We start from the raw sequence: 115343 nt of genomic DNA, 5'->3' as shown, positions 1-115343 counted from the left end.
ACTGTAGCTCTGGAAATGTGGAGTCTCTCGGATGGGAGAGTTCAGCCACGCTCCTCTTCCATACAAATAGGAAGCAATGGCCAGGATCGGCATCAGCACGAAGGCTTGGTCGATTTGCGATTCGGTGAGCCACTCACGCCAGGATCTTTTGTATGCGCTCCTTACACAAGGAAGCCACGCCTCTGCGTCTCTTGAATCAAGCGAAACCTGCGCGCACAGGTGTTGAAAGGTGAGAAATGGATTTCCAATGCACGCCTCAGCCCAATCGGTGAAGACGCAACGTGAACCGCAAAGCAGAATATTCCCCCCATTGATATCGTTATGGATCAAAGCGTCCGGAACACGGAGGTCCTGCATCGCAAGACACGCGTCTCGAACGATAGATTCGAGTTCGCGCAGCCGCTGGATTTCAAGGCGGGGTGCTTTGGTTGAAGTCTGCCGGTTCATGGCATCCCCGAGATACTCTGTGAGGGCTCTAAGATGGTCTGCAAGGACTGGAATACTGCAGTCCGGACAGCCGGCTGCAAGAAGTGTTTCGATGCAGTCGACGCTCTTGCCCTGGAGTTCGGCGAGGCAAGTCACCGCCTTCTCAACCGATGGCAAGTCGAAGGAATTCGAGAGCGGTTGCCCCGCATCTTCCATAACCCAGGCGTTCCACTCCGGCCGTACCGCCACTATGGGCGGCAGATAACTTTTGAATAACGTGGCGAGTGTCGTCGTGACGCGAAACTCGTGTTCGTTTGGGTTCCCCACGGCCTTCAGCCAATATGCTGACCCCTGCTGCGTGTCAAAACGAACGAGCGAGAACCCACCACCAGCGTTGAATTGGAGAATGTCTTCGCTGAAACGAATGTCTCGGGAATGAACTTCCCTCTGAATCCACTCCTGAACCTCTCCAACCCATCCAATACGGGCGAATGGACCTCGATCGTCAGCGTTGTTCGACAGAATGGAAGCGACGGCGTGGCGTTCCTTCTCTCCGAGTGATGCATTACTAATATCATCAGGTTGAACCGGCCTAAGGCCTCCACGTTCAAGTTCGCTGGATCGCTTTCTTACCTCCATAATCGCGAAGGGAGTCGGGGAAGAGGCGTCTATGAGGACGTCGAGCACTACGGATTTGACATGCCACATCTCCTCAACGAGTTTTGTCAGTTGCTCTGCTGGCCGTTCCCACCTTGGGATACTGATTCGAGGCAGTTCATCCGCGCCGAAACCCTGGAACCCAAGCACCTGACGGGATTCGGGAAGAAGCAGCGCCAATCGGTATTCCATGTGGTCGGCCATATGAGGCTCCGAACTCCAGCAGATAGGCCTAAAAGGCGGCGAGGAGCTGTTTGGACTTCAGTTCTTCCATAAATGCGTCCACGTCTTTGGCAACGACGGCCTCATCAGTGCCGGTTTCGCTTGCCAGTTCGGCAACGATGGCAGTGAGCGTCATGCCTCGTTCGAGCCGCTCCCAGACATACGCTCCCGTGGAATTAAGGGTTGTCATGGCGTTGTTAGGAATATCCAGAATCACAGCACCGTCGTGATCGACTACTGATCGCAAATTTGGCGTAATGGTAAGCATTCGATTCGTCTCCACGTTGGGCTCCAGCTTTTCTGCCAATTGACGTGCTGCGTCGCCCCTCCCCTGCGGTCGCTCAACTAACCGGGAGGCATAATTAGCCCAATCGATCCTAGTTGGTTACTTGAGCAGCTCCTGGAGGACTGAGGTCAAGCTCGGGATGATGAGCGATGGCGACAGGACGCTAGTCGAAGAGAAAGACTGCCAATCCAACTGTGACGACGAGTGTTGCACCGACTCTCGATGTATGCAATGCAAACCGAGTCGGACATTGCGACAAAGTGTCGCCTTCGCTGTTCGCTTTTTCGAGAGCAGCGTTAGAGTGACCTAGATGCTAGAAGAGTTCTTCGCTACCGGCAGCAAGGCGGACGTCGCGCTTAGCCTTCTCGCGCTCCTTGCGTCCCCACGCAGATGGAGTCTCACCCGTGTGCTTTTCGAAGAAGTGATGGAAGTCACGCGGCTCATCGTAGCCAAGCATATTCGCGACCACACTGATCTTTGGAGGAGGCATCCAGCGAAGCAGAGTTTGAGCAAATGCAAGGCGCGCATCGACCTGGCATTGGAACATACTCTTGCCGAACTCTTCGATAAAAGTGCGCTCAAGAGTTCGCATCTCAACTCCAAGCTCTCTCGCGATCGGGCGAAAGTGCATTTTCACATGGCCATGGTGGAGCAGAATGAAATGCTGCATGACACGCGCAGGGTACCGGAGGAGTTCTTGATGGAACTCGTCGTCGACCGACGATCTCCATGTTCGTATCTTTGCGATCACTTCTCCCTCGACGGTCGAGAGTTTTCTAAGGACGGATCTGGCCACAGGTCATTCCTCAAGCCGCAAGATCAGCAAAATCTTCATGAGACGTACAGAATTGCAAAGCTGTCAGCGGCCGCGACCTTGGTCGACTCGCGTTGTGCCTGCGCTCTCGAGATCGCAAGGCAACCGGGCGCAGTTCTTTTTAGTGGTGCTTGTAATGGTTTCGAACTTCTTCGCCGCCACGTCTTGATTCAGACGCTAAACCAGGAAGCAGGACTTCGACGAGTTGTTCGCTCAACACACCAGATGAAGCTATACCGGAGTTCCATCGGCGAAGAGGTTGAACAGCTTCCTATCGGCACAATGATGGGAAACACGTGTAACTCTCATGGGCACGTTTCCTTTGCGGGCAATTGGACTTACAACTGCGACGTGAATTGGACGCACGCGAGAGGATGGGAGATGCTTTTTCCATCGCACGCCGCTCTCATGAGAAGACTATGCGTTCAACGTCGTGTCAAGGCACGGGAGCCGCGTGTTTCCTACAGAAAACGCTTGCGTGAGCGGCCGAAGTCGTGCATCTCCACGTGTATTGATGAGCCCCGATGGTTCAAACCGATGCAATGGCATCTATGGTGTGCTGCTCGACACAAACCAACACGAGCTAATGCGTTTTGTAACGTGATGCGGATCACACAATGGAATGTGATACGGATCACATTGGAACGTGATGCGTATCACACGATCGGGCCACTCAGGCAATACAAGGAGGCCGAAGAATCGTTGGCATGAGCACAGCACGGTGGTTAATGAGAGAGCTTCGACCGTACTCTGGACAAATCGCGATCGGTCTCGCGATCGCGGCGTGTGCGGGAGGTATCGCTACTCTTGATCCATTACTGATGCGCCATTTGCTCGATGTCGCGCTACCTCAGAAGAATCTTGGTCGAACGATCCTCACCGTTTCTCTCATTGCGCTCTGCTTCATCGGGAGATCCGCCTTCGGCGGCCTTTCTGGACTCTTGAGCTTTCGGGTCGCTCAGAGACTTGCCCAGGACCTGCGCACGGAGTTGCTGGTGCACATGACGAACCTCTCCGCAGACTGGCATGAGCGAATGATGTTGGGTGAAAAGCTTAGCCGGATCGATCAGGACGTCGAGCAAATCTCCCAGTATGCTGCTGACGTTGGAAATACTATTTTTAGGACGATCGTCTTCTTCGTGATCAACCTCGCGATCATGGCAACGTTGAACTGGCGGATGACGATCTCAGTGTTACCACTGCTGCCTCTGTTTTTCGGGGTCCGCCTTCACTTTCGGCAGCAGATTCAGTCCAGAGCAGATCGCGCACAGACGGAAGTTGGAAACGCAGCAGGAAACCTCGCCGAACACCTCGGAGCTGTACCGCAGATTCAGATATTGGGAGCCGAAGATGCGCGGGTCTCTAGCACAGTCAGATCGTGGCTCGAGCTTCTTGATGCGCAGTGGCAACAACGCCGGACTGAGGTCGCCTTCAGCATCTCGATTACAAGCATTCTGGCGGTCGGCATCGTTCTCGTGCTCGGCCTGGGAGCACACGAGTACTTTGTGGGTGCTCTGACCGTGGGCGGCCTGGTGGCGTTCTACGCATATGTGACTCGAATCTTTGAGCCGGTGTCTGCGGCGATGGAACTCTATGCGAAGACACAGCGGATGATGGCGAGCACTCGGCGTGTTCGCGAAGTACTGGAGACCGAACCGAGCGTTCCAGACAAGGGCGTCGGTCAAATCATTGCTGATCCATTGGCCGTGGGCCTCAGATGCGACAATGTATCGTTCGCCTACCAGCCTGAGCGAATGACCTTACGGAGTGTCACACTGTGTCTCAACGGCGGCGAGCGAGTGGCTCTCGTAGGTAAGAGTGGTTCGGGAAAATCGACGTTAGCGCGTCTCTTCGCACGCATAGCCGACCCGACAGATGGATGCATTTTGCTGGAGAATCTACCCCTTTCTGAATACACCCTTCGTGCATTGCGGAAGACCGTCTGTTACGTACCGCAGCAACCGCTACTCTTCTCTGGCACAGTTCGTGACAACCTTCGCTACGCGAGTGCCGGCGCGACGAACAGCGAAATTCGAGCCGTCATCGACGCCGCGCAACTAACGACGGTCCTGAGGCGCCTGCCTCTCGGGCTCGACACAATGCTCGGTACGGACGCTGCCGGAATATCTGGAGGAGAGAGGCAGCGCCTTGCCGTTGCCCGTGCTTTGTTGCGGCGGCCATCGATACTGATCCTTGATGAATCGACCTCAGCGCTCGATCTCCCGACAGAGGAGGCGCTCTTCCGAGCAGTTGCCAAATATCGACCGGACATGGCAATGATCCTGATCTCTCATCGTCTTCGTTCCTTGGATTGGGTCGATCGGATCATTGTCCTGGACTCCGGAGAGGTTGTCGCCGAAGGGACGCACGCACGCCTTCACAGTGACTCCAAGTTTTACCGCAGCCTTTATGACCGGGAGAATACGATAGGCAATACCGGTCAAAGCATGAGCCCCGCGAGCGATCGTTTGCGCGACGAGGTTTCACTCAATACCTGATCGGGAAGTCCATCACTGCAAAATGGCGAACTACGCATGATGCGACGAGCGAGACCGTCCCCCGGATCATCTAAGCCGTAAGCGGGACGTTCGGTATTATCCTAATCTGTGAGACTCTTCGCAACACAACCGATGGAAATCGGCTCACCCGTATGAGGATCGTTGACCATATAGATGCTGGACGAAACGGGGATCAGTAACCCGGTTTCGCGATGTTTGAGATGCATTTGCGCCGACACGCTTGTCTCCGTTGGTCGTAGCGAACGGAAGATATCTGTGAGTCTATTCCGGCTCTCGTTCGCGAAAAACTCCCGTAAAGCAGTTCCGTCGATCTCATCGTCGGGCCGCAGCCCAATCATTCTTCTCCCTGGATCATTAACGAAAAGTACCCGCATGTCGAGATCGGCTACGCACATGAAGTCGGAGGCGCCCTGGATCAGGTACTCGAGGTTACGCAGCTCCAGTTGCTCAGAATGGTTTGCTTCCGAAACAGCGATGGACGCGACAAACCCGTCGACGTTCCCGGCACTATCGAAAACCGGCGCGCCTGATATCCTCGCGTAGAACTCGGTTCCATCTTTGCGAATGCGAACGGTTTCCAAACCGACAAATGGCTTGCCCGAACGAAGGTCATCCACAAGATCGAGATAATTCTTCTTCTGATGGTCGGGTATAGGCAGCTTTGTCCCGATGATCTCGTCGTCGTCCCATCCATAGATCTTGCGAAACTCCGGATTGCAATAGCGTACCGTTCGATCGAGGTCGAGCAAGGCGAGACCGACAGGCGCTTTTTCCAAAATCATTCTGAGCAGCGCGTTATCAAATTCCAAGGGTGCCTCCCGAAGGTACAGCGACAAACGTATTTTGGGCTGTGGCCGTATAGTGATTCGCAGAACCTAAATCGTTACAGAAATCTCTCAGAATCCATCTTCGCTTTGATTGACTCTCACCGGACCTGCCGCCAGCAGCGCGAGAGATAGAGCCGAATCCGCAAAAAACGATGGAGCAACGGCTGACAAGGCCGAAGCAGGAGGGATGATGGCAGTCCCCCTTTTGCGACTTGGCCTGCAGATCTGGGAATCGTAGGAAAACAATAAGCCAAATCGAAATCGTGTCGAGGGCGTACAGGCGAACCTACGAACCAAATGGCGTGTATCGCACGTCTCGACAGCCGGAGTTGTGTGAACCCAAACTCCTGTCGCAGAAATCTTCGAACACGATACTACAAGAAACACCCCTCTATAGTCGTAGAACGCGATCCGTGAAGTCTTCCCTTCGTAACGTGCGGATAATTCTTTGACCCGGCATTTTGTCGCAGTCTCCGACTACGTTTCGGTTGGCCGTAAAGTTCGGCCACGCTACCATTCACGGTAGTCGCCGCCGCGTAGGAGGCTCGGATCTGGCGTGCCCGAACCATCGATGACGATTCCAAGCAGGACAGTTCGCGAATCGACGTCGTCCGATGCTCCTCATGCTGAGAAACCGCAGAACTCGGTTCCTTGCGGTTGTGGCAGGCTTGGCGCTAGGAGCGATAGGATGTTTCTTCGCTCTGCGCCACAACGCAAAGAAGCACTCCCCCGACGCCATTCTGGCCCGAGCGGACGATCTCGCCTGGCACAATGACTGGATGGGAGCGGCTCCGCTCTATGCGCAAGCGGAGAAACTGTTCCAAGAAACAAATCGCCCGTCAGAAGCCCTCTACGCTCACGTGAGTCAATTCATCCCGAGAGCCGAAGCCGAGCCCATTCCCGACCTGCTCGTTGAGCTTGCTCATGATCAGAAGCTGTCCGCAGCGCAAGACCCGGACACCATGCTGCGGATCCTTGTCATTCGGGGCATGATCGAAACCAACTACGATTCCGCTATGGCCAGCAAGACCTGGGCACAAGTCGAAGAGCTGGCGAAGCACCGAGGCGAGTTTCGGCTGATGGCCCGAGCTATGGGAGAGCAAGGGATAGCCGATTTTCTTCTGGGGGATTTCAGTTCGGCCAAGAAGCTGGTCACACGAGCGTGGCTGACGGCGAAGGCCCTCCACGATGATGCCGCTCACGTCCGGTACGCAAGCGTTTATGGGGCCGGCCTGGTGGAACTCCAGCGATACGACGAAGCCCTTCAACCTTTGAACGAGGCGATCAACACGGCATTCAGGCCGGGCAATGTCGCCTACCCGACAATTGCGATCAATTCCAAAATCGACGCTTTGCGAGGGCTGCACCGGTACGGCGAAGCGCTGGAGCTCGCCGACGCCACCATTCGCAGGCTGCCATCGACACATCTCGATGCCCATCTGTTTGAGCTTTTGACGTCAAAAGGCGAAATCTACGAAGACCTCGGTGACTGGCCCGACGCGATCAAACAGTATGAGTTCGCACTTCAATACGCCCGTCATCTCGAATTTTGGCGCGGCATCAGCCAGACGGGCGGCCTGGTTGCGCTCGCCTACGAACGCGAGAGTAATCTGCCCGCGGCGCTCGCCAGCATCGACGAAGCGATAGATGCCAACACAAAGCTGCCACAGGAGCTTTATTTTTCGCCGCGTAACCTGGCGATCAAAGCAGACATCCTTGCCAAAATGGGTCACGCGAAAGAGTCGCATGCACTTTTTGAGAGAAGTATGGCGCTCGTAGATTCATTTCTTGCAACTGCGCCGACGCCCAATACAGAACGCGAGTTGGTAGATGAGCTCGGCCAGGTCTATTCGAGCTACTACGACGTTCTGTGCAGCGAAGGAGACTTCAGTGCGGCTTTCAGAACCATAGAGGAAGAGCGCGGAAGGGTCGAAGCGCAGGCGCTCGAGCATCACGAGATTGTTCCACCACACGAGCCAACCGACGAGGAAAAGAAGATCGCGGCCTTGAATCTGGAATTGATCAAGACTGACAGCGCAGCGGCAAGACAGCAGCTCGCGAAGTCTCTCTATACGGAAGAGCTGCAGTTGGACGATTCAAGCCTGGCAGGCGAGACTGCCAAACGTCCTTTGGCCGTCCATGACGTTCAGCGCAATCTTGGCCACGACGAACTCCTTCTTGAATACGTTCTTGGGGACTCATCGTCTTCAGTTCTCGCAATCACGTCCCGCACGCTGCACAGATACGCTCTGCCACCAAGAAAGACAATCGCCGGGCTTGTTTCGCAATACCGAAGGACGATCCATGATCGGAGAAGCGACCCACGTCTCGCTCAGACTCTTTTCACAAGTCTGCTTGGACCAGTCAAGGAATACAGGGAGCGCAGATCGGTGATTGTGATTCCTGACGGAGAGATCAACCTCGTCCCCTTCCCTGCTCTCGTCGATCAAGGATCATATCTTGTTGCCGACCACAGCTTCAGCGCAAGCCCATCCGCTACGGTCCTGTGCCTGTTGCGCCAAAGAGAATCAGCTACGCTTTCTGATCATTACCAATACGTGGGAGTAGCAGCCTGGACGGGGGCAAGCGAGCAAAAGACGGGAGTCACCGAAATCTTGAGAGCGATTTCCCTCCCAACGATGAGCCAGCTCCAACCCCTGCCACAAACCAGGAAGGAAGTCGAAACAATCGCCCAGGATTTTCCGACGCCGCGCACGCTGCTTCTCGGACCCGCAGCGACCGAGACAAGTTTCAAGGCTCTCCCGCTAAATCAATACCGAGTACTCCATCTCGCTCTGCATGGCTATGCCGACGTCGAATATCCAGATCGCTCAGCACTCGTATTCGCTCCACAGAGTCAGGGCCCAGATGACGGACTCCTTGAGGTCCGAGAGGTCCGCGCTCTTCGCCTTCGAGCCAGTCTGGTGACGCTATCCGCCTGCAATACTGGAGTCGGACCAGTAGGAGACGTGGACGTCGCCGACCTGGGACACGCCTTTATTGAAGCCGGCGCCGAAACGGTAGTTTCGGCGCTATGGGAATTGAACGATCAAACCACAACACAGCTAATGACATCCTTTTATAGGAACCTGGCCGGCCATCAAAGCAAGACGGCCGCGCTCCAACAAGCGCAGCTCAACATGATGCGAACTGGCCTCCCGCCCTACTATTGGGCAAGCTTTGAGGTTGTCGGAGATCCCGCGGGAGTGATTTGAGTGAAACCGAATCAATCAATGAATGGACACAGATCAGGGGCACTGCTGAATGCCAAAGAACGAGAGAAGCTGCTCGAGAATGTGTCGACCATCGTCAGCAAACATTTTTATGACGTCCCCCTGAGAACAGCCGACTGGCCGACTGCGGTCGCCAAACATCGGGAGCGTATTGTGAGCGCTGCTAGCGATGAGGAGTTCGAAGTTTCGATGCTTGCGTTGCTCGCCGAGCTCAGGAGATCCCACGTGGGCTTTTTCCACGAGGGCCTATCGCGGTCAAGCAGCAAGATGGTTCTTTGCGCTACCTATACGACGTCAGAGACATCGGACGGGGAACGGTGGGTGTTCCAGGACGTTCATGCAGGCGGTCCTGCTGCGCTTGCGGGAATTCAACCTGGAGACGTGCTGTTGACTGTAGACGGACGTCCTTTTCGGCCACCGGAACATCCCCTCTTCGCTGTCGAATCGACGGTCATCCTCAACGTGCTAACGAAAGGGTTGCGTCAGGAAGCGAAGACGGTAGCAATTCCTGCTGCAAAGCGGATGCGCGGGCAACTCCCGCAGGTGATCCCCGCGTCGGTGGTCTCGCACAAGACGCTGGCACACGATACTGGGTACATTCGGATCGCCATGTATCCGGGGAGGATCGGAGTAGAGGTCGCAAACGACATTTCGCTCGCCGTAGAGAATCTCGGACACGTCGAACGGCTGATCATTGATCTTCGGGGTAACACTGGTGGAGGCATCGGGGTTCTGCGGGCAATGAGTCTTCTGACTCCAGAGCGGCTGCCCATTGGACGCTATGCTGGCGGCCCCATCGAACCAGCAAACGGTGAGAAAGGTTATCACCTTGTATTCGATAGGATTCCTTCACAGAAGTTGGACTTGATACCGCTCGCGGTGAAGTTTCAGGGCTTGATGTCCGTCCGCAAGGCCGTGGGCCTGAAGACCCCGATTCTCATCGCCACGGAAGGCCTGGGTGTTATGCCTTTCCATGGCAGGATTGTACTTCTGGTAGACAGGCACACAGCTAGCGCGAATGAGATGCTCGTCGCCTTCGCGCGTGAACACAAACTGGCTACCGTTGTCGGAGAGGCGACGCCAGGCCGCGTTCTCGGCGGGAACAAGTTCGCGCTTTCACACGGCTACTGGCTCGCATTGCCTGTTGGTTCCTATCAGAACAAGGAGGGAGAGCCGCTCGAAGGCCAGCCTATCGGGCCTGACGTTCTGGCCCCTTTTGATCCTGACTCAGCGCGCGCTGGCTTAGATACCCAACTCGACCGAGCGATCGAAGTTGTTTCGAGCCTCTAGGTTCGTGGAACAATGTCGCAGTCACCGACATAGTTTTTGTTGCTGGACGAACAGGCAGCTGGGAAACTCGATACGAAGGTGCTCGCACGTTCCGTTGAGATCTGTTGCGAATTTAGGCGAGCACGGTGTGGGTGCGGCGGTGTGCTCTGACGGATCAATTGGGTCCCCATGACGATCACTATCGATTGACCTTGATTTCTCCTGCGACGCAACAAATCCTGGTTGAGCGCGAGCCGTGCGAGATTTCGAGACCGAGAATCCAGTCGAGCTTGCGCCTTCCTCGGATCTCGATTCCTCGGTGGTCGCGCTCTGCGGCGAAAATCCAATCGCAAATTAAAGAGCGATGGAACCTGCCGTCCATAGTTTTGGATTGCCCCGGTGATCCTTCTCGAACTGACCGTATGGCAATTGCGGAAGTGCTCGATGAAGGGGAGTTGGGCACAATCCTACAAAGATTCACCTGGGCGTCTCTGGGTGATATCCCGGACATAGAGTTTGAAGACTCGGAAGGCTCCATCCGAGGCGTTATCGAGTGCCTCCTTGAGCATAGGCCGGTCTCGCAAGGCCCATTCCTAAGTCTGGGGTGGACGAATGAGCTGTTGCATTGGGTCTCGGCCGTGGTCTCTGCGGATCGACGGGATGTCGCTGATGGGATCGAACAGCTCAACGCATCCGCTCACCATTCGCTTCTGAGAATCCGAAATCGGACTAACCCTCCTTATTGGTTCAAGGCGGCTGCAAGGGCTGAAGATCCCGAGTTCCAAACCACGACGCTCTTGAGCAATCTGTTCCCGGAATATCTTCCAACTATCGTGGCCGTGCGCAGGGCATGGAGCGGATGGCTGATGGAGGACGCAGGCCCCTCGATTGAAGAGCCCGCCTTTACGTCAGGCGAATCGATCGATCGGATTGGAGTGAGGCTGGCCAAACTGCAGCAGGCGAGCATCCCCCGCGTCGCGCAATTGTTGAAATGTGGCTTGATCGATCAACGTATCGCCCGGCTTCGCGAGTCAGTCTTCGACATGATGCCGTACCTCGAAGACGCCGTGCTTTCACAAAGATCGACCAGCATTCCGCCGATAAAGATCTGGCGGCTGGGGGAGATCGCGGATGCCTTTGAGAGGGCCCGTTGTCTGTTTGAGGACATAAGCATCCCTGATGCGTTGATCCATAACGACCTCAGTGGTGGAAACATCCTGAGTTCTAACGGTTTCTGTGTTTTCACGGATTGGTCTGAGGCTGGCGTCGGCAACCCCTTTGTCGCAATCGATCAATTGCGGATCTATTTTGAGCAAGACCGCCGCCTCGCCCGGTGGATACCGCGCGTAGTAAGTTCGTATTTCAAGCAGTGGTCTTCGGAGGTTTCGGAAGAACAGATCAACTCTACCCTTGGATCTGTGCGCCTTCTATCGATCGCAACGCATCTCTTGAATCGACAGCAATGGATCATCTCGGAATATCTTGGTAACCCCGCCCCTCAGAGCTATCTTCGGAGCCTGGTGCGGCAGATGGTCAATGCGACTCGGCTTGATAAGATTCCCGTGGCGTAGAGCGCCTGAACCTCAATTCACAACCGGCAGAGAGAAAACAAACCTTGCCCCGTGAGGCGCTACGTTGCTGGCGGCCACGGTACCGGAATGCAGTTCCGCCACTCTCCGAACCAATGCCAATCCCAACCCTAGGGAGCCCACTCTCGAGATGCGGGTCTGGCCTTCACCACGGAAGGCAAAGTTGAAGACCCGTTCAAGCTCCTGTACTGGGACACCGGTTCCCGTGTCCTCGACAGTGATTTGAATTATTTGATCTCGTTGCGTCGCGCTGACACTGACGAGTCCGCCCTCGGGGGTATAGCAAATCGCATTGGAGATCAGGTTTTCGACGGCTCGTTTGACTAGACTTCTCTCAATGCGGACGGTCCCGAGATCGTCGCCGACGCGGAGATCGAGTTCTACTCCTTTGCTGGACGCCTCGTACTCGAAACCTTCCACCGCAAATTCAAGCAAGGGCCGGAGTGGCATTTCGACAAAGCTTCTCACGAGACGACTGTCTAGGATGGCAAACTGGCTGATTGAACCGACTATTTCGGCTAGCTCAGTAATGTCGCGATGGATCTGCTCCAGGGTCGACTCTTTTTCCGCAGTCTTCAACTCTGAGTCGAATTGGATCATTTCAACTCGGCGGAGCATGCGTGCCAATGGCGTGGCAAGGTCATGGCTCAGATATGCAACCCATTCGAGGTGCGCCTTCTCACGGCTCGCAAGATCCGCCCAGGCAGCGTCCACATGGTGGATTCTCTCTCTCAACTGTCTGGCCAGGCAGCTGATCGTCTCATCAGGCCGTAGAAGCCTCTGCGACGTTCGGAGCGGAGGGAGCACGCGCCTGTGCGAACCAGAGTCGTCATCCAAGGACGCAAGGGCCATATCCGAAGGCGAGAAGTTGGTCGATTCCAGAGCCGCGATCAATGGTCTGCGGAAGAGCTTGTCGATAAGCCAATAGACGCTCGCTCCCAAGATCGTGGAAGCTACCAAGGCTATCCCGAACACCCAAAGAATAAGACTACCCAGCCGGGGTTTCGACATTGCAACTATGACGAGTACATGGCCTGAGGTTCGCAGGGAGATTGCGGACGCCACCAAATTTCCCTGAATGCAGGGTGTCTGACCCTGGGACGTGCACGATTGCGCCCAGGTAAGCCGGACCTCCGGCAACGCAACACCGGTCTCACCAGCCGCCACATGACCGTTCGGATCAACCATGTAAACAACGCTCCCAGGCGCGATGATCCGTATATCTTCCTGCAACCTGGTGATCTCGGAGACGCTACCGCTAGTCAGCTGGCTGAGAGCCGAGGCTACTTGTAAGGAACGTTGATGCCTTAGATAGCTGGAATAGACGAGACACTCCACACCGGCTAGAGGAAGGAGAACCGCCAATGCGAGTCCAACAAAACGTGATGGTGAAGAAAGGGTCATCTTGACAGCCAATGGAGCCTCGGCCAGCCATCTTCAAAGAGCTCCCGAGGAAGCTCTTCCGCCAAGTATTCAAATTCAAGGCTTCTAGAAGCGTATGCATGAATGAACTGCGTCCGCGCAATGGAGCGAGTTGGCCGGCTGTGTTCCCGAACGCGGTTCAGACTTCAACAGACACTGGGAGAAGCGAACTTGTACAGTTACTTTCCTGAGGCGCATCGTCCAGCGAGTTTCCGCAACGTTTCGTCACGAGGAAATCTCTGGAATAGGCGCGTCAGGGGACTCTTTTCGATGTGCCTTTGGTTTCATTAGATCACGGGAATCTTGAAAATGTGAATCCGTACTTCCTTTTTTATAACCTATCACTGGGTGTATTAGGAACCCCGACTTCGCAAGACTTAGAGGGTGACGACCCTAAGATACCGATTTGCCAAACGGATTGCAGAACTACGACGATTCTCGGGGATGAAACAGGCGACTTTCGCTGATGCGATCAGCCTGACGCTCAAGCAGGCCGGGGAGATCGAGCGAGGAAACTCGTTTCCGAAACCGGAGAAGCTCGAGATCATTGCCAAGGCGCTCAACGTTCCCCTGAAAGAACTCTTCGATTTCAGCAAAACTCGCTACTTTCCAACTCCCCCGGCAATGCCTACCACCGAGACGAGGCGGCCGGCCAAAAAGTCTAGGAGAAATCAGGACATTTGAGGGTCTGACCGACAAGGGCCACTGGGTCGCACGGATCCGACGAAGAAGTCGGCTGCGTCATCATGCAACTTTCACTGTCGGATCAGGGCAGGATAGTAGTACGGCGCGCCATCACCTTCGCGCGCGGTGCCCAGGTAGTAGTTTCCGGGCCGCAGGCGCCGCAGGTTGAGTTCTACCCTCAGTTCGGTATGCGAGCCATTCGCGGTCGCTGAGGCCGAGCCAGACGCCTCGACGTGATCCTGGCTCCGGTCTCTCGATACCGTAATGCGGTAATTGCCGCCTGGGCTGTAAAAAGGCAGCACCAGGCGGACTTCGACAAGTCGCTGCGGCAATGAGATCGGCTTTTCCGCCTCACCTTGATCCCCGCCTCGAGCCAACCCCGCCGCACTTAGGTCTACTGAAATTGGCGAGGGCGTCCCGTTCTGTGCGTCTTCAACACGGCCGCTAAGGTAATGCCTCCAACTCACACCGATCAGGATGGCGACGATCGAAGCCGCGGCGGCGATACAGGCAAATCGCCACCAGTGGATCGATCGCCCGACGGAGGAATCGAGCTCCTCTGCCAACCGTTCGTCGCGAAGACGGCGGAGTTCAATCAAATCACGAGTGCACTCCGCACACCGGAGGACATGCAAATATTTCGGATCCTCAAGGTCAAGCTTTCCTGGCGTCTCAACGAATAGAACGAGTGTTGCATGGTCGAAGCACCCGACCCGGTCAGGATTTGGGTAGTGCTCTAGCACGTGCTCCTGGAGTCTATTGAACAGGAGAGTGTCGTTCTCATCGTCGTTTACGAAGTTCCCCAACCCGCCCACGAAATCCTTTCCAGTTCCCTTACTTTCTACACAGGATTTTCATCCCGATTGAGCTCGAATGCCCAGCTTTTTTCGGATGCGAGCCAACTCCCTCTGGCAACTCACTCGGATCGCATCGGTGGACTTCGACATCTCTCGAGCTACATCTTCCCAGCGGCTGTGCGATCCGTAACGTAAGAGTAGCGCTCGACGCAGTTCAGGCGGAGTATCTCGAAAGACAGAATTGAGGTCGATCTCAGCCTCGACAGCCGATACGGCAGGGGCCGTGGGTGGAGAAAGCGCTTCGATGTCAGATGTCGTTCCACGGAAGACGAACCTTCCCTCCGTACGCAGCCAACGTCTGACAGCATTTCGATAGTTATGAGACAGCAACTGTCGCGCCTCTTCGACGTCGACGGCCGCCATTGCTTCAAGATGTTCTTTGGTTTCCTCGATCGCCTGTTCCATCAACTCGTGCGCGAGAGAGGAATCACCCAGCCTGGTTGCCGCTATTTGCTGTGCGTCTGGCCACTCCACTTCCACGGCGGCTCGCAAGACCGGCACGATCCACCGTCCCTGAGGAGTAATCCCTATAACCCAGCAAAGATCAGATGGCGAGGGTGATCTCATAAGCCGACCCGATACAGTGTCGCGGAACTGCCCCGATCGAGCTGAGGCATGGCACGCGCGACACGAAGCTATCTCAGTTTAGACGCGATCTCCACAATTAAAGCTAATTTTCCTCATTAAGTTAGTTACTTGCTTTTCCGATCTATGACGGCTAAAGCAGCAATGGGAATGCATGCCATCCAGCGGAAGCGCTCATGGACCGCACACCTCCCACGTCAACGGAGTGATCTTTACACGCAGATGGAGAATAGTTGGCTGTCAGCGGGCGTGTAGCTTCAGTTCGTAGCTCGAAACGGCCATGAACAACTGGTATGCGACGCAAGGCCGCACTGGCTATATGCCTCGTTAATCAAAGTGACATATCCACCCCTCAGTGATGCCACGGCGGGCGAGGTGTGGAAACGTTCGAGACCCGACCTCTGCTCGACAGGTCCGAGGCACAGCAACGGGTGTCTAGCCTTGCTAGTGTTTGCGATCAGCAAGACGAGCGCCAGAGTTTCAATAGGTTCGCGCTTCAACCCATCACGGTCAAGAGAAAGAGACTCGGAGAGTGCGACATTCTTGCGCGTCGGGCATCTTCCAAGGAGAAATCAGCGGCTACGTTGTTCGTTTTTTGCGTTTTCGATGGCTCTATAGGTGAAGGAAGTTTTGCATCGCTTAGTCCTTCACGAGGGCCCCCATGGGAAACCCGAAACCAACTTCGCCTGCCATGCCGCGTTGGAGTGCCAATGCAATGTCACTCGTTGCGCAGGCCAAGGTTCTAAGTGGCAATAAGCTCGAGCAACTCGTCGTGCGGCTCCAAAGACATTCTGGCCGCCCTAAACAAGAGTGCTGGCGCTTTGTCATCCAGCATGGCCTAAAAACGACAGTGGATCATCGTCGCTGGACCCAGGAGGAGATCGAGTTTGTCCGTGAAGCGCTTGTGAAATTCACGATCGAAGAGATCGGGAAGAAGCTGAATCGTACTCCCAAGGCGATCCGTAGCATGCTGGTTCGAAATCATCTCGGAATCAGAGAAATCCGCTGTGATCGGTTCTCTATGGAAAGCCTGGCTCTCGCCCTGCGCGTGCGGACAGAGGAGATTCGCGTGTGGATCGATCAAGGCTGGCTTCAGGCAACGGTCTCGATAGAGGGAAAACGGCGCTCCTACATCATCACACCGGAAGCCCTGACCTTGCTCTACAAGAACCATCTTCCAAAGATCCTCGGCCGCGGCCTTCGCAATCAGGCGCTCTTCGACGCCTACTTCCAGTATTGCTACTCACCCAAGCACACGGTTGGGGAACAACTGCTCGACGTTCGCAGGGACAAGCGTGAACGAGCGGCGTTTGCAGCCCTGGGAGAGACCACCAAGGACCGAGAACCTGAGGAGGAACATGATGATGACCAAGATGAGCGGGAGTACCACCTCGATATCCAAGGAGACACCGGAGATATCATCGGAACGGATACCGAATAAAGGCTGTCCCTATTGCGGTCGATTGGCCATCTCCCGGAAGCCTTCCATCAGGGAGATGATCCTTAACGTCTTCTGCGCCTGCTTACTTCTCGCGATCCTCCTGCCGCTCGGGTATGGCCTGAGCCAATGGTTGATGAACGAATGTCAGCACGCTACCGATCATCTGTTTTGGCACGAGCCTCTGCAGGAATGGAACCCTTAACTCCTGGTGTGGACGATCAGGGCATGGTAACGCACCTATCTGGTCCTCGAAGTTTTGTTCCAGCGCGCGAGCAACTTTGACGTTTCTCCCCGTGGAGAGTCGACCGTGCCCGGGACGGAAACCGTGCGACGATCAGTCCGCGCTTCCACTAAGGAAGGGTTTTTCCAGGGCGTGCAGTGGCTTCACACTGCACGCCCTGCCGTCATCTGATAGCTTCAAGTTGAGGGGATCACATGGATCGACCACGTCACTCGGTCAAAGAGCCACCTGCAGGATCCTCTGGCACTCCAAACGATCGCTGAGAACCCGGATGACACGCGAAGAAACTCTGCAACGGTTACAAGTCATTAGGGACAAGGGCAGCAGAGCCCTCCGATTACTTGAGTCGAAACCTCTTACGGACGCCGCGCTGGCTGAAATCCAGAGCCTCGCCCGGTGGCTCAAAGAAGAGCTGCAAACGGAATACAAGCGGACGTTGCCTGAGGGAGTGCAAAAGACAATGACGATGTTTGAGCTCAGCGTCTACTCACCCACAATTGAGGAGACCTGGAAGCATAGTGGCATCAGCCGCCTTAGGATCGACGATATTCCAGATCAACGATGGCAGGAGCCTCTGGAAGCGGTTGTCTATACAGCCGGGAAATATCTACCTTGATTTGGGGTGAAGCCAGCAGTTGAGACTCATCTTCAAATAAAAGTCGAGATTACTTTGCACTGCTTCAGACACGCGTCTGAGCAGGTGAACGCTGGCCACGCTTTTTCGCTCCAGGAACCTTGTGTTGAGCGGCTGCATCTTCCAAGATAGCGTTGATTTCTCCCCCGACCAGAATTGCGATTCCGCTCAGGTAGAACCAAAACATCAGGATGATCAGCGTGCCGAGCGAGCCGTAAAGCAGCCCGAAATGGCTAAAGTGGCGAACGTACACTTTGAACAAGACTGAAACGGCCATCCAGATCACCGCTGCGACGATGCTCCCGGGAAGCAGCCATTTCCATCTCTGTTCCTGCATGTCTGGGGCGAAGCGGTAGAGACCAAGGAGTGTCAGAATAAGCAGGAATGCCGCAGCCGGCCATTGCGCTATCTTCCAGACATCGAGGGCTGCCGAACCGGTCGATGTATGGCGCAGGATTTCGGGTCCATACACGACAATGATCGATACGGCGGTAAGCAGGACGCCCAGGGCTATCGCCAGGACCAGGGCGATCAGACGAGACTTCCACCAGGGCCGGCTTTCTTTGAGCTCATAAATGTCGTTGAGAGTATCGATAAGTCCGGAGGTCGCGGATGAGGAGGACCATAACGCGAAGAGCAGTGAAAACCAGGCTCTCCCACTACCGGCCGTCTGCGCCAGCACCTGCCGCACGAGATTGGATGCAGCAGAAGGCAGAACTTTTCCCACATACTTCATCAGGGCGTGCTGCGATTCCGGGGCAGAGCCGAATATCGAAACCACGCTTGTGACGCACAAGAGCATGGGGAAAAAGCCGAGCAGGAACCAGAACGCCAATTCGGCAGCGCGGTTCGCGACATTGGCTCTGTCTGCGTCCCGCCAGATAGCGCGAATCAGCTCTGGCCAACTCAACCTCGCTAGTTTAAGAATGGCTGTCAACTGTGTTGCTTTCCCTCCTGTTCTCTTCGAATGAATAAGTGGGAGCGGCCCGGCATCCAAACACAGAACTGGATGTGTGATATCCAGCTCCGAGCCGAAGCCGCAGAGACGCTCGCAAGTGCACGTCTACTTCTACATATGGTCCGTAGGAGGAGGCGACGTCACCGGGGCGTCGACACTTCTATCGCTGGTCATTCTTCGCCAAAGAATTCTTAAGGTAGCAATAGCAGGGACTGAGATCAGCGCTCCTACGACTCCCGCGATCTCGCCTCCCGAGAGTACGCCGAATATTTGAACCACGGGAGGGATTTCGAGAGACCTGCCCATGATCCTGGGAGCATTCACGTAGTCCTGCACTACCCGCCATGCGCCGAGGAACAGAAAGAGCCAAACCAGATGCGGATAGCTCGTCAGAATTGCGATGACAAAAACCATGACGGATGCCAGGGCTGGACCAACGACGGGCACAAATTCAAAGAGGCCGGCCAACGGTCCGAGGATGAAGGCGTAGGGTACCCGCATCACGCTTAAGGCGAGAGTGTAGGACATGACGGTGAGGGATGCGAGGATCAATTGCGCACGGATGTAGCTGCCAAGCATGACGTTGATATCGCCAACGATGCCGCCAATCGTTCTCTTCTCCTCAGGAGTACGGCCCAAATCGATTATCCCGTTTGCGATCGATAAGCCGTCCTTGAGAAAGAACAGACTAAGTATGGGGATGAGGATCAGCCACCAAATGTGCTGCACAGGCTCAGCGAGCTTCCCACCCAAAGCCTGAGCGTATCTTAGGATGTCTGGTCGATGAGCTACGAATAGGCTTTGAATCTGAACCTGCCGAACTTCGCTCCAGCCTTGCTTTCGCCCTATCTGGGAAACCAACTGGCCCGAGCCCATTCTGTCTAGTAGAGTGGGCAGACTTGTGGCGAGCGATCTGCCTTCCGCGGCGATTCGTGGTCCTACCAGAAACCCCAGGCCCACGAGCACAGCAATGAGGATGAGGTAAACTGCCGCGATTGCTTTGATCCGTCCACGGAGAGGCGGAACGAGGCGGGCAACGAGTGGCTCGACAAGGTAAGCAAACAAGATCGCAAAAAGAAAGAGTGTAAGGGTTTCCTGAGCTTCATATAGGAAGGCTAGGACCAGAGCAAGGATCAGCGTAGTACAAAGAATTCGCGCGGTTGCTGGGTCCCAAAACTTTGTAAGCATGCTTCATCCGCCCACAACCATCTGATATACGCTGAGACGGATCACCGCAGGTCTTAAGCTCTATTTCGTACTCAACCGCAAGATCCCGAGTTGGGCAGCTTGCGGGTGCATTCGATTCGTCGGGTACTCGAGAGTGTCAGGCAGCGTTGATCCTACAGTCTCGTTTGAACTTGGTGCGCGCAGGTTCCTCGACTCACTGAGCTGGCGTGGTTGGATTGTCCTCTGACCAGTCCCGTCAGCTCGGCCCGAGGCCTGGAGGGTAACTCTAGCAGCGAATCGCTGTCCCTAAATCCGGCCAAGTACAAGCAGCACGACGAGCACGATGAGAACCAAACCTAATCCCCCGCTTGGATAGTAGCCCCAGCCGCGGCTATAGCCCCATCTAGGAAATGCCCCTACCAGGAGCAATAGAACCACGACAATCAAGATAGTTCCTAACATATTGTCCTCCCGAACAGTGAAGACAAGGCGACTTCACTGTTCAGCGCTGGGCAGATTGGTGTCCACACCATAAAGGAGCATCGCACCTGCAGAATTCATTATCTGTTCTGTTTTGCTCATGGTCGGTGGATGGCCTGGAAGGGTAAGACCAAATCGCGAAGAATGCGGAGGCAATCAGAACGATTCGCTCGCGTCACGTTACGAGATTCGGAGGTTGATTGTGGTTTTTCGATGAGATTCGAACGCGGAATCTGGTCAATTTTGTACAGTACGCTCACGAGGTTGCCGTTTAGCATTCAGTTGAAATGGGCGTCGTTCTGGAAGATAGCAACATGGCTGACCTACTTCTCGATAATCCTTCCAGGTCGCGCTCACGTGCGTGACGTACGGATCAGGTCATTTCTGATTCAACCACTGGTTGGGGAAGCGCCATGAATGGGCAGTCTCCTAAATCTTGCTCTACAGCGAAGAGGGTAACGATATGTTGAAGCGTCTTCTGATCTTCTCAGCACTTGTTCTGGTGGTAACCCAAGTCGCGGTCGCCTCCGACCGTGACGACGACGTCGCCCGCACCCAAAAAGCTGCACAGGTCTTCAAAGAGATTATGGATACGCCTGATAAGGGCATTCCGCATGATCTGCTGAACAAGGCGAAGTGCGTTGCCATTATCCCAGGAGACAAGAAGCTGGCCTTCATCTTCGGTGGCAGCTATGGTCGCGGAGTGGCAACCTGCCGCACAGCGCACGGATGGAGCGCCCCGATGTTTGTCGCCATCGACGAGGGAAGCATAGGCTTCCAAATTGGCGGCTCTTCAACGGATATCATCATGCTCTTTATGAATGACCACGCCTTGCATAGCCTTCTGAGCGACAAGTTCAAACTGGGTGGCGACGCTACAGTAGCGGCAGGTCCGGTAGGACGGGACGCCACCGCCGCTACGGATCTAAAGCTGAACGCAGAGATTCTGTCCTATTCGCGTAGCAAAGGTGTGTTCGCTGGAATCAGTTTGGATGGCGCTGTAATGCAGGCGGACAAAAGCGGGGATCAGGCGCTGTATGGAACCAATGTGGATCGGCATCAGATTGTGGACGGTACGATCCATGTCCCAGCTTCGGCACATAGCCTGATACATGAGCTTGACGCATACAGCAGCTAGCGCGGACGGGCGCGCAGTCTTGACGAAAAGAGTCAGACTGCGCACATTGCGTCCCAACGGAAGGAACTTCCCAGTCTCCTGCGGGAAGGTAGACGATGCGAGCGCGTTGCATCGATTCATACCTAATTTGGAATCTCACTGGTTTTGACGGGGAGGAAATTCAGATGAAACCTATGCTTTCCGCCGTTTGCTGCATCGCTCTGTGTTCGATTCCTGCGTTGGCTCAAAAAACAACCGCTGAAAGATCGGCTATGACTGACCAGCGCTTTGTCGATTTCGCCGCACAAACCGACATGGCGGAGGCCAATCTTGGACAGTTGGCGCAAACCGCGGCTTCCTCGCAATCGGTAAAAGATTACGCTCAGTCGCTGGTCACCGATCACACCAACGACTTCCACTAGCTGTACGACGCGGCGCACCATGCCAGCCTGAACGTGCCAAACGCGATCGACACCGAGCACAATCGAACGATAATTGACCCCTTCCAGAAGCTGAAGGGCGTAGCCTTTGATCGCCGTTATATCCGGGAGATGATTGCCGGACACACCAAAGCGATCGTTGTTTACAAGAAGGAAGCGACAGATGCGCAGAATCCGGCTCTGAAATCCTATGCGGGGGCGGCTTTGCCCGTTCTCGAGAAGCATCTTGCCGGTGCGAAAGATCTGGAGAAGGCCAAAGCCCAGTGAAGAGAAGCTAAGACCCATTGACGGCGCTGTGCGGCGCCAGGCAATGGCCTTTGCTCGTATTGAACGTTGCGGGCTTTGGGTGACTCGCTGCCGGATGCATCAGCACTCCGTTCAAATCCATTTCATTCGCAGCAGCCAGACTTTCATCCCTTGCGTCAGGCAAGAGTAGGCAAAAAGCGTTGCCAGCAGGATCGGCCAGTAGAGCCGTGGCAAATGGACCAGGCCAAGCGACGCCGCCACGGGGGAATAAGGCAGCCATGCTCCGAAGGCCATGATGGACAGGGTTGTGATCAACAGCGGCCAGCTCGCACGGCTCTGCAGGAAAGGAATCTTGTTAGTGCGGATAATGTGGATGATCAGCGTCTGGGTCATGATCGACTCGACAAACCAGCCAGTCTGAAACAACGGAGCGCGGGACGGGTCCCAGCACTTGAAGAGATCGAGCATAACGAAGAAGGTCGTGTAGTCGAAGATCGAGCTGATGGGTCCTATGCAGAGAATGAACCGTTTAATTTCCTTGATATTCCAGGGCCTCGGCAGCGCCACCAAGTCCTCGTCGACTAAATCTGTGGGAATTGGCACCTGCGAGAAGTCATAGAGCATGTTGTTGCTCAGAATCTGGATCGGAGTCATGGGTAAGAACGGGAGGAAGGCGCTCGCTCCCAGGACGCTGAACATATTTCCGAAGTTGGAACTGGCGCCCATCCGGATGTACTTTAGGATGTTCGCGAAGACCTTCCGGCCTTCGATGACACCGCCCTCCAGCACCATCAGGTCTTTTTCCAGCAGGATCAGGTCGGCCGATTCTTTGGCGATGTCGGTCGCGGTGTCGACCGAGATGCCGATGTCCGCGACGTGCAATGCGGGAGCGTCGTTGATGCCGTCACCCATGTATCCGACTACATGGCCCTTAGCGCGCAGGCAGCGAATGATCCGCTGCTTATGCGCGGGAGACAGGCGTGCGAAGAGGGTCGTCTTCTCAGCGGCGTCAGCAAGCTCGGTGTCGGACATTTTCTCCAGATCGTCGCCCAGCAGCATCGGGTCGGCGAGCAGTCCCACGTCTCTGCACACCTTACGGCTGATCAGGTCGTTGTCGCCGGTGAGAATTTTCACGCCGACCCCGTGCCTGTGCAGCGCCTGGATGGCGGTTGCCGCGGTAGGTTTCGGCGGGTCGAGAAACGCAACATACCCCTTCAGCACGAGATCGCGTTCGTCATCCCTGGAGCAAGCCTGTTTTCCGGGCAGCTCCTTCATCGCGACCGCCAGGACCCGGAATCCGTCGTTGCTCAGACTCGCATATTCGCCGCTTAGCCCTTTCATCAGGGCGTCGTCCATAGGTGACAGCTTCCCATCCAGTTCGAACTGGGAGCACTGGCGGAAGATCTCCTCCGGCGCGCCCTTGGTCAGCAGGACCGCCTTGCCCTCGGGATTTTCGACGAGCACGGACATCATGCGGCGGGTAAAGTCGAAAGGAATCTCATCGAGCTTCTTGTATTTCTCGACCAGGGATTGCTCATGAAAGTCCGAACTGTGCAGGATGGCCGTGTCGAGCAGGTTCTTGAGCCCCGTCTGAAAATGGCTAATAAGGTATCCGTCGAGCAGTACCTCATCTGTCTCGCGTCCGGCGACATTGCAGTGGCGCTGCAGCACCACCCGGTCCTCGGTGAGCGTGCCGGTCTTATCGGTGCACAGCAAGTCCATGGCACCGAAGTTCTGGATGGAATTGAGGCGCTTGACAATCACCTTCTTGCGGCTCATGGCAATCGCGCCCTTGGCGAGGCAAACCGAGACGATCATAGGCAACATCTCCGGAGTAAGCCCTACCGCCACGGCCAGTGAAAAGAAAAAGGCGCTCTTCCAATCGTGTTTGGTGAATCCGTTGATAAGGAAGACAAGAGGCACCATGACGGCCATGAGCTGGATCATGAGCCGGGTGAAGCCGTTAATACCCTTGTCAAAACTGGTCGGCGGCGCGTCCCCGGTAATCGAGTCGGCCATGCTCCCGAGGTAGGTGTTGACTCCCGTGGCGACCACGACTGCGGTCGCCGTCCCGCTTTCAACGCTCGTGCCCATGAAGCAGGTGTTTTTGAGTTCCGTCGGCGAGTTCGCCGGTTTGGGATCGGCATCGTGGAATTTCTCCACGGGAAGCGACTCTCCCGTCAGCGTTCCCTGGCTAACGAATAGGTCCTTTGCGGAAAGCACCCGCACATCGCCCGGAATCATGTCGCCGGCAGATAGATGAATGATGTCTCCAGGAACCAGGTCGCATAGGGGAAGCTCGCGGGCGTTTCCATCGCGAACCACGGTAGCTGTCACGTGGATCATGGCCTTCAGCTTGGCCGCAGCTGAGTCGGCGCGCGCCTCCTGGAAGAAGCGCAACGCTGCGCTGAGAACCACCATTCCGGCCATGACGCTACCGGCGCGGGGATCGCCGGTGGCAAAGGAAATCGAGGAAAGTGCAGCGAGCAGGATCACCAGAGGATTGCGGAGGATGACCAGTAGGCGGAGAAACCAGCCGCGCCTTCGCTCCTGCGCGACTACATTCGGCCCCGTCTTCCGCGCCCGGTCCTCGGCCTCTGCCTGTGTCAGACCTTCGCGGGTGGTGCGCAGAGAACGAAGCAGCTCATCGCCGTCCTTCCCTGCTGCATCGATGACAGCCGAGGACACCCGGATGTTATGGTCCTTCGCTTTTGGCACAGGCGGAGACTTACCCGGGGGCGGAAGAGCCGCCGGAGTGCCAGCGGCCTTAGGGCTACTGTCTTTAGCCAAAGCCAACGCAGCGTCTGTGATGTCGGCCGGTTTCATCCTCAGGCACTCCGATGTTCGCTGGTTCGAGGATGGATTCCGCAGCATACAAGCGGAGCACGAGTGTCCCACGCGGTGACAATGGAAGTGTTGCTTCCGATTTCCTAGCAGTATCCGCTCGCCTGCATGAGAAAACTGAGCCATTTTGCTCAGTACAGGCAAGCTCTTCTGCAGCGCACGTAAGTTGCCGCATGGTTCCCTGCTTCCCTGTTTATTTTTCTAAAGGGTAGCCGGAATCAACTCCCCCGTTTGTTCCCTCGTTGAGAGTCTTAATGAACCGTTCTGGTTGGCGTCTTCAAATCAACACAAGCGCGTCGGTCCTAATCCCTGCCGGCAGGCATCACCTGGCGCTTAGCGCGCTCGCGATAATGCTTGTAGGCTCGGGATTCCGGCATTGCGGGCTGTAGGGAAAAGTCGCTGCTGCGATATCATGCTCCGATCTTAACTCTTATGGACGACCTCGAACGAGACCTGGCCTGCACCGTCGACTGAAGCCTGTATTGCCGCTCTGGAGCTCCGAGCCGATCACGCTGTGCGCACTCTTCTCGGGTTCGGCGCGGCTTACTCCCGAAGTGAAAGTGCTGCTGGATGTTCTGGGCGAATATATTGGAACGGATCGCGATCCGCGACTCAAGCAACTGTGCGCCAAGGGACTCTTCACGGACGCGAAGTTGATGGCAACATCTGGGCCCGAGTGATCTTGTCAGCGTGATAGGTCCGTCTGCGGAGAATATCGGTGCGGCACGTCGTGTGTGCGACACCCTCTCGTCGCACGCATCTCCTTGACAGTAAGAGGCATCCTATATTTAATTACTGCATTAGTTAATTTAAGGATGAAGACTGATGTCCAAAAAGTCGCTCGGAAATCCTGGCCGTCCGGCAGCGAGTCTCGACCGCGATGCACGTGACCTGCTGTTGGCGGCAGCGACGGAGTTGTTTGCCGAGCATGGCGTTGCAGCGACAACGTTTGCCATGATCGCCAAGCGAGCTGGGCTTACGCCTGCCATGCTGCACTACTATTTTACGAACCGCGAGCAACTGCTGGACGTCGTCGTCGAGGAGCGACTTGCTCCTCTTATTGCTTCGGTGTGGACGCCAGTCGAAGTCGGCGCGGATCCTAAAGAATTAATTCTCGGAGTCGTGGAGCGCATGCTCGCGGGCATCGAACAGATGCCCTGGGTCCCATCGACCTGGATGAGAGAGGTATTGAACGAGGGCGGCCTTCTGCGAACCAGGATGTTACGTCATCTGCCATTTGAGAAGGTAAAGATCCTCGGCGAGGCCGTAGCGCGTGGTCAGGCCAGCAAGACGGTCAATCCGAATCTCGACTCCGGTCTGATTGGCTTTTCTGTTATCGGGCTCGTGATGCTGCACATGGCCACCTTGAGTTTCTCTGCACAGGTCTTTGCGCGCAAAGCACCGGCTGCGGATTCAATGAGCCGCCATATTACGGGCCTGCTGCTCGATGGTCTGAGACCGCCGTCGCCCGCTCGATCACGCAAGACACGCGGTAACAAAAACAAATAGACGGAGGAGACCATGCACGTTCGCTGGACACTTGGAAGCTCCACAAGGCTTGGCCTCGTTGCTGCAGCTGCATTGGTCGTAGCCGGGTGTTCGCGCGGGCACGTGAAGAGTTATCAGGGCTATATCGAGGGAAGATTCGTCTACGTTGCTTCGCCCGAGGGCGGCAGGCTCGACCATCTTTCGGTCACGCGCGGCCAGACGGTCGAAGCGGGGCATCCGCTGTTTGAACTCGATAAGAACCCTGAAGCGGCTGAGATGCGCGAGGCTGAACATCAGCTGCGGGCCTCTCAAGCCCGGCTGACGGACCTGCAAACAGGAAAGCGACCTGCGGAGGTCGATGTCACTCGGGCGCAGCTCGCACAGGCGATCGCTGCAAAGAGACAGGCTGACCAAATTCTGGCGAGCGATCAGGCTCAGTATCATGCCGGAGGCATCCCGCAAACGGACCTCATCAATGCGCAGGCTACAGCGAAATCGAGCGCGGCGAAGGTGCGAGAACTGGAAGCCTCTCTCGCTGTGGACGCGCTTCCTGCGCGCGCGCAGCAGATCAAAGCGCAGCAGGGCCAGGTTGCAGCCGATCGTGCTTCTCTGGCGGATACCTTGTGGAAGCTGCAACAAAAATCAATCGCCTCCCCGCGGCGAGGATTGGTATTCGACACGCTGTATCGCGAGGGCGAGTGGGTCGCAGCTGGAAATCCTGTTGTCGAACTTCTGCCACCCGAAGATATGGAGATTCGTTTCTTTGTGCCCGAACCGGTTATGGGGAAGCTGCGTGTGGGACAAAGCATTCGTGTGAACTGCGACGGTTGTTCCGCCAACATTCGCGCGACAATCAACTTCATCTCGCCTCAAAACGAGTACACCCCTCCCGTCATCTATAGCAACGAAAGCCGGTCGAAGCTCGTGTTTATGGTGATTGCGAGACCATCCGTCCAGGAAGCAGTTGACTTGCATCCCGGCCAGCCTGTGGAGGTCACACTTCCATGACTGATGTTTCCAACCTGGAGTACACCGTCGATGTGCAGGGCCTGAACAAGCACTTCGGCAACAAGCACGTGGTCAGGGACCTATCGCTGCGCGTGAGGCGAGGCGAGATCTTCGGCTTTCTCGGGCCGAACGGCAGCGGCAAGACCACAACGATCCGCATGATGTGCGGGCTGCTGAAGCCCGACTCGGGAACGGGAACGTGCCTCGGATATGACATCCTCCGCGACAGCGCAGAGATCAAGCGGCGCGTGGGCTATATGACGCAGAAGTTCTCCTTCTGGGAGGACCTCACCATCACGGAGAACCTGGACTTTGTCGCACGCATGTACGAGATTCCGTCTCGGAGGCAAGCTGTGCGGGAGTCTCTGGAAGGCCTCGGACTAACGGCTCGTGCTGCGCAACTCGCCGGCGATCTATCCGGAGGTTGGAAGCAGCGCATGGCCCTGGCGGCCTGCATGCTTCACAAACCAGATCTGCTGCTGCTCGACGAGCCGACAGCGGGTGTCGATCCTCGAGCCAGACGCGACTTCTGGGATGAGATTCAGAGTCTCGCGGCGAAAGGTATCTCGGTCCTGGTGAGCACGCACTATATGGACGAGGCGGTGCGCTGCCATAAGCTGGCTTATATCGCCTCTGGAACACTGCTGGTGCAGGGGTCTGCCGCTGAGGTCATTGCAGGGCAACACCTCAGCACCTGGGCGATCCACGGAAACCGTCTCTCCGAGCTGCAGCAAACGCTGCGACAGCAACCCGGAGTCGCGCAGACGGTCACCTTCGGAGATGTTCTGCATGTGAGTGGGACAGACGCCAACCAACTGCAGCGCATCGTGGAGTCCGCCGTCGGCTCCAGCGGCAGACGTGCCGAGCCGATCGATACCAGCCTCGAAGACGTGTTCATTTATCTGATGGGTCGCAGGGAGGAGCAATCCGGAGGACAGCCATGAAGCAGCGTCACGGCTTTTCGATAGCGCGCTGGTGGAGCCTTGTTCTGAAGGAGTTCACGCAGCTCAGGCGCGACCGCCTTACCTTCGCGATGATTGCAGGCATACCGATCCTCCAGACGGCTCTGTTCGGCTACGCCATCAACACCAACCCCAAACACCTTGACACTGCGATCATCAGCGCCGACGACACCAATATCACTCGAAGCATCATTGCGGCGATGCAGAATTCCTCGTACTTCAAAGTTGTCGGAGAGCTACCCAACGAAGCGGCAGCTCGCGAGGCGTTGGCTCGCGGGCGACTGCTCTTTGTGGTCAGTATTCCGGCGGGATTCACACGGCAGCTGTTACGACATGAACGTCCATCCCTGTTGATAGAAGCAGATGCCACCGACCCCACAGCGACAGGAAGCGCATTGGCCGCGGTGAACGGCATTGTGCAGTCGGTAGTGCAGAGGGAGATTGCAGGGCCACTCGCCATGCTCCAGGGCGGCCCTGCGCCGTTTGAGGTGAACGTACACCAGCTCTACAACCCGGAGAGTATTACGCAGTACAACGTCGTCCCGGGAGTGATGGGTATGGTGCTCACACTCACGATGGTGATGATGACGGGACTTGCCATCACGCGCGAACGCGAGCGCGGCACCATGGAAAACCTGCTCGCCATGCCAGCTACACCGATGGAGGTGATGACAGGGAAACTGATTCCCTACATCGGCATCGGCCTGATTCAGGCATCCATCATTCTGCTGGCTGCGCGATTCATCTTCCACATTCCCTTCCTTGGGAATATCGGAGCCGTGTATCTTTCGACGCTGCTGTTCATTGCAGCTAACCTGACGGTCGGCATTACTTTCTCGTCGTTGGCCCGGAATCAGCTCCAGGCAGTGCAGCTCGCTATCTTTTACTTTCTCCCCAACATTCTGCTCTCGGGATTCATGTTTCCGTTCAAAGGGATGCCGACTTGGGCGCAGATGATCGGAAATCTATTGCCGCTCACCTATTTCAACCGCCTCATTCGCGGCATTCTGCTCAAGGCAAATGGGTGGGCGGATTCCTGGCCGAATGTGTGGCCGATGATGGTCTTCACGGTGGCGTTGATGGCTGTGGCAGTGGCGACGTATCGCAGAACGCTGGATTGAGGATTGCCGACTATGCATAGATTGATGAGATCGATCAAGTCGAATGGGGGCGCCGCAGCAGCGGTTGCACTCGTTCTGGGACTAACCGCAGGATGCACCGTCGGTCCGCACTATCATGCACCTGCGCCGCCGACGATTGCTTCCTACACACCGCAACCCCAACCGAACGAAACAGTGAGCAGCACCGGCCCCGCAGGAAGTGTCCAGCACTTGAATCCATCGGCTGAGGTTCCAGCGCAATGGTGGTCTCTGTTCCAGTCGCCGGACCTCAACAGTATGGTCAACGAGGCGTTGCAAAATAGCCCCACGCTGGCGCAGGCTACAGCCCGGCTCAAGCAGGCCCAGGAGGAACTCAGCGCTCGCACCGGCGCGACGAAGTACCCCTCCGTGACTGGCAACGCCTCGGCCCAGGAGGAACAACTCAATCTTGCAGCCTATGGTATCCCTCTTCAGAATCCATCACCCTTCCTTTTGCTGAACGGATCGGTGGCTGTCTCCTATGCGCTGGACCTCTTCGGCGCCAACCGCCACCTCATCGAAGGCCTGCGCGCAGAGCGGGAGTATCAGCAATGGCAACTGGAAGGAGCACGCCTGATGCTCGCCGGCAACGTGGTATCGGCGGCCATCCGCCAGGCAGAGCTGCAAGAGCAGATAGAGATCACTCGGCAGATGCTCGCGGCGCAGCAACAGGAACTGAGAATTACCCAGCAGCGGTATCACGCAGGCGGAGTCTCAGATTATGACCTTCGCAGTCAGAGAACATCTGTGGCGCAGATCGAGGCCACCCTCCCACCGCTCGAACAGCAAAGGGACGCCGTTCATGATCAGCTCGCGCTGCTCATGGGGAAGTCTCCTGCCGAGGCTCACATCCCGAGTATTTCGCTGGCAAGCCTGCACCTTCCTGAGCAACTGCCGGTCAGCCTTCCCTCCTCGCTGGTCAGGCAACGTCCGGACATTCGTGCCACCGAGGCACTCCTTCATCAGGCCAGCGCGAACGTCGGGGTTGCGACGGCGAATCAGTATCCTCAAATCGTCTTGTCAGGAAGCGGGGGCGCTATCGGAACCAACTTCACCGCCGGAGGCGATATCTGGAATGTCGGCTCGGCCCTGACACAACCCATCTTCAACGGCGGGTCCTTGCGGGCGGAAAAGCGCAAGGCTCAGGCAGCCTACGACGAAGCGGATGCCGAATACCGGCAGACCGTGGTGGAGGCTTTCCGGCAAGTAGCGGACGCCCTCTATGCCGTTCAGCACGATGCTGAGACATTACAAGCGCGAGCCGAAGCCGCCAGCGAGGCTCAGGCGGCGTATCACATCGCGTCCCAGCGCTACGCGGCTGGAGGCATCAGTCACCTGAACCTGCTCGATGCGCAGCGCCAGCAGTTGCAGACTGCCCTGGATCGCACGAACTCAGCCGCCAGTCGCTATGCGGATTCAGCGACGCTGCTCCAGGCACTCGGAGGTGGCTGGTGGAATCAGCCCTACACAGTAACGCCGGTCGCGAAACCAGCCGCCAAATCTCCAGCCATGTCACCCTCGCACTCTTCTGGCTCGTCATTTGAATAACCCACCGGTTTTACTCAGCATAAATCGGCTGTATCTCGATAATCATTGTCTGAATGAATACATCGGTGATTTAGCGCCAGCCCAGAGCCGGAGCGACAGTCGTCAGAATTGCCTCCATGACATGTGCATTGTAGGCAACGCCTAGTTGGTTCGGGACGGTTAACAATAGCGTATCCGCCTCGGCAATCGCCTCGTCCTTCCGGAGCTGCTCGATCAAGACATAGGGTTCAGCAGCGTAACTACGGCCAAAGATCGCCCGTGTGGATCCGTCAATGTAGCCGACCTTGTCGTCTTCCTGCCTCCCTCGTCCGAAATAAGCACGGTCACGTTCGTCGATCAGCGCGAAGATACTACGGCTGACGGAAACGCGGGGTGTGCGAGCGTGGCCAGACTCCTTCCAGGCCGCGCGAAAGGCGCTAATCTGGGCCGCTTGTTGGATGTGGAACGGCTCACCGGTCTCGTCGAATTTGAGAGTTGAGCTTTGCAGATTCATTCCGCGCCTGGCGGCCCAGACAGCCGTCTCATTGGAGGCCGCTCCCCACCAGATTCGATCACGCAGTCCTTCGGAAAATGGCTCAAGACGAAGCAGTCCTGGCGGATTGGGAAACATCGGGCGTGGATTCGGCCGAGCGAAGCCCTTGCCGCGAAGCAGTTCGAGAAACTCTTCTGCGTGCCGCCGGCCCATGCCTGCATCGTCCTCGTCTTTCGCCGGACGATGGCCAAAGTAGCGCCAACCATCGATGACCTGCTCGGGAGAACCGCGGCTGATTCCCAACTGCAGCCGTCCGCCAGCGATGAGATCCGCAGCACCAACGTCTTCCGCCATATAGTGAGGGTTCTCATACCGCATGTCGATCACTGCGGTCCCAATCTCAATCTTTTTTGTCCTGGCACCGACTGCGGCGAGCAGCGGGAACGGGGATGCCAGCTGCCGGGCGAAGTGATGGACACGGAAGTAGGCTCCGTCCATTCCCAGGCGCTCGGCCTCCACGGCGAGGTCAATGGACTGCAGGAGTGCGTCAGCCGCCGACTGCGTTTGGGATTGCGGCGATGGGGTCCAATGGCCGAAGGAGAGGAAACCAATTTTCTTCATGCAAGATAAGTCTACTTTCCAGATCCATCGTGGGCTTGGCCGTCGCAAAGGGATGGGTACAGCGGAACAGACTTTGGGTCACGAAAAATGTCACTTTGTGATCTTGAGCAACCAATAAGGACTCTGATGGAATGGGATGACTTCTGAGGATCGGTAGGGCGGTTGTTAGTGTTCCCCGATTCGTTCCCTCGTGTTTTCGGGGGATAGACTGTAAATACCTGTTTCTAAGAGATATGAGGGCCGTGCTTATGGTCGGAAATATTGGGTTACGAGCCCAAAGACCGCGTTCGCATTCGTGAAGTTGAATCCGTTTTTCAGGCACTTCGTCGCGCAGACCTGCTCGCTCCTCCGCCTAACCCAAACAGTCTTGTCACCAGGCGCCATTTGGTTCCGTGACCCTCTGGGTACTTGCGGCGGTAGACGCGATCACTTCAGTCCAGGGCCGATAAAAAATAGAAAAGCCACAACGACGACGGCCGCCGCGACAGCCCACGCAGCGCTCCAGCTGAGATAGACACTCGGTGCCGGTGCGCTCACCGCCATCCCGCGCTGCATATCGGGCAGCCACAACATACCCAGACCGCCGCCGAAGGATGATGCCGCTGCCAGCCCAATCGCGGTGCCATGCCCCATAGTTCGGTTCAAGGCGCCAGCGCAGCACGCAAAAGCGCCGGCCGTGACATACGGAATCCAGACGAGGCGGAACAGGCGCCTGCTTCCGTCATCGAGTCCAGCAAATCGCTTAAATTCTAACGCCGTTGCTCGCATTGACAGGAAGTAGACCACTACACCGAACAAAATTAGCACGCCGCGCCACACGATGTGTGCATGGAGGCCAGAGATGATTACGGCGGCATCTCCGAAATCGGTCACACCACTGAATGCGACATAGCCGGAGGAGACGAGCAGATTGAAAACCATATACAGCCAGAAAAAGTAGCGTAGCCTGGCGGCGCCCGGGGACAGCCGGTGCAACACCAACCACACCAGTAGGCCGGCACCAAATTGCACCGCCGGACCCGCCGCCTCAATTCCAGGCGGATGAACGCTGCACCCATCAGCCCAGCCGGTGAGCATGACGTTATGGCCACCCAGGGCGAGACAATATCCGCCGTGTCCCAGCGCTTCATGCGTCATCATTGAAGCGGCATAGGCGAGGATCCCCAACGCGCCAAGCATCATTGCATTGTCTCGAGGGGAAGGCTGTGTCGATTGCTGATTTTCAGGTGCCATTTGCTGGGTCTACCCCTATGACCATGAACAACATGAGCAGGAGTTTACCTCTCAGACGCCCTTTAGGTTATGAACCCGATTAGCACGCGGGACATAACTCATTCAAACTGAAACCAGTATTCCTGAGAGGACAGGATTGGAGTGATTTCAAAATCGATCAAATCGTCCCAACAGCTTGTCCACGCATTGAGCCTTTCTGCATCAACAGGTTCCATGATGTGAAAGCAACGTGCATTTTGTGCGTCGATCCGTGGTAGACGATATCTTCGGGCATCATTCAGCCATCACGGACGAAACGCTCACGAATCGGCTCGGGGTCGCCATCCTTGAAGTGTTCAACAATCATGAAGAGCGTAAGGATCTATAACAGTTGGTCTCTCGCTTTTCACGCATGATAACGTCCTTTATCATACGTTCGCGATAGCAGATGTTCTTTGGATTCAAACTGACCCATTACCCACTTTCTACGCCTGGATACCGCTGTTGTATTCAAGTGAGCCGAGTCTGTAACGTGCGAACGATCTCTACGGAACACTTCGCATGGCGAGCGACGGATTCTGCCACACTTCCGAGCAGAAAACGCAGGACGCCTCTCTGCCCATGCGAACCAATGACGATCAGATCGGCGCGCCATCGCTCCGCGTAATTGATGATGCCCTCTCTGATGTCACCTAGCTCGACCGCAGTGTCGGCCTTAAATCCGGCGCTCTGCAACCCTTTCGCAATTCGCTCGACCAACGCGTGAGCTGGCTTTCTCTGGCCCTCCAACTCGGGCGCGTAGCCTGGGTCCATCTGAAGGGGAGTCGGCCCAACTGGCTCCAACACATGCAAGACCAGGATCTCCGTGTTCTCCGTCCGAAACTGGGCGACAATAGCCCGCAATATATCTCCGGCGACCTTTGACTCGTCAACTCCCACTAAGATTCTCATGATCCCTCTTACTTAAGACGCAACAAGGTAGATACGGCGAAGCGAAAGGATCCTGGTAGGCGGGCGTCTACGCGGCCGTCATCCGATTCACGGAATACTCTGTCCCTTCGTCATCGACAGGATGGCTCATAGTGTCGAAGCTCTGTGGGACCGGGAAAGATTTCAGATCGTGGTACGGGCGCACGTTGCGTCTCTAGAACCGCTTCAGCAGCAGATTCCGTTGCCTCTCCAAAACAGCCGTTCGCAGGCAGGCCATTGCATCTCTAAGGCTACGCTTCTAGACAGTGAGAAGCTCTTCCATTTGTTCGGAATTGTCGGTTCCGCCGCCAGGTTATGAGCTGGGGCTGCTCTTCAGCAGTTGGTCGTACCATTGGGGGGCTACTTCCGTGTTCGTGTCGGATCTGAGTAGACAGACCGTGGAACAGGGACGAGTTGCGCTCAGTCATGCAGAATCACATTGAGCAGCGATTTATGCACCCGGATACCGCCGTTATATTCAATGAAGCCGAGGCTGCGGAAGCGGTTCATGAAGAAGCTGACTCGGGACCGAGTGGTTCCGATGATTTCCGCCAGCGCTTCCTGTGTGATCTTCGGAATCAATCTTTCCGATTCTCCGGGCCTGCCAAACTCCGCCATCAACAGGAGCACTCGCGCCAAGCGCTTTTCGCTGGAGTTGAAAAGCTGATCGACAAGATCGGCCTGGGTTCGCATGCTGCGGGCCAACAGAAACTTCAGAAACAGATCGGAGAAGGTATGCTCCTCGTGCAGCACGCGCAGCACTTCCTGCCTGGTGATCTTGAGCGCCACACACGCGGTAATCGCGGTGGCCGTTGCTAATCGCAACCCGACCACTCCCGCAACCGACTCCTCTCCAACGAAGTCGCCGGCAAAGAGGAGCGCGATCGTGGCCTCTTTCCCGCCTTGCGAAACCACAGTCAGTTTTGCGCGGCCCTTTTGCAGATAGAAGACGGAGTCTGCCAAACTTCCCTGCGAAAAGAAGGCCTCCTTCGGCTTCAATCGGACGATCCTTCGCCCGAGGCCTGCGCTCGTCAGAAACGTGGTGGCATCAAATGTGGTCTTCTTCAGTTCAACCATTTGGAGGTAGCTTCCCCGAAGGCGGCCTCGTCCAGGAGAAGCTCAAAAGGATACGAGACGGCATCCGAATCTAAGAAAAAGAGGAATCCTTTTGATAGCGGAAGTCTCTGCTTTAAGCACCTGCTTGAGAAACAGAGTCAATCTGCATGTGTAGATCGCAGGCGCACATCTTCTGTGGTCTGTTTCTTTCTTTGTAGATCGTGATTCTCAAATGAAGGCTTGGGAACAGACCTCCAGCAAAACCTCGCTTTAGTGATTTCGATGTGAAGTATGCTTCACATCACAGTCTCATCCTACGGCCATCCTTGATGGTATGGCAACCGACATCTGCGTATGGGTGGGAGGACGGATCCGTAAACTGCGCCTGAAGCGCGGTTGGACTCAGCAGATCCTCGCCGATCACGCCGAACTTGCCCGGGAACACATTTCAGCTATAGAAACCGGGCGGGCAGAGCCAGGACTTCGGGCTCTGGAGCGAATCGCCGACGCTCTTGAAATATCTCTAAAAGAACTGATTGGCCGCTAGCCAGTCCCGAAATCAAGTTCTATGTGACACCCTAATTGTTTAGGGTCTCTGAGTGGCACTCAAGGCGATCCACTTCCCTGGATGGATGAGCAAAACTGTACAACTTTTACAGCTCCGCAGCACGATACTGTCTGCGAGCGTCACCATAACTACTTTGTGACGTCAGCGATGCAGCTTTGTGCGGTTTCATCTCGCAAGTGCCAGCAACTCATCAAAGCTGCCAGTGCTAGCGGTGCTTGCCGCGAGCGGCACTAGAAGGACGCACCTGAGCGGGCAAAGCCTTTGATTTGTCTGCCGCGGCGATGGGCGTCGGTGGCAAGAGTCCCATCCATGGGTGCCGCACAGTGTCGAAGATTTGAGAGACAACATCTGAATCGAGAGATCGCGAATGGCCGTAATGATGCAGGCGTTTTATTGGGACGCTCCGGTTAAAGAGAACAAGCGCGGGGAGTGGTGGAACTTCCTCGCGGAGAAAGTACCTCAACTGGCAGCATCCGGAATCAATTCCATGTGGCTGCCGCCTTTCAGCAAAGCTACAAACCCTGCCTCAAATGGCTACGATCCATACGATTATTTCGATCTGGGCGACTTCGATCAAAAGGACTCCGTAAAGACGCTATACGGCAATCGTGCGGAACTCGAGAAACTGATCCAGGTGATGCGGGAACACAAGATCGGTGCGATCGCCGACATGGTGATCAACCATTGCTCGGGGGCCGATGAGGAAGAGACTAACCCACTCGACGGGAAGAAGCGATGGACGAAGTTCACGCCGAAAAGCGGGAAGTTTCCTCGCGACTGGAACTGCTTTCATCCGAGCCGATATGAACGCGTCATGATCGAGGGCGAGAAGTTCGCGGGATTTCCGCACTTGTGTCATCGCAACCCACGCGTGTATGAGGCGATGTTCGAGTACGCGCGCCTTGCCATCGAGGAACTAGACTTCGACGGTCTCCGGTTCGATTTTGTGAAGGGCTTCGGGGCGTGGATGATCGGACTGCTCGCGAAGTATCAGTACCAGAAGAAAGACGGCCGTGAATTCACCCCGTTCGTGGTGGGAGAGTATTGGTCCGGACCTCAGGCTATCGACGGTTGGCTCGATGAAGTGCGGGCGGTCACGGATGATCAGATCGCCGCGTTCGATTTTCCGTTGCGCTACAAACTCAAGGACGTTTGCGACACGCCGAATTACGATCTGCGCCGGCTCACCGATGGCCAATCGGTTTCCGCCGGCCGGCCGTTTAATGCGGTCACGTTTACCGAAAACCACGACATGGGCGGCAATGAAGTTATGAACGACAAGATGCTTGGGTATTCGTTCATTCTGACGGGTGACGGATATCCGTGCGTCTTCTGGTGGGACTACTTCAATTGCGAACTCGCACGGCCTCGTACACCGAATGGAATCGACGCACTGATCGACGTGCATCATCGCTACGCGGGCGGCGAGTCCACGATCCTGCATGCCGATCCCGATCTGTACATCATGCAGCGTCATGGGACAGAAGCACAGAGTGGTCTGGTCTATGTGCTCAACAACCTTGGAAATCAGTGGAGCGGCACCTCGGTAAAGACGAAATGGAGCAAACAGAAGTTCAAGCCGGTGGCCTGGGATGGTCATGATACGGCTCATCCAGATGAGCGTACGACTGACGACAAGGGAAATGCGGAGTTTCCCGCGCCACCGAGAGGATACTGCGTCTATGCTCCCATTTCGGAGCAGTAGTCGATCGAAGTTGGGTGAATACGTGTTCGGCGGCGTCACCGAATGACCAGTTTCGCGTTCGTGGATTGCATCCCTGAGCAAAACTGAACAGCTTTCACATCTCCGCAGTCGAATACTGGCTGCTAGCACTGCCACCTATGGTCGACAGGGATGCCGCTTGCATCGCTTCATCTTCCGAAGGTCAGCGCTTCGCCGACGCCACTGGCTCCAAAGGCTAAGTTCGCAGTCGTCATCTAAAACGCATCGAGAGGACAAGGCCATGAGCGACACCACCCTGGAAGAGTCGCTCCCCGAGCATCCAGTTGAAGACAAAACGGGTCTTCATGCCCAGACGGTGAGTCTTGGAATCAATTGGATTTTTGCAATTACCATCGTGGGCTTCCATCTTGGCGCGATCGCTGCTTTGTTTTACTTTCGATGGTCTGCACTGGTTGTCTTTCTCGTTGTGTGGATTTTGGCACAGAATGTCGGGATAGCCATGGGCTACCACCGCCTGTTGACTCACCGTGGATACTCGACTCCGAAGTGGTTGGAGTATTTGATCGCCACCTGCGGCACGCTTGCTCTCCAGGGAGGACCGATCTACTGGGTCGCTGTCCATCGCATGCATCACAGATACACCGATAAGAGTGGGGACCCGCACTCACCGCGCGACGGCAAGTGGTGGTCCCACCTGGGATGGATTCTGAATGGCTCGCTCCGGAATGAAACGGAGGCTCTCAGGCAGTATGCTCCGGATCTCGCCCGAGAGCGTTACTACCGTTGGTTAAATCGATATCACTGGGTTCCACTGACTGCAGTTGGGGTTGCCCTGTTTGCGCTCGGAGGGTGGTCCTGGCTCCTATGGGGTGCCGTTCTACCTGTAACGATCGGTTTTCACGTCACCTGGATGGTCAATTCCGTGACTCACCTTTGGGGCTCACGGCGTTTCTCTACCAGCGACGACTCGCGCAACAATCTGTGGGTGGCCTTGCTGACCGGTGGCGAGGGATGGCACAACAACCATCATGCCTACCCGGTTTCGGCCCGTCACGGGCTCGCCTGGTACGAGGTTGATGTCAACTATTACGGTATCCATCTTCTTGAGAGCGTCGGCCTTGCGAGACATGTCAAGACTGTCAGTCTGAAATCCACGATTGATGCGATAAGTAAAGTCCCAAAGGATGACACGAGTGTAATTTCGATGGATGAGACCCTTGCAGGGCGCGGTTATGCAAACGCTGGTCGCGAATAATGGATCCTCATCCGTCAGGTTTTCGATGTATCGCTGCGCAAAGGCCATCTTGCGCGGCCGCTTTTGAGAGCCTGGTGCCCGAATCTTGATTTGCATCTTGGAGAGATACTGCGATCACGCCACATTTGTTCCGGCAGCAGCCGCTTCAGTTGTTCTTCCCGGCGGGTGGGCAACGGGGAACGGCAGATCAATCTTCTTTTCACGGAACACCCGGAAGATTTCCATGAGCAAATCGCTCTTTAGCATAACGGTGCGTTCGGTCATGGTGATCGTCGAAACGCGCAAGCTGATGTTGACGCTGTGATCGCCAAACCCAGTAACAAGTACGACAGGCGAGGGATCTGACAGAACATGCTCACTGTGTTTTGCAATATCCAGCAGCACAGAGCGCACCACATCGAGATCGCTGTCGTAAGAAACTCCAACGGGGATGGTGAATCGCACGGTCCGGTCGCTCGCCGTCCAGTTTGCTACCCGGTTGTTGATGAGTTGGGAGTTCGGCACGATGATTACTTCGTTGTCGAACGTCCGCACCCATGTGCCGCGTGCGCCGATCCGGATTACTTCGCCATGGGAGACCGTCAACTCGGCGGAACCGCCGATGTTGCCTATATCGATGAAATCTCCCAGTTTGATCGGCCCTTCCCACAGAATCACGATGCCCGCTACGAAATTAGCCACAATGTTCTGCAACCCGAATCCTATACCAACGCCGAGCGCGCCACCCACTACCAGAAGGCTGCTTAGATTCAAGCCTGCCGTGTCCAGACCAATCACCAGGCCGAGCACGAAAATGATATAGCCCGACACACGCACAAACGCATATTGATGTCCACGGTCCATCGACGTGTGAGTCAGGACTTTCCTGGCAAGGAAGCTGCGAAACAACCGCGAAAAGAGCGACAGGGCGATCAAGAACACGATGCACTTGACGAGAAACAGAGGCGTCAGCGGCACCTTCCCGAGGGTGAAAAGGGGCCATTGCAAAAACCGGCGCACGTCGCTGTTCAGCATGCCGACGAGGGATGTGGATATCGGCCGCCGCAAAAGTCCCCAGCCCACCAATCCCGCGACTACCGCGCTTCCCAAAAGGATAAGCCGATTTTCGAGACTCATTTTCATCTGAGTGACTCCTTTCAAGCCGACGACCGCACTCTGGCTGTCCCACGAGCCACGGAGTCCGGCTATGGCGCAGAAGCCACGATGACTCCAACCAGTATGTTTGGCCACGCACATGGCAGCCTGTACAAAATGGAACAGCTATAGGTTTTGGCCAAGCCTAGATTGGGGTTGCATTGAAGGGATATGCCGTCCGAGCGTTCGTGCGAATGAATGCCTCGGAACCGGAACTTCCACTTTAGATGCCTCGGAGGTACAAGCGATGACCGCAACGTGCACCAAACATGAGGAGCATTCGCACGTCCACGGCCCGAACTGTGGCCATTTGGCTGTAAAGCACGAGGGCCATACGGACTATCTCCACGACGGCCACTTGCATCACGTCCACGGGAGTCACGTCGACGAACACAAGCTGTCAACGAGTGCCACAAATCAGGACAAGTGCACGCCGGAGCATAGCTGTGGCGCACATGAGGTAAATCACGTTCACGGTCCAAAGTGTGGTCATGAGCGTGTGCCGCACGGAGATCATGTGGATTATCTGGTGAGGGGCCACCTGCATCATCCCCACGGGAAGCACTGCGACGACCACGGCAAGCTGGAAGCGGCGGCATAAAACTCTACCGTGATGAAATCACGATCGCCCGGCAGGCGCTAGCCATGGCCGGCATTTCCGGAGCATGTCATGAACGAGACGCTTCCTGTTATTTACCTGGCCCGACACGGCGAGACAGCTTGGACCCTTACGGGTCAGCATGCAGGACTGGTAGATTTGCCGCTGACGGCGCACGGCGAGCACACCGCCCGACAGTTGGGGCAACGGCTGCGGGGATTGACCTTCGCCAAGGTCTTCACCAGCCCCCTGCAGCGCGTGTCCAAGACGTGCGAGCTGGCCGGCTTTAAGGCTGTAGCCGTGGACGATCCGGACTTGCTCGAGTGGAACTATGGCGATGACGAGGGCAAGACAACCGAGGAGCTCCTCAAGGAGCGGCCCGGCTGGCAGATGTTCCGCGGCGGCTACCCTGGCGGCGAAACGGCGGAATAGGTCAGCGCCCGGGCAGACCAGGTAGTGAGCCGGGTACGGACCGTTGAGGGGAACGTGCTGCTGTTCTCGAGCGGGCGCTTCCTACGGATGCTGGCTGCCCGCTGGCTTGGCCTCGGGCCGGAGGACGGAAGGTTCTTTCTCTTGAGTACGGCCAGTCTGAGCGCTCTCGGGTACGAGGAGAACCGATCCCAACCAGTGATTCGACTTTGGGACGATACTTGTCACCTTCGTACTTAGTTCATGCTCACTCCATCAATGGAGAAGGCACCAATAAGGCGGACTATGCACATCCTGGTCGTGAATAGCGGATCTTCATCCATCAAGTTTTCGATGTTCGATTCCGACCCCGATCAGAGCCTCTCTGAACCAAAGTGCCTTTTCGACGGGCAGGTGAGCAACATCGGGGAGCCGGACGCAACACTCGAACTTCGAGGAACGGGGGACACGAACCTGAGCAACGAGCACTCCAGTGTGACCGCATCGAAGCCGGAGGATGCGATGCGGATGGTCCTGGACGCGGTCTGTGAGCCACGGATGCCCGCCGTGGAAGCCGTCGGATATCGCGTAGTGCATCCTGGTGCGAAGCTGCACGGGCATCAGAGGATCACGGCGCACGTTCTAAGCGATCTTGAGGACGCGGTAGTATTCGCTCCGCTACATGAGCCAGCCGCGATTGCCGTCATCCGCAGTGGGATGAAGCGGTTTCCCAATGTCGCCCACTACGCATGCTTCGACACGGCGTTTCACCGGACCATGCCGGCGGAAGCGACGACATATCCTGTACCTGAGGTCTATCGCGACAAGGGAGCGCGGCGGTACGGCTTTCATGGATTGAGCTGTGAGTCGATTGTGCGGCAAATACGTGCAGAGGGCGATATATTTCCCAGGCGCATGGTGATTGCCCACCTCGGCAGTGGGTGTAGCATCACGGCGTTGATCGACGGTTGCTCCGTGGACACGACCATGGGTCTGACCCCGACCGGGGGAGTCGTCATGGAAACACGTCCTGGCGACCTCGATCCTGGGCTGATCTTGTATCTCCTGCGACAACAGAAAGCCGCCAGCGACGAAGCGATCTCGGCGGTCGAGACGATGTTGAATCACTCATCGGGGATGGTGGCGCTGGCGGGAATGGCGGGCGATATGAAAGAAGTGCGGAAGGCGGCTGCCAGGGGCAATGAGCAAGCCTTGCTGGCGCTGAAGATCTTCACGCGGAGTGTGACAAAGGCTATCGGAGGGTTCTCCTGGCTCTGGGTGGACTGGATTCAATTGTCTTTGCGGGAGGGGTTGGAGAACACGATGCGCCGGGACGCGCTGAAATCCTCGCTGATCTTCAGGACCTCGGAATCTCCATCAGCTCCTCGTTGAATGAGGCGAAGGCAAGTGGCGTCCGCAGGATCAGCGCTTCCGAATCGAAAACGACGGTATTCGTCGTTCCTGCACAGGAGGATCTTATGATTGCCATGCATGTGGACCAGATGGCTCGGTCGGGAACATAGTTCGAGCGATCTGCAACTGCTCCCTCCCACTCTTGCACGACGGCAACTCCTGGCGTCCTTCTGGACCGGTTTCTTCGCCGGAAAGCAACTGGGCGCTTCCTTGAGGCGCTGAGAGACCAGCCTGTACAAAATTGACCAGTATGGGGATAAACGCGGTGGAATACTTTCTACACGCTATGATGTAGCGCCTTGGAGAGGTGCATGATGCCCAATGAAAGCTCCCTATGCATAGCGAGGACATGGTCTTGAATGGCGCCGCTATAACTCTTCACTGCTGCTGGTCGATCCTCTGAAGACGGTTGCTCCGCCTAGTTCCATGTCTGGAACGAACGCCAGGGTTTATTTTGTCGTGAACACGGCGCCAGCTCTCACTAATGCAAACCAGCCGGCGATCAAAGCAAAGGCCGCATCGTCGAATAGACGACCGCGATCATTGAAACCAGCTGGAACCTTGAAATGATCCCTCGTGCAATTGCAAGGAGACCCACAATGGAAGTTCCGAGGGTCTCGCGAATCAAAGAAACTGAAAAGGGGTAAGAGAAGTGACAAAGAACAGGTCGTTTCAGGGTTTGATCTTCATCGTAATTCTGGGCATCGGCGCGGGGCTCGGATATACCTCCTATAGAGTGTCGGCCAACTCCGCCAGTATATGGATAGCGGTTGTCGCCTTTGTCCTTGCCTGCATTGTCTCTTCCGCCATTCAGGTTGCGGATCAATGGAGCAGAGCAGTTGTCTTGCGGCTCGGCAATTTCCATGCTCTTAGAGGACCGGGACTCTTTCTGATCATTCCGCTCATCGACACCATTCCCTACTGGATCGACACCCGCGTCCTCACCAGTTCGTTCAAAGCGGAAAAGACCCTGACCAAAGATACGGTGCCTGTAGACGTGGACGCGGTGTTGTTTTGGAAGATTGTGGATCCGAAGAAGGCGGCGCTCGATGTAGCCGACTATCAAAGCGCGATCAGTTGGGCTTCGCAAACTGCCCTCCGCGATGTCATCGGCAAGACCATGCTTTCGGAGATGCTCGAAGGCAGGGACAAGATCAGCAGCGTATTGCGGGCAATTATCGATGAGCGCACTGAGCCGTGGGGCATCAACGTCATTTCCGTCGAGGTTAAGGATGTGTTGATTCCACCCGCTCTGGAGAATGCGATGTCGATGCAGGCCCAGGCCGAGAGAGAGCGTCAGGCCCGCGTGATTCTGGGCGATTCGGAACGTCAGGTGGCGGAGAAGTTCGTAGAAGCGGCCAGGACCTATGCCAACGATCCCATTGCTTTCCATCTAAGATGGCATGAACATGCTGTATGAGGGTTTGAAGCAAAATTCAACAATCGTCATTGTTCCCAGTTCCGCGATTGAAACCATGCAACTCGGCGGTCTTGCTGGGCTGACAGCGCTGACCATGGGCATCGGCCAGGACCGTGCGGTCAAGGAAAAGGAGGGCCAGCTCGTAACCAGCAACGGTTCCAAGCCACTATCCACAGGTGAGTCGTTGGAAGTCCCGCCTGTCCCCGCCGCGGCATGACGCGGCAAAGATTCGAGGCATCGGAAGCGATTGAGAATGCAGGGAGCGAATGAGTGAGAGCACGCACACGCATCACGAGCAGGGGTCGCACCAAAAAGACGTTCACCATGATCATCGTCCGTACTGGAAGCGCGCGCATCGTGATTGGCGGTTCTGGGTAGCCGTCTTCTTCATCGGCGCGGCCTTGTTCATTTATGTGACGACTGTCGACCTGTCGCTAGTGCCAAACAAGCACCCTCATTCCGTTCCCGTCGGCCAGTAGCCGAGCTATCCGGATTCCCGCTCTCCAATCGAGCCCTCGCAAAGAGCGGCGCGAGCTTCGACTAACGATTCAGACGCCGTCGGACGGCTACGAGAGCTCCAATGACCGAGATGAGTTTGTATCCACTGCGATTTGAACCGATTTACCAGTACCGACTTTGGGGCGGCCGGCGTTTGGCATCACTGCTCTCTGCGCCGCTTCCGGACGACGGCCCGATCGGCGAAGCCTGGATCCTCAGCGACCGCGATGACCATCCGAGCAAAATTGCCAATGGACCGCTCCAGGGGCAGACCATCGGTCGGGTGATGCAGCAGTCGCAGGAACAATTGATGGGAAAGCTGGCCCGGCGTTTTCAACGATTCCCCTTGCTGCTGAAGTTCCTCGACGCGCATGAGATGCTCTCCGTCCAGGTGCATCCCGGGTATGCGCGCGCATACCCGCCAGCGGCGGACGGAACTGCGAAGACCGAAGCGTGGGTTGTGCTCGAATCAGGGGAAGAAAGCCGCATCTACGCGGGCCTGAAGCCTCACACAACCGCCGACATCCTGCGGCAGTCGGTCACGAACGGGACACTGGCTGACCATCTTGTATCGATCGTTCCGAAACCTGGCGATGGCGTCTTTATCCCGGCTGGGACGGTTCACTCTCTGGGTGGAGACGTCGTTGTGTTCGAGGTTCAGCAGAACAGCGACACGACATTCCGCCTGTACGACTGGGGTCATGTCGACACGAAGACGGGCCAGCCACGGGAGCTCGAAGTCGATCAGGCTCTTGCTTGCATTGATTTTCTAGATGGCGCGGCCGGGCTAGTGACGCCCGTAGTGGAGACAGAGACGCCGGTGGAGCGCGAGAGACTTTTTCATTGCGATCCGTTCTGGCTGTGGCGCCTCCGCGGAGAATTGCCGTTTGCGGTGGGAGCCGTGGACGTACCGCGTGTACTGGTATGCACCGAGGGCACGGGACAGATCGAGCACCGTGGCGAGACGTATGCCGTCCGCAAAGGCGAGGTATGGCTCTTGCCTGCGGCAGTGGGCGCGTGTACTTTTCGCCCGAGCGGGACTGTGAACTTACTGGAAATCGCAATACCGCCGAAGCCCGAAAGCAGTCAGGATAGTAAGAGTTGAGGGATGCATAGCGAATGAAAAAGCTGATTGTTTTTGATCTCGACGGAACGCTTGCCGAAAGTAAATCGTCTCTGGACGCCGAGATGTCGACGCTGCTGCGCGACCTTCTCGATGTCACGAAAGTGGCCGTGATTTCCGGAGGCGATTGGCCACAGTTTGAAACGCAAGTGCTCTCCCATCTTCCTCATGACGAACGACTCGCGAATCTGTCCCTCCTTCCAACGTGCGGAACCAAGTTCTTTCAGTACTCTGGAGACTGGAAGAAGATCTATTCGGAGGATTTCACGGCGGACGAAAAGAAGAAAATCATCGACTCTCTGAATGAAGCATTCCAGGCAGCGGGCTTCAAAGTCGAAAAGGTCTGGGGAGAAGTCGTTGAAGACCGCGGAAGCCAGATTACGCTCTCCGCATTGGGTCAGCAGGCTCCACTGGCGGAAAAGATAAAGTGGGACCCAGTATTCGCGAAGCGGAAGAAGATCAAAGCGATTCTTGACCCTTTGATTCCCGGCTTCTCCGTGCGGCTTGGCGGCGCAACGTCCATCGATGTAACCAAGCCCGGGATCGACAAGGCCTACGGCATTCGCAAGCTGCGAGACATTCTGGGCATTTCCCTGAAAGAGATGATCTACGTTGGGGATGCTCTGTTTCCGGGAGGCAACGACTATCCTGCAGAAAAAGTCGGAGTGATTTCGATTCCGGTTCGTGGGCCTGAAGATACGAAGCGGGTGATCGAAGCGATCATCGCCTGTTTAGGAGGCGACCAACAGGCTGACTTTCAGGCGGGACTTCAATGAGCGGGTTCAAGCTACAGCGCATCGGCATGTTGATGGAACCGGAGCCGGGCAACCCACAGGAGGTCGAAGGCGTTCTGAATCCGGCTGCCGTTCGCGGCCCTGATGGGCAGCTCTATCTCTTCCCACGGCTGGTCGCGAAAGGAAATTATTCGCGCATCGGCATAGCGCGAGTGCGATTCAACGAGGCCGGCGATCCGGTTGGCGTCGAACGGCTTGGCATTGCACTGGAGCCGGAAGCCGATTATGAGCGAAGGCCCGATGGCGGTGGTGGCTGCGAGGATCCTCGTGTCACCTTCGTCGAACCCCTTCAGCGCTATGTCATGACCTATACAGCGTTTTCACCCCGGGGCCCGCGGATCGCCATAGCCCTATCGGAAGACCTCTTCCAGTGGCAGCGGCTGGGACTCGCGCGTTTCGCTCCATGCCACGGCATCGAGTTCGACGATGTGGATGACAAAGACGCCAGCTTCTTCCCTGTCACCATTCCGAATCCATCCGGGAAACCGGAACTGGCCATCCTGCACCGCCCGCTTTTCCCCGGCACGCGCCCGGAGGAGACTGCCAGCCGCCCGGAATCCCGCGATCTGGATCTCGACCGTGAGAGCATTTGGATTTCCTACTGCCCAATGGTATTGGAGGATAGCGGACCCGATCGGCTCGGCCCGTTTACCTCGCATCACCGGCTGGCGACCCCGGTGTCGCCTTGGGAACGGCTCAAGATCGGCGGCGGCACTCCGCCCATCCTGACCCGGCACGGCTGGTTGATTGTTTACCACGGTGTCAGCGATTTGGCACAGCCGGGCAGCGAAGCGCATCAACTCTGTTATTCGGCCGGGGTGATGGTGCTCTCAAAGCAGCACCCGCAAGTGATCCGCTATCGCTCGGCGGAGCCAGTGTTGAAACCGGAGCTGTCGCAGGAACGCAGCGGCACCATTGACAACGTCGTGTTCCCAACTGGCATCGACTGTCGTGACGATCTGGGCTTAGTGGATCGTTTCGATGTCTATTACGGAATGGCCGACAACCGGATTGGCGTGGCGCGCATGGACATGCCTGATCTCTTGCCGCCCGGAGGAATCGCCGATCCACCGGATGCGAACGTATAACGTCGATCCCGTGTGCATGGCGCGTTCTGTTGTGCGGTGTTTCAGCGGACTACGTAAGGTAGCGTGGCCGAGCGGCCGCCATCCATTCTTGCAGCGCTCGCCGGGGTCTCCGAAGGGGCGTTCAAGATTGACTTCGACTTCTTTCTGGGAGAAAAGCAATCTTCATCATTGGCCTTCCACGTTGGTCGCCCCGCGTACGCATCTCTGTTTTTAGACGCCGATGCGGCGTGGGCTTGTCGTCCCAGACCAACAAATACGCGCCGCGAGTTGCACAACCAGAGATCTCCTAAGGTTGTGCGCCACCCGCGTCAACCGAGCGAGTCTCCAGCGTCGGCAAGCCACCGATCGGATCCGCGTTTGTGATCTGGTAGTTCTTGTACTGAATCGTCAATTCGGCACGGCCCCCAAGTCGGATGGCGGTGACGCTATGGTTGCGCGCGGGGAGCCAGAAATCGTTCACCTTCATGTACACCTCTTCGATTTCACTGTTTCTGGTCCAGAAGGAAGGGTTTTTCGCCGGCTCTGCCTCTAGCCGAGTCACAGCAAAGTCTTTCGCATCCACCCAGATTCGGCCGCGGTAAAGGAACTTGTTCGTCGTCCTGGGCTCGACAATGAGCAGGTACGCGGAACCGGAGGGTGTGGTCTCGTATCCGGCTAATGTGAAGTCGTAATTATCGCTATTCAGAGCTGCGCGCCTTTGGGCCTTCGCGGCCAGTGCCTCCGTTTCAGCCTGCATCAGCTTCTCGAAAACCTTGTCGATGATCATTTTGGATCCAGTCGACGACAGGATGGTGAATTCCTTGGTTCCTGGCGATTGGTACTTCACGTCCACGAGTAACTCCGCGCTGCGAGTGCCTGGAAAACCGTGGTATTCCACCCGGTAAATTCGGCTTCCGTGGTAGGCATGCAGCGCCTGAGCCCGCTCGCGATTCATCGCAACCAGATTAGCTACGACTTGTTCCACGCTGAGCGGAGCATTTGCAACCGAGGTTGACGTGCTGACTTGTTGCCCACCCGCACTTGGTCTTAGTCCAATCGAGAGCAGAAGCGTCAACATGAACAAAACGGAATGGGACGAGACCTGCGTCTTTTTTGAGGAGCGCACTCGGATATCGGTTTCGTGGAGCTTCATGGCGCCACCTTCGAGGCTCGAACCCACAGAGTGGGTCGTACCACCAGCCTCCCCGGCACTGAAGGCTTCAATTCATAAGATGCTCAGCCAACTGGAGTGAATCGCCCAGGTGAAAATGTCCACTTCTTTCTATACCTTCCCTGTCGCGTGATCTTGTGTCACGTAGTTGTAATGCAGCATAATGATGGACCGTGGATTGACGACGTACTTAGCTCCAGTGACGGGCAAACCCACTGTCTCTTCAATAATGTCGTTCGGGGATGGCAGCGAAGTGTCTATCAGGCGAAGCCAGCCGGCATCCGGTTTGCCAGTGACAGGAGGAAGCGCAAACTCCAGCGGCTTCCAATAGGCATTGATCGCGATGTATCGTACCTGGCTGCTGGCGAAACTATGCAGGGTGAACGCGATGCTGTGGGAGTCGTCGCTCCAGTCGGGCTTCCCAAGTTCAATGCCATGCCATTCGATACGAGCCTTACTGAGATATTCCTCGAGGGTAATCCGGCCGCCTTTGATTCCATGGTCGAAGTCGAGACGAACCTGGATCATATGCTGCACGAACCGTAATAGATCTGCGTTGGCGGCGCAAAGATTCCAGTCGAACCAGCTGGTTTCATTGTCCTGGCAATAGGCATTGTTGTTTCCTCTTTGCGTGCGCCGCACTTCATCGCCCATGAGCAGCATCGGGGTTCCAACCGAAAGCAAAGTGAGGGCGAAGAAGTTTTTGATCTGTTGTGTTCGCAGTATCTCGACGTCTTTGCTGGTGGACGGACCCTCAACGCCACAGTTCCAGCTGAAATTGGCGTCCGTACCGTCGTTATTCAGCTCATGGTTTGCCTCATTGTGTTTGAAGTTGTACGAAACCAGATCGTTGAGCGTGAAGCCATCATGGCAAGTGACGAAATTAATGCTCTGACCTACAGGTCGATGCCCTTCTCCGTACAAGTCGAGACTCCCGGAGATACGCTCCCGGAGTTTCACGGCAGTCCTTTTGTCTCCCTTGATAAAACTGCGAATGTCGTCGCGGAATTGCCCATTCCACTCCTTCCACTTGTCCAGTCCGAAACTGCCGACCTGATACAGACCACCTACATCCCATGCCTCGGCGATGAGCTTGGTTCCCGCAAGGACAGGATCGGAATCGATCTCCCAGAGTATTGGAGGATTTATCATCGGCTCGCCCGACTCGTTGCGCGAGAAGACCGACGCAAGATCAAAACGAAATCCGTCGACGTGCATTTCGGAAACCCAGTACCTCAAGCTGTCGAGAATGAGCCGTTTGACGATGGAGTGGTTTGCCTTGAGAGTGTTCCCGACGCCGGTGAAGTTGGCGTAGGTGGCCTTGTCCTTGTTCAGGATGTAGTAAAAACTGTTCTCCAGCCCTCGAAAGCAGAGTGTTGGTCCTCGCTCGTCCCTTTCGGCGGTGTGGTTGTAGACCACGTCCAGGATGACTTCGATGCCGGCACGGTGCAGCTCTTTCACCATGGTCCGAAACTCATCCAGACAGATCAGCGGGTCGTTGCCTGTGCTGTAGCCCAAATGGGGAGCGAAAAAAGACACTGGGCTGTATCCCCAGTAATTACTGAGGCCCGGGAGAGCATCCTGGGCATCGAACTGGAAGACGGGCAAGAGCTCAACCGCCGTGATCCCCAATGCCTGAAGATAAGGAATCTTATCAATGACCCCGAGATAACTACCCCGTCTGGCGGGAGAGACTCCGGAAGCAGGGTGGCGCGTGAATCCCGCCACGTGCATCTCGTAGATGACTGTCCCGCGGAACGACCGCCTGAGAGGTACATCCCCCTCCCAATCGAACGTACTGAGATCCGCCACGACACTTTTCATCGAGGTGGCTGCGTTGTCTCCCGGCTTGCAGGCATCGGCTCGACTGTAGTTCCGACCGACAGAAACACTCTTGCCATACGGATCGATCAGGACTTTGTCACGATCAAATCGATGCCCGGCGGGTGGATCATTCGGTCCGTCGACGCGGTACCCGTAGAGTTGTCCAGGCTTGATTCCGGGCACGAAGATGTGCCAGTAGTGGGACGTGCGATGGAGGGCCGGATCCAGACCAATGAGGCGGGACGGCTGAGGATCATCAGGATGGTCAAAGAGGACGATCTCAATTTCTGTGGCATTGGCGGAAAAGACGCTGAAGTTTGTTCCTTCAGGACATATGCTCGAGCCGAGCGGATAGGGATGGCTGACAGTCATGTCCTTGGCAACAGGATCGTGAAACTCAACGGACTTCTGATGTGCATCCATCTTCTACTCCAAATGCGGCTCTTATCCGACCAATCCTTTGGCTATGGTTAGAGCGGTTGTCAGCCAATACCTTCCTAGACGGGGTGAGCCGGGTCGATGAGACGCTTGCACGACGATTGCTCCTTGTTGCCTCGACTGAAGGCGGAACGCCTCTTTTGCCTACGGTTAGTAGGCTCCGGCAGAGCCGGAGGCTATACGGTTGCTGACCCCTCAAAAGGGTCTGCTTAGCTTGGAATCTCCGCCCCCGGCAATAGCGGGATTTGGGAATATCCGAGTGGAGCGAGCGTCTCGTCAAGCATTGAGAACTTTTCCCCAAAGCGCAACGCATGGTGTCTTACGCTACTGCATTGGGCTGAGCGGTTGCTGTTCCTTTCTGCTCACATGGATGTGACAACCCCCACGCTTGGTGGGTCGCGAATGTGTTTCGTTCGAGTATCAACGGCACGTTGTATTTCAAACGCTCCTTGACACTTCAGGAAGACAGGCCGCAAATTCGGCATCCTTCTAAGGACCTCTTTGGTGGTTTCTTGCCCGCGTGAGCAGAACAGTACAACATTCATTGCCTGGCGGAGAAAGACTTGCTAGGAACCGTCCGATCGCGTGGTGCGATCTGGCTGCACCCGCGGAGGCACCGATGGGTAGAGCCTCGCCCGATCACCCTCGGAGCTTTTACCGCTCTGATGAACCTTCTAAATTGCAATTGAAGGGGATTATCCATGACTACGGCAGTCTTAGAAACAACACACCACGATGCACCTAAACCGATCCGCGGCAACGAAGGCGCATCGATCATTGGCCCGACAAATCCTGAACGTGAGGCCCAAAGTCGCGACAGACTCTCACCGCCAAGCACGGACCACGGTACGCTTCCCAGTCTTAAATGGTCCTTCGCCGATAGCCATAACAGATTAGAGGAAGGCGGATGGGCTCGGCAGACGACCGGGCGAGAGCTTCCGATTGCGCAAGCTCTCAACTGCGTCAACATGAGGCTCAAGGCTGGAGTGGTCCGCGAGCTGCATTGGCATAAGCCGGATGAGTGGGGTTACGTGATCAAGGGACGTGTGCGAATCACCGCGGTCGACGAGAATGGCCACGCATTTCAGGATGATGTGGACGAGGGAGACATCTGGAACTTTCCTGGCGGCATACCCCACTCCATCCAGGGACTCGCCGGTGCGGGCACCGAGTTCCTGCTCGTCTTCAATGACGGCAACTTCAATGAAGACGAGACCTTCCTGGTCACGGACTTTCTGGCCCACATCCCCAAAGAGGTCCTGGCCAAGAACTTCGGCGTGCCCGAAAGCGCCTTCGCCAACATCCCTAAGAAGGAACTCTACATCTTCCAGGAGAAGGTCCCGGGGCCGCTCGAGGCCGATCGTGTCGTCGGCGCCGGACCCGTGCCTTCGACCTTCAGCCACAAGTTCATGGCCCAGGCGCCAGTCCGCACGAGAGGCGGACTGGTCCGCATTGTCGACTCCAACAATTTCCCCGCGGCCAAGATGATCGCCGCCGGACGAGTCGAGGTCGAGCCGGGCGGGATGCGCGAGCTGCACTGGCACCCGAATTCGGACGAGTTGCAGTATTACATCGAGGGCGAAGGGCGGATGACCGTGTACGCATCCAATACCAACGCTGGCACCTTCAACTATCAAGCCGGCGACGTCGGATACGTGCCCAAAAGCATGCCCCACTATATCGAGAACACGGGCACGACGACGCTGCGGTATCTCGAACTGTGGCAGTCCGATCACTTTGCCGACGTTTCGCTGGCACAATGGTTGGCATTTACACCATTCGAGCTGGTGCAGGCTCATCTGCACATCGACAAGTCGGCGCTGGCGAAGGTTTCGACGGAAAAAACACCCGTCGTAGGGGCCTAAATCGGACGATCACGACGAATACGCCTCCATGCGGCCAAGGTTTAGGCAGGAACGATAGGTCTGAAGCGCGTTTTCTGAGACCGATACGAGCGAAACGATGCGTAACCGCCACCACATCCCGCAGTGGTCGCTCATTTCTTTCCCATGAGGGAGAAATCGAACATGTCCGTCTCAGTCCAATCCGCATTCCCCATCAACGAGCTGCTCAGCAAGCGTTGGAGCCCTTTCGCCTTCGAGGACCGCTCCGTCTCCGAAGAAAATCTCCGCGCGCTGTTCGAGGCGGCCCGCTGGTCCGCCTCGGCTGCGAATGAGCAACCCTGGAGCTACATCGTGGCTACACGAGACCAGCCTGAAGAGTTTGCACGAATGCTCTCCTGTGTCGAGGATATTAACCAGCCCTGGGCAAAGTTTGCTCCCGTTCTAGTCCTAGGCTGCACCCGGTTGACCTTCGAGCATACCGGCCTGCCCTACGCCACAGCAGAACACGATCTGGGACTTGCCTCTGCCAACCTGGTCTTCGAAGCGACCGCCCGCGGATTGGGAGTTCACCAGATGATCCACATTCACCGCGACCGGGCTAAGGAACTCTACGAAATCCCCGAGGATGTGCGGCCGTTGACCGGGTTAGCGATCGGTTACGCCGGTGACGACTGGCGCCTTCCTCAGTCGTATCAACAGGAAGACCAGGCCCGGCGTTCGCGGAAGCCGATCGATACTTTCGTCTTCGGCAAGAAGTGGGCGATGATTTCACCCTTGGTCGGAAGGTGAAGCAGGCCTTGGGAGGAATTGCAGCTCTTCTATCTTGTGCAAAGCGGCGGAACAGAGATCAAGAGCGTCTAATTGCAGCCGTGCATCATGGCAAGGTATAGGAGCGAAATGACGACGGATCCGGCAATGCCGATGGCGAAGAGAGGGCTTCTGCTCGTCAGGCCTGATCCGGTGGCTCCGGATTCGGACTGCCTGCTCTCCTGCGGATTCAAGGGGTTGTAAAAGACTGGAAAGGTCTTACCCTCTTCCATGGCAACGGGTGAGGTGAACTCGCCGCGGAAGGTCCTGGCATGGGCATAGTACGTGAAGGAGATTGAGAAACGATTGGAGTCGGGGGCTATGCCGAGGGTGAGGGTGTTCATCCTGGCGAATTCGTAGTGGCAGGCGGTGACTTCGGCTTGCGTTTCGAGCCACGGCGGCGGCGAGTCGAACGGTTGGCCGATCTTCGGTGCCATCGAGTTTACAGTGTTGATCATGCCGTCCTCTCTTGCACAGGTCCGCCCGTCAATCCCAGTGCCGTCATATTCAAATTTGCCGCGTTCGCTCCTGCGTCCCGAGTCCTCCATCAGCGTTGCCACAGGATCTGCGCAGCTTCGAGTGGCACAGAAGCGCTTGTATGGTGAGGAATGACGCGCGGCGTGTAGTCACCTGCAGGACGAGTTGCAGGTATCTCAGACGAATAGATGAACGCGCCAGGGGAATCCACGCGGGCCTCGCCTACCGTCATAGTTTCAATCGCAGGTTCTCTCTTCTGCATCGGGTCCGCATAGAGCTCGACGCTCAGATCCTCCGGTTTGAGGTCCCCAACAAATATCTCTACCCGGAAAGAATGTCGGCCGTCGTGCGTCTCGATCCTGACGTTGCCGAAGCGCACACTATTCCAATGCCGCGCGATGCCCTCTTGCCACTGAAGCAGGCTTGCGCCAACCTTACTCTCCCAGGCTGCGCGCTCATGATACCCAGCGGCCGCAGGGAGATAGTGACTCTCTGTGTATTCGCGGATGGCACGGCCGGCGGAGAATTCCGGCGTGAGCCGCGCCATACTCTCGCGGATAAGTCCCAGCCACTTTGATGGCATGCCCTTTTCATTCTGCTCATAAAACTCCGGGATAACCTCTTGCTCCAACAGCGTATATAGGGCTTCGGCCTCCTGAGCATCCCACGCCGGATCGTCGCCGTGCTCACGGCCGTCGCCGATGGCCCAGCCGACTTCGGGGGAATAGGCTTCCGCCCACCAGCCGTCCAGCTCTGACAGATTTAGCCCACCGTTGACGAGGACCTTCATTCCACTCGTTCCACAGGCCTCCCACGGGCGTCGCGGTGTGTTGATCCATAGATCGATACCCTGGACCAACTCCTGCGCGAGCATCATGTCGTAATCGCTGAGGAAGACGACACGGCCGCGAATTTCCGGCCGTTTGAGGAAGTCATTCCACTGCTCGATCAGTGCCTGTCCAGGCAAATCCTGAGGATGCGCTTTCCCGGCGAGAAGCAACTGCACAGGACGGTGCGGATCGGAGAGAAGACGAATCAGGCGCTCAGGGTCGTGCAGGAGAAGATTGGGACGCTTGTAGGTGGCAAAGCGGCGCGCGAATCCCAGTGTCAGCACCTTTTCATCGAAGACGCCGCCGGCCTCCGACGGACTTCCACCTTCTGCGGCAAGCTGACGCGCATACCGCTTGCGCATGCGACCGATCAATGTCTTTCTTCCCCCCGTACGCATTTGCCACAGCTGTGCGTCGGTGAGCCTGCGGATGTCCTCTTCGGCTGGGCGGTTTCCATGCCAACGTTTCTTGCCGCACGCTGTACTCCAGAGCGCATCTGCCGCTGCCGAGTCCCAGGTCGGCACATGAATGCCGTTGGTCACCGAGCCAATCGGAACCTCCTGCTCGGGCCAGCGCGGGAAGAGCGGCTGGAAGATATGCTGGCTCACCCGCCCGTGGAGCTTGCTGACGCCATTGACCTGGCCGCTGCCATGCACCGCAAGGTAGGCCATATTGAAGGGTTCTGAAGCATCTCCGGAGTTCTGCCTTCCCAACGCGAGCAGATCCTCAAGTGGGATGGCGAGCTCATCCTGTGCATAGTGACTGAGATATTTGCGGACGAGTTCGGGATCGAAACGGTCAAAGCCGGCGGCAACTGCGGTATGCGTCGTAAAGAGATTTCCGGCTCGGGTGACGTTCAAAGCCAAATCAAACGGCCTCTTGTTATCTTCCATGTAGAAGCGCGCCCTCTCGAGCACGGCAAACGCTGCATGGCCTTCGTTGAGATGGCACACCTCAGGCTGCAACCCGAGTGCCCGCAACAAACGCCAGCCGCCGATACCGAGAATGATCTCCTGCTTCAGCCGCATCTCGGCGTCGCCACCGTAGAGCTGACTTGTAATCCCGCGGTGAGCTGCGGTATTCGAGAAGTCATTGGCGTCGAGCAGGTAAAGCTTCGTCCTTCCAACCGATACTTCCCAGCAGCGGAGCCAGATCTTCGATCCGGGCAGTTGAATCACTATCCGCAACCACTCGCCATTCGGCCGCCGCAGTGGCCGGATGGGCAGCTGTCCAGGATCATTGACCGGGTAAAGTGCGCGCTGCCTGCCTTCCGAATCGAAGTCCTGGCGGAAATACCCCTGCCCGTAGAGCAGGCCGACTCCGACCACCGGCACGCCCAGGTCGCTGGCCGCTTTCATCTGGTCGCCCGCTACATTGCCAAGTCCGCCCGAGTAGATGGGCAGCGCTTCGCTCAGCATGAACTCCATGCTGAAATAAGCGACCGATGTGAGTGCGGCGTCCGGGTGCTTCTTCTGGAACCATGCTTTCGAGCTGAAGGATTCGCGATTCTCGCGCAGCAAATCGTCGAGACGCTTATGAAACTCCGGCTGCGCCAATAGCGATTTGATCTTGTCTGTCGAAACTGTCCGCAGGATCACCCATGGGTTTTGCGTGGTCTCCCATAGTTCAGGGTCGAGATCTTCCCACAGTTCGTCGGCCGCATGGTTCCAGGACCAGTGCAGGTTGAACGCCAGTTCCGCTAATGCATCGATTCCTTCGATCTTCGGCCAAATGGTAAATGCGTTAGGATCGCTCAATTCGCCTCCAACCCGGCATTAAAGACAACAGTGGATGGCGTGAATACTTTCTCGCACTGGCCACGCGATGCCGGACTGCTGTCCTCATCGACGGTAAGAACTTGCTCTCTGGTAGCCATACTGAATGATCCTCTCTACTTTGCGCCGCCCTGAGAACCCGGCTGCGGTAGTCAAACCTTATTTCTTCTGTAGCTGTTTGCGGATCGATTGCAATTCTGCGCGTCGCTTCGCAGTGGTCTTGGGATAGGCCATCTTGAGGTCCTCAAGCGCGTCGAGCACGATTCGGGATACGATCAGACGGGCGTTTTCCTTATCGTCGGCGGGAACGACGTACCAGGGTGCGTGACGGGTACTTGTCGCTTCCAGGCAAGCCTCATACGTCTTGACGTAATCCTTCCAATACTTCCTCTCATGAATGTCCGCAAGGCTGAACTTCCAGTTCTTGTCCGGCTCATCGATGCGGGCGAGGAACCGCTTTCGTTGCTCCTCCTCGGAGAGATGGAGGAATATCTTGACGATCTTCGTGCCATTACGATGGAGGTGCCTCTCCAGATCCACAATCGAGCGGTACCGCTCCTCCCAGATGGTCTTCTCGTCGCGGAGTTCTTCGGAAAGTCCCTGATTGCGGAGAATCTCCGGATGCACGCGGACCACCAGCACTTCCTCGTAATAGGACCGATTGAAGATGCCGATCCGCCCACGTTCGGGAAGGTGGCACGTTGTGCGCCAGAGAAAATCATGTTCCAGTTCTTCCGCGCTCGGCTGTTTGAAGCTGAAGACCTCACAGCCTTCCGGATTGACCCCGGACATGACATGGCGAATGGCGCCGTCCTTGCCGGCAGAATCCATTCCCTGAAAGATCAGCAGCAACGCATAGCGGTTGGAAGCGTAATGGAGCTGTTGCAGAGAACTCAACTCTGCAACATGCTTTTCGAGGAGCTCCTGGTACTCCGCTTTCGAGGTGTAAACGGGTTTCACAACGGTTGGCCACTTCGAGAGCCTGACCTTTTTCCCGGATGGGACACGGAAATCCTTCACATCGATTTTCATCTTTCTCCTCCCGCGTCATCGACCGCATGTACCAGACGGGTTTATGCAACGTTCGGATGAGCTGTCGGCTCACTTCGAGTTTCACGCTCCGCCTCCAGCCAGTCCTGGTTCTCTTGGCTTTCGCCACGCACGCGTTCCTGGTACAGCTCATAGGCTCGCGCGGCAATCTGCGGCGTAAGGTCGACCGGCTTCTTTGCTAGCAATGGGGCTTTCGTTGGATCGAAGATCCGGTAAGCCAGCAGCTTCACGCGGTCATTCACGAGGAACCACACCAGGGCGTAGCCCCAGACCAACCCCGCCCACTTCCAGCCGAGAGGAGTCATAAACAGTCCGTACACCGCAATCAGAGTCGCTATCGTCTGAGTCCCGAGCACTGCGATCCATAGAATCTTCGCCGGACGGATGGACCAGAACGGACCTCGTGTGCGCGTGAGGAAGATCGTTAGATGTCCGGCCACAGACAGCTTCAGGTACATCAACGTCTGGATGTGTCCACGGTCCAGGTGAAAGACGCGCTCGCCAAGGTAGAAAAGTCCAAAAGCGGCCACGACGCCGACGACGCCAAGTACGGTGGAGATCCCCAGCACCAGACGCATGTTCCAGGCTTCAGGTTTGTCCTTGTATTGAACATTGTCGTAAGCGATAGACAGGATAGCTCCGTCGTTGAGCAATGCCAGCATGACGATCATCACCGCAGTCAGCGGATAGAAGTTGAACACCAGGATCGCCAGCGTCATGAACAGCAGCACCCGTAGCGTTTCGGCGATGCGGTATATGGCATAACTGTTCATCCGCTGGAAGATGCGCCGGCTCTCCTTGACGGCGTCGATGATCACCGACAGGCCGGAGGTCAGCAGCACAATGGAGGCCGCCGCCCGTGCCGCGTCCGTCGCGCCGGAGACGGCGATGCCGCAGTCTGCTTTCTTGAGCGCGGGAGCATCATTCACTCCGTCGCCGGTCATCCCGACGATGTGCCCGCGCTTCTGCAGAACGTCCACGATGAAATACTTGTGTTCCGGGAAGACCTGGGCGAAACCATCCGCTTTTTCAATCGCCTCTCCGGTCTGCGTACTCGCTTGCTGTTTGGTGTCGCCCAATCCACTGGCATCGAGGATGTTCGTGCCCAGCCCAAGTTGCCGGGAAGTTTCCTGAGCGATGGCGATTTGATCGCCCGTGACCATCTTGACGTCCACGCCCATCTGCCCTGCGCTCGCGATAGTTGCTTTTGCCTGCTCGCGCGGTGGATCGAACAAAGGCAATACCCCGGCGAACTGCCACTTCCCTTCTTCGTCAGCGCGGGCCACGCCAAGCGAACGGAAACCGCGTCCCGCGAATTCATTGACGGCCTTCTCGACCGCAGGCTTAACCTCGCCTTTGTTCGTCGACATCTCGAGAATGACCTGCGGCGCTCCTTTGGCGACAAAGAACTCTTTTCCGTCCCCGCCCTTGACGGTAGCTTCGGTGCGCTTATGCACCGGGTCGAACGGCTGGAAGTGGATCACTTGGAATCCCTTCAAAGCCTTATCGTCCTTGACGCCGCCGATCACAGCCAGGTCGATGGTGTCTTTGTCCTCCGCTCGCGAGGCCAGCGCCGCCCAGAGAATGACCTGGTCGCCAGGAATGTTATTTACGCTGAAGGGATCGCCGAGCGTTAACTTGTTTTGGGTCAGGGTGCCGGTCTTGTCGGAGCAGAGCACATCCACGCCCGCCAGTTCCTCGATGGCCGACAACCGTGTCACAATCGCTTCTTTTTTCGCCAGCAGACGAGCGCCGACGGCCATGGTGACAGATAGCACCGTAGGCATGGCCACGGGGATCGCGGCCACCAGAAGCACCAGGCAGAATTCCAACGTGGTAAGAACCTTGTCGCCACGGAAGAGCGCAACAACCAGGATCAACGCGACCAGCGCCACCGCCAGGATGATCAGGTAGTCGCCGATCTTCATTACGGCACGTTGGAAGTGGCTGACAGTATGCGCTTCCTGGACCAGTTGCGCGGTCTTGCCGAAGTAAGTGTTCGTTCCGGTCGCATACACCATGGCGTCGATTTCGCCTTGGCGGAGAATCGAGCCCGAAAATACCGCCCCTCCGGGTTTAACCGTGACAGGCAAAGATTCTCCTGTCAACGCCGACTGATCCACTTCGACTGGATCGCCCGCCAGCAGGCGCGCGTCCGCGGGGATGATGTCGCCGAGCCGCAAACGGATGACGTCGCCGGGCACCAGTTCGCTTGCCTTCGGATTGATCCACTTTCCATCGCGCTTGACGCGCGCATTGACAGCGAGCTTGGCCTTCAGAGCAGCGATGGCGTTGCCAGCCTGGTGCTCTTCCCAGAATCCCACTACGGCGTTGGAAGCAAGCAGAAGGAGAATGATAAAGAAATCCAGCCAGTGCCGGACGATCCCCGAGAGGATCACTGCAGCTTCAATCATCCATGGGATGGGACCCCAGAAGTAGCTGAGGAACTTCAGGAACTCGTTCGTCTTCTTTTCCGCGATCTCGTTGGGACCATATTGCGTCAACCGCTTCTGGGCTTCTTCCTGGCTCAGTCCTTCTGGAGTTGACCCCAGTTTTGCCTGTAACTCCGGCATGGGAAGGGACTTCAGATCGTCTTTCGACTTTGACTTTGCGCCAGGCTTCAAATCGACTTTGGCCTGAGCTTTCGCATCGGACTTGGACTTGTCCTCGGGGGCAGGCTTCTGTTGGGAGGTCTCTGCAGTCGGACTCACGATGAATTTGTCTCCTGCTCTCCGTGCGTGACGAGTCGGGCTGGCATGGAGAAGCTGCTATTCGTCAATTGCACCCAGATGTGATCCGGAATCCCAGGAACCTCGCCAGCATGACGAGGCCTTCCCAGCCTTGCGAGGCCGCGTACGGCACTTATGGAGAGTATCGTCCCGCGGAAACGTGGAGGCTGTGCAAGTTTGCTCACAAATGGCCGCCCGGGCCATTCGTCTGGGGACCCGCGATGGCGGCAAATATGGACTTACGACGACGAACTGCGCGATGTGCTTCCATGTCTCCATAACAGCATTGAGATTGACCGATTAACCGAATCTTCAAATAGCCCTCGAAGTCATGAGCAAAACAGAACAGGTTGTTGCCAGCCCCGGTGCGATCCTCTCATTAGGTGCAAGTACGGGTGTGCCCGGGAACGGCACACGGACAGGCGCACACGGGTGAAGAGGCTTTCCTCGCGAATCGACCGTGAGCTATTCGCAGGCGGTTGGGATAGTCAACCGGAGGCACTGGATCGGCCTGCACAAGAAGGATTGCTGACGGAGGACGAGTGAAGCGAGCGATCCCGATTACGGCACTGTTTGTGGATGTCGGCGACGTTCTGCTTACCAACGGGTGGGATCATCTCGCTCGGAGAAGAGCGGCCAGGAACTTCAAGCTGGATTGGGCGGAGATGGAGGAGCGCCACCGCCTGGTCTTTGAGACGCATGAAGAGGGAAAGCTTTCCTTCGAAGAGTACGTGGGGTGGGTGGTCTTTTATAAAAAGCGGCCGTTCACGCGGAACCAGTTTCGAGACTTCATGTTTGCTCAATCGAAGGCCTATCCAAAGATGATCGAGCTTGTCACCAGGCTCAAGGCGCGGCACAACCTCAAAATCGTTGTGGTCAGCAATGAATCGCGTGAGGTGAATGCGTATCGCATTCGCACCTTCAGGCTTGACCGGCTTGTCGATACGTTCATCTCTTCCTGTTTTGTTCACATGCGCAAGCCTGACGCCGAGATCTTTCGGCTTGCTCTCGACCTAGCCCAGACGCCCGCGGCGCAGGCTGTCTTTATCGACAACACGCCGATGTTCGTCCAGATCGCGGAGGGCCTCGGCATTCGAAGCATTCATCATGTCGATTACGAGTCCACCTGCGCCAGGCTGGCTTCTTTCGGACTGCACACGCAGCAAGAAATCCAGTCATAACACGAGTTCAACCATGCTTTCTCACGCTCATGGAAACAAAGGGAGATCAAACGATGCCGACCGACATGCTCACCACCGAGGAACTGCTCCACGAGACACCCGAAGCGTTAAGCAAAGAAGAGTCCATCAAGGACACGCACACGCTGGATCCGGAGTTGCTTCGAAAAATGAATGCCTACTGGCGCGCGGCCAATTATGTGTCGGTGGGCCAGATATACCTTTATGAAAACCCGCTGCTGAAGGAGCCGCTGAAGCTGGAGCATGTCAAGCCGCTGGTGGTCTCCCACTGGGGCACAACGCCAGGCCAGAACTTCATCTACGTTCATCTGAACCGGGCCATCAAGAAGTACGACCTGAATATGTTCTACATCGCAGGCCCCGGCCACGGCGGTCCAGCGATTGTGGGTAACGTCTACCTTGAAGGCACCTGGAGCGAGGTGTACCCGAACGTCACCCAGGACGAAGCCGGGCTGAAAGAGTTGTTCAAGCAGTTCTCCTTTCCCGGAGGAATCTCCAGCCATGTTGCCCCAACAACGCCTGGATCGATTCACGAAGGCGGCGAGCTGGGTTACTCGCTCAGTCATGCCTTTGGTGCGGCATTCGATAATCCCGATCTGATCGTCGCCTGCATCATTGGAGACGGCGAGGCAGAAACGGCTTCCCTGGCGACCTCGTGGCAGTCCAACAAGTTTCTCGATCCAAAGACCGATGGGGCGGTGCTGCCGATCCTGCACCTGAATGGGTACAAGATCAGCAATCCAACCGTCCTCTCACGCATCGAGCATGAGGAACTGGATCAATTCCTAAGAGGCTGCGGTTGGACGCCCTACTTTGTGGAAGGAGATGAGCCGGAAAAGATGCACGAACTCATGGCCGCCACCCTCGACAAGGCCATCGAGGACATCCATCGATTCCAACGCGATGCCCGAAGCAAGAACGAGGCGACTCGGCCGCGCTGGCCCGTGATCGTCCTCAAATCGCCCAAGGGCTGGACGGGGCCGAAGGTTGTCGACGGCCTGCAGATCGAGGGGACATTTCGATCCCACCAGGTGCCGTTGCTGGTCGATCCCCAGCATCCTAATCACGTCAAGCTCCTCGAGGACTGGATGAAGAGCTATAAGGCCGAGGAGTTGTTCGACGAGAATGGGCGGCTTATCCAAGAACTGGCTGAACTGGCCCCACAGGGCACCCGCCGGATGGGCGCCAATCCACACGCGAACGGCGGCATTCTTCTTCACGATCTGCGCATGCCGGACTTCCATGACCACGCGGTCAAGGTGACTTCACCGGGTGCAGTGCAGATCGAAGACACGCTCGTGCTGGGTTCGTTCCTGCGCGATGTTGCCAAGCTGAATAAAGACAAGCATAACTTCCGCGTCTTCGGTCCGGATGAGACCGTCTCAAACCTTTTGCAGGCCGTCTTTGAGGTCACCAATCGGCAGTGGGATGCGCGTGAATACGGCAACGACGAGTTCCTCGCGCCGGCTGGCCGTGTGCTGGATTCCATGCTCAGCGAGAACCAGTGCGAGGGTTGGTTGGAAGGGTATCTCCTGACTGGACGGCACGGACTGTTCAACAGCTATGAAGCCTTCATTCGCATCGTCGACTCGATGTTCAGCCAGCACGCGAAGTGGCTCAAGGTATGCCGGGAACTGCCGTGGCGACGCGACATCTCTTCGCTGAACTATCTGCTCGCTTCCCATGTCTGGCAGCAGGACCACAACGGATTCACGCACCAGGATCCCGGCTTTCTCGACCACGTCATCAACAAGAAGGCCGATATCGTGCGTTGTTACCTCCCGGCCGATGCCAACTGCCTGCTGTCCGTCTTCGATCACTGCCTGCGTAGCCGGAACTACGTCAACGTGGTAGTGGCAGGAAAACATGCGCTTCCCCAATGGCTAACGATGGATGAGGCGGTGGTGCATTGCACGGAGGGCGTCGGGATCTGGCAATGGGCTAGCAATGACCAGGAGAGCGAGCCGGACGTGGTCATGGCCTGCTGCGGAGACACGCCCACCCTGGAGATTCTCGCCGCCGTCTCCATCCTTCGCGAACATCTGCCTGAACTGAAGATCCGTGTGGTCAATGTCGTCGATCTGATGAAGCTGCAGCCCAGCACCGAACACCCCCACGGGCTGACCGAGAAGAATTACGACTCTCTTTTCACGAAGAACAAGCACATCATCTTCGGATTTCATGGGTATCCGTGGCTGATCCATCGGTTGACCTATGCCCGCACTAACCACAACCTGCACGTACGGGGTTATAAGGAAGAGGGCACGATTACAACGCCTTTTGACATGAGGGTACAAAACGACCTGGACCGTTTCCACCTGGTGATGGACGTGGTGGATCGTGTACCGAATCTCGGCTCCAAAGGCGACTACCTGAAACAGCAGATGCAGGACAAACTCATCGAGCACAAACACTACATCGACGCTCATGGCCAGGACATGCCGGAGATCCGAAACTGGGAATGGAGCGCCGTTAGATGAATACGCAAGCTCTTGAAGCAACCGCGAAGAGGATCGTCGCCGACGGCAAGGGACTGATAGCGATCGATGAAAGCACTGGAACCTGTAACAAACGATTTGCGAAGTGGGGGATCCCGCAGACTGCGGAGACGCGGCGCAAATATCGAGAGTTGATCGTAAGCACTCCCGGCCTTGGCGAATCGATCAGTGGCGCAATCCTCTATGACGAAACCATCCGTCAGCGGAAGGACGATGGCACTCCGTTTGCGAAAGCGCTCGTCGACGTGGGAATCATTCCGGGTATCAAGGTCGACACAGGAGCGAAGGAGATGGCTGGTTTCCCTGGCGAGAAGATCACCGAGGGCCTGGATGGACTGCGCGCGCGTCTGGCGGAGTACGCGCAGATGGGCGCGCGTTTCGCCAAGTGGCGGGCGGTGCTTGCCATTGGCGATGGCATTCCGAGTCAAGGATGCATCGGGGCAAACGCACATGCGTTAGCCCGCTATGCGGCGTTGTGCCAGGAAGCCGGGTTGGTCCCCGTAGTCGAGCCGGAAGTGCTCATGGACGGTGCTCACACCCTCGAAACGTGCAGCGAAGTGACGGAAGAAGTTCTGAGAGCCGTATTCAAAGAACTCTACTCGCAACGCGTGACGCTGGAAGGATTGATTCTGAAGCCCAACATGGTGCTGCCAGGATCGACATGCCCAAAGCAGGAGACAGTGGATGAGGTAGCCGACGCTACCGTGAGGTGTCTGCTGCGAGCCGTCCCCGCCGCCATGCCAGGGGTTGCATTCTTGTCGGGCGGCCAAACCGGCGAACTTGCCTCCGCCCGTTTGAATGCCATGAATGTCAGATTCAAGTCGCGGCTCCCTTGGGCCTTGGCGTTTTCGTTTGGGCGCGCCATCCAGGAGCCGGCTTTAGAGATATGGCATGGCGATCAACGCAACGCGGCGGCGGCACAGCAAGCCCTCTACCATCGAGCCATGTGCGACCGGGCTGCGCGCCTTGGCGAATACAACGCCGCAGTTGAAGCAGGTAACCGGGATAATGCGCCACTCGCCGTTTCAACGTTAGAAGCCGCAGGAAGCGCCCGATGAAACCGGGCAAGCGCCGGAAGGTTGTTGTCGGTAACTGGAAGATGCATACGACCTCCGCCGAGGCCAGGCAATTGGCCAAGGGAGTCGCCAATGGTTTGGGCAATGAGGATGACGTATCTGTCATTCTGTGTCCGCCCTTCCCCTATCTGGCCTTGGTCCGGGAGATCCTCAAGGGCAGCCGCATTGCGCTCGGAGCACAAAACATGTATCCCGAAAAGGAAGGAGCATTCACCGGCGAAGTCAGCCCGATGATGCTGCTCGACCTGGGCTGCAAGTACGTCATCCTAGGACACAGTGAGCGCCGGCACAAGTTGGGCGAATCGGATATGTTCATCAATCAAAAAGTTCGATTTGCCCTGGCTTCTGGCCTGGGCGTCATCTTGTGCGTAGGCGAAACCCTGGAGCAACGTAAGGCCAACCAGACGGAAGCGCTGCTCGACCGGCAACTCAGCCTGGGATTGGCCGACGTGCCAGCCGATGCCTTGCCCCGTATTAGCATCGCGTACGAGCCGGTGTGGGCGATCGGCAATGCCGCTCACCATGCCACCCCACAGCAGGCTGAGGATGCGCATGCCATACTCCGCGGCCGATTCGCGAACCTATTTGGCGAGGAAGCGGCTGAAGCCGTCGCGATTCAGTACGGTGGCAGCGTCGATCCGGAGAACGCCGCCGCATTTCTTCGCCGTAATGGCGTGGACGGCGCCCTGATCGGCGGAGCCAGCATGAAGGCCGACCAATTTCTGGCCATCATCCGCGCTGCGAAGGAGGATTCATAAATGGCACATTTTTGCTCTCAGGAGCAATCATTTCCGTTTCTGCTCCTGAATGTTCGGGCCGAAACGGTATAGGTAGAGAAGCGGCGCCAGTCCAACGAGGACTAAAACCTGTCGTACATGCTGCCTTCACGCGTCAACTTGCCGATGTCATCCTCTGCGTCCACTCCGTGTCCTTTGTTTTAGGGAACTTCTATCGGGAAGGCTATGGCGAGACGGTCGGGACTCACCAATATTCCCTTGGATACAGCGCGAAGATAGCCGACAACGATGAGCAAAACCGAACAGATTGCGGGTTGCGCCGGTGCGATGCTCGTCTCAAGTGCAAGTACTAAAGTGCTCCGACGTGGAGCACGGGCGCCCGCCCGATCGAATGAGCAGGTTTCTCGCACAATGTTTCTTCTAAAGATCACGTTCGACAGCAAGGAGTTCTTATGACTGCAACATCGAAATGCGCGCGTCCTGCTTGTAACTGCGTCCCGGCCGACGGAAAGAAATACTGTAGCGCCACCTGTGCCGATGCGAAAGGCGTGACGGAACTGACCTGCCAATGCCAGCATCCTGCGTGCCAGGGCCAGTCATTGAAGTCGTAATCGATTCGTAGAGACTTCCACACGCAGACTATGTTCCCGCACAACGAGTAGAGACACAGGGCGACCATGACAGCTTCGACAGCACTTGCAACGACCGTCGCCCCACGGCTAGATACAAAGGGTCGAGATTCAGAATATTGCCTAACAGAACCGAGGAGGCGTCTATGATGAACGGCTATTACTGGGCGGGAATGCATACATATTGGTGGATTTTCTGGCTCATCCTATGGATATTGTTCTTCTCCTTCATGATGCCGGTGAGGCGAAGCAACTGGGCGAGCTACCGGGACATGCAAACGCCTCTGCAAATCCTGCAAAGGAGGTATGCCGCCGGCGAGATCACCTCCGAGGAATATGAGGAACGCAGGGGTAAACTTCTGCGGGATACGAAGATCAGATAAGTCTGATTCAAGCCCATGCTCCGCAGAATCGGAGCAATGCATCGTCACGAACGAAATTCGTGGTATACGTTCCGGACTCTCCCAGGATGCTTGTTCGCCTGATCGTGGGGAAGTGCGGGCGCTCGAACAGCAGAAGGTATCGAAAGGAACTCCATGGAACTGGGCATGATCGGACTGGGCAGGATGGGAACCAATATGGTGCTGCGGCTTCAGAAAGCCGGCCACCATTGCGTCGTTTACGACACTAATCAGGAAACTGTGCAGGGGCTCGCGAAAGAGGGCGCGGTCGGTGCAACTTCACTCGAAGACTTTGCGAAAAAGTTGAAAAAGCCTCGTGCCGTCTGGATGATGGTGCCTGCGGCTGCGGTCGATACAACGTTGAAGACCATTCTCCCACTCCTCGAGCCCGGAGACATACTTATCGATGGCGGCAATTCCTACTACCACGATGACATCCGCCGCGCCGCCGATTTGAAACCGAAGGGTATCCACTATGTGGATGTCGGAACCAGCGGCGGGGTCTGGGGTTCGGAACGTGGCTACTGCCTGATGATCGGCGGCGATGACGCTGTCGTTCGAGGTCTAGAACCGATCTTTAGCGCTCTGGCCCCGGGAATCGAAGAAGCTCCGCGCACACCCGGTCGCGAGAAGGTCGGTGGCACCGCAGAACATGGCTATCTCCACTGCGGGCCAAGTGGCGCAGGCCACTTCGTCAAGATGATTCACAACGGCATCGAGTACGGCATGATGGCCTCCTACGCGGAAGGCTTGAATATCCTGCATCGTGCCAACGTAGGCAAGCAGAAGAGCACGGTCGACGCCGAGACCACGCCGCTGCGCGATCCCGAACACTATGCGTACGATCTAAACTTGGCCGACATCACCGAGGTCTGGCGGCGCGGCAGCGTCATCGCTTCGTGGCTATTGGATCTGGCCGCAACTTCGCTGCTCGATAACCCGGATCTCGCGAAATTTGCCGGCCGTGTGTCGGACTCAGGGGAAGGACGCTGGACGATCAAAGCGGCGATCGACGAGTCCGTTCCGGCACCCGTCCTCAGCGCGGCGCTCTATGAACGCTTCAGTTCGCGCGGCGAGGATGACTTTGCCGACAAGCTGTTGTCCGCCCTGCGCTTCCAGTTTGGCGGCCATAAGGAAAAGACTGCCCCACAAAAGGAAGCTGCCTGATGGCCCCTTCCCAATCTGACGCGCTGGTGCTTTTCGGGGTAACTGGGGATCTCGCTCACAAGATGACCTTCCCGGCCCTCTATGCCATGGTGAAACACGGCGCACTCAAGGTGCCGGTCATCGGTGTCGCCTTCCCAAAATGGAGTCTTGAGCGTTTGCATAAACGCGTGACAGACAGCATCGAGCGATCGGGCGGAATTGACGACAAGCAGGCCCTCCACACTCTTCTATCCTTATTCCGATATGTGAGCGGCGATTACAAAGACCCGGCCACGTTCACCGCGATCAAGAAGGAGTTGGGCAACGCCCGGCGTCCGGCGCACTACCTCGCCATTCCGCCGTCGCTCTTCGAGACAGTCATCAAGGGGCTTGGTGAAGCGGGCCTGGCCCAACACGCGCGTGTCATCGTCGAAAAACCGTTCGGACGTGACCTTGCCTCCGCACGGGAGCTCAACCGCGTCGCGCACACGGTCTTTCCGGAAGACTCGATCTTCCGCATCGACCACTTCCTTGGGAAGGAGGCGATCATGAATATCCTGTACTTCCGGTTCGCCAATTCCTTCCTCGAGCCGATCTGGAATCGCAACTATGTTGCCAGCATCCAGGTGACTCTGTCCGAAACCTTCGGCGTGAAAGGCCGCGGAGCGTTCTATGAAACCGCCGGCTGTCTGCGCGACGTGATCCAGAACCACCTCTTCCAGGTCGTCGCGCTGCTGGCCATGGAACCGCCGGCCACTCGGGACTTCGGAGCCGTACAGACCGAGAAGGCCAAGGTCTTTCAGGCCATGCGCCCCTTGAAGTCCAGCGATATAGTCCGCGGCCAATACGACGGCTACCGTAAGGAAAAAGACGTGGCGAAGAACTCTGACGTCGAGACCTTCTGTGCTTTGCGGCTTTTCATCGACTCATGGCGTTGGCAAGGGGTGCCGTGGTACCTCCGGTCGGGTAAATACCTGGCAGAAAACGCGACAGAGGTGCTGGTGGAGTTGAAGCCTTCACCGCAGAATCTTTTCGCAGACTCCGAACCGAGCACTGGCAGGGCCAACTATCTGCGCTTTCGGATCTCCCCCGACTCGGCCATCGCACTCGCCGCTCGCGTTAAAGTGGCAGGGAAAGACTTCATCGGGGACCAACGAGAACTCTACCTGTCCGAACAGCGGCCAGGTCAGGAGTCTCCGTACGAACGCTTGTTGGGCGACGCCATGCGTGGCGATGGAGCCCTCTTCACTCGTGAGGACGCGGTCGAGGCGGCCTGGGCCGTCGTTGATCCGGTCCTCAAGAACCACCCCCGGACGCGCATCTACAAGCGACGCAGCTGGGGACCGAAAGAGGCTGACACTATCCTCGCTGCAGGCGATCGTTGGCACAATCCCAAGCCCGAGGAGAAATCATGAAAGCGACCAGAAAACTCTGCGAATTGGGCCAAAGCCTTTGGCTCGACAACATCACCCGTGGTCTGCTGGTCAGCGGAACCCTCCACAGCTACATCCAGGAATTCTCAGTCACAGGGCTCACCTCGAATCCCACGATCTTCGATCACGCCATCAAGAACAGTCGTGACTACGACGCTGCCATCCGACAGAAGGTGAAGGAGGGCAAATCGGGCGAGGCGCTCTTCTTCGAGCTGGCGATCGAGGACCTTAGACAGGCCGCCGACCTCTTTCGCCCGATCCACGAACGGACAAACGGCGTGGACGGATGGGTGTCTCTCGAGGTCTCGCCCTTATTGGCCCATGACACTTCCGGCACTCTCGCCGCGGCCAAAGCTCTGCATGCGAAGGCGGCGCGGCCTAATCTCTTCATCAAAATACCGGGGACCAAGGAAGGCTTACCCGCCATCGAAGAAGCGATCTTCGCGGGTGTGCCGATCAACGTGACACTACTGTTCTCCCGTGCGCAGTATGTTGCGGCAGCCGAGGCATATCTCCGCGGCATCGAGCGCCGCATCACGGCCGGGTTGAATCCCGACGTGGGCTCTGTTGCCTCGCTGTTCGTCAGCCGCTGGGACGTTGCGGTCGTCGGTAAAGAGCCTGAATGGCTGCGCAACCAACTCGGCATCGCAGTTGCGTGGCAGACCCACGAAAGGTACCGGCATTTGCTCGACTCTCCGCGCTGGCAGCGCATCTTCAATACTGGCGCCCGCGCCCAGCGCCTTCTCTTCGCGAGCACTGGAACCAAGGACCCCAAAGCCTCCGACACGCTGTACATCGAGGCGCTTGCTGCGCCATTCACCGTGAATACCATGCCCGAGGCGACGTTGAAAGCCTTGGCCGACCACGGGGAGATCGACGGGAGCTTACCCGTGCGTGCCTGCAAGGGTGACGAAGTGCTGGCCAAGTTTGAAAAGGCTGGCATCGATGTTGACGCGTTGGGCGAGCAACTCCAGGACGAAGGAGCCGAATCCTTCGTCAAGTCGTGGAAAGACCTGATCGACTGCATCGCGTCCAAGAGCGAAGCGCTCAAGGCTGCTTGAATCCGAAAAGGGGGATGAAGGACGACACTCTACCGTACGTCTCCTTCGGCCTTGCAAAATGAGGTTAGGCGGGCTTCCTGGCTATTCGCTGGCATTGAGCAAAATGGAACAGACGTCTGTTCCTGTTGAAGCCGATGCTGCATCAAGCGCGAGCACAAATGTGCCCCAGCGCGGAGCGGTTCTCCCTCATGGTAAAAGAGGACGGCAGTCCCAGACTCTGAGGTCTTCGCCATGATGTTTCTTGCTCCGATTTGGAGACACCCGCCTATCAAGGAATCGACCATTCCCCAGACGGATATCTCGTACCGACGAGGCCATTCAGATGATGGAACCAGAACACGCCAAATTTGACGCCACCACCTTTCTAGCGAAGGCAGGACTCGGACGCAGAATCGTTCGAGTCAAGGCGAAGCACGTCTTCTTTTCGCAGGGCAATCCTGCCGACTCTGTTTTCTATCTTCAGAAGGGACGCGCAAAACTAACAGTCCTTTCGGAAAAAGGTAAAGAGGCGACCGTCACGCTTCTCTCTGCCCGCGACTTCATCGGCGAGGAGTCGATTGCCGGAGCGGTTGGGCTTCGTCTGGCGACCGCCACTGCGATTACTACCTGTACGGCGCTCAAGATTGAGCGGACAGAGATGATCCGCGTGATGCACGAGGAGCATGCCTTCTCCGATCTGTTTGTGAAGTTCCTGCTCGCCCGCAGTATGCGGACCCAGGCCGATCTGGTGGATCAGCTTTTCAATTCCAGCGAAAAACGTTTGGCGAGGATCCTCCTGTTGATGGCGGAATTCGGCGAACCGGGTGAACCGGAAATGCTGATTCCGAAGATCACCCAGGGAACCCTCGCTGATATGATCGGCACAACCAGGTCCCGCGTCAGCTTCTTCATGAACCGCTTCCGCAAAATGGGCTTGGTGGACTACAACGGCCGCATCCGGGTGCACAAATCGCTGCTCAATATCATCCTGCATGATCAACTACCGGAGCAGAATGCGGAAAAGCCGCCGATCGTGGACTTGCCACAGGCTCGATCGAAGATAGCCATGCGCGCCTTACGCGAGCAAAAGTGAACAGAATCGACGTTAGTGGGATGGGATACTTATGCTTCCGGCGTTCATTTGATGCTTGGGGAAAGGCATATGATGCCCAGTGCAAAAGTAAAGCTCCTTATTGTGGATGACGAGGCGTCGCTTCGAGCCTCATTGTCTCTGATCTTTACGACATTTGGACATAGCGTCCGGTCAGCAGAAGATGGGTTCTCCGCGCTCGTTGAGATGCGGAATGAGCTTCCCGATGTCCTTATCTCCGACCTCAACATGCCGGGTATGTCTGGCTTTGAATTCCTCTCCGTGGTCCGCCGTCGCTTCCCCGCAATCCAGGTGATCGCGATGAGCGGAGCGTTCTCAGGCGACAGTGTGCCACTCGGAGTTGCGGCCGATGTCTTTTACGAAAAGGGTAGCAATCCGGGCACCCTGTTGGAGACGGTACAAGCCATGGCTCAGATGGAGCGCTCGTCGATCCAGCATCCAAATACGCCGGCGCCCATCTGGATTCCGAAAAATGGGCACGATCCAACCGGGGCGGAGTATGTGATGGTTACTTGCCCGGAGTGCCTGAGAACATTTCCTCAGGTTCTCGACGATGCTGCCCATCCGATCTGTGAAACAGGTTGCGCCCATTGTTGCAGTTTGATTCACTACGCAATCGTCCAGTCTGCAGACACGCCATCTCAACAGGCTCTTCAGCGGAAACCCGCCGCGAGAGTCCTGGCGCCTCCTGGTGTGCCCAATTTCACGGCGTGCAAGTAGGAGCAAGGAGCAATCCCTTGCATAACCGGACTAGCGATGCTCTTGCGGATCCGTTGTGCAGCCCGAATGACCTTAAACTTGTCACCGAGGAATCTCGAGCAAGCTCGAACCCCCGTGCAGCCCGCTACGCCCGCTGGCTGGATTGAAGTTCGGAAGGATGGAAACACATGAAAACCGCCGTATTTGCCTCGGCCAACTCAGCCCGGGGACAGTTCCTTCAAATCCAGGATGTTCCGCGTCCGCGTCCGGAATCCGGGCAGGTTTTGCTTCGGGTCGTTGCTTGCGGAGTTTGTCGCACTGACCTGCACATCGTTGAAGGAGATCTACCGCCGATCCAGTCGCGACTCATCCCTGGTCACCAGATCGTGGGAGAGATAGTCGAAGGCGCGACAGCGGAGTTGCCACTGGGATCTAGGGTCGGTGTTTCCTGGATGGGCGGCGTCGATGGCGATTGCTGGTACTGCCATCACGCAATGGAGAATCTGTGCGATAAGCCTACCTTTACCGGATATACGGTGAACGGAGGCTATGCTGAGTACGCTCTTGCGCGCGCGGACTTCACATTTCCGTTGCCCCCTGGTTTAGACGACGTTCATGTTGCCCCCCTCCTGTGTGCCGGCATCATCGGCTTTCGCAGCTTACGTGTCGCGGGCGTTCAGCATGGTGAGCGGGTTGGGCTTTTTGGTTTTGGGAGCTCCGCAAGCCTGGCGATTACCATTCTGCAATCCTGGAACTGCGAAATCTATGTTGCGACCCGAGGCGAATCCCATCGAAGTCTGGCATCTTCGCTCGGGGCGACCTGGGTGGGCAAAGAAGATGAGATGCCGCCCGTGCCGCTCGACCGCGCCATCACGTTTGCTCCCAGCGGAAAGGTGGTAGTGAGCGCCCTCTCCAGCTTGCGTAAAGGTGGAGTAGTTGCCATCAATGCCATTCATCTCGACCACATGCCCGCCTTCGACTATGACAAACTGCTTTGGGGCGAGCGGCAGATACGCAGTGTGGCCAATATGACACGGCAGGATGCGCGTGACTTCCTCAAGATTGCGCACGAACTGAATATTCGTCCGCAAGTCACAGTCTTCTCTCTTGAAGATGCGAACAAAGCTCTGCTGGCGGTCAAAGAAGAGACCGAGCATGGGTCATCGGTGATCGTCCCCTGAAAAAAAGAGAACACTCATCTCTGTCGAACTAAGTCCCTATTGAGGAGTCCCAGCACAGAACAGTTAGCTGTTCTGCGCCTTATTTCTTTTCGGAGTGCGTGCTCTCGACCACTAGCTCTTCGCTGTGCTTATGTGCATTCCTGGAGTGCTCAAGGGCCTGTTTGGAGAGTTCGTGAGCGGTGAGATGGTCTCCCTTGCCATGAGCGGTGGCGGCGGCGTTGTGGGCGTGAGCCGCAAAGTTATGAAGTTCTGCAGCTCGATCATGCGTGCTCTGAGACATCTTGTTCTCCTGGCAAGTTAGATGCTGTTATGGAGGAGTTCTGTCTGCGGTCGATCCTTCCACCGGCGAAGAAAACAACGAATGCCGCCTGGCGCGGACGTGACCGGCTGGATATCCAAAGGAGTCGCTCTGGCTCCAGCACGGTCACGGTGTTTATTTGTCCCGCACGCGGAGAGCAATGACTATCTGCTCAGAACCGGCTCGCCATGAACGATCTCGCCGTGAACGGTGTAAGAGCTGTGGCTTGTTCCTCCGATAATGTCTTTCGCCTTCTCCACCGCGTCGCGTGTTCCATGAACGATCAATAGAAACTTGTCGGTCTTTAGGGCGGTTTCGTATTTGATGACGCTATCCTTCGGGATACCGATGCTCACCAGCCCTGCACCGAGTGCGCTGACGCCTCCGACAACGACCGCTCCCTCAAGACCTGCTACGATCCAGGCCACCAGCGGACCGGCAACGAGAATCGGCCCAATGCCCGGGATAGCGAAGAGCGCCGATCCGAATAACAGGCCCCAGAATCCGCCCCAGAAGGCTCCCACCTTACCCCAGTGCTTCATGCGATCGCCGATGTTGTAGTAGCCTACGACCTGTTCATCCGTGTGCATGTCTTTCGCTGCAATCGACAGGCTCTTCATGTCAACGCCAGCCTCTTGAAGCTCCTTAACCGCCTGCTCTGCCTGCTCGTGCGTATCGTAGATCGCTACAACGGAATTGACATTGGACATTTGCTTTCTCCAGGTTCTCGGGTTGAATTGAAATGTTGTCGCGCCGCTGCATCTCTGAAAGTGTGTGCGGCGATTGAGCTTTTCGTTGCTAGGTTGGCGCACTGCTTCCCTTTTGCTCCCACGCGAGTCTTCTTGGCGCTCGTGGGCTGAGTCTTTCACTCTGAACGATGACGTTCTGTGCAATTGGATACAGCGGATCATTTCCTAGTCACACTGGACTGGCAGGTTGGGCGTTCGTGTGTGAGAAGCGATGACGCTTGGTGTGGAGTGCCAGTCGCCCCAATGTCCCAAACAGCACAGTTTTCTCCCTTCCGACCCCGCGAAAATATGAGGCAACCACTACTGTGGTTCGGTTAGGAAATCACTATGTCCAATGCGCCCGCCCCTTCTCCCATACGATCGAAGACGCTGCACCCCAGTGCTTTTCCAGGTCCCTCCACTCGGACTCCCTTTCAGTCAAGGCTGCTTCTGGTTGAACCAGAGTTCGACTTGTCCGCCAGCAGAGCTCTGTTGCTTACCGCCTCGAGCTATTCTGTAACCACAGTTAGCAGCCACGATAGCGTTTCGAAGCTTCACCGTGATGCCGGGTTTTCACTTGCGGTCCTGAATGACACTCTCGGTCCACCAGCTCTTCGCTCGGTCGCCATATGCGTGAGAAGGACGTGGCCCGAAGCACGGATCCTTATCTTAAGGCGCGTGGAATCACGGCTGGAAGACCACCTCTATGATGAGACAATCGACTATCCTTTCCGCCCAAAGGCGCTTCTCGACGCGCTTGTAAAGCTCGCTGACGATCCCTGGAACCAAAGGCTGCGACTCTTTGGTGCGAGTCCCGGAGTAGCCTGGGGCTCTGAGGTACCTTTGCCTTCTTCTCCATCGAAGCCGCTCGAGAGCGACCCAACCAAAGCAGAACCTCACGACTTGGACCCGGAGAAAGAATACTCACCCGATACACCCGGAGATGAGCAGAGAGGGCAACGAGCATAGCGAACTCCTGGCTCGGATCCCTCCAGCGTTGCAAATATCTCGACGAGATTATCGCCATGGAGCGCGTGCCACCAAGACGAAATTCAGGAGGAGATTGAAGAAGAGACAATTGAAGAGAGGGAGAACCAGCTACCCTACAGCGAGGATGCAGAGCGGCTGACAGTTGAAGAAACAACACGAAAACTCGTCTCTCAACATCCGCCGGTTGAGAATGGCCGACAGAAACATGTCTAAAAGAGCACAGTTTTCCCTCATCTGACCAACAAGAATAGGGCTCAAACCACTTCCGTGGCGCGGCGAGGAGATTCTTATGTCCGAAAAAGCTGTTCCTCGCTCCATTCCACCGGGTAAATTCACCTGCCCCATGCACCCGGAGGTGCGGGCGGAGAAGCCGGGATACTGTCCGAAGTGCGGCATGACCCTCGAACCCGTCGATCCCGCTTCCACTGCCGGACCTACCGAGTACACCTGCCCCATGCACCCGGAAATCGTGCGCGATCAGCCGGGCAGTTGTCCCATTTGCGGCATGGCGCTTGAGCCGCGCAACGTATCGGCCGATACGGAGAATCCTGAACTAACCAATATGACGAAGCGCTTCTGGATCGCCGTCGCGCTCACGCTTCCCCTGCTCGCCGTCATGGTCTCGGACCTGCTGCCCGGTCATCCGCTCGAACATCTCCTGCCGGGGCGATGGCTCGGATGGGTTGAGTTTGCGTTTGCGACACCGGTGGTGTTATGGGCTGGCTGGCCATTCTTCGAGCGCGGCTGGGCCTCTGTCGTTCATCGCAGCCCAAATATGTTCACTCTGATTGCAATGGGTGCCGGTGCTGCGTATCTCTACAGTGTTGCAGCCGTTTTCGCGCCAGGCCTCTTCCCGAGGACCTTCAGAGATATGTCCGGCAATCTTGCCTTGTACTTTGAAGCGGCGGCCGTGATTACCACATTGGTGCTGCTGGGGCAGGTATTGGAGTTGAAAGCCCGCAGCCGGACGAGCAGCGCGATTAAGGCGCTCCTCGGGCTTGCCCCAAAGACGGCACGAAGAATCTCCCGGGATGGAAAAGAAGCCGATGTCGTTTTGAGCGAGATTCAGGTGGGGGACCACCTGCGTGTTAGGCCAGGCGAGAAGGTCCCCACAGATGGTTCGGTGATCGAAGGTCGCAGCTCTGTGGACGAGTCGATGGTCAGCGGCGAACCAATTCCTGTCGAGAAGACGGTCGGCGCAAAGGTAGTCGGCGGCACCATCAATGGAACCGGAAGCTTCGTGATGAAGGTGGAACGGGTGGGAGCCGATACCCTTTTGGCGCAGATCGTAAAGATGGTGAGCGCAGCGCAAAGGACGCGAGCGCCGATTCAACGGCTTGCGGACAGGGTAGCGAAGTACTTCGTCCCCGCAGTTTTGCTCTCGGCTGTGATCACATTTGCCGTCTGGGCGGTCTTTGGCCCTCAGCCCCACTATGCGCACGCACTGGTGAATGCGGTAGCGGTGCTCATCATCGCCTGCCCGTGCGCTCTGGGACTGGCCACGCCGATGTCCATCATGGTGGGTACAGGCCGCGGAGCCGGCGAAGGCATCCTCATCCGAAACGCCGAGGCCCTGGAGATCTTTGAGAGGGTAGACACCCTTGTGGTGGACAAGACCGGAACGCTCACCGAAGGCAAGCCGCGCCTCACAGCGGTTATCCCGGCGGAGGGTTTCGACGAAACGCAACTTCTCCAGTCGGTAGCCAGCCTCGAAAAAGCGAGCGAGCATCCACTGGCCGCGGCCATCCTCGCCGGAGCCAGGGAGAAGCACATCGAGCTAGTCACAGTCGCAGAGTTTCAGTCGATTACAGGAAAAGGCGTGACCGGAACCCTGCAGGGCAAGCGGATTGGTATTGGGAACACGGCTTTGATGAAGGACCTTGGCGCGTCCGCTGAGGCCCTGCAGGAGCGGGCGGAGAGCCTCCGAAAGGAAGGCCAGACCGTCATGTTCGTAGCATCCGATGGGCGTTTTGCCGGTCTCATTGCCGTCGCCGATCCGATCAAAGCCTCGTCGCTTCAGGCGATCGAGCAATTGAAGCAGGCAGGTATCAAGGTCGTGATGGTCACCGGCGACAACCATACGACCGCGGCCGCCGTAGCTCGAAAGCTGGGCATTGCGTTTGAAGCCGACGTGCTGCCGGAGAAGAAAGCGGAGGTGGTGAAGAAGCTTCAGTCGCAAGGAGCCGTAGTGGCTATGGCCGGAGACGGCGTGAATGATGCACCCGCACTGGCACAGGCGCAGGTCGGCATAGCCATGGGAACCGGAACCGATGTGGCGATGGAGACCGGAGGAATCACACTGGTCAAAGGCGACCTGCGCGAGATCGTGAAGGCACGACAGTTGAGCAAACGCACTATGGGCAACATCCGCGAGAACCTGTTCTTCGCGTTTATCTACAACGCACTCGGCGTGCCTGTCGCCGCTGGTGTCTTGTATCCGGTATTTGGCTTGCTCCTTAACCCCATGATTGCAGCGGCAGCCATGAGCTTCAGCTCGGTTTGCGTGATCGCAAACGCGCTGAGACTCCGAACGGCGAAGCTCTAGTTTTCAAAGAGGGGGTTGTATAACGCAGAAAGGCAGAAATCAACTAATGAGCGCAGACAAAGCTGCTTTAGCAACAGCGCCAAGTGCACCCGCGAAGCCGGGCCCTGGCACTTCTTCAAACGGACTCACGAGCGACGAGGCAAAGAGCCGTCTTCAAAAAGACGGACCCAATGCCATGCCTGACACATCCGCTCATCCGCTTCGCAACGCATTGTCCAAGTTCTGGGCGCCTGTCCCTTGGTTGCTCGAAGCGGCCATCGCGCTTCAGCTCATGCTTCATAAGGATCTTGAGGCCGCGGTCATTGCCGGTCTGCTGGTTTTCAACGCAGCTCTGGCGTATTTCCAGGAAAGCCGCGCCCAGGCGACGCTCACTGCCCTGAAATCGCGTCTTGCCCTGAACGCTTCCGTCCGCCGCGATGGCGCCTGGAAGACGGTGCCGGCGGCGGAGTTGGTGCGTGGGGACTTGGTGAAGTTGTCGCTCGGCGGCGTAGTTGCAGCCGATGTGCATCTGATCGACGGATCTGTCCTGCTCGATCAATCGATGCTCACCGGCGAATCCCTGCCCAAAGAAGCGGGTGCCGGTGTGGACACCTATGCGGGGGCACTCGTTCGACGCGGAGAAGCCACAGCAGAGGTGACCGCGACGGGCGTTCATACCAAATTCGGTCGTACCGCGGAGCTTGTTCGCACCGCGCACGTTGTCAGCTCACAGCAAAAAGCCGTGCTAAAGATCGTGCGCAATCTTGCTATCTTCAATGGCGTCGTGATCCTCCTGATAGGAGCGTATGCCTACTTTCATTCGCTGCCGTGGAGTGAAATCGTCTCCCTGTTGCTCACATCGGTTCTTGCGGCGATCCCTGTGGCGTTGCCCGCAACCTTTACTCTGGCGACAGCGCTCGGCGCACGCGCCCTGGCCAAGCTGGGCGTTCTGCCGACGCGGCTCTCTGCGGTCGATGAAGCAGCGACCATCGATGTTTTGTGTTCGGACAAGACGGGAACGCTGACCCGCAACGAGCTTTCGGTCACAAGCATTCGGCCCATGCCCGGTTTCGACGAGGCCCACGTCCTCGGGCTGGCGGCTCTGGCCAGCTCCGATGGCGGACAGGACTCTGTCGACGTGGCGATTCGCTCTGCCTCCTCGAAGAAGCCGGTAGCGGACCTGCCGAAACTAACCAAGTTTGTGCCATTCGACCCTGCGAAGAAAACGTCGGAAGCGACGGCGACCGATGCGAAAGGCGGCGAACAACGCATCGTCAAGGGAGCCTTTTCGGCCGTCACCGGCCTCGCGGCTCCGTCCCCCGCTGCGTCGGGCATCGCGGACGAACTCGAAAAACAAGGCTTCCGAGTATTGGCGGTTGCTGCGGGAGCCCCAACCTCGATGCAGATTGTGGGCTTTATCGCACTCAGCGATCCACCCCGTGCCGAATCGACGTCACTCATCTCGGAACTTAAGACCCTGGGCGTGCGCACCGTCATGGTGACGGGCGATGCTCCGGCGACGGCGGCGATCGTCGCCCATGCCGTGGGACTGGAGGGCGCTGTCTGCCCGCCGGGACCGATTCCCAAAGACGTCAAGCCACAAGACTTTGCCGTATTCGCGAGCATCCTTCCGGAAGGAAAATATGACCTCGTCAAGGCATTCCAGAAGGATGGACACACGGTTGGCATGTGCGGTGACGGCGCCAACGACGCGCCAGCGCTGCGTCAGGCACAGATCGGCATCGCTGTATCGACAGCAACCGATGTCGCCAAGTCGGCTGCGGGTGTTGTACTTACAGAGGCCGGACTGGGCGGCATTGTCGCTGCGGTCAAGGAGGGCCGGATCACCTTTCAGCGCATTCTCACCTACACGCTGAACTCCGTTCTCAAGAAGATCGTGCAGGTACTGTTGCTCGCAATAGGCCTCGTCATGACCGGACACGCGGTTTTGACTCCGATGCTGATGGTCATCGTCATGATCACCGGTGACTTCCTGGCAATGTCCTTGACTACGGACAGAGTGCGACCATCGACGATGCCGAATTCCTGGCAAATTGGCAGGATCACGAGTGCATCGGCCATTGTGGGAGGCTGCTTTCTGGCATTTTGCGTCGCTGTCTTGGCTGTTGGCAAATTTGAACTGCGCCTTGGAATCGCGGCATTGCAAACCCTTTCGGTTGTCGCGATCGTCTACGGCTGCCAGGCCACCATCTATGCCATACGAGAACGCCGCCACCTTTGGGGGCTGCGACCAACTATATGGCTCGTATCCTCTTCTGCGGCTGACATCCTGATTATCTCGACCCTGGCGCTTCGTGGGATCGCCATGGCTCCGCTGCCCATATCGGTGCTTGCCTGTGAATTTGCTGCGGCCGTCGTCTTCGGACTCATCCTCGATGGGTTGAAGATCCCCATCTTTGCCCGTCTCAAAATCGCCTAGGAGAAAGGAGCAGCCCCGGAGCAGATCGGATGAATTCGTCTTCAGGCTTTCATGTCGATATCAGATCCAATGGATTGCGCGCCACAACGTATGACGCGCGAGCGTGGATCAACGCTCATTTGCTCTGGCCTCTTCGTCTACTTCTTCTTCCTGTTCCAACTCATCGTCGTCTTCTTCCTCTGCAGCATCATCATCGAGGGCTAATCGGAGGTCTTCATCCGGATCTACATCCCGTCTGATTTGCTTCTCTTCATCGGCCTTAAGAATGGCATCGACGCTTGACTCTTTGGCTCCGTCGTCAACCTTAGCTGCTAGCCCAGACCCGACTCTTCGCGACGTAGTGGCACGATCTGTATTCGATGGCTGTATGTATCGGTTCATAATGCGTCTCCTCGCGATGCGGCTACTAGTGTCCTACCCTGAGATTCGCAGATTCTCAACTCGGAATCTCTTCCCATGACCGTCTACCCGCGGTTGGAGGGTAACATCCCGTTCGGTGTCTGCATTCACTCCCTGCCAGTCGGCAATTCAGACAGACGATATCCGTAATCGTTGTGTGCCTTTAACAGCAAGCCAGAGCAGAATTTCATGCAGAGCTAGACGGGGCTGAGCAATTGGGCTCAGTCGTCCGAAATATTCACGGATGCAGGTGGCAGACAGCGCGCAAACCATCTCATCGCGTCGACAGCCTAGCTGACCAAGGTGGGCGCCAAAGCTTCGATCAGAGGATGCGATCGAGTCCGAGGATATGCCCCGGACGAGGCACCCTGAACGGAAATTCCCAGAATTAGGCTTTGGCTGGATCAACCCATGAGAAACTAGCCAACTTCTGAATGTAGTTTATGCGGGCGTTGTCTCGCAGTTGGACGTACCGTTCCGTCAAGCTGCTCTTTTTACCTTCATGTCTGGTCGCAATCTCCGCCAGCAAGAACCAGTCATGCCACTTTCCCCCTGTCTTCTGAATTGCTCTAAGCTGCTTTATCAACTTTTGAGTTGTTTTAGAAGAGATCGGAAGAACCTGAACCAGATATCGGCATAATTTTGCGGTCTTGCGCAAATTGTGCAGTTCATGCATCTCCAGCAGACTAATCGCACGTTCTCTTCCGGCTCGACTCTCTAGTTCCGCGTGAGTCCTTCTCGCCGCGATGCGTTGAGGAAGATGGATCGTATTGGCCCCAAACCAGTTCCCAATGCGGCTGGCCAGTTCGGTAACAGAGATGATCGGCTCCTTAACCTCTTCGAGAGCCTGCTGGAGACTTTGCAATGCGACTGCCAAAGAATGACCATTTTGAGCCAGAACCCGCACCAGCCTCAGAGCCTTGGCTTCTCGCCGCTTTGCTAGCTGCCTGTGCAGATGTTTTGTTTCACCTCTCTTGTTGTCATTCTGAGAGCCAAGTCGCGCGTTCGATTTTATCGAAGTGTCTTTGTGAATCAGGTCGCCTTGAACGTCTAGATCGCGTACCGTACCGGCTGCGCCCCGGACCTTCTTGAGGAGAAGCCAGGCCTCGCGTGACTGAGCAGCACGATGTGGAAGTCGATCTCGAATGAGATCAAGGAGTGTCAACTGTGCTTCCACCTGCCGAACAGCTTTCCGCAAGCCTTGCACTGCTACTACCGTTGGTTTAGCGGTACAGGTCGAAATCGCGCCATTGAGTGCCGCCACCCGATCTGGAAACGTGTTCATCGGAAATCTGATGATGGTCGGAGAAGACACGAGCAAGGGCCGAGGCTTACTCATCGTAACTCCTCCAGACACTTCATTCGATACGAGAAGCGACTTGGAAACGATAGCATTTTGAGTGCCGATCCAGCGTTAGCGATCTTCTGATGAGAATCGTTGTGTGAGGAGCCAAGAGGTAGCAATGCGCTTTTATTCCGATATCAATCCGAGCGATCCTAGTCGTCTCTGCCGCGCATCACTTCATTGTTTTGTAGTGCCAAGAGATGCGAGTACCTCCGCGATGAAGAGGACCGAGCGAGCGTAATTATGAGCTTTGACGGCCCCACCCTCCGTGAGCAAAACTGTACAGCTTCGCCATCTTCAGAGGGAGACAATCGCCAAGAGACGCGATTCAAGGGGATCGTCGAGGCTTAGACCGTTGCGACATCCAGCATCCGTATCGGCGGGATGAAATTGAGAAGATGAATTCAGCTAGTGGGCGCAAGCTTCAAGTTCGGCCACTCGTCCCGGTGACGCTCATCACATCTCTGCAGCCTCCAGGTCCCTTATATTGCCGAGAGAGGGATTTGCCAGAGAGATACACATGGATAGCCGATGCGTCAATCCGCAGTGTGCTGTACGCTGGAACCTTTTTGGTGCAGCTGCATTTGGCGCCGGCGCACTTTACGCCCTTGGACCGGGAAGGACAGTCCGCTCGCCGCATCACAAGGAATACATCTGGCTGTGTGCCTCTTGTGCTACTCGCCTTACCCTTGAAACGGATCCGTCTGGCGGTGTGGTTGTGACACCACAATCAAGAACCCGAGCCTCCCCGCGATCCGATGGTCCTAACGACCTTCGATTGGTGTTCCGTTCCACGTGGGTTCTGTTGCCGACGGACACTGGCTTTTGGAAACAGGGCGCACAGACGAACAAGAGATTGTAGAAGACCGGATGTTCGAGCCAGGCACTGGCACGGCATCAAATCGCGTTTCGGGGAGCACACATGTCAAAGCACACTACGGAACTACTTCTTTCACACTACACGCTCGGGGACCTGGATCTTCCGAACCGGATCGTCATGGCTCCGCTGACCAGGAGCCGCGCCGCAGAAGGTGGCGTACCGACTCCGCTCATGGCCGAGTATTACGCGCAACGCGCCTCGGCTGGACTAATCATCGCGGAAGCTACACAGATCAGCGCCGAGGGCCGCGGCTACGATGGAACACCGGGGATATACACTGAGGCCCAGATCGCAGGCTGGGAATTGGTGACGCATGCCGTACATACCTGCGGCGGCAGGATCTTTCTTCAACTCTGGCATGTAGGTCGCATCTCCCATACGTCTTTACAGCCGGATAACAGAGCGCCAGTGGCGCCGTCCGCAATCCCCGCAAAAGCACAGACTTTCATCGACGGCCGTTTCGTCGAGGTCTCCGAACCGCGCGCGCTTGAAAGGAATGAAATTCGGGAGATCGTGGATGCATACGTTCTGGCGACTCGAAACGCGTTGTGGGCGGGCTTCGATGGGGTTGAAGTGCATGCTGCAAATGGCTATCTGATCGACCAATTCCTCCGCGACGGATCGAACGAGAGAACCGACGAGTATGGAGGATCGATCGAGAACCGCACCCGCTTCCTGACTGAGGTGATGCAGGGAGTGATCGAAGAGGCGAGCGAGGATTGCGTCGGGGTGCGGATCTCGCCGGTAAGCTCGGTCAACGATGCTCATGACAGCAATCCAACAGAGCTATTCTCCGATGTGGTTAAGGTGCTCGACCGTCTCAAGCCGGTCTATCTTCACGTGATCGAAGGACAGACAAACGGACCGAGGGATATCGATCCGAGCTTCGATTTCCACGCGCTGCGTCAGAAGTTTCATCGAACCTATATGGCGAATAATGGATATACCCTCGAGCTTGCCGCTCAATGCATAGAGGCAGGCGACGCCAACCTGGTGGCGTTCGGGGGACCGTTCATAGCCAATCCCGATCTGGTAGAGCGCTTTCGCGCGAATGAGCCGCTCAATGCCCCCGACCCGGCAACATTTTACGGCGGCGGAGCAAGGGGCTATACGGACTATCCGGCTATCGGAAATCTCAGTTGTTCAGTCGGTTCCAGTTCTTAGTTGGAGGTGTTTTAGTGAGAATTCGTTTGAGCTTCGGTTCATGCTGACGGTTACTCACGCCGGTACCAGGCCCAGGCACGACGGGGAAACGTAAAACTCTGCAGGTCCACTATTGCCGGGTACATGAAGCTATTTCAAGGCATACGCAATGATCTCGTTCGATGCGGCACATGCCGCCGTCCATTACCCTTCCGATCGCCGCTTTCGCATCTGGGTCCGGCCCTCGTTCCTGATGACTGCCATTGCGCTGGCGCTGCTGCCTCTGCTTGCGGCATGGATCGAGTTTCTCGTTTTCGGCCTTCCCCATATCCCCGCCGTCCCCCAGATCTATCCCAATAACTTTGCCGGACCTCATGGCTTTCCGTTGTGGGTGCGCTACTGCCACTTCTTCAACTTTGTGTTTGTGACGATGCTGATCCGGAGCGGTCTGTCGATCTTGGTCGATCATCCTCGCCTCTATTTCAACAACAACTGCACACCCGGCAGCGAATGGATCCGGTTGACGCCTATCAAGGTTCCTACGGATCGGATATGGACGGCGAAGGACGATGCTCGTTACATCTCGCCCGTCGTTGCTACGCCGGGCTATCGGCACACCGTCGGAATTGCCCGCTCATGGCATTTCCTCAATGTGTACGGCTTCATCCTCACCGGCTTCTTCTTCGTAATCATGCTCTTCGATACGGAGCAGTGGCATCGGCTCGTTCCACAATCTCCGCTCGTGCTGCTGCAGGCCTGGAATACCTGGGTGCATTATGCGACATTCCACTTGCCGCCCGAGTTCAACGGCTTCTATGGCTACAATGCACTACAGCAAATCGCGTATTTTTCTGTCGTCTTTGTCTTCGGCCCTCTGGCCATCCTGACTGGCATTGCCATGTCGCCTGCCGCGGTCAACCGCTTTCCCTGGTACGCGAAGCTCTTTGGCGGCAGGCAATCGGCGCGGTCCATCCACTTCCTGACTATGCTCGGTTTCTTAGCGTTCATCGTCGTGCATGTGACGCTGATCGTTATGACGGGCTTCGCTCGCAACATGAACCACATCGTGATGGGCACAGACGACCTGACTCGCCGGGGAATGATTCTGGGCTTCGTCGGCATCGGCGTGGTCCTTCTCTCCTGGGTCGCGGCGCATTACGTATCGTGGTTTTATCCCCGCTCCCTGCAGCACGCGCAGAAGTTCATTACCTACCCTCTGCTATTGACGACTCTGAACCGTCTTCCGCCCAGTGAGCATTACAGCGAGGATGACATCTCTCCACGCTTTTGGCCGAACGGCAAGATGCCCGAGCGCGAGGATTGGAAACAGCTGGCCAAAAGTGGGTTCCGGGGATTTAGGCTCAAAGTGGGCGGCCTCGTCGACCACCCGGTTGAGCTTTCTCTCGCTGATATCGAGAGCCTGGGAAAGACGGAACACATCACTATGCATCACTGCATCCAGGGTTGGACGGGCATTGCGAAGTGGGGTGGCCTCCCCATGAAGTCTCTTGTCGAGTTGGTCCGTCCGAAGCCGAATGCCAAGGCAGTCGCGTTCTTCTCCTTTGGCGGATCCCTTTATGGCGGCGCGTACTACGACACCCAGAGCCTTGAAAATGTACTTCAAGCAGAATGCCTCCTTGCATCCGAGATGAATGGAAAGCCATTGCCTGAGGTCTATGGGGCTCCCTTGAGGCTGCGAGTTGAGAATCAACTTGGCTACAAGATGGTCAAGTGGATTGAGCGGATCGAGTTCATCGAGTCGGAGAAGTCCATCGGTCTGGGAGAAGGCGGGAAGAATGAAGACGACGAATACTTCGATCTGCTCCCGAATATCTGATGACCTACATCGATAAGCGGAGTCATGCGCGCGCCGAGCACGGGAACTTCGAGCACGTTGGTGTGCTACTTGCACACCTGCGGCTGGAGTGGCTGCTGCGGCACTTCTCTTCCCGCCTCGTTTGGGCTGCTTATGTCTGCGTAAACTGCTTCATTACAATCGGGCTGCTCGCATTGCTTGCCCTGATTACAGGCAGCCCATTTGTCTTTCCATCGCTCGGTCCGACCGCGTATCTCTTCTTCTTTTCGCCGCTGGCGGAGACCTCCAGTCCCCGCAATGCCATCTTGGGGCACGCTATCGGCCTCATCTGCGGCTATGCCGCCTTCGCGCTTACGACAGCTTCCAGCCCGCCCTTCGCAATGCACGCCGGCGTCCACGGCCCCAGAGTTCTGGCTGCCGCGCTCTCGCTCTCGGCTACAGGAGCCTTCATGGTTCTGTTCCGAGTGAGCCATCCGCCTGCGGGAGCGACGACTCTCATCGTTTCTCTCGGCATCATCTCGCAACCCAGGGACCTTGTCATCATCGAGATCGCCGTCGTCCTGCTTACAGCACAGGCTCTGGCGATCAATCGGCTGGCCGGCGTGCCATACCCACTTTGGCGATATCACGAGCCTCCAGTGAAGGCCTCTTAGCCGGGAGTGTGCGAGCCCGTCTTCGGTCGCCGATCGTTATCGAGAAAGTCAGCGTCTGCGCGAAGCAATTTTGCTTTCTGCTCACGGGGAATCCCGATGAGAGTGTGCAAAAGAGATCAGCACGCTCGAACCATGCAGTATTGAATATCCGTATGAAAGTAATTCCGCAGGAATCACGTTCAGGAGGCAGGCCAATTGTCGCAACATGTGAGAATGCGCCCTTTGGAGCTGTGCCGCATGGGTCCCGGGACAACTCGGGAGAACAGGGTCTCCTAGCGGCGCCGGCGATCCATTCAGCTTTACCGGAGCGCACGATGAAAACGCCCGTCGGTCGTCGCAAGAAGATTATCAGCAGCTTTATTCCGTACACGGTTGCGTTCCTCCTGATCACGGGCGCGGCAAGTCTGTGGGTCTCGCCGCTTCACGGTCAGGATGCCGCCCCTGCAGCTCAGGCCCCGCCGCCAGGCATGGGACAACCAACCTCGGCGCCGTTAACCCCGGAGCAGCTGCAGGACCTGGTTTCGCCAATCGCGCTCTACCCGGATGCACTGGTTGCGCAGATTCTTGCGGCTTCGACTTACCCAACACAGATTGTCGAAGCGGAACGGTTCCTTCAGCAGAATCCGAACCTGACAGGCGCGGCGCTGGGGACCCAGGTAAACCAGCAGGACTGGGATCCGAGCGTGAAGGCCCTGACTCAGTTCCCTTCTGTCCTTGCGGATTTGGATAAGAACCTCTCGTGGACCTCCGAACTCGGCGACGCGAATTACAACCAGCAGGCGGATGTCATGGCAGCCGTCCAGTTCATGCGTGGGAAAGCACAAGCAGCCGGCAATCTGAAAACCACTCCGCAACAGAACGTAACGAACGATGGGAGCACGGTCGTCATTCAACCGGCAAACCCAGACGTAGTTTACGTGCCGGATTACGATCCCGAACTAGCTTACGGGTATCCCATAGGACTTTGGCCGGGATTCTATCCCTGGTGGGACGTCGATGGTCCGTACCTCTCTTTCGGTATTGGATTCGGCATCGAGCCGTTCTTTGGGTATGGCTGGGGCTGGAACGCATGGGGCTTCGACTGGCGACACAGAGGCTTGATGTATGGCGGTGGCCGATATGCGTTCCAGAGCCATGCGTTTTATGACCGCAATGCATACTTCCACGGGAACTACCGCGGAGGCCAGTCGTTCGCGCGCGGAGACCGCAGTTTGCGCGGTTTCAGCGGCCAGGCCGGCCGGGAGAACAGTGGCAGAAATAACAGCGGCCGAGAAAATGGTGGCAGACAAAACGGAGGCGCGCGTCAAGGAGCCTTCGGCGGAATCAGCCGCGGTGGAGATGCTCGAGGCTTTTCTTCCCGTGGAATGTCGAGTATGGGCGGTGGGATGCGCGGCGGAGGCGGCGGCATGCGCGGAGGTGGTGGAGGGATGCATGGCGGGGGCGGCGGTCATCGGTAAAGACCAGGGAAGTAGCCGTCGGCGGAATCACCGCAGGCACAGTGCAGGTTGGGAGAAGCCAGGATGGAGACAACAATGATTTCGCCGGAAAGACACAATCCTAAAAGAAGATATCTGGTCGCAATTGCCAACACAACTGCCGTGTTCACCTTCGCGGCCTGCCTGGGTATCGTTCCGGGAACGGCTACGGGGCAGTCCACCAGCCAACCGCAGGCGGCCCCGGCAGCGCGAAGGCTTCCGGTGCACCCAGCCGAAGCCGGTCAACAAACTTTTGCGTCCGCGGCAGAAGCGAGCCAGGCGTTAGTCACGGCGCTTCAGAAGGATGACCAGCAGACGTTGTTGAAGGTGCTCGGGCCGAATGCAAAGGACATCGTTTCGTCGGGAGATGAAGCTGAAGACAAGGGCAGGAGAGAGCAGTTTGTGCAAAAGTACCAGCAGATGCATCGTCTGGTAACAGAGCCGGACGGTATGACGACACTGTACATCGGCGCCGAAAACTGGCCGACGCCTATTCCCCTCATGCACAAAGGCTCCGCATGGTATTTCGACACCGCAGCCGGCAAGCAGGAGATCCTATATCGCAGGATTGGAGAAAACGAACTGACTGTCATCCATATATGCGATGAACTGGTGGACGCGCAGAAGGAATACTACGCAAAACCGCATGACGGTAGCTCCGAGCGACAATATGCTCAGAAGATCTCAAGCGATCCAGATAAACAAAACGGCCTTTACTGGAAAACTGCCTCCGGGGACACGGATAGCCCGCTTGGCCCTCTTGTGGCGTCTGCGGAGAGCGAAGGCTATACGCAGGATGCGAGTCAGAAGCCGGAGCCGTTTCACGGCTATTATTTTCGAATATTGACGGGCCAGGGAGGACACGCGGCGGGCGGCGACCGAAGCTATATCGTAGACGGGAAAATGACTCGCGGTTTCGCATTCCTGGCATACCCGGCAGAATACCGGTCGTCAGGAGTCATGACCTTCCTCGTGGACCAGGATGGCGTTGTCTATGAAAAAGATCTTGGCCGGCGCACTGAGGAGACTGTAAAGTCCCTGACGCGATACGATCGCGACTCGACCTGGCGGAAGGCGGACTAAGGACAGCTGCTTTAGTATCATCTCTCACGTAAATACATCGTCTTCACCCCCCTCGAAGTACTTCGGAGTTCACTATTCTTACTGGCTTCTCATCGAGGAAGGCAAGCGCGTTCTCCACGCTCTGCGGATAAAACTCTCGCCAGGTCTCCTGCACGCCATAGCCGAGATGCGGCGTCAACACCGTGTTAGGCGCGGTGCGTAGCGGATGGCTCGCCAGCAGTGGTTCGCGGTCATAGACATCGAGAGCTGCGATGATGCGACGTGATTGCACCGCCTCGATGAGCGCAGCCTCGTCCACGATCGGGCCACGAGAGGTATTGATCAGGATTGCGCCGATCTTCATCCGGGCGATATCAGAGGCACCGATTAAGCCCCGCGAGCGTGGGGACAGCACCAGATGGATGCTGACCGCATCAGAACGCGACAAGAGTGCTTCTTTTGAAACCAACGTAGCGCCCGCCGCTTGCGCACGCTCCGCAGTCAGGTTTTCGCTCCACGCCAAGACGGTCATGTTCAGCGCCCGGCAGTAGTTGGCCATGTACGATCCAAGACGGCCAAGTCCGATGATCCCGATGGTCTTTCCCGCAAGGCTGACTCCGACCGGCAGGCCCTCCTGAAATCGTCCTGCGCGAATATTCGCGTCGGCGGCTGGGATCGCCCGGGCAGCCGCCAGCAACAGGCCAAGCGCCAACTCCGCAGTCGCGGCCTGATTGGCTGTTCCCCCAACCGTGTTGCACACGATCACGCCTCGCGCGGTGCAGGCAGATATGTCGAGCGAAGCATTACGCGCGCCCGTTATGCCCAGCATGCGCAGCTTAGACAAGCGGTTAATGAGCGAGGCCGGAAGCGGCGTGCGCTCGCGCATCGACAGAACAATCTCAAAGTCAGCCAGCTTTCGAGCCGCCTCGTCTTCATCCGCGAAGGCCCCCGCAAAGAAGACTACTTCGGCACGCGCCAACAGCGGCGACCAGTCCGCGCTGCTCCGCGCCACACCCTGCCAGTCGTCCAGAACTGCTACCTTGGTCATCGTAATTCTCTCATCCCAGCCGTCATGTCTTGTCCGGGCTTCTCTTCCCGAAGCGGTAATAGCGCCGCCAGCAATTGACGCAGCGAACCGGACTTAGTGCAAACAAGACCAGCACGCCATCGAGAGGATGCTGCTCGGCCTCACGGAATTCGATCGAGCTGCACAAGGGACAGTCTGGACGCTTCCACAACAATCGTGGAAGGCTGCTGGGCCAGTTTACTTCTGCTAGATCCATAGAAGAGCTCCTCACGATGCGGACGACAGGATATCGTTACAATCCGCTCTCGCAACCGGCGCCGGAATTTGCATCCAGCCAAGAGAGAAGAGCGCGGATGCTTCCGGTCGCCATCGCCACACATTCGTCGGCCGCCCCGTAATAGAGATGAATCGTATCTCCATCGGCGCCGATGGTCTGTCCGCAGGGAAAGACGACATTATTTACGTCTCCTTCCCGCTCGTACGGAGCTTCGGGACCGAACATCCAAGAATCTCCCCGCTGCAGGCAGATGTCCGGCTCGTCGATGTCGAAAAGAGCGAGACCCAACCGATAGATACTGCCGGACGCTGTATTCCGGACGCCGTGATAGAGCACCAGCCAACCCTTGGCGGTTTCAATGGGCGGAGAGCAAAGCCCAATCTTGTTCGCGTCCCACCATCCTCCGCGCCGCGCCGCAAGCATCACTTTATGACTGCCCCAGTGCCGCAGGTCCGGTGAGTACGAGATCCACATGTGAGCGCCGAGCGTCGTCACAGGCCGATGAATCAGAGCCCAGCGACCTCCAAGCCTCCGAGGTAGCAAAGCAGCATCCTTGTCCTCAGGCGTCATGATCACGCCATACCGCTCAAAGCTCTTGAAGTCTTTAGTCATTGCCAGCGAGACTCCGGGGCCGCCTCGCGCAAAGGAGGTGTAAGCAATCGCATATTGCTCGAGCTCCGGGACATACGTGATGCGTGGATCCTCGATGCCCCAGATCTCCTCGGGATACTCGCTGGGATTCGCCATCAACGTCGGCCGGGGATCAATACGCCATCCATCGATTCCGTTCGCGGAACGCGCAGCACACAAGTGGGACAAACCCGTTCGCTCTTCGACTCGGCAGAGCAGCAAGGTGTCTCCATCGGCCAACCGCGTCGCGCCGGCGTTAAAGACAGTGTTAATCGGATAAGGCCACTCTTTCCGGCTGAGGATCGGATTGCCGGAATAACGGGTAAACAAGGGAGTGTCTACGCGCGCTGCGGACTCCTGCTGGAGACTCTTGGCCTGGTCTGGTGGTGAAGGCGACATAATTGGATTCAAAGGGAGACGCTCATTTCCTGATGCTGTTCTTTTGCGGTTGGCATTTCCATACCTTGCATTTCGAGAAGCGCCATCAGGAACGAAAGCGTTGATTCTGCTCCCTGATTTTCGTTAACGCGGTCTGGGTGAAGACCGTCTCGACAGCCGCCGGTGGTGGGGTCGTAAAGCGGAACCTCGAGATCGTTCTTGCCGAGAAACCAGCGGAAGGCACGCCATGCCTCCTCAAGCCACTGATCCTCGTTAGTGATCCGATAGGCCTGGAGGCAGGCAGAGATGGTTCCGCACGCCTCGACCGGCTGTTGATCGAAGCTCGCCTTCTCGCCGCCTTGCGTAAAGAATCCGCGGGAGCCAATCGGCATGAAGACGTCACCTCGGCGCTGCTCAGCGACAAGCCACCTGAGAGAATCGCATCCTGCTTCGACCATCCGCTTGTTGTCGCTTTCCGATCCTGCGACCAGGAGCGCCTGGGGCAGCCTCGCGTTGGAGTAGGAGAGGCTCTTCTCAAACCAATCCCATGTTGGTGAATGAGTGCGCTCATAGACATCCAACAAAAGATTGGCGAGCGTATTTCGAGTCCCCTGGATCAACCGGTCTCCGGGGAAGCAGTCCAGATAGGCCTGCATACCCAATACGGAGAAGGCCCATGCGCGAGGACTTGTAAACGTGAGCGCCACGGGGACGGCGGCTTCGAAGAGCCTGCCCGCCGCGCCTCTCAGGCCGGCGTCTTGCGAATGGCAAAACACCGTCCCCAATGCCCAGAGGGCGCGGCCGTGGCTGTCTTCGGAGCCGACCTTTTCCAGCCACTTGCGGTCGTAGCTCAGGAAGTTTCTGAATCTGCCCGTCTCTCCGTGAAAGGCAAGCCACAGAAAAGCCAGATAGCGGCGGGATAGCGCTGTATATTCCGAGCGGCAGGCCAGGATAGATTCGTTCAGCAGAGTTGTAACAATGAGCGCACGGGCGTTGTCGTCGGTTGTGTAGCCTTCGAAGCTGTTGGGCACCGTGAATATGGCATGCTGCAATATGCCCGTGTCGTCTGTCATGTTCGACAAGTGTGTTGTATCGAACTGTGGCAAGCTATCCGTAGGCGTTGTTGATGAGAAGATATCTTGCGGAGCGGCCCGCGGACGCAAACTTCTTTCTCTTCGTGCGCGCTGGAAGCTCGCCATATAGGCCTGTGCTGTCTTCTGCCAGGTTGTGCCGCGCGAATGCAGATAAGCACGTTTTCGCATCGCATGGCGCTCGGCATCGTTGTCCAGCAATCGTATCGCTGCCTCGGCAATGGAGCCGGGATCGTCAAATGGAACGAGGACGCCTCTGCCGTCGGCAAGAAGCTCTTTGGCGTGCCAATAAGGCGTCGAAATAATAGCCTTTCCCGCACCGAGAGCGATCGCGAGCGTTCCGGAAACGACCTGCGCCTCCTGGCGATAGGGCGTGATGTAGAGGTCCGCTGCGCCGACGTGTTCGACCAACTCCTCGGCGCTCACGAAACGGTTGTTGAAGATGACATGCGAGGCTACGCCTAATTCCACCGCCAGAGCCTGCAACTCTTCCCTGTACCGCTCGCCTTCCCGCCGTCTGATGTGCGGGTGCGTCGCTCCGGAAACGATGTACACCAGGTTTTCGTGTTTCTTGAGGATGGCTGGCAGCGCGCGGATGACGTTTTCGATTCCCTTATTCGGAGACAGCAGGCCGAAGGTAAGCAGAACAAACTTTCCCTCAGTGCCGAACTGATCCTTAAAGTAATTAGGGTCCATGAATGTCAGGTCCGGCACGCCATGAGGAATGAGGTCGATCTTTCCACCTGGCACGTCGTACACGTCGCGCAGAAGATGCACAGCGTGTTCGCTCATCACAATCAAACGATCAGACAGATGGGCGATCTCTTCGAGCACCGCACGCTGACTCGAGTCCGGCTCGCGCAGAACCGTGTGAAGTGTCGTCACCAGCGGCATTTTCAATTTCCGAAGCAACGCCAGGATGTAGCTGCCTGCGACACCGCCGAAGATCCCGTATTCGTGCTGCAGACACACCAAGTCGTTACTGTTGAAATTGAGAAACTCAGCAACACGCACATAAGAGGCGTAATCGTCCTGTTCAAGCTCTATCCGTACTCGTTCGGGATACTGATAGCGTGATTCCGGATCGTTGACAGGTATCGCGAAAAGGCGATTGTTGCCATATTCCATGGCAATTGCGGCGCATAGGTCTGTCGTGAATGTGGCGATGCCACACTGTCGCGGCAGATAATTGCCGATAACAGCGATGCGCGTCGGCAGAGGCAGCGGATGAGTCTCTGCTAAACAGGACACTGCCGTCTCTCCGTTATGAAGTATCCCCGCATGAGGCATGGCTCCCACCCTTCCCGCTACTGTGATTGCTGCACTCGCGATACCAAGCATCTATGTGAGCTTCCGAACAAGGGGAATATCAGGTCGATGGTGCCGGAATCTTCCCGATAGGGTTTAGCGATATACATAGAAGCATCTGAACTCTGCCTTCGCTCTTCCGCTTGCGTGAGGTCCGAGACGACGTAATAACAGAGTGCGATCTCTTCTCGCAGTCCACTCCAACGGCATCGATAACGCTCTATCCGATCGAAGAAGCCGGCTATCAGAAGGCATTGCCAGATCGGCTGGATGGCTGGCGAACTCAAATACCCTCTGCGTTAGAGCTTCGCACCAGTGAGACCTCCTATCTGTTCGATTTTGCTCATGCCACGGGCCATGCTGCGCGCAAGTTCTGCGCCGTTTCGATAGAGAGAGAAACCTGAATTCGGGGCAGGGCGGTCGCAAACATAGGGCTCCCTGTCAGGCAAATGGAGACCTGGGGCTCAGCGGCTGTCAGTCGGTTAATCGTGTTGTGTGTTCTGACTCAGCTCAGCCGGGGCATTGCTGCCGGGAAGACGACGGGAAATCAGGGGAAAGAGCAAAGCCACGATGAAATAAGCCACCGTGACCGCGACCGCCAGGAGAGGAAGTCCAGCACCACAGGCCATTCCGATTCCGGTGACAAGCCAGACAGTCGCCGCAGTCGTGAGGCCGGCCACGCGGTCTCCCCTTACAAAGATCAGTCCTGCTCCAATGAAACCGATCCCCGTCACGACCTGCGCCGCCACGCGGGACGGATCGAGCACAATTCGGTCATTGATCAGAATGTCGGAAAACCCGTATTTCGAGATCAGCAGGAAAAGAGCAGCTGTTGTACCTACGATCGTATAGGTGCGGAGCCCTGCGCTTTTGTGGCGAATCTCGCGCTCCAAGCCGATCAAGGCGGAGAGGACAAACGCAAGGCCGAGCTCCAGAAGTTGGTTGACACTCTGTCCTGAAGCTTCGGAAATTGACATGTGATGATTCTATGCTGTGACCGCCAGGCCTTAGCTGCAACCGCGAGACGACAAGAGCATCGTTCATTTGGAAGTGTGCGAAGCAAACATTCGTATCTTGCGCGGTTGCCCAACGCTTCTTCAGAGACCAGACAGACGAAGTGTTCCTGAAACAGAACTTCGGTCTGGGTCGTGAACGCATTGGCAGCTTCTTCAAGGGCGGCGTGGAGGATTTCCGCCCTCCACGGCGACTCATTGCGATCTCTCGAAAACGCGTCGTGACGCGCGTACTTCAGTCCAAGTCAGTGGTCATGCGACATCTTTGGTCGGTGCCGCGCGGTTGGCCACACGCCCTCCAGTCTCGTCCAGCCAGTCGAGGATCACCTTCAGGGCTAGGCCCATATTGCCGATCTGGCAATGATTCTGGGCTGACTCGGCTTCAGTGAAAACCCTGGCGCTGACAGAATGCGCCGCGGTCAGCGCCATCAACTGGTCCGGCAGTATGCTTAGCGGCATGTAGTGGTCTTTGCTCCCAGCCATCAGAAGAACGTCCTGGGTGACCAGAGAGGAGATGTCATCCGTGCGATATTCGCGCCAGGCCGCAAACACGTCGGCCGGCGTGGCGCTACCCATGACACGCTCGCCTTGAGCAATGACCCAGTCCGTCAGCAGGTCCGTCTTCCTGACCGAGGCAACGGCCGCGTTGACCAGCGGCGCCGGCATTTGATCGGAGTTCGCCGCGATGACGGAGAGCCCGGAAGCGGTGAACCCTTCGTCGCCGCAACGAAGAGGCTAGTGCAGATGTCCATCGCGATCACGCGGCTGACCCTTGGTTCGCGAGCCGCGGCGCGGATGACCAGACCGCCGCCGAGGGAGAAACCGATCAGGGTGAAATCCGAAAGGTCGAAGTGATCCGCGATCGCGGCGACCGGTAAATGCCAGTCCGGTGTCATAGGAATGCCCGCGTCCAGCGCCGTGCCCTGGCCGGGGCCGTCGAAGATGATCGTGTCGAGGCCTAAATTGCGCAAGGCCAGCGCCGCAGGCAGCCATTCAACGATGTAGCTGTCGTAGCCGCCAAAGACGACGATCTTCCCTCGCACCACAGGCGGCGTGAACCGGTAAGCTGACAGCTGCTTTCCCTGATAGGGGACAAGGTGATGGTTTTCCGGCGTGACGCCGTTCTCCTTTAGAACGATGTCCATGAATCTTTGGAAGGCAGGCTCGACCCGTGCATCGGCGGGATCAAGGAAGAATATAGCCATTTTGGCGTAATAAGCGGCAGGTAGGCGACGGCCAGCCGCCAGGCTGCTATCGCTGAGCTCGGACATCTCTCGCGCCCAATCATCGTAATTTTTGATGCGGGTACCGGCCGCCTTCAGCTCCTCCAGCATCTGCTTGTCGCCCACCCAGTTCCAGAATCGATTCATCTGGAAATTCAGCGAGACATTTGGGTGGAATGAATAGTACCCAACTGGAAAACGACTTAGGATTGCGTCTTCACTGAGATCCATATACGCAGCTCCGTTCTCTGTTGAATTTGACGCCAACACTAAACCTCCTTGCTCGTGCGTACCGGTTATTTCGCCTTTGCGACCATCGGAACCTCCACAACTGATATCCGGGTACTGCGTCGTACCTTATTCCGCTCAAGCGCTCAACCGGAGTCTTTGTATCAAGCTAGCTGCATTCCTGTTGATTGCTTCAAGAGAATCAGCATCGACTTCTGCTGATTGGTCTAGGTTCGCAGTGAAGATCTTAGAAACCTTCTCAGATGCGTATGGGTAATCAGTGCCAAAGACTATGTGCTCGCAGGGGATCGTGCCGAGAAGGCTCGGAAGTCCGCTCGGTGAGACAAGGGCCGTGTCGTAGTAAAAGCTGCGGATGTCGGTCATAAAGTCTTCTGCGTTCCGGTCCTTGGATAAAGAGGCTCCCAATTCGGCAAAGCGGGTTGCGGCGAACGGAAGGTATCCGCCACCGTGTGACAAGATGACCTTCGTTGAAGCGAACCGCTTGCGGTGGCCCTTCAGAACCAGATCAACGGCGCAACGTGTCGTGTCGGCTGGATAGTCGGCAAGGGGGCTGGGTGCGCCTGGGAGTACAGGCATAGGTGGTCGTGTGGGATGTAGAAAAATTGTAGCGGAGCGCCCCTCCAGCTCTTCCCAAATCGGATCCAAGCGCGGATCTGAAAGGTAGATGTCATCATAGTTGCTGTGCAGGGTCACGCCGTCGACGTCAAGCTCGTCGTAAGCTCGCTTTATTTCGGATAGGGAAGCTTGGATGTTTGGTAATGGAAGCGTTGCCAAGTAGCCGAACCGTTTGGCATTTTGAACTATCAGGTTTGCTCCATAGTCATTTACGCGACGAGTCATCTTGATACGATCGTCTCCCTTCCATCCCTCCACGCCGGGTGCCGTGAGCGAAAGCACAGAAACAGCAATCCCTTCCTCATCCATAAAACGAAGGAGTTGCTCAGGACTCCATTCCGGAGCACCCCATCCGGACGGGTCTCCACCATGCGTTTTAAGCTCTTCTGCCCAGAATGGCGGGATAAGGTGGGTGTGTACGTCAATTCGTGTATTAGACATTGCTTCTCCCAAGGTTTGACCTGCGCAGAACGACTTAATACGATAACGACATCATTGTTGCTTTACGGTCGGGAGAAACTTCTTCACTCCTGCCCTAAGATCAAGCTTCGTCTTGGTTCTTTTCCGTAGCCGCGACTTTATCGAAGGCAATGGCCCACACACGCTTCGATGTTCGTCTTGTGGCGAATTAATTTCTGTACAACCCAGCTCATCTTTACAAGAAGACGGACCTTGCGCCGACTCACTGTCCTCACGCCTTAGCGGACACGCAGCACCAGACTAAGACCAACCGTATCGATCTCCCCGGGTCGGCTATGACCGTCTGTTTGGTGTAAATAGTAGGATTCGAGAGCTAGAGAATCGGAAATGTACTTGTGAATGCCTACTTCAAGCCTATTCCGCTGCCAGGAGTGTGTGTCCGAGAAGTAAAACAACTCATCCCAGGCGAATAAGAAGTTGTGTCTGCTGGATGACCCGACTGCATGTTGAACCTTTATACGATCCCCGTACACCCAAAAATTCTGGGCTTCACTGATGACCCCGGCAAAGCGATTCCGGTCATCAAGGCTGAATCCTCGATACGAAGCCTGGAGTGTACCCGCAAGAATTGCGTTGTGGCCGTAACCGAGAGTTAGTGTCAATGATGATTCTGGTGCCGGGGGTATTGCATTACTTCGTGACCCTCTGCTCAGAGCAGTCTCTACCGGAGATGTCCACTTGTCTGTGTTGTTTTGCTCATGCTCAGACAAACAGCCCACGCTCACGCGGCACCCTGCGCAACGTCGCGCGGGCAAACAATCAATGGGCTTGGGAGTGCCGATACCAAGCTCCCGTAATCATGAAGAGAAAATCCTTGTTCCTGGAGCTGGACAAGTTGCGGGGGCGGATTTGAACCTACGGCTTTTGGGTTATGAGTTGTGCAGAACCACATTGAGCAGCGATTTGTGAACTCGGATACGGCCGTTATATTCAATAAAACCGAGCTTACGAAAGCGGTTCATGAAGAAGCTGACGCGGGAGCGGGTGGTGCCGATCATTTCCGCCAGAGTTTCCTGCGTAATCTTCGGAATCAGCGTCTCCGGTTCGCCCGGCTTACCAAATTCCGCCATCAGCAGGAGAATTCGTGCCAGCCGCTTTTCACTCGAATTGAAGAGTTGGTCGACAAGATCGGCCTGACTTCGCATACTCCGAGCCAACAAGAACTTCAAGAACAAATCGGAGAACGCGTGCTCCTCATGCAGCACGCGGATCATCTCGACCCTCTGAATCTTGAGTGCGGTACAGGCAGTAATTGCAGTGGCCGTTGACAATCGGAATCCAGCCACTCCGGCGATTGATTCCTCGCCAACGAAGTCCCCGGCGGAGAGAAGCGCGATCGTGGCTTCCTTACCGCCTCTCGAAACGACAGTCAGTTTCGCGCGACCCTTCTGAAGATAGAAAACGGAGTCAGCAGAGTTTCCCTGCGAAAAGAAGACATGCTTTGCCTTTAATTGAACGACTCTTCGTCCCAGCCCAGCTTTAGCCAGAAAGCCGGCTGCGTCAAATATCGTGTTCTTAGCATCGGCCATCCGAATACGCCCCCCGGAGGCGATCTTCCCCGGGCGCGGTTCAGAAGGGTGCGACCGCCCACGGGCTAAGGATAAACGTGTGAAGAGACAGAGTCTGTGATGAGTATCACAGAAAAACAAGCTGGAGCACTTAGAGAAGAGATGCTGGTCTGTGGAGATACGAACCATAAAAGTATCCCAATGTGACGTGCGTCACGTGGTCGCGTGATACGTGTCACCCGTTTTGGCTCTGTCCCCGCTATAGAGTTGCACCAAAGGCGGAATTATGGAGCGAGGAACGCGAGATGCCAGGTCCACTGTGGTAAGCACCGATTTCTCATTGGCATCGAACTTAGCCTTAGCTTATGCGGTTCGCATCGCCCGTGCCGAAGCACTGAAACTACAATCGGTAACCCAGGTAGCAACTACGGCAAAGGATCGCCGTGCCGACCTGCCGGCCATGAGCGCCCGAGCGTCAAATCGGCTGAGTCCACACCTTCATCGCAGCAAGAAGACCGGAATTCTCTGCGCAGCTCCCTGTCCCCTAATAGCTCTGAGGCATAAGATGGCCCGGCATCGGACAGCAAAGTGCTGCTTTCAGCAATGACTTCCTTCTCGGCGTGAACAGCAAACAATGAATCAGACCGAGAACCCTTACAGGGAAGCGTGTGTTCTGCCCTGGAGTGAGAGGAGCACCTGGAGAGCCGATGTTGCCCATGCACGCCGAGAACTGCCTGTTATGCAAAGCCAAGAAACCAGGCTGGTTTTGCAACCTGGCGCCGCAGGCACTGGCCGAGTACGATGCGATGAGCACCCACGTCATGCTGCCGATGGGCAGCATCCTGTTTGCGCAAGGGCAGGCCTCGCGCAGCGTATCAGTAATCTGCGATGGCCGCGTCAAGCTCACTGCGTCCTCGCGCGACGCTAAGACGCTATTGGTGAAGATAGCGAAACCGGGAGATGTCCTGGGTCTCAGCGCGGCGCTCTCGAATACACCGTACGAAGTCACGGCCCAGGCAATCGAGCCCACGCAGATAAAGACATTCAACCAGAAGGATTTTCTGCATTTCATCCGGCGCCACGTGGAGGGCAGTCTGCACGCGGCCGAAAGCCTGAGTAATGAATATCGTTCGGCACTGGCGGATGCATGCCGCCTGGCACTCTCCAGCTCCATTGCGGGCAGGGTGGCTCATCTTCTGCTCGAGCTCGCAGTCGACAGCGCAACCGCAGACAACGCTCAACCGGAAATCCACATGGTGCTCAAGCATGAAGACATTGCGTCCATGCTCGGTAGTTCTCGAGAGTCTGTCACCCGAGTGTTGAACAACTTGAGGCGCAAAGGCATCATCTCGATTAAAGGAACGAAAATGACGATTCTTCGGAAAGAAGGACTTGAACTCTTGCTCTGATTGGAGCGGTTTCTTTCCTGGCGGTTGAGATCGTTGCCGGGTGACGCAAGTCAAGTGGACACGTGCAAAATCGCACATCCAAATTAGCCCGTATCTGAAAACATTCTCTTTGTGGAGAGAACGCCATGTCGCTTCAAGTAGGCAATATCTCGACCCTGCCATCCCGGCTGCTTCTTGCCACGGATTTGACAGATCTGCAGCATACCCTGCCCGTTGCGATTGACCATGCCTTGCAATACAGAGCCGAATTGAGGCTCATCCACGTGCTCCCGGACGTGAACTCCTCGGATACGAATCCATCCTTGCTTGTTCATAGCGACCGGGAAGGAGTACAGCATCATGCGGAAACAATTCTCGAGGATGCAGCCAAGAAGGCGAGAGACGCAGGGGTGCAGTGCGCCTGGACTATGCGTACCTGCCACGTAGCAGACACAATCCGACAGGTGGTCCAGGAGTGGGGACCGGATCACGTGATCATAGGATCGCACGGCTCTCAGAAGGCCCAGCAGGAACTCCTGGGATCTGTAGCGGAGTCGATCTTCCGTGAGGTCGAGGTTCCCGTTCTCGCGATCGGCCCGGAAGTTCAGCACGATGGCAAGTTTTTTTCAAAGGATGCCCGCGTTCTTTTTGCTACGGCACTGAACCGGGAATCACGCTCGGTCGCCGAGTCTGTTCTCAAGTTTGCCAGGATTCACCAGGCCGACCTCACCATGCTGCATGTCCTTCCAGAAGTCGCAAAAGCTCATCCTTCCGCGTCGCGCGTGCGCTCCTATGCGGAACGCATGTTTCAGGAGATTCTGTCCGGTATCAGCGCACAAGAAACTCGTCCCGCATGCATGATCGAACGAGGCCATGTCGCCGAGACGATTCTTCGGGTTGCGGGGCAAGGCAAGTTTGACTTGATCCTCCTCGGGGCGGTCTCTGGCGCGTCGTTCCGGAGAGAGATCGTGCCGGGAACGGCCTATGGCGTTATCAGTAGGGCGCCGTGTCCCGTTCTTGTTCTCAAGGAAGGGACTCTCCTTGGCACCTCCGGCCTGCCTGCTGCACCGTAGATGTGGGCACCGGAAAACGGTCTCAATCGGAGGTATTCCCTATGTCAGGACTGATCCGCGTTATTACGCCGACTTGATGTGATGAAGACCACATCAAGCGCCTTTGCTTCCGCTTATCGCGAACGAAATTGTCTATACGCCTCGCTGTCGAAAGTCCATATCCACAAATCGCGGCACGGAGCAGCACAGAGTTACAGAGGAATCATCGTGAATAGTGCGGTCCAGAATTCGCCGTCGCCAGTGCTGAAGCGCGAAGAGTACGTCGAGAGTAGTGCACACAGGAAGGTCTATCTCGTTGGCGGCGGTATCGCTTCCCTTGCGGCAGCCGCATTTCTCATCCGGGATGGCGATATTCCGGGCTGCAATATCACCATCCTGGAGGAGCTGGAGAAACTGGGAGGCTCCCTCGACGGGACTGGAACGCCTCACGACGGATACACTCTCCGCGGTGGCCGGATGCTCGAAAGTAAGTATCTATGCACTTACGATCTGTTTTCTTCCATTCCCACACTCGACCAGAGCAAAACGGTGACGCAGGAAATCTTTGAATGGAACGAAACCATGAAGACCTCGTCAAAGTCGAGGCTCGTCCGGGATGGGCGCAGAATCGACGCTCCGCGGTATGGTCTTGGCGAAAAGCAGATTCTTACCCTGGAACGCCTAGCTGCGGAGCCGGAAGGGGGGCTCGGAAACAGCAGCATCGCAGATCAGTTCGACCCCTCGTTCTTTGAAACCAATTTTTGGCTGATGTGGTGCACAACCTTTGCCTTCCAACCCTGGCACAGCGCCGTAGAGTTCAAGCGTTACCTGGTGCGGTTCACCCATATGGTCGAGGGATTCAACAGGCTTCATGGAATCATGCGCACGGTTTACAACCAGTACGATTCGATGGTCCGGCCGCTGCAACGATGGCTGGAGGAACGCGGTGTTCGATTTGAGCTGAATACCCGTGTTACCGATCTCCTCTTCGAGGAGAGTGATGCGAAACGGGTGAGGAGCATTCATTACGAAAGCGGAGGAGTCTCGGGAAAGATCGACGTCGCCTCCGAGGACCTTGTGATTGTGACCCTGGGTTCGATGACCGAGGCATCCTGCCTGGGCTCGATGGAGTCTGTGCCGGCCCTACATGGCAAAGCGGACGGCGGTGCATGGACGCTGTGGGAGAAGATCGCTGCCGGCAGACCGGAGTTTGGCCGGCCCTCTACCTTCACCGACCACATCGATCAGTCGAAGTGGGTATCTTTCACGACCACCCTGCGCGATCCGGCGTTCTTCCGTATCGTCCGGGACTTCACCGGGAACGTCCCTGGCGAGGGTGGTCTGATCACCTTCGCAGAGTCAAGTTGGCTCGCGTCGATCGTGTTGCCTCACCAACCGCACTTCATCGGTCAGCCAGAGGGCGTCAATGTCTTCTGGGGTTATGGACTTTCCGTCGACGAACCCGGAGATTTCGTAAAAAAATCGATGGCGGCTTGCACGGGCCGGGAGATCATGACCGAGGTACTCGGTCACTTGCGGGTCGAGACGGAGGCAATCCATATTCTTGAGACCTCTACCTGTATCCCCTGCATGATGCCATTCATCACCAGTCAATTTCTGCGGCGGGTGAAGGGAGACCGGCCCCAGGTACAACCGGAAGGATGGAAGAACCTGGCATTCACCGGTCAATTCTGCGAGCTCCCGGATGATGTCGTCTTTACTGTGGAGTACTCGATCCGTTCCGCGCAGACAGCCGTGTACGCGTTGCTTGACCTCAAACGAAAGCCGCCGCCAGTTTATAAAGGACATCACGATCCGCGCGTTCTCTATAAGGCATACAGAACGCTGCACGACATGACTGGCTGAAGTATGCCGCTGTTCGGTGCATCGGCACGGCAGCACCGCCAGATTCCACTCCGATCGTCCGGTGGCGTTCCCCTGTGATATCAGGAGGCAGCACCTCCCGCAGGCAATCACCAGCCTGATCGACGAACACAGTAATGGGTTCCCTGGGAGCTGGTTTCTTCGAGACATGGAGAAGAATCAGACGGCTATCCATCCTGCCGGTCGGAGTCGCGGCAAATTGGGCAGAGCGAAGGAGCCCAGTTCCTGATCCGTCGCATACAGGATCGATTTCAGAGCCTTCGGTCGCACAAAGAGAAGTCGGACTTTGCCAACGCAGTGGACTGTCGTTCTCCGTATCCGGGTTTGCACCGGTGGGCGCGCCAGGTAACAGCTGACTGCTGCCCCGTGAGCAGGAAAGGCCTGAAGCGTTTCTCTACAACAGTTGTGACGGACATCACTGCGCGATGATTCCGTACAGGTAAATAGTAGAGGCACGGAGGCTCGACATGGCAACCAAACAAACGCCTGTATGGAACCTGGAGAGCCTGGTCATCCCGTCCCGTTCCCTGATGGCATAAACAAAGCAGAAAACAAAATGGCAAAAACAATGAAAGCCGCCGTAGTGAGAGAACTCGGCAAGCCACTCACGATTGAAGAGGTGAAGATTCCCGAAGTAGGGCCTGGACAGGCGCTTCTCAAGGTGATTTCCACCGGTGTATGTCATACCGACCTGCACGCTGTTACCGGAGACTGGCCGATCAAACCGCAGCCACCGTTCATCCCCGGTCATGAAGGAGTTGGTTATGTGGTCGCGGTAGGCAACGGAGTCAGTGTGGTGAAAGAAGGCGACCGCATTGGAGTTCCCTGGCTCTATAGCGCGTGTGGACACTGCGAGTTCTGCCTGACTGGCTGGGAAACCCTCTGCAAACAGCAGAAAAACGCTGGATACTCGGTTGACGGCAGCTTCGCGGAATATGTGCTGGTCGATCCAAACTATGTCGGCCATTTACCCGCAGGTGTCGACTTTACGCCGATCGCTCCAGTTCTTTGTGCCGGCGTAACCGTTTATAAGGGCCTGAAGCAGACAGAGGCCCGGCCCGGCCAATGGGTTGTGATTTCGGGCGTCGGAGGCCTCGGGCATCTTGCGGTGCAGTATGCCAAGGCCATGGGATTGCACGTAGTGGCTGTCGATATAGCGCCCGACAAACTCGAGCTGGCAAAGAAGCTTGGCGCCGATCTCGCTGTGAACGCACTTGAACCCGACGCCGCGGAGCGCGTTCTCAAAGAGACGGATGGAGGGGCGCACGGTGTCCTGGTCACCGCGGTTTCGCCCAAGGCCTTCTCCCTCGGCGTTGATCTCCTGCGCCGCAACGGCACGATGACGCTCTGCGGTCTGCCGCCGGGAACATTTTCCCTTTCGATCTTTGATGTGGTGCTCAACGGTAAGACTCTCCGTGGTTCGATCGTTGGAACTCGCTCCGATCTCGCCGAATGCCTGAGCTTTGCCGCCGAAGGCAAGGTGAAAGTAACCTACACAACCGCGGCGCTCGAAGACATCAACCAGATCTTCGATCAGATGAAGGCGGGCAAGATCGATGGACGCGTGGTAATCGAACTTGCCAAGGCTTGACGGATCCCGACGCGGAGGTCGGATAGCAGTGATTCCCTGCTATCTGCCTTCCGGCGAATCCGGGTTGAGACCGTCTTGCTCGTCCCAGTCGTTTCTGACTTTGAAAAGCGACGCATTGTCAGCACAGTACATCCAACCTTGAAGGAGACTAACTTCCAAATGGCATACCAAACAATCAATCCCTATACGGAAGAACTGCTCAAGACATTTCCAGAGCACACGGATGAGCAACTGGATGCCATCATTGCGCGGGCCGAGGAAACCTTCGAGAAGGACTGGAGCCTGAGACCGCTGGCGGATCGCAAGGCAATCGTCAAGAAAGCGGCTTCGATCTTACGTGAAAAGCGCGACGAGTTTGCCAGGCCCATTACCCTCGAGATGGGTAAGTTGTTTAGCGAGGCGCAAGGAGAGGTTGATCTGAGCGCCGATATTCTCGATTATTATGCCAACAATGCGGAGAAATTTCTGACACCCGAGAAGCTGAAGGTAGATGAGGGCGAGGCCTTTGTCGAGAATGAGCCGCTGGGCATTCTTTTTTGCGTCGAGCCATGGAATTTCCCCTATTATCAGTTGGCTCGTGTCGCGGGACCGAATCTGATGGTGGGCAACACACTGGTGGTGAAGCATGCGCCCAATGTGCCGCAGTGTGCGTTGGCGTTCGAGAAGCTGTTGCTCGACGCCGGAGCCCCGATGGGCGCCTATACGAACGTCTTCCTTTCCAACGACCAGGCGGCCTCAGCGATCGGGGACAAGCGCATCAAGGGCGTCGCCCTGACCGGCAGCGAACGGGCCGGTACTGCGGTCGCCTCCGAAGCCGGCAAGGCTCTTAAGAAAAGCACGATGGAGCTGGGCGGGAGCGACGCCTTCATCGTGCTGGACGATGCGGACATGGATACGGCAGTGAAATGGGGGCTGTGGGGGCGCATGAACAACACCGGTCAGTGTTGTGTCGCCGCAAAACGGTTCATCCTCGATGAAAAGATCGCAGATACTTTTCTCGATCGATTTAAGAAGGAGCTGGAAAAGCTGGTTCCCGGTGATCCCATGGATGCGAAAACGACGGTTGGTCCGCTTTGCACCGCCGGGGCGCTGAATCTGGTCCAGAAGCAGATCAAAGGCGCCCTTGATGGTGGCGCGACAATATTGATGGGAGGAAAGCGGCTTAATCGGCCGGGCTATTTCCTGGAACCGACGATCCTTACCGGTATCAAGGCGGAAAACCCAGCCTATTATCAGGAGTTCTTTGCTCCGGTGGCGCTGATCTTCCGTGTCAAGGACGAGAAAGAGGCTGTCAAGCTCGCAAATGATTCACCCTATGGGCTTGGGGGATCGGTGATTACCAAGGACATCGAACGGGGCAAGCGGATTGCGCGCCAGATCGATACGGGCATGGTCTTTATCAACAGAGCGACGTGGACCGCCCCCGACCTGCCATTTGGTGGGGTCAAGAACTCCGGTTATGGCCGGGAGCTCTCTGACCTTGGCATTAGCGAGTTCGTGAATAAGAAGCTCATCCGCGTAGCCTGATCGAGAACCCTCAGTTGCGTTACTGGATAAAACCTGAATTCGGCCGACTTACTCTCCCCTCTCGATGAGGTGGGCGTGAGGATGCCTGAGGTAATGTGAGCCAGTCTAGCCAGCCAAGGCTTGCGTCAGCGAGAGCTCCAAACGACGTCCTTGCGCCCAAATTCGTTGTGATGGACGAACTCCTCGAGTTCGCGGCGGACGCGGGGGTAGGCGGCGCCAGGATCGGCTGGGTATCCCAGGGCACAGGCAAAGGCGACCTTCATAGCCGCCGGGACATGAAGAACCCGCTTGACCTCTTGCTCAACCGGACTATCGCTGAAGACAGTGAGGACATGAAATCCAATCCCCAGTGATTCGCTCATGAGCCACATATTTTCCATCACACAACCCAGACTCATGTGACCGAGCACATCTCCTTCGGAACCGGGACCGCGCTTGGTGCCATCGTAGAGAACGACAAGCAGCAATGGTGTTTCATGCACAGATCTGCCGAGAAAAGTAAGCTGAGACCTATAGTCTGAATCGGGAGTCCAGGCTTCGGGATTCGTCCAGGCGGGGGGAAAGATGCTGGCGAGCACCCCGGTCTTCCTGACGCGGAGCTCTTCCTCGGAAAAAGCGAGCTGCGCATAGTTCTCGCGGAGGAAAGACTCCGACATGTCAGCAGGAAGCTTTCCAATCGCCTCGAGCTGCTCCTTTGCGTCCACGATCAGTATCTCGAAGTTCTGCATATTGTTCGGGGTCGGAGCCCATCGTGCAGCCTCCAGAATCAGCTTCAGATCCGACTTTTCGATAGACCGGCTCGCGTCGAAAGCTCCTCGCTCAGAATGCCTGTCCCGAATGACCTTCAGAATCCGTCGCATCACGCTCTCCTCGCCCGTTTTTGTGCCGGCGCGTTTTCTACACCTTCTTCAGACATTAAGGTCACGGACGGTGGAAAGGATGTGACGCCCATCACACATGTACGGGACGGAAGAGATGCTTGCGGCTCAATTCTCTGATCAGCATGCAAATGCAACCTCTTGAATGAGTTCTCCTTCGGTAGTGCCTCTCGCCGCCGGCACGCAAAGTACGGGGCAGGAAACGTGTGAGATGACCTGCAGGATCGTGCTTCGAGGAAGGTCTTCTTCCGAGAGTTCCCTGCCCGGTGATCCCAGGACCACGAGATCGGCATCGAAGCTGTGAGCGTATGCAGCGATGACCTGCCCTTCATCCCCCGACGCGACAATGTGATTCACGGGCACGGTATGCGATTCGTTGAATGGCGCGAGAAAGCGCAGCCGTTCCAGGCAGTGGGAGCACTCATGTTGGTTCGCGCAATGGGCCGTGTGAAGAACAAGAAGCTGCTCATGCACGATCGATTGAGCAAGGTTGAGAGCGGCGAGCGAGGCGGCAGAAAAATCCGTCGCGGCAAGGACGCGCCGCCATTGGCCGGCCCACGGCAAAGATATATCTGCGCCTGGAGAAATCGTCAGAATGGAGCAAGATGCTTTGCCGAGAAGCTGCCGGGCCACCGTGCCCAGCGCGACGCGACCGGCCTCTGTCTTCCCGCGTGTGCCCAGCACCAGTAAATCGACATGATGATCCGCCAAACTCTGCAGAATACACTCGCAAATGATTCCACTCTCTATGACTGAGTGAACAGTGATCCCTTTGCGGCGGGTGTCCTCCTCGATTCGTCTCAATTCATCGCGAGCGGCCTGATCTCCCTTAAACTCGTCCGATGCTCCGGCAGGAAACGCATAGCTTACAGGGTCGATTACATGCACAATCACCAGCGTCGATTCGTGCCGGCGAGCAATTTCCTGGGCGTAACGGAGCGCGAAAGACGCAGCCTCACTCAGATCTGTGGCTACGGCAATCGTCCTGAACGTCAACGCATCTTTCCGCATTGCTGGTTTCCTCCCTACGTCCCACTTTCAGCTAGTCAGAGAAGCCGTGTCGGTGACGGAGGATACGGTCGGTTGTGACGCCGCTCACATCGTGCGATCAGGTGACCTCTTACTTGAGAGAAAGCCTGTTATCCAGCCAACAGATCTAGTTGATCCGCGCTCAGAATCACGATAGAGGCGCCGTGCCGGACGATGAACTTGTCACGTTCAAATTGATTTAGCAGACGGGTCACGGTCTCGCGAGAGGTTCCGGCCATATTGGCGAGTTCTTCGTGGGTAAGCGCCATAGTGAAGCGCAGCTCCGGTTTACCACAGGCCGCAGTAGCGGCCCAGTCGAGCAGGAGGCGCGCAAGCCGGCCTGAGGCCGATCCGGAAAGCGCCAGGCGGCGGGCATCCAGAAATACCTCGTGATATTCCTTTGCCAAAACCCGTGAAGTATTCTTCCCCACTTCAACATAGGTCTGCAGGAACTCGAGAAAGTCCGCGCGGCGTACGCTCTTGAGGATGGTGGGTTCGAGCGTCTCCGCCGTCACCTCATATTGCATGTTGTTCAGGGCCGCGCTCAATCCCAAAACATCGCCACCTCCGGCAAGACGTAAGATCATCACACGTCCGTCGCGAGAAGTCGCCGAAAGCTTAAGCTGCCCTTCGCAGACAACGAAAACACCAATTGCGGGTTGGCTCTCCTTGAAGACCACCGCGCGGCCTGGCAGTGCCATGTGCATTCCAATCTCGTCCAGACGACGCATGGCATCATCGCCAAGATTGCAAAAGAGACGCAGGGTGCGGAAACTGCAGTCTGCACATTTATCTGCGGAATGTCGCGCGGCTGACGGCATATAAAGTGCCTTTCGAGCGGATCATCGTAACCAAAACTCTTACGTTGCCTGTGGCCGCATCCGTTTCCCGTTTCTAGGGGTAAATGGCAAAATAGCTATACGTTGGGAAGGCAGCGGTTAAAATCGCAGGTGAACAAGTAATCGCGCCAGTTTCCTGGCTTCTTCCGGATTGTCTGGTGTGCCCTCCTCGCCCAGCTTGGAATGCGGAGTCGAAATCTGAGAAACGCAAGGAAATGGACCCAGAGGGAGATGGCCTGGTATTTAGACCTGAACCGGGGCCACCTCTCAGATATTGAAACCGGTAAGCGCGAAGTCGGTTGAATTACCCTGCAGATCATCGCTCGCGGGCTCGGAACGACGATGTCCAGATTGTTGAAAGACGTATGACCTCGCTGGTGCTCCAGCCTCAACTTCGAATTAACTTGGCTCCCCGGAGTCCTCTGCGCCGCATTCGATCGGGCGTAGGCTTCGGTCTCTGAGACAGATCCATTTTCCCTTGCGTCATAGGTCAGCATGTTCTACGGTCCGCTCCCTGTGCAATTGCCGATTTGTATTGGTACGCGATCCTTCCCTCAGCCACAAGGAAAGTGAAGTGTTCTTTCGCAGAAAATCTCAAGCGAATTAGCAGCGAGTATTCCATTCGACTATTTTCAATTCTGTTCACTTTTGCTCACACGAATCGCCCCATACCTGCCACGCTTCGGTCGATTGCCGATGATCCGAAAGAAGCGCCTACCGCGTTATGCTCGGGCAATTGAAGGTGCGAAACTGCATTGAGCAGTGACCTCCAGTTTTCGGCTCCCGGTTCGATACGGCTCATGGCGAAGCGAGAGCACGGGGCAAGTCGCAGCCGTAAGCAACTTATAGGCTGTGCTTGCGTTGATCGGTCCGAATCGATGGCCTCCGTCCGAGCCCAGCACGATCCAGTCAGCGTTGGTCTGAAGCGCTGCTTTCAAGACCTCTTCGGTCAATTGGCCCGTTGTCACGAGCGTGTGGACGGGAGGCATGAGGGCCGTCGCATCCGGGGCGAGCGCATCCAGCGCGTACCTGGCCCAGTCCAGGATCCGCTCAGGATTGATGCTGTCTGCGACGTCCGGATCCAGAACATATAGGAGAGTCAATTCGGACCTGTAGGTTTGCGCGATGTCGAGAGCCATATCTACGCTCTCTTGATAGTCGCCCATAAGAGATACCGGATGGAGGATATTCCGCGGAGTAGCGTGTCGAACGGCATCGCGGGCGTGGGATCCGACGGCAAATACCGGAATATTCACCGTGGAGATGAGTTCTTGAGCGACAGAGCCTAGCGCGAGTTGACCCAATCTCCCGCGTCCATGGGTACCCAGGATGAGCCTGGTCGCATCGGTGCGCCGAAGTTCCTCATGAATGACATCGCTGGCGAGACCCTCTCGAACGGCGGTATTGCAGCTGATTCCTCGTGACTCGATCTGACGCACGACGCCAAGCAGCATCACGCGGGCGTCCCGAACAATCTTTGTTCTGTCCACATAAGAGGGGACAGCACCAGCCTCGACTGCCACCTCATTGCAAGGAGAAACGGCGTGAACTAACGTTACCTCGGAGCCGCCAGCCCGTGCCTGCGCGATCGCGTGGGGCAAGAGGTATTCCATATCGGAGAAATCGGTGGCAACAAGAATCCGATCAGGCGCAGCCAGCGTGCATCTCTTAAAGCGACCCTCGACACCATTTTGCATTGGAATCTCCCTTCATTCTCACGAGTCTCCTGCTTTTGGCTGCTGTGTTGTGGATCACATATGTGCGTGACGAACGTCACAGCCCTTCTTTGTCTTGAACCTCCAGCAAAGCGCGCTGGATTGTGCTTTTCAATGCCCGTAACCGTCAGCTTGAGGAGAGACCTTGCCGCGAAACATCCAGTAGCTGACGCAGAAATATCCGATCGCGAGCAGGATGCCAAAGGACCACCAGATCAGGCCCACATGCGTTGCGTAGGAGCCGGAAAGCGCCTCGGCCACAGTAATGTCTTTCGCTGCGTTTGTGGAGGATGGAAGCAGTGTTGGATAGAGTCCGACAGCCGCGCCGACCAGCATGATGGCGAGATAAAGGCAGGAAGACAGGAAAGCGTTTAGCTCCTGTCGCCGTACGGTAAATATTTTCATTCCCGCCAGCGAAAGAACCACCAGGACGGGTATGGCGAAGGAGACAGGATGAAGCTTGTAATGATCGAGAGTCTCTGGCCGTACCAGAATGGTCGCCAGCAAGCTGACAAGTGTGATGACGCAAAGCGCGATCCACGCCTGCTGGCTGAAACGCCGGGCGCGTTCGCAAAGATCTCCTGTCGCCTTCAGGGCCAGATACAGGCCGCCGTGGACGGCAAGGGCCATAAGAGCGACCAGGCCGCCGACGACGGTATACCAATCCAGGATGCCAGGCTGAGGTCCGACACGCCAGTTAGTCCAAAGAGGCAGAAAGAAATAATTGTCCGGCCCGATGGGCACGCCGCGAATCACATTCGCGAGAGCCGCGCCGAAGAAAATGGCTAACAGCGCGCTCGACAGGAAGAAGACTCCATTGAAGAAGCTGCGCCATACGCCGTTATCAATGTGCGAGCGAAGCTCAATGCTGGCGCCCCGTCCGATCAACAACCAGAGCACGATCATCAGCGGTAGATAGAAGCCACTGAATGCCGAAGCGTAGAGGAGCGGGAAAGCAAAGAAGAGCGTACCTCCGCCCGCCAGCAGCCAGACTTCGTTCCCGTCCCAGACCGGGCCGATCGAGCGCATCATGACGCTACGGTCGTCCTCGTTGCGTGCGAGGAACGGGTACAAAATGCCGATGCCGATATCGAACCCATCCAGCACCACATAAGCGGCCAGCATCGCAGCGACGATCCAGAACCAAACAGCTCCCATTGTTTACTCCTCTGCGTCCTAGGCCGCGATGCCGTCCGGACGGGAATGGCCCTCAGCCGACTCCGGCCCCATCTGAATGAAGCGGTACACGAGCACGATCCAGAGAATGGAGAGCACGCTGTACATGCCAAGAAATCCGAGCAGGGTGAACAAGCTGTTTCCCGCGGAGACATGCGTCGAATAGCCACTGGCCGTACGCAACAGACCGTATACCAGCCAGGGCTGGCGCCCAATCTCGGCCGTCATCCAGCCGGCGGTATTCGCGATATAAGGAAGAGGAAAACTCAACAGGATTGGCCACAATATCCAGCGCGCCCGGTAAAGTTTGCCGCGCCACAACAGGAAGGCGGCAACGATCATGAGCAGCGCGAAGTACGTCCCCAGACCAGCCATGATGTGGTAGCTGTAAAAGAGCAGCGGAAGCATTGTCGGCCACTGATCCTGGGGAAACTGATCCAGCCCCTTGACCTCTGCGGAAGTCGTCCCATAGATCAGAAAACTCAGAACTTTGTTGACGACAAGTGGATTGTCAATGCGTTGCCGCTCAATATCGGGCTGCCCCATCAGCACGATCGGAGCGCCTCTCTCGCCGTGGAAGAGCCCTTCCATGCCTGCGATTGCAGCCGGCTGGTGTTTCGCCGTATAACGCCCTTGCAGGTCGCCGGTCGGAAAGATTTGCACGACGCAGGAAAGAAGGCCGGCGATGACGCCGACGCGCAGAAATAGCCGCCCGAATTCGCTATCGCGTTTGTCCAGAAGATAAAATGCGCCGACAGCGGACATGACGAACGCTGCGGTGATCACTGCGCCGCACATGTTGTGCGCGTATTGCAGCCACGCCCAGGGATTCAGCAGCAGTCCCCAGAAGCTCGTGAGCTCAAATCGGCCGTCCGGCAAGAGACGATAAGCAACCGGATGTTGCATCCAGGCGTCCGTGACGATGATGAAGAACCCCGAGATCCAGGAGCCGACAAACACCATGAAGGCTGCACCCCAGTGCGCCCACCGAGAGAGGCGTTTCTCGCCAAACAGGAACAGCCCAAGGAACGTGGACTCGAGGAAAAAGGAGAATACACCTTCCATCGCGAGTGGCTGCCCGATGATGCCACCCGTTCGTCGCGAGAACTCCGACCAGTTGGTGCCGAACTGAAACTCCATCGGTATGCCGGTGACCACGCCGAGAAGGAAGTTGATCGCGAAGATCTTCGCCCAGAAGCGCGAGGCTTGGTTATACCGCTCGTCGTGCTTGACCAGAGCAACCGTCTTGAGCACGACGATGAGCAGTGCGAGGCCCATCGTCAATTGCGGAAACAAATAGTGATACGTGATGGTGAACGCGAACTGCAGTCGGTGCATCAGAAGGGCAGTCATGGCAGCTTCCACCATAGCTCGCTTTCTGCCGTGCATCTGTGATGCAGGTCACATCTGTGGCGGATTGCTCTCGATACGAGAGTGCGCGCAGACGTCGTGTCGTGTCTTCTTTCCAAAGCGCTCGGTGCATGGGAAGCTGATCATAAGCGACCACTTCAAAACGTATGTGCACTGCGAAGGTCCACAACCCCCCACAGCATGGAGCGGTCGCGTTCAGCATAGTTCACGGCAAGTTGCACAGGCGGCTCCGCGAAGCTTCGCAATACAACGATAGCGTCGTCTGTCGCCGCTCGCCGCACCGCCCGCGCGAGTCGGGACCGATACGACGGTTGCGCGCCATCCAGGATGTTTGACAGCGTAAAGCCGTCAAAGGACCGAGCGGCGCATGATTCCAGTAACGTCGCCGCATCTCCGAGCACAAACTGTGGCTTCCTCACTCTCGCCGTGCGGTCATTACACGACTCCCCAAGTAACAGTGCCCGCGCATAGGGATTCGAGGCGTTCGCATGGTTGGCAAAGCCTCGCTCCAGCCGTTTTCGAATCACGGCGCCAAACCCTGTCGGCAGGCAGGAAAGGAACTGCGGGGCGTACAGGGTGCGCAGGACGGTGCGAGACAACAGCACGTCGAGGCCTGCGCGGAAGCGGAGCGTGTCGAGATGCTCTCGCCAGAAAGCCATCTGCTCGCCGGTGTCGGAGAGCATCAGAAAGGTCCGGACCGTGCCCGGCCCCCATCCTATGAGAGGCATGAACGCTCGTGCGAAACTCATCGCCTTCTCAGCATCGCCGGTCATCGTTGCGGCGCCGTTCGCGCGCCTCTCAGCGTACGCAAGCTGGACCGGGTTGATATCGCAAGCGATCACTTCGTGCTCCTCCGCGAGCTTGAGCGCTGTGCTGCCGGCCGAGGCGATGCAAAACACACGGCTCTTTCCCTCGAACGCCGTGCGCTCAATCTCCGCGTCTTCATGCATCTGCCCGAAGAGCAGGCGCTGCGGCCCTTTTGGAGAACCGAGAGTTCCAGCCTCCCAGGCCGTCTCCATCGTCACAATCGTCCTCCAGGCATCGCGCCACAAACCCATACCAGCAGGAGGAAAGCAGCATTCTTGACGATCATGCCAGCAGGGTCGTGGATGAGATTACGCGCCCACAGAAGACCGTTCACATTGAGCAGGATAAGAAGCCCCGCCTGTATGATCGCGCATGCGCCGGGAGCACCACCGGATAGGACCCATACAGCGAGTCCAACTTCCACTACACCAAGTGCCCTCAGGAAGGGTAGTCCCAACCGGCGACCGAAACGTGGGACGGCCGAAACGACGTCCACTTGCGACGGCATGCGGCCGAGTACCTTGCACCATAGTCCCTCATAGAGCCAGACCGCCGCGACGCTACTCCGTATAAGAACTAATGACGGGAAGGTGATTGCGATGCTGTGCATGCCAGATCTCCATCAATAACGTTCGGGGATGGGAGGGCGCTCAGCCGGCAAGCGCACATCGCAGGAGATTTCCGACCGACTGCTACGCATGCCGTTGAGAATATGGCGATGCAGTTGACCAGTCACGAGCTTCTCCAGGGGGTTCCACAGAAAGCGCGGATGCAGGTATGCCGAATATCTCGTTGTCAGCACAATGTCAGCGCCATCGCCATTGCGTTCGATCATGTACGAACCCCCGCGCGCTACGACACAGCCCTCGATGCCCAAACACTGATCCGTCACCTCGAATCGGATCAGGCATGGCGGTTGAATGGCGGTGATGCGCTTCACCAAATCTCCTCCCTTATAGATACATCGAATTGTTGCCCCGACGCCGGTCTTGGTTCCTTCTGTTCGCACCGGACAAGGCATAAATACCCGAAGGAGAAATGGCG

97 protein-coding genes and 2 pseudogenes (2 of these 99 running past the window's edge) are annotated in these 115343 nt (G+C 56.7%); 54 read left to right on the top strand and 45 right to left on the bottom strand.

Annotation, left to right across the window (positions count from 1 at the left end; translation table 11 throughout):
* The 3 genes from XX99_RS07085 to XX99_RS27645 form a co-directional block, all read right to left on the bottom strand.
* Positions 1-1287, bottom strand: partial view of a phosphotransferase gene (locus XX99_RS07085; protein WP_050058683.1) — the 5' portion only. The gene continues 69 nt to the left of window position 1, outside the view; only the first 1287 of its 1356 coding nucleotides appear in the window; it begins with the start codon at positions 1285-1287; its stop codon lies beyond the left edge, outside the window.
* 28 nt (positions 1288-1315) lie between these two features.
* Positions 1316-1573, bottom strand: a complete 258-nt coding sequence (locus XX99_RS07080) for a PqqD family protein (protein ID WP_156185838.1) — start codon at positions 1571-1573, stop codon at positions 1316-1318.
* 331 nt (positions 1574-1904) lie between these two features.
* Positions 1905-2222 carry a helix-turn-helix domain-containing protein gene (locus XX99_RS27645; RefSeq protein ID WP_260315303.1) on the bottom strand — a complete coding sequence of 106 codons (318 nt, stop codon included), beginning with the start codon at positions 2220-2222 and terminating at the stop codon, positions 1905-1907.
* Positions 2223-3112: 890 nt separating this feature from the next.
* On the opposite strand from XX99_RS27645, the gene XX99_RS07070 reads away from it, so the two are divergent.
* Complete coding sequence (locus tag XX99_RS07070; protein ID WP_082125333.1) at positions 3113-4903, top strand: ABC transporter ATP-binding protein; 1791 nt, start codon at positions 3113-3115, stop codon at positions 4901-4903.
* A 101-nt stretch (positions 4904-5004) separates the two neighbouring features.
* On the opposite strand, the gene XX99_RS07065 is transcribed toward XX99_RS07070, so the two are convergent.
* Positions 5005-5733 carry a PAS domain-containing protein gene (locus XX99_RS07065; protein ID WP_050058679.1) on the bottom strand — a complete coding sequence of 243 codons (729 nt, stop codon included), beginning with the start codon at positions 5731-5733 and terminating at the stop codon, positions 5005-5007.
* 641 nt (positions 5734-6374) lie between these two features.
* Here XX99_RS07065 and XX99_RS07060 point away from each other — a divergent pair.
* From XX99_RS07060 to XX99_RS07050, 3 genes are all read left to right on the top strand, one after another.
* Positions 6375-8966: a CHAT domain-containing tetratricopeptide repeat protein gene (locus XX99_RS07060; RefSeq protein WP_184084694.1), complete on the top strand. Its 2592-nt coding sequence runs from the start codon at positions 6375-6377 to the stop codon at positions 8964-8966.
* Between the two features lie 18 nt (positions 8967-8984).
* Positions 8985-10274 (top strand): S41 family peptidase, encoded by a 1290-nt coding sequence (locus XX99_RS07055; protein ID WP_050058677.1) that lies wholly within the window; start codon positions 8985-8987, stop codon positions 10272-10274.
* A 776-nt stretch (positions 10275-11050) separates the two neighbouring features.
* Positions 11051-11824: a phosphotransferase gene (locus XX99_RS07050; protein ID WP_184084697.1), complete on the top strand. Its 774-nt coding sequence runs from the start codon at positions 11051-11053 to the stop codon at positions 11822-11824.
* 12 nt (positions 11825-11836) lie between these two features.
* Here the strand turns inward: XX99_RS07050 and XX99_RS27640 are convergent, their stop codons facing one another.
* Positions 11837-12556: a sensor histidine kinase gene (locus XX99_RS27640; protein WP_184084700.1), complete on the bottom strand. Its 720-nt coding sequence runs from the start codon at positions 12554-12556 to the stop codon at positions 11837-11839.
* A 1092-nt stretch (positions 12557-13648) separates the two neighbouring features.
* Here XX99_RS27640 and XX99_RS07040 point away from each other — a divergent pair.
* Entirely contained in the window at positions 13649-13948 is a 300-nt protein-coding gene (locus XX99_RS07040; RefSeq protein WP_269430954.1) for a helix-turn-helix domain-containing protein, read from the top strand.
* 71 nt (positions 13949-14019) lie between these two features.
* Here the strand turns inward: XX99_RS07040 and XX99_RS07035 are convergent, their stop codons facing one another.
* Both XX99_RS07035 and XX99_RS07030 read right to left on the bottom strand, forming a co-directional pair.
* Entirely contained in the window at positions 14020-14547 is a 528-nt protein-coding gene (locus XX99_RS07035; RefSeq protein ID WP_156185836.1) for a hypothetical protein, read from the bottom strand.
* A 255-nt stretch (positions 14548-14802) separates the two neighbouring features.
* Positions 14803-15306: an RNA polymerase sigma factor gene (locus XX99_RS07030; protein ID WP_156185835.1), complete on the bottom strand. Its 504-nt coding sequence runs from the start codon at positions 15304-15306 to the stop codon at positions 14803-14805.
* A 799-nt stretch (positions 15307-16105) separates the two neighbouring features.
* On the opposite strand from XX99_RS07030, the gene XX99_RS07025 reads away from it, so the two are divergent.
* Together XX99_RS07025 and XX99_RS07020 are read left to right on the top strand one after the other, a co-directional pair.
* Positions 16106-16831, top strand: coding sequence for a hypothetical protein (locus XX99_RS07025; protein ID WP_050058671.1), 726 nt, complete (start codon positions 16106-16108; stop codon positions 16829-16831).
* Between the two features lie 512 nt (positions 16832-17343).
* Entirely contained in the window at positions 17344-17688 is a 345-nt protein-coding gene (locus tag XX99_RS07020; protein ID WP_050058670.1) for a hypothetical protein, read from the top strand.
* Between the two features lie 64 nt (positions 17689-17752).
* Here the strand turns inward: XX99_RS07020 and XX99_RS07015 are convergent, their stop codons facing one another.
* From XX99_RS07015 to XX99_RS26590, 3 genes are all read right to left on the bottom strand, one after another.
* Positions 17753-18643 carry a YihY/virulence factor BrkB family protein gene (locus tag XX99_RS07015; RefSeq protein WP_050058669.1) on the bottom strand — a complete coding sequence of 297 codons (891 nt, stop codon included), beginning with the start codon at positions 18641-18643 and terminating at the stop codon, positions 17753-17755.
* A 132-nt stretch (positions 18644-18775) separates the two neighbouring features.
* A complete protein-coding gene (locus XX99_RS07010) occupies positions 18776-19852 on the bottom strand; it encodes an AI-2E family transporter (RefSeq protein ID WP_050058668.1) in 1077 nt (358 codons plus the stop codon).
* Between the two features lie 285 nt (positions 19853-20137).
* Positions 20138-20293, bottom strand: a complete 156-nt coding sequence (locus tag XX99_RS26590; RefSeq protein WP_082125330.1) for a DUF3309 family protein — start codon at positions 20291-20293, stop codon at positions 20138-20140.
* Positions 20294-20774: 481 nt separating this feature from the next.
* Here XX99_RS26590 and XX99_RS07005 point away from each other — a divergent pair, with 481 nt between their 5' ends.
* Together XX99_RS07005 and XX99_RS27980 are read left to right on the top strand one after the other, a co-directional pair.
* The gene (locus XX99_RS07005; protein WP_050059317.1) at positions 20775-21449 is read left to right on the top strand and encodes a lipid-binding SYLF domain-containing protein; all 675 of its coding nucleotides are present in this window, start codon (positions 20775-20777) and stop codon (positions 21447-21449) included.
* A gap of 95 nt (positions 21450-21544) precedes the next feature.
* Positions 21545-22135, top strand: a pseudogene (locus XX99_RS27980) (DUF4142 domain-containing protein).
* A gap of 111 nt (positions 22136-22246) precedes the next feature.
* Here XX99_RS27980 and mgtA read toward each other — a convergent pair.
* A complete protein-coding gene (mgtA, locus tag XX99_RS06995) occupies positions 22247-24940 on the bottom strand; it encodes a magnesium-translocating P-type ATPase (protein ID WP_082125327.1) in 2694 nt (897 codons plus the stop codon).
* Positions 24941-25440: 500 nt separating this feature from the next.
* Here mgtA and XX99_RS06990 point away from each other — a divergent pair, with 500 nt between their 5' ends.
* The 6 genes from XX99_RS06990 to XX99_RS06965 all read left to right on the top strand — a co-directional run bounded on the left by XX99_RS06990 (position 25441) and on the right by XX99_RS06965 (position 31103).
* Positions 25441-25638: a hypothetical protein gene (locus tag XX99_RS06990; RefSeq protein WP_050058666.1), complete on the top strand. Its 198-nt coding sequence runs from the start codon at positions 25441-25443 to the stop codon at positions 25636-25638.
* 145 nt (positions 25639-25783) lie between these two features.
* Positions 25784-26467, top strand: a complete 684-nt coding sequence (locus XX99_RS06985; RefSeq protein ID WP_050058665.1) for a TetR/AcrR family transcriptional regulator — start codon at positions 25784-25786, stop codon at positions 26465-26467.
* Positions 26468-26479: 12 nt separating this feature from the next.
* On the top strand, positions 26480-27454 hold the full coding sequence (locus tag XX99_RS06980) for an HlyD family secretion protein (protein WP_050058664.1): 975 nt from the start codon (positions 26480-26482) through the stop codon (positions 27452-27454).
* Entirely contained in the window at positions 27451-28398 is a 948-nt protein-coding gene (locus XX99_RS06975) for an ABC transporter ATP-binding protein (protein ID WP_050058663.1), read from the top strand. Before XX99_RS06980 ends, XX99_RS06975 begins: the two co-directional genes overlap by 4 nt.
* Complete coding sequence (locus XX99_RS06970) at positions 28395-29537, top strand: ABC transporter permease (RefSeq protein ID WP_050058662.1); 1143 nt, start codon at positions 28395-28397, stop codon at positions 29535-29537. Before XX99_RS06975 ends, XX99_RS06970 begins: the two co-directional genes overlap by 4 nt.
* A gap of 12 nt (positions 29538-29549) precedes the next feature.
* Positions 29550-31103 (top strand): efflux transporter outer membrane subunit, encoded by a 1554-nt coding sequence (locus tag XX99_RS06965; RefSeq protein WP_231581183.1) that lies wholly within the window; start codon positions 29550-29552, stop codon positions 31101-31103.
* A 70-nt stretch (positions 31104-31173) separates the two neighbouring features.
* On the opposite strand, the gene XX99_RS06960 is transcribed toward XX99_RS06965, so the two are convergent.
* The 5 genes from XX99_RS06960 to XX99_RS06940 form a co-directional block, all read right to left on the bottom strand.
* The gene (locus XX99_RS06960) at positions 31174-32196 is read right to left on the bottom strand and encodes an LLM class flavin-dependent oxidoreductase (protein ID WP_050058661.1); all 1023 of its coding nucleotides are present in this window, start codon (positions 32194-32196) and stop codon (positions 31174-31176) included.
* Between the two features lie 426 nt (positions 32197-32622).
* Positions 32623-33429 carry a hypothetical protein gene (locus tag XX99_RS06955; RefSeq protein WP_156185834.1) on the bottom strand — a complete coding sequence of 269 codons (807 nt, stop codon included), beginning with the start codon at positions 33427-33429 and terminating at the stop codon, positions 32623-32625.
* A gap of 98 nt (positions 33430-33527) precedes the next feature.
* Complete coding sequence (locus XX99_RS28555; protein ID WP_408021477.1) at positions 33528-33677, bottom strand: DUF3303 domain-containing protein; 150 nt, start codon at positions 33675-33677, stop codon at positions 33528-33530.
* A 241-nt stretch (positions 33678-33918) separates the two neighbouring features.
* Complete coding sequence (locus XX99_RS06950; RefSeq protein WP_082125324.1) at positions 33919-34359, bottom strand: universal stress protein; 441 nt, start codon at positions 34357-34359, stop codon at positions 33919-33921.
* 438 nt (positions 34360-34797) lie between these two features.
* Positions 34798-35454 (bottom strand): Crp/Fnr family transcriptional regulator, encoded by a 657-nt coding sequence (locus tag XX99_RS06940; RefSeq protein WP_050058657.1) that lies wholly within the window; start codon positions 35452-35454, stop codon positions 34798-34800.
* A 313-nt stretch (positions 35455-35767) separates the two neighbouring features.
* Between XX99_RS06940 and XX99_RS26575 the strand changes: the two genes are divergently transcribed.
* From XX99_RS26575 to XX99_RS06930, 3 genes are all read left to right on the top strand, one after another.
* Positions 35768-35980 carry a helix-turn-helix domain-containing protein gene (locus tag XX99_RS26575; RefSeq protein ID WP_082125323.1) on the top strand — a complete coding sequence of 71 codons (213 nt, stop codon included), beginning with the start codon at positions 35768-35770 and terminating at the stop codon, positions 35978-35980.
* 388 nt (positions 35981-36368) lie between these two features.
* Complete coding sequence (locus XX99_RS06935) at positions 36369-37706, top strand: alpha-amylase domain-containing protein (RefSeq protein WP_050058656.1); 1338 nt, start codon at positions 36369-36371, stop codon at positions 37704-37706.
* A 259-nt stretch (positions 37707-37965) separates the two neighbouring features.
* Entirely contained in the window at positions 37966-38940 is a 975-nt protein-coding gene (locus XX99_RS06930) for an acyl-CoA desaturase (RefSeq protein ID WP_082125322.1), read from the top strand.
* Between the two features lie 114 nt (positions 38941-39054).
* Here the strand turns inward: XX99_RS06930 and XX99_RS06925 are convergent, their stop codons facing one another.
* The gene (locus XX99_RS06925; RefSeq protein WP_050058655.1) at positions 39055-40062 is read right to left on the bottom strand and encodes a mechanosensitive ion channel family protein; all 1008 of its coding nucleotides are present in this window, start codon (positions 40060-40062) and stop codon (positions 39055-39057) included.
* Positions 40063-40321: 259 nt separating this feature from the next.
* Between XX99_RS06925 and XX99_RS26570 the strand changes: the two genes are divergently transcribed.
* The 10 genes and pseudogenes from XX99_RS26570 (at position 40322) to XX99_RS06890 (ending at position 47416) form a co-directional block, all read left to right on the top strand.
* Positions 40322-40675 (top strand): hypothetical protein, encoded by a 354-nt coding sequence (locus tag XX99_RS26570; RefSeq protein WP_082125320.1) that lies wholly within the window; start codon positions 40322-40324, stop codon positions 40673-40675.
* Positions 40676-40744: 69 nt separating this feature from the next.
* Positions 40745-41341 (top strand): annotated as a pseudogene (locus tag XX99_RS27975) (histidine phosphatase family protein).
* Between the two features lie 45 nt (positions 41342-41386).
* Positions 41387-42472: an acetate/propionate family kinase gene (locus XX99_RS06915; protein WP_260315282.1), complete on the top strand. Its 1086-nt coding sequence runs from the start codon at positions 41387-41389 to the stop codon at positions 42470-42472.
* Entirely contained in the window at positions 42355-42603 is a 249-nt protein-coding gene (locus tag XX99_RS28315; protein WP_331386718.1) for a hypothetical protein, read from the top strand. Before XX99_RS06915 ends, XX99_RS28315 begins: the two co-directional genes overlap by 118 nt.
* A gap of 542 nt (positions 42604-43145) precedes the next feature.
* On the top strand, positions 43146-43913 hold the full coding sequence (locus tag XX99_RS06910; RefSeq protein WP_197081839.1) for a slipin family protein: 768 nt from the start codon (positions 43146-43148) through the stop codon (positions 43911-43913).
* A complete protein-coding gene (locus XX99_RS27620; RefSeq protein WP_197081838.1) occupies positions 43897-44130 on the top strand; it encodes a hypothetical protein in 234 nt (77 codons plus the stop codon). The genes XX99_RS06910 and XX99_RS27620 overlap by 17 nt, the downstream gene beginning before the upstream one ends.
* Positions 44131-44179: 49 nt before the next feature.
* Positions 44180-44392 carry a hypothetical protein gene (locus XX99_RS06905; RefSeq protein ID WP_050058654.1) on the top strand — a complete coding sequence of 71 codons (213 nt, stop codon included), beginning with the start codon at positions 44180-44182 and terminating at the stop codon, positions 44390-44392.
* 101 nt (positions 44393-44493) lie between these two features.
* Entirely contained in the window at positions 44494-45516 is a 1023-nt protein-coding gene (locus XX99_RS06900) for a type I phosphomannose isomerase catalytic subunit (RefSeq protein WP_050058653.1), read from the top strand.
* Positions 45517-45530: 14 nt separating this feature from the next.
* On the top strand, positions 45531-46310 hold the full coding sequence (locus XX99_RS06895) for an HAD-IIB family hydrolase (protein WP_050058652.1): 780 nt from the start codon (positions 45531-45533) through the stop codon (positions 46308-46310).
* Positions 46307-47416: a glycoside hydrolase family 130 protein gene (locus tag XX99_RS06890; protein WP_050058651.1), complete on the top strand. Its 1110-nt coding sequence runs from the start codon at positions 46307-46309 to the stop codon at positions 47414-47416. Before XX99_RS06895 ends, XX99_RS06890 begins: the two co-directional genes overlap by 4 nt.
* Before the next feature lie 286 nt (positions 47417-47702).
* Here XX99_RS06890 and XX99_RS06885 read toward each other — a convergent pair whose 3' ends face one another.
* Positions 47703-48548, bottom strand: a complete 846-nt coding sequence (locus XX99_RS06885) for a LolA-like protein (protein ID WP_050058650.1) — start codon at positions 48546-48548, stop codon at positions 47703-47705.
* Between the two features lie 129 nt (positions 48549-48677).
* Positions 48678-50813 (bottom strand): glycogen debranching protein GlgX, encoded by a 2136-nt coding sequence (glgX, locus tag XX99_RS06880; protein ID WP_082125319.1) that lies wholly within the window; start codon positions 50811-50813, stop codon positions 48678-48680.
* A gap of 716 nt (positions 50814-51529) precedes the next feature.
* Here glgX and XX99_RS06875 point away from each other — a divergent pair.
* Together XX99_RS06875 and XX99_RS06870 are read left to right on the top strand one after the other, a co-directional pair.
* The gene (locus XX99_RS06875) at positions 51530-52693 is read left to right on the top strand and encodes a cupin domain-containing protein (protein WP_050058649.1); all 1164 of its coding nucleotides are present in this window, start codon (positions 51530-51532) and stop codon (positions 52691-52693) included.
* A gap of 162 nt (positions 52694-52855) precedes the next feature.
* The gene (locus tag XX99_RS06870) at positions 52856-53461 is read left to right on the top strand and encodes a nitroreductase family protein (protein ID WP_050058648.1); all 606 of its coding nucleotides are present in this window, start codon (positions 52856-52858) and stop codon (positions 53459-53461) included.
* Positions 53462-53529: 68 nt separating this feature from the next.
* On the opposite strand, the gene XX99_RS06865 is transcribed toward XX99_RS06870, so the two are convergent.
* The 5 genes from XX99_RS06865 to XX99_RS06850 form a co-directional block, all read right to left on the bottom strand.
* Complete coding sequence (locus XX99_RS06865) at positions 53530-53937, bottom strand: DUF3592 domain-containing protein (protein WP_156185833.1); 408 nt, start codon at positions 53935-53937, stop codon at positions 53530-53532.
* A gap of 89 nt (positions 53938-54026) precedes the next feature.
* Positions 54027-56543: an alpha-glucan family phosphorylase gene (glgP, locus tag XX99_RS06860; RefSeq protein ID WP_050058646.1), complete on the bottom strand. Its 2517-nt coding sequence runs from the start codon at positions 56541-56543 to the stop codon at positions 54027-54029.
* On the bottom strand, positions 56540-56662 hold the full coding sequence (locus XX99_RS28310) for a hypothetical protein (RefSeq protein ID WP_269430953.1): 123 nt from the start codon (positions 56660-56662) through the stop codon (positions 56540-56542). The genes glgP and XX99_RS28310 overlap by 4 nt, the downstream gene beginning before the upstream one ends.
* 58 nt (positions 56663-56720) lie before the next feature.
* Positions 56721-57593: an ADP-polyphosphate phosphotransferase gene (locus XX99_RS06855; RefSeq protein ID WP_050058645.1), complete on the bottom strand. Its 873-nt coding sequence runs from the start codon at positions 57591-57593 to the stop codon at positions 56721-56723.
* Positions 57594-57634: 41 nt separating this feature from the next.
* Positions 57635-60322, bottom strand: a complete 2688-nt coding sequence (locus tag XX99_RS06850; RefSeq protein ID WP_184084708.1) for a plasma-membrane proton-efflux P-type ATPase — start codon at positions 60320-60322, stop codon at positions 57635-57637.
* 560 nt (positions 60323-60882) lie between these two features.
* Between XX99_RS06850 and XX99_RS06845 the strand changes: the two genes are divergently transcribed.
* The 11 genes from XX99_RS06845 to XX99_RS06795 all read left to right on the top strand — a co-directional run bounded on the left by XX99_RS06845 (position 60883) and on the right by XX99_RS06795 (position 73490).
* Positions 60883-61521 (top strand): HAD family hydrolase, encoded by a 639-nt coding sequence (locus XX99_RS06845; RefSeq protein WP_050058644.1) that lies wholly within the window; start codon positions 60883-60885, stop codon positions 61519-61521.
* A gap of 53 nt (positions 61522-61574) precedes the next feature.
* On the top strand, positions 61575-64019 hold the full coding sequence (locus tag XX99_RS06840; RefSeq protein ID WP_050058643.1) for a phosphoketolase family protein: 2445 nt from the start codon (positions 61575-61577) through the stop codon (positions 64017-64019).
* Positions 64016-65095, top strand: a complete 1080-nt coding sequence (locus XX99_RS06835; RefSeq protein ID WP_050058642.1) for a class I fructose-bisphosphate aldolase — start codon at positions 64016-64018, stop codon at positions 65093-65095. The genes XX99_RS06840 and XX99_RS06835 overlap by 4 nt, the downstream gene beginning before the upstream one ends.
* Complete coding sequence (tpiA, locus tag XX99_RS06830; protein WP_050058641.1) at positions 65092-65871, top strand: triose-phosphate isomerase; 780 nt, start codon at positions 65092-65094, stop codon at positions 65869-65871. Before XX99_RS06835 ends, tpiA begins: the two co-directional genes overlap by 4 nt.
* 754 nt (positions 65872-66625) lie before the next feature.
* Entirely contained in the window at positions 66626-66862 is a 237-nt protein-coding gene (locus XX99_RS06825) for an SHOCT domain-containing protein (RefSeq protein WP_050058640.1), read from the top strand.
* Positions 66863-67015: 153 nt separating this feature from the next.
* Entirely contained in the window at positions 67016-68047 is a 1032-nt protein-coding gene (gnd, locus tag XX99_RS06820) for a phosphogluconate dehydrogenase (NAD(+)-dependent, decarboxylating) (protein WP_050058639.1), read from the top strand.
* Positions 68047-69441 carry a glucose-6-phosphate dehydrogenase gene (zwf, locus tag XX99_RS06815; protein WP_050058638.1) on the top strand — a complete coding sequence of 465 codons (1395 nt, stop codon included), beginning with the start codon at positions 68047-68049 and terminating at the stop codon, positions 69439-69441. Before gnd ends, zwf begins: the two co-directional genes overlap by 1 nt.
* Positions 69438-70520, top strand: coding sequence for a transaldolase (gene tal, locus XX99_RS06810; RefSeq protein WP_050058637.1), 1083 nt, complete (start codon positions 69438-69440; stop codon positions 70518-70520). The genes zwf and tal overlap by 4 nt, the downstream gene beginning before the upstream one ends.
* Positions 70521-70842: 322 nt before the next feature.
* The gene (locus XX99_RS06805) at positions 70843-71592 is read left to right on the top strand and encodes a Crp/Fnr family transcriptional regulator (protein WP_050058636.1); all 750 of its coding nucleotides are present in this window, start codon (positions 70843-70845) and stop codon (positions 71590-71592) included.
* A 69-nt stretch (positions 71593-71661) separates the two neighbouring features.
* Positions 71662-72330, top strand: coding sequence for a response regulator (locus tag XX99_RS06800; RefSeq protein ID WP_050058635.1), 669 nt, complete (start codon positions 71662-71664; stop codon positions 72328-72330).
* Between the two features lie 167 nt (positions 72331-72497).
* Positions 72498-73490: a zinc-dependent alcohol dehydrogenase family protein gene (locus tag XX99_RS06795; RefSeq protein WP_050058634.1), complete on the top strand. Its 993-nt coding sequence runs from the start codon at positions 72498-72500 to the stop codon at positions 73488-73490.
* A gap of 79 nt (positions 73491-73569) precedes the next feature.
* On the opposite strand, the gene XX99_RS06790 is transcribed toward XX99_RS06795, so the two are convergent.
* Together XX99_RS06790 and XX99_RS06785 are read right to left on the bottom strand one after the other, a co-directional pair.
* Positions 73570-73770, bottom strand: a complete 201-nt coding sequence (locus tag XX99_RS06790) for a hypothetical protein (RefSeq protein WP_050058633.1) — start codon at positions 73768-73770, stop codon at positions 73570-73572.
* Positions 73771-73952: 182 nt separating this feature from the next.
* Complete coding sequence (locus XX99_RS06785; RefSeq protein ID WP_050058632.1) at positions 73953-74498, bottom strand: general stress protein; 546 nt, start codon at positions 74496-74498, stop codon at positions 73953-73955.
* A gap of 1297 nt (positions 74499-75795) precedes the next feature.
* Here XX99_RS06785 and XX99_RS06780 point away from each other — a divergent pair.
* Positions 75796-78051 carry a copper-transporting P-type ATPase gene (locus XX99_RS06780; protein WP_050058631.1) on the top strand — a complete coding sequence of 752 codons (2256 nt, stop codon included), beginning with the start codon at positions 75796-75798 and terminating at the stop codon, positions 78049-78051.
* Between the two features lie 46 nt (positions 78052-78097).
* Positions 78098-80470, top strand: a complete 2373-nt coding sequence (locus XX99_RS06775) for an HAD-IC family P-type ATPase (protein WP_082125317.1) — start codon at positions 78098-78100, stop codon at positions 80468-80470.
* A gap of 108 nt (positions 80471-80578) precedes the next feature.
* On the opposite strand, the gene XX99_RS06770 is transcribed toward XX99_RS06775, so the two are convergent.
* Positions 80579-80851 (bottom strand): hypothetical protein, encoded by a 273-nt coding sequence (locus XX99_RS06770; RefSeq protein WP_050058630.1) that lies wholly within the window; start codon positions 80849-80851, stop codon positions 80579-80581.
* Between the two features lie 406 nt (positions 80852-81257).
* Positions 81258-82208: a CHAD domain-containing protein gene (locus XX99_RS06765; RefSeq protein WP_050058629.1), complete on the bottom strand. Its 951-nt coding sequence runs from the start codon at positions 82206-82208 to the stop codon at positions 81258-81260.
* Positions 82209-83136: 928 nt separating this feature from the next.
* Between XX99_RS06765 and XX99_RS06760 the strand changes: the two genes are divergently transcribed.
* The 5 genes from XX99_RS06760 (at position 83137) to XX99_RS06740 (ending at position 89264) form a co-directional block, all read left to right on the top strand.
* Complete coding sequence (locus XX99_RS06760; RefSeq protein ID WP_050058628.1) at positions 83137-84258, top strand: alkene reductase; 1122 nt, start codon at positions 83137-83139, stop codon at positions 84256-84258.
* 148 nt (positions 84259-84406) lie between these two features.
* On the top strand, positions 84407-86074 hold the full coding sequence (locus XX99_RS06755) for a molybdopterin-dependent oxidoreductase (RefSeq protein WP_050058627.1): 1668 nt from the start codon (positions 84407-84409) through the stop codon (positions 86072-86074).
* Positions 86074-86706 carry an HPP family protein gene (locus XX99_RS06750; RefSeq protein ID WP_050058626.1) on the top strand — a complete coding sequence of 211 codons (633 nt, stop codon included), beginning with the start codon at positions 86074-86076 and terminating at the stop codon, positions 86704-86706. The genes XX99_RS06755 and XX99_RS06750 overlap by 1 nt, the downstream gene beginning before the upstream one ends.
* 314 nt (positions 86707-87020) lie before the next feature.
* Complete coding sequence (locus XX99_RS06745; protein WP_050058625.1) at positions 87021-88163, top strand: DUF3300 domain-containing protein; 1143 nt, start codon at positions 87021-87023, stop codon at positions 88161-88163.
* A gap of 63 nt (positions 88164-88226) precedes the next feature.
* A complete protein-coding gene (locus XX99_RS06740; RefSeq protein WP_231581181.1) occupies positions 88227-89264 on the top strand; it encodes a DUF2950 domain-containing protein in 1038 nt (345 codons plus the stop codon).
* 43 nt (positions 89265-89307) lie between these two features.
* Here the strand turns inward: XX99_RS06740 and XX99_RS06735 are convergent, their stop codons facing one another.
* The 8 genes from XX99_RS06735 to XX99_RS06690 form a co-directional block, all read right to left on the bottom strand.
* Positions 89308-90291 carry a D-2-hydroxyacid dehydrogenase family protein gene (locus XX99_RS06735; protein WP_050058624.1) on the bottom strand — a complete coding sequence of 328 codons (984 nt, stop codon included), beginning with the start codon at positions 90289-90291 and terminating at the stop codon, positions 89308-89310.
* 271 nt (positions 90292-90562) lie between these two features.
* Complete coding sequence (locus tag XX99_RS06730) at positions 90563-91576, bottom strand: glycoside hydrolase family 130 protein (RefSeq protein ID WP_082125315.1); 1014 nt, start codon at positions 91574-91576, stop codon at positions 90563-90565.
* Between the two features lie 8 nt (positions 91577-91584).
* Complete coding sequence (locus XX99_RS06725; protein ID WP_231581180.1) at positions 91585-93987, bottom strand: glycosyltransferase family 4 protein; 2403 nt, start codon at positions 93985-93987, stop codon at positions 91585-91587.
* 449 nt (positions 93988-94436) lie between these two features.
* Positions 94437-94931 (bottom strand): MgtC/SapB family protein, encoded by a 495-nt coding sequence (locus tag XX99_RS06715; RefSeq protein WP_050058622.1) that lies wholly within the window; start codon positions 94929-94931, stop codon positions 94437-94439.
* A 288-nt stretch (positions 94932-95219) separates the two neighbouring features.
* Positions 95220-95633: a hypothetical protein gene (locus XX99_RS06710; protein ID WP_050058621.1), complete on the bottom strand. Its 414-nt coding sequence runs from the start codon at positions 95631-95633 to the stop codon at positions 95220-95222.
* On the bottom strand, positions 95576-96337 hold the full coding sequence (locus XX99_RS06705; RefSeq protein WP_050058620.1) for an alpha/beta hydrolase: 762 nt from the start codon (positions 96335-96337) through the stop codon (positions 95576-95578). Before XX99_RS06705 ends, XX99_RS06710 begins: the two co-directional genes overlap by 58 nt.
* A 219-nt stretch (positions 96338-96556) precedes the next feature.
* On the bottom strand, positions 96557-97495 hold the full coding sequence (locus XX99_RS06700) for an amidohydrolase family protein (protein WP_050058619.1): 939 nt from the start codon (positions 97493-97495) through the stop codon (positions 96557-96559).
* 908 nt (positions 97496-98403) lie between these two features.
* Complete coding sequence (locus tag XX99_RS06690; RefSeq protein ID WP_050058617.1) at positions 98404-99063, bottom strand: Crp/Fnr family transcriptional regulator; 660 nt, start codon at positions 99061-99063, stop codon at positions 98404-98406.
* A 686-nt stretch (positions 99064-99749) separates the two neighbouring features.
* Between XX99_RS06690 and XX99_RS06685 the strand changes: the two genes are divergently transcribed.
* The 5 genes from XX99_RS06685 (at position 99750) to XX99_RS06665 (ending at position 106484) form a co-directional block, all read left to right on the top strand.
* Entirely contained in the window at positions 99750-100451 is a 702-nt protein-coding gene (locus XX99_RS06685) for a Crp/Fnr family transcriptional regulator (protein WP_050058616.1), read from the top strand.
* Between the two features lie 125 nt (positions 100452-100576).
* Positions 100577-101503 (top strand): universal stress protein, encoded by a 927-nt coding sequence (locus tag XX99_RS06680; protein WP_050058615.1) that lies wholly within the window; start codon positions 100577-100579, stop codon positions 101501-101503.
* Between the two features lie 207 nt (positions 101504-101710).
* Positions 101711-103348, top strand: a complete 1638-nt coding sequence (locus XX99_RS06675; protein WP_231581179.1) for an oleate hydratase — start codon at positions 101711-101713, stop codon at positions 103346-103348.
* Between the two features lie 574 nt (positions 103349-103922).
* On the top strand, positions 103923-104957 hold the full coding sequence (adhP, locus tag XX99_RS06670; RefSeq protein ID WP_050058614.1) for an alcohol dehydrogenase AdhP: 1035 nt from the start codon (positions 103923-103925) through the stop codon (positions 104955-104957).
* 75 nt (positions 104958-105032) lie between these two features.
* Positions 105033-106484, top strand: coding sequence for an NAD-dependent succinate-semialdehyde dehydrogenase (locus tag XX99_RS06665; RefSeq protein ID WP_231581178.1), 1452 nt, complete (start codon positions 105033-105035; stop codon positions 106482-106484).
* A gap of 125 nt (positions 106485-106609) precedes the next feature.
* Here the strand turns inward: XX99_RS06665 and XX99_RS06660 are convergent, their stop codons facing one another.
* From XX99_RS06660 to XX99_RS06650, 3 genes are all read right to left on the bottom strand, one after another.
* Positions 106610-107344, bottom strand: a complete 735-nt coding sequence (locus XX99_RS06660; protein WP_050058612.1) for a nitroreductase family protein — start codon at positions 107342-107344, stop codon at positions 106610-106612.
* Between the two features lie 138 nt (positions 107345-107482).
* A complete protein-coding gene (locus tag XX99_RS06655) occupies positions 107483-108373 on the bottom strand; it encodes a universal stress protein (protein WP_050058611.1) in 891 nt (296 codons plus the stop codon).
* Between the two features lie 128 nt (positions 108374-108501).
* A complete protein-coding gene (locus XX99_RS06650) occupies positions 108502-109212 on the bottom strand; it encodes a Crp/Fnr family transcriptional regulator (protein WP_082125312.1) in 711 nt (236 codons plus the stop codon).
* A gap of 201 nt (positions 109213-109413) precedes the next feature.
* On the opposite strand from XX99_RS06650, the gene XX99_RS28550 reads away from it, so the two are divergent.
* Positions 109414-109533, top strand: a complete 120-nt coding sequence (locus tag XX99_RS28550; protein ID WP_156185832.1) for a helix-turn-helix domain-containing protein — start codon at positions 109414-109416, stop codon at positions 109531-109533.
* Positions 109534-109952: 419 nt separating this feature from the next.
* On the opposite strand, the gene XX99_RS06645 is transcribed toward XX99_RS28550, so the two are convergent.
* From XX99_RS06645 to XX99_RS27970, 6 genes are all read right to left on the bottom strand, one after another.
* The gene (locus tag XX99_RS06645; RefSeq protein WP_050058609.1) at positions 109953-110927 is read right to left on the bottom strand and encodes a universal stress protein; all 975 of its coding nucleotides are present in this window, start codon (positions 110925-110927) and stop codon (positions 109953-109955) included.
* Between the two features lie 129 nt (positions 110928-111056).
* Positions 111057-112103 (bottom strand): cytochrome d ubiquinol oxidase subunit II, encoded by a 1047-nt coding sequence (gene cydB / locus XX99_RS06640; RefSeq protein ID WP_050058608.1) that lies wholly within the window; start codon positions 112101-112103, stop codon positions 111057-111059.
* An 18-nt stretch (positions 112104-112121) separates the two neighbouring features.
* Positions 112122-113474, bottom strand: a complete 1353-nt coding sequence (locus XX99_RS06635) for a cytochrome ubiquinol oxidase subunit I (RefSeq protein ID WP_050059309.1) — start codon at positions 113472-113474, stop codon at positions 112122-112124.
* 155 nt (positions 113475-113629) lie between these two features.
* The gene (locus tag XX99_RS06630; RefSeq protein WP_156185831.1) at positions 113630-114517 is read right to left on the bottom strand and encodes a DUF3419 family protein; all 888 of its coding nucleotides are present in this window, start codon (positions 114515-114517) and stop codon (positions 113630-113632) included.
* On the bottom strand, positions 114514-114909 hold the full coding sequence (locus XX99_RS06625; protein ID WP_050058606.1) for a DoxX-like family protein: 396 nt from the start codon (positions 114907-114909) through the stop codon (positions 114514-114516). Before XX99_RS06625 ends, XX99_RS06630 begins: the two co-directional genes overlap by 4 nt.
* 12 nt (positions 114910-114921) lie before the next feature.
* Positions 114922-115343, bottom strand: the 3' portion of a protein-coding gene (locus XX99_RS27970) for a hypothetical protein (protein ID WP_231581177.1). The gene runs 121 nt beyond the window's last position; only the last 422 of its 543 coding nucleotides appear in the window; the start codon falls outside the window, past its right edge — the gene reads right to left on this strand; the stop codon is at positions 114922-114924.

The sequence above is a fragment of the Silvibacterium bohemicum genome (assembly GCF_001006305.1).
Taxonomy (GTDB): domain Bacteria; phylum Acidobacteriota; class Terriglobia; order Terriglobales; family Acidobacteriaceae; genus Silvibacterium; species Silvibacterium bohemicum.
The sequence above is the reverse complement of the archived record's forward strand: the minus strand, read 5'-3'. Positions and strand labels throughout refer to the sequence as shown.

Excerpts from the sequence above, each read along its gene's own strand:
- XX99_RS07080 (WP_156185838.1), bottom strand. The coding sequence starts at position 1,573 with ATGCTTACCATTACGCCAAATTTGCGATCAGTAGTCGATCACGACGGT.
- XX99_RS27645 (WP_260315303.1), bottom strand. The coding sequence starts at position 2,222 with ATGCACTTTCGCCCGATCGCGAGAGAGCTTGGAGTTGAGATGCGAACT.
- XX99_RS07070 (WP_082125333.1), top strand. The coding sequence starts at position 3,113 with ATGAGCACAGCACGGTGGTTAATGAGAGAGCTTCGACCGTACTCTGGA.
- XX99_RS07060 (WP_184084694.1), top strand. The coding sequence starts at position 6,375 with ATGCTGAGAAACCGCAGAACTCGGTTCCTTGCGGTTGTGGCAGGCTTG.
- XX99_RS07055 (WP_050058677.1), top strand. The coding sequence starts at position 8,985 with ATGAATGGACACAGATCAGGGGCACTGCTGAATGCCAAAGAACGAGAG.
- XX99_RS07025 (WP_050058671.1), top strand. The coding sequence starts at position 16,106 with ATGTCACTCGTTGCGCAGGCCAAGGTTCTAAGTGGCAATAAGCTCGAG.
- XX99_RS07020 (WP_050058670.1), top strand. The coding sequence starts at position 17,344 with ATGACACGCGAAGAAACTCTGCAACGGTTACAAGTCATTAGGGACAAG.
- XX99_RS07010 (WP_050058668.1), bottom strand. The coding sequence starts at position 19,852 with ATGCTTACAAAGTTTTGGGACCCAGCAACCGCGCGAATTCTTTGTACT.
- XX99_RS26590 (WP_082125330.1), bottom strand. The coding sequence starts at position 20,293 with ATGTTAGGAACTATCTTGATTGTCGTGGTTCTATTGCTCCTGGTAGGG.
- XX99_RS07005 (WP_050059317.1), top strand. The coding sequence starts at position 20,775 with ATGTTGAAGCGTCTTCTGATCTTCTCAGCACTTGTTCTGGTGGTAACC.
- mgtA (WP_082125327.1), bottom strand. The coding sequence starts at position 24,940 with ATGAAACCGGCCGACATCACAGACGCTGCGTTGGCTTTGGCTAAAGAC.
- XX99_RS06985 (WP_050058665.1), top strand. The coding sequence starts at position 25,784 with ATGTCCAAAAAGTCGCTCGGAAATCCTGGCCGTCCGGCAGCGAGTCTC.
- XX99_RS06980 (WP_050058664.1), top strand. The coding sequence starts at position 26,480 with ATGCACGTTCGCTGGACACTTGGAAGCTCCACAAGGCTTGGCCTCGTT.
- XX99_RS06975 (WP_050058663.1), top strand. The coding sequence starts at position 27,451 with ATGACTGATGTTTCCAACCTGGAGTACACCGTCGATGTGCAGGGCCTG.
- XX99_RS06970 (WP_050058662.1), top strand. The coding sequence starts at position 28,395 with ATGAAGCAGCGTCACGGCTTTTCGATAGCGCGCTGGTGGAGCCTTGTT.
- XX99_RS06965 (WP_231581183.1), top strand. The coding sequence starts at position 29,550 with ATGCATAGATTGATGAGATCGATCAAGTCGAATGGGGGCGCCGCAGCA.
- XX99_RS06960 (WP_050058661.1), bottom strand. The coding sequence starts at position 32,196 with ATGAAGAAAATTGGTTTCCTCTCCTTCGGCCATTGGACCCCATCGCCG.
- XX99_RS06955 (WP_156185834.1), bottom strand. The coding sequence starts at position 33,429 with ATGGCACCTGAAAATCAGCAATCGACACAGCCTTCCCCTCGAGACAAT.
- XX99_RS06950 (WP_082125324.1), bottom strand. The coding sequence starts at position 34,359 with ATGAGAATCTTAGTGGGAGTTGACGAGTCAAAGGTCGCCGGAGATATA.
- XX99_RS06940 (WP_050058657.1), bottom strand. The coding sequence starts at position 35,454 with ATGGTTGAACTGAAGAAGACCACATTTGATGCCACCACGTTTCTGACG.
- XX99_RS26575 (WP_082125323.1), top strand. The coding sequence starts at position 35,768 with ATGGCAACCGACATCTGCGTATGGGTGGGAGGACGGATCCGTAAACTG.
- XX99_RS06935 (WP_050058656.1), top strand. The coding sequence starts at position 36,369 with ATGGCCGTAATGATGCAGGCGTTTTATTGGGACGCTCCGGTTAAAGAG.
- XX99_RS06930 (WP_082125322.1), top strand. The coding sequence starts at position 37,966 with ATGAGCGACACCACCCTGGAAGAGTCGCTCCCCGAGCATCCAGTTGAA.
- XX99_RS06925 (WP_050058655.1), bottom strand. The coding sequence starts at position 40,062 with ATGAAAATGAGTCTCGAAAATCGGCTTATCCTTTTGGGAAGCGCGGTA.
- XX99_RS26570 (WP_082125320.1), top strand. The coding sequence starts at position 40,322 with ATGACCGCAACGTGCACCAAACATGAGGAGCATTCGCACGTCCACGGC.
- XX99_RS06915 (WP_260315282.1), top strand. The coding sequence starts at position 41,387 with ATGCACATCCTGGTCGTGAATAGCGGATCTTCATCCATCAAGTTTTCG.
- XX99_RS27620 (WP_197081838.1), top strand. The coding sequence starts at position 43,897 with ATGAACATGCTGTATGAGGGTTTGAAGCAAAATTCAACAATCGTCATT.
- XX99_RS06905 (WP_050058654.1), top strand. The coding sequence starts at position 44,180 with ATGAGTGAGAGCACGCACACGCATCACGAGCAGGGGTCGCACCAAAAA.
- XX99_RS06900 (WP_050058653.1), top strand. The coding sequence starts at position 44,494 with ATGACCGAGATGAGTTTGTATCCACTGCGATTTGAACCGATTTACCAG.
- XX99_RS06895 (WP_050058652.1), top strand. The coding sequence starts at position 45,531 with ATGAAAAAGCTGATTGTTTTTGATCTCGACGGAACGCTTGCCGAAAGT.
- XX99_RS06890 (WP_050058651.1), top strand. The coding sequence starts at position 46,307 with ATGAGCGGGTTCAAGCTACAGCGCATCGGCATGTTGATGGAACCGGAG.
- XX99_RS06885 (WP_050058650.1), bottom strand. The coding sequence starts at position 48,548 with ATGAAGCTCCACGAAACCGATATCCGAGTGCGCTCCTCAAAAAAGACG.
- glgX (WP_082125319.1), bottom strand. The coding sequence starts at position 50,813 with ATGGATGCACATCAGAAGTCCGTTGAGTTTCACGATCCTGTTGCCAAG.
- XX99_RS06875 (WP_050058649.1), top strand. The coding sequence starts at position 51,530 with ATGACTACGGCAGTCTTAGAAACAACACACCACGATGCACCTAAACCG.
- XX99_RS06870 (WP_050058648.1), top strand. The coding sequence starts at position 52,856 with ATGTCCGTCTCAGTCCAATCCGCATTCCCCATCAACGAGCTGCTCAGC.
- XX99_RS06865 (WP_156185833.1), bottom strand. The coding sequence starts at position 53,937 with ATGATCAACACTGTAAACTCGATGGCACCGAAGATCGGCCAACCGTTC.
- XX99_RS28310 (WP_269430953.1), bottom strand. The coding sequence starts at position 56,662 with ATGGCTACCAGAGAGCAAGTTCTTACCGTCGATGAGGACAGCAGTCCG.
- XX99_RS06855 (WP_050058645.1), bottom strand. The coding sequence starts at position 57,593 with ATGAAAATCGATGTGAAGGATTTCCGTGTCCCATCCGGGAAAAAGGTC.
- XX99_RS06840 (WP_050058643.1), top strand. The coding sequence starts at position 61,575 with ATGCCGACCGACATGCTCACCACCGAGGAACTGCTCCACGAGACACCC.
- XX99_RS06835 (WP_050058642.1), top strand. The coding sequence starts at position 64,016 with ATGAATACGCAAGCTCTTGAAGCAACCGCGAAGAGGATCGTCGCCGAC.
- tpiA (WP_050058641.1), top strand. The coding sequence starts at position 65,092 with ATGAAACCGGGCAAGCGCCGGAAGGTTGTTGTCGGTAACTGGAAGATG.
- XX99_RS06825 (WP_050058640.1), top strand. The coding sequence starts at position 66,626 with ATGATGAACGGCTATTACTGGGCGGGAATGCATACATATTGGTGGATT.
- gnd (WP_050058639.1), top strand. The coding sequence starts at position 67,016 with ATGGAACTGGGCATGATCGGACTGGGCAGGATGGGAACCAATATGGTG.
- zwf (WP_050058638.1), top strand. The coding sequence starts at position 68,047 with ATGGCCCCTTCCCAATCTGACGCGCTGGTGCTTTTCGGGGTAACTGGG.
- tal (WP_050058637.1), top strand. The coding sequence starts at position 69,438 with ATGAAAGCGACCAGAAAACTCTGCGAATTGGGCCAAAGCCTTTGGCTC.
- XX99_RS06805 (WP_050058636.1), top strand. The coding sequence starts at position 70,843 with ATGATGGAACCAGAACACGCCAAATTTGACGCCACCACCTTTCTAGCG.
- XX99_RS06800 (WP_050058635.1), top strand. The coding sequence starts at position 71,662 with ATGATGCCCAGTGCAAAAGTAAAGCTCCTTATTGTGGATGACGAGGCG.
- XX99_RS06795 (WP_050058634.1), top strand. The coding sequence starts at position 72,498 with ATGAAAACCGCCGTATTTGCCTCGGCCAACTCAGCCCGGGGACAGTTC.
- XX99_RS06790 (WP_050058633.1), bottom strand. The coding sequence starts at position 73,770 with ATGTCTCAGAGCACGCATGATCGAGCTGCAGAACTTCATAACTTTGCG.
- XX99_RS06785 (WP_050058632.1), bottom strand. The coding sequence starts at position 74,498 with ATGTCCAATGTCAATTCCGTTGTAGCGATCTACGATACGCACGAGCAG.
- XX99_RS06780 (WP_050058631.1), top strand. The coding sequence starts at position 75,796 with ATGTCCGAAAAAGCTGTTCCTCGCTCCATTCCACCGGGTAAATTCACC.
- XX99_RS06775 (WP_082125317.1), top strand. The coding sequence starts at position 78,098 with ATGAGCGCAGACAAAGCTGCTTTAGCAACAGCGCCAAGTGCACCCGCG.
- XX99_RS06770 (WP_050058630.1), bottom strand. The coding sequence starts at position 80,851 with ATGAACCGATACATACAGCCATCGAATACAGATCGTGCCACTACGTCG.
- XX99_RS06765 (WP_050058629.1), bottom strand. The coding sequence starts at position 82,208 with ATGAGTAAGCCTCGGCCCTTGCTCGTGTCTTCTCCGACCATCATCAGA.
- XX99_RS06760 (WP_050058628.1), top strand. The coding sequence starts at position 83,137 with ATGTCAAAGCACACTACGGAACTACTTCTTTCACACTACACGCTCGGG.
- XX99_RS06755 (WP_050058627.1), top strand. The coding sequence starts at position 84,407 with ATGATCTCGTTCGATGCGGCACATGCCGCCGTCCATTACCCTTCCGAT.
- XX99_RS06750 (WP_050058626.1), top strand. The coding sequence starts at position 86,074 with ATGACCTACATCGATAAGCGGAGTCATGCGCGCGCCGAGCACGGGAAC.
- XX99_RS06745 (WP_050058625.1), top strand. The coding sequence starts at position 87,021 with ATGAAAACGCCCGTCGGTCGTCGCAAGAAGATTATCAGCAGCTTTATT.
- XX99_RS06740 (WP_231581181.1), top strand. The coding sequence starts at position 88,227 with ATGGAGACAACAATGATTTCGCCGGAAAGACACAATCCTAAAAGAAGA.
- XX99_RS06735 (WP_050058624.1), bottom strand. The coding sequence starts at position 90,291 with ATGACCAAGGTAGCAGTTCTGGACGACTGGCAGGGTGTGGCGCGGAGC.
- XX99_RS06730 (WP_082125315.1), bottom strand. The coding sequence starts at position 91,576 with ATGTCGCCTTCACCACCAGACCAGGCCAAGAGTCTCCAGCAGGAGTCC.
- XX99_RS06725 (WP_231581180.1), bottom strand. The coding sequence starts at position 93,987 with ATGCTTGGTATCGCGAGTGCAGCAATCACAGTAGCGGGAAGGGTGGGA.
- XX99_RS06715 (WP_050058622.1), bottom strand. The coding sequence starts at position 94,931 with ATGTCAATTTCCGAAGCTTCAGGACAGAGTGTCAACCAACTTCTGGAG.
- XX99_RS06710 (WP_050058621.1), bottom strand. The coding sequence starts at position 95,633 with ATGCCGGCGCCGCTGGTCAACGCGGCCGTTGCCTCGGTCAGGAAGACG.
- XX99_RS06705 (WP_050058620.1), bottom strand. The coding sequence starts at position 96,337 with ATGAATCGATTCTGGAACTGGGTGGGCGACAAGCAGATGCTGGAGGAG.
- XX99_RS06700 (WP_050058619.1), bottom strand. The coding sequence starts at position 97,495 with ATGTCTAATACACGAATTGACGTACACACCCACCTTATCCCGCCATTC.
- XX99_RS06690 (WP_050058617.1), bottom strand. The coding sequence starts at position 99,063 with ATGGCCGATGCTAAGAACACGATATTTGACGCAGCCGGCTTTCTGGCT.
- XX99_RS06685 (WP_050058616.1), top strand. The coding sequence starts at position 99,750 with ATGTTGCCCATGCACGCCGAGAACTGCCTGTTATGCAAAGCCAAGAAA.
- XX99_RS06680 (WP_050058615.1), top strand. The coding sequence starts at position 100,577 with ATGTCGCTTCAAGTAGGCAATATCTCGACCCTGCCATCCCGGCTGCTT.
- adhP (WP_050058614.1), top strand. The coding sequence starts at position 103,923 with ATGGCAAAAACAATGAAAGCCGCCGTAGTGAGAGAACTCGGCAAGCCA.
- XX99_RS06660 (WP_050058612.1), bottom strand. The coding sequence starts at position 107,344 with ATGCGACGGATTCTGAAGGTCATTCGGGACAGGCATTCTGAGCGAGGA.
- XX99_RS06655 (WP_050058611.1), bottom strand. The coding sequence starts at position 108,373 with ATGCGGAAAGATGCGTTGACGTTCAGGACGATTGCCGTAGCCACAGAT.
- XX99_RS06650 (WP_082125312.1), bottom strand. The coding sequence starts at position 109,212 with ATGCCGTCAGCCGCGCGACATTCCGCAGATAAATGTGCAGACTGCAGT.
- XX99_RS28550 (WP_156185832.1), top strand. The coding sequence starts at position 109,414 with ATGCGGAGTCGAAATCTGAGAAACGCAAGGAAATGGACCCAGAGGGAG.
- XX99_RS06645 (WP_050058609.1), bottom strand. The coding sequence starts at position 110,927 with ATGCAAAATGGTGTCGAGGGTCGCTTTAAGAGATGCACGCTGGCTGCG.
- cydB (WP_050058608.1), bottom strand. The coding sequence starts at position 112,103 with ATGGGAGCTGTTTGGTTCTGGATCGTCGCTGCGATGCTGGCCGCTTAT.
- XX99_RS06635 (WP_050059309.1), bottom strand. The coding sequence starts at position 113,474 with ATGACTGCCCTTCTGATGCACCGACTGCAGTTCGCGTTCACCATCACG.
- XX99_RS06625 (WP_050058606.1), bottom strand. The coding sequence starts at position 114,909 with ATGCACAGCATCGCAATCACCTTCCCGTCATTAGTTCTTATACGGAGT.